Below are 115,343 nucleotides of genomic sequence, written 5' to 3'. Positions count from 1 at the left end.
CGGAATATGAGAGTCAGAGCAGGAAAATGGTGGCGAGGCCAAGGAAGATAAAGAATCCGCCGGTATCTGTCAGCGCGGTGATCATGACGCTGGAACCGACCGCAGGGTCACGCCCCAGTCGCACCATCGTCAGCGGAATAACCACGCCCATCAGCGCCGCCAGCAGCAGGTTAAGCACCATTGCCAGCGTCATTACCGCGCCCATTTCCCAGTCGCTGTACAGCAGCCAGGTCACGACGCCCATCAGTCCGCCCCAGACCAGACCATTAATCAACGCGACGCCCAGCTCCCTGAACATCAGGAATTTCAGGTTACCGAGCTGGACATGGTGCAGCGCCAGCCCGCGGACAATCATGGTGATGGTCTGATTACCGGTATTCCCGCCGATGCCGGCAACGATCGGCATCAGGGCGGCCAGCGCCACCAGCTGTGAAATCGTATGCTCAAACAGGCCAATCACGCGCGAGGCGACGAACGCCGTACACAGATTGATTGCCAGCCACGCCCAGCGGTTACGCACGGCTTTGGTGACCGGTGAAAACACATCTTCTTCCGGGCTCAGCCCCCCCATGCGGCGCAAATTGCTGTCAGTATCGTTATTCACGAAATCGACGATTTCTTCCACCGTCAGGCGTCCCATCAATTTGCCTTTTTTGTCCACTACCGGCGCGGTGATCAGGTCATAACGTTCGAACGCACTGGCGGCGTCTTCGGCTTTATCTTCCGGCTCAAAACTGGTGAGGTCGGTAACCATGACGTCTGAAACCAGCGTATGCGGCGGGTTCAGCAGAATTGCGGTCAGCGGCAGTTCGCCGAGTAAGGTATTTTTACGATCAGTGATAAACAGCTTATCGGAAGCTTGCGGAATGGCTTTATTGAGACGAAGAAAGCGCTGAACGGTACCGAGTGAAACGTCGGGGCGCACCGTCAGCAGTTCGAAGTCCATGATCCTGCCCACGCACTCTTTACTGAATTTCATCACCTCGCGGACTTTATCGCGCTGACGCGGATCCAGTGAGGTGAGCACGCGCCCGGTCAGGTCGCGGGGCAGATATTCGGCCAGATAAACCTGATCGTCCACATCCAGCAGGGACATGGTTTTCAGCAGGTCTTTGTCGCTCATTTCCTCAATGAGGCTGTCCCAGACGGTTTCTGAAACTTCGACCAGTGCCTTACCGCGGGCAGCCGGTTCAACCAGCCGCCACAATGCCAGGCGTTCGTGAATAGGTAAGGCTTCCAGCACATCTGCCACGTCGGCGGCATGGAGTTTTTGCACCCGCGAGCTCAGCTCTGCGGTGTGGTCCATCAGCCTGGCACGGGTGGCATCATCTACGTCAATTTCTTCACCGAGAATGCTGTCAGCAAGGTCATCGGTGTTCAGAAGGAGATCGAGGATCCGGCGGCGACTCTCGGCGAGTTTTTGGCCGTAACTAATCGGTTTTTCTGCAGACATTCGGGATCCTTAATCCTTATGGTAGCGGCAGGTCTTGAGTGTGCCGGTACACGTTTTGTCGGAAGTCGGTTCCTGAGGTGTTACGGTTTGCCCATCTGTTTGCTGTTGTTTTTGGTTCTGATGGTGGGAGTACGCGCCGATACCGGAATAGACCAGGCGTCCTAACAAAATAATGAAGCTGATCGATAAAACGATTTTCGTCATTGTGATGTTGGTTTTTCGAGACATAGTTTGATCGCTTAAGTAAATCGTTGCTCCGGTGAAAGGATGAAGAACTGCAAATGATAACGTTTACAATATATAACACATCTAAACGAGCAGCCAGATAATCAAATAAAGGTGAAGCGGCGTTTTATCCATTTTTAGAAACCATTCTACTCTTAGGAATTTTCTTTTTTATCTGATTACTCTATCTCACTGGTTATAAAAACCATTTTGTCAGTCACTCGATGAAATTGTTTAAGATGATTTTTATGTGAAATCACAAAGATTGTGTTTAATGATCTGCATCAAGAGATTTAAGATAAGTCACATTAGAATCCAGCGATATTTTGAAGCGTTGTACTCTGGCCTCTGCTGTATTCTTTTTTCTTCAGTTGTTTTATGTGAAATGACGTTTTTACTACGATAATTTAAGGCGGAGCCTGCAACTGCGGTTGTCAGCCGGCTTGTCTGACGTCCGTTACACGATGAATCATTCACCGCGGCATGAAGTTCATGCGCAAAACTTAGATGGGCTGAATGCGTAAATTTTTTTCCTGGCATGAGATTCGCCATAAATGGTGGGGACTTCCCGTCATTTGCGCGCTGGTGTTGATCCCCTTAACCTCATGGCTTTCTCCGATCATATATTTGCCAGAAGGTCGCACCTATCTGATTTATATGCCATTGGCGACAAGCGTTGCGTTGCTGATGGTCTTTGACTGGGCTGCATTGCCCGGGATCGTTCTGACGTTGTTCTTGCGTTATTATTTCAGGGTTGGCGCAGAAATGGCGACGCTTCTGACGGTGATTTATTTCACCTCCCTTTTTCTGGCCTGGCTCGGATACCGCTGGCAGGCCGGAAATCGCTGGTCAGCGCCGCTGGGCCTGATGAATCTGGCGTGGATCCGTGTCGGCTGGTTGCTGGTATTCCTTACTGTCTTCTTCATTATTGTGCTGCAAATTGTGGTCGAAAGCGGACTGCTTCCGGGTTATCTGGGGCTGGTCACAGCTGATTTCGTCACGTTGCGCACCCTCATCAATCTGCAGGCGATGATCATCGGCATTTTGCTCAATTCGCATGTGATTTATCTGCTTATCCGCATGATGCGTCAGCCCCGCTACTGGCGCGTGTTGCGGATGATGTTGCGTAAGCAACGGGCACCAGGCGTGAAAACCACCGAAATGGTGCTCTGGTTCCTGGTCATGGGTACCATGGTGACACTGCTGTGCGTGCCGGGGATAAGTGAGCCCTTCACTAAAATTTTACTGAGTGATTACACTCTTACGCTGCTTTTCCCGGTGATGCTGTTCGGGGCTTTACGCTATGGCTATTACTTCATCAGCATCGTATGGAGTATTGTCCTCACTGTTTTGTTCTTCAATTATCAGGGCTTTATTTCAGAAACCGGTTTTGTTCATAATCTGGTATTTGTCTCTGCGCTGATGCTTGTTTACACCATCACCCTGTTACTGATGGCAGCGCTTTCTTCCCGCCAGCGCCTGCTGATGAAAAAATTCAGTTCTGCCGCCTTGCGGGATCCGGTGTTTGGTTTGCCCAATCTGCGCGCCTTTAACCGCGATTTAGCGCGCCATCCGCGTTCCATGCTCTGTTTCATCCGAGTGTCGGATATGGACGTTCTCAGCCGTAACTATGGGATGCGGCTGCGTATTCAGTTTAAACAGCAGCTGGCGGTCGGACTCAAACCTTTCCTCCAGCCCGGCGAACGCGTGTATCACTTACCCGGATATGATCTGGTCCTGCGCCTGAACTGCGAAGATGCGGATATGAAATTGCAGGGGCTGCATGATTATCTCGAGGATTTCCGTCTGATCTGGAACGGATTGCCGTTGCATCCTAATATTGGACTGTCTTACTGCACGGTGTATTCGCCTGTCGAACATCTGCCTATTTTGCTGGGTGAACTCAGTGGTATTGCTGAGGTTTCACTGACCACTGGTCAGCCGGAATCAAATAAAAGCGATCACAGTCAGGTTCAGCTTGAGATCAGAGACAAAGTCGACATGTTGCACAAAATTCAGCGTGCGTTAGACGACGATCGCTTTGTGCTGATGGCACAACCAATACTGGGTGTGCGCGGTGACAGCTACCACGAAATCTTGCTGCGAATGTTTGATGGCTCGAAGGAAACTCTGGTGACGCCAGACAAATTCCTGCCAGTCGTCCACGAATTTGGGTTGTCTTATCAGATGGATATGTGGGTGCTCAAACATTCACTGATGTTTATCAATCAGAACCGTGTGCGTTTACCGAGCCTGCGTTTTGCCGTTAACTTCACGCCATCGACGTTGTGCCGACCGACATTTACCCGCGACTTCAAATCGCTGATGCTTGAATATGAAATTGAACCGTTCCAGATTGTACTGGAAGTCACCGAATCACATCTTTTGCAGAATATGAAATATGCCGATTTCGCGATGAGGGAATTGCGCGCTTATGGCTGCCGGATTGCGATTGACGACTTCGGGACGGGTTACGCCAGTTACGGGCGTCTGAAAGCCATTCAGGCCGATATCCTGAAAATTGACGGCAGCTTTGTGCGCAATATGCTTACCGATTCACTGGATGCATATATTGTGCAGTCTATTTGTCAGGTTGCACGCATGAAGCACCTGTCAATTGTGGCGGAGTATGTGGAGACGGAAGAACAGAAAGCGGCGCTTCATGCGCTGGGCGTCGATTACATGCAGGGGTATCTGGTGGGTAAACCGCAGCCACTGGCCACTTTGCTCGATTTTCCGGCTTCCTGATTTTGCGGGAAATTGAGACGTAGAAAACAAAAAGCCCTCTGAGCACGTTGTGCCGGAGGGCTTTTTTATAGCAGCAAACGAATTAGTCTTCCGCTGCGCCGTCTTCTTCTTCTTCGAGCATCAGTTTCCAGCCCGTGACGTCATTCCAGTAGCTTTGTTCTTTCTCAAAATCCAGCTGAACCAGGTTGTTCTGCGCCAGGTATCCGGCCGGGAAACGCAGCGTCCAGTGATTGTCATCAGTAGACAACCGCAGGGATGCCGGCGTGGTGGTCGACTGGCGCTGGTTATTGAGCAACGCGCCAAGACGCAGCAGCTGGATCAACGGAATGTAATGCTTCTTCTTAAACAGGTTCAGGCGCGGCAATTCTTCCAGCTTAATGGCCTTTCGATGGAAACGCACCAGCGTCGCCAGCAGCGTTTGCTGTTCCTGATTAAAGCCCGGCAAATTGGTATTTTGCAGGATGTAAGAAGAGTGGCGATGCATACCGGTGTGATTAATGCTCAGACCGACCTCGTGCAGCATGGCGCTGAATTTCAGTAGCGATTCCAGCTGCGGCTGAACCAGTTTGGTGTTTTGCGCTAACCACTGGCTGTAAAGCTGCTCTGTGGTTTCCAGCACGCGACGCGCCTGTTCGCGGTCGATATTGTAATGCTCGGCCAGACTTTTCGCGGTACGTGTGCGGATGTCCTGATGGCGGAAACGGCCTTCCATCTCATACAGCACGCCTTCACGCAGCGCGCCGTCGGAAAGACGTAACTCTTTCACGGCCAGCGCATCAAATACCCCACGCAAAATCGCGAGTCCCGGCACAAACACCGACTGGCGATCTTCCGATAAGCCCGGTAAATCCAGCTCACTGAATTTTTTGAAGTCCAGCACCGCTTCTGTCAGCATTTCCAGGCGTTCAGGGGTGATCAGTCCGTCTTTTTCGCCCATCGCGACCAGCACTTCGTGAGCCGCTTTGATGCTGCCGGACGCGCCCAGCGCATACTGCCAGCCTTGCAGACGGTACTGCCAGGCGAGAGTTTCCAGCTTCTGTGCGGCAGCGAGTTGCGCTCGTTTGAAGTTGCTGCGGCTGATTTCGCCTTCCGGAAAAAACATCTGCGCGAAACTGACGCAGCCCATACGGCGGCTTTCTGCCAGCAAAGGCTCGAAATCTTCACCAATGACCAGTTCCGTAGAACCTCCGCCGATGTCGACAACCAGCTTGCGACCTTTCTCCGGCTGCGTGTGCTCAACACCCATAAAAATCAGACGTGCTTCTTCCTGCCCGGAGATAATTTCAATCGGGTAGGGGATGACTTCTTTGGCGCGCTTAAGAAATTCCTCGGCATTCACCGCCTGACGCAAAGTATGCGTGCCCACGATGGTGACGTTGCTGTCCGGAAAACCTTGCAGACGTTCTGCAAATAAAGCCAGGCAATCCAGCCCGCGTTGCATGGCTTCTTCACTGAGCACACTTTTGTTGTCGAGACCATCGGCCAGATGAACGCGTTGTTTCAGGCGACCTAATACCTGCATCGCACCGTTAACCACGCGCGCGATAACCATATGGAAACTGTTCGAACCCAGGTCGATTGCAGCAATTTCCTGTGGCTTGGCGTTCATTGGGCTGTTTTTAAGGGGCATAGTTATGTAGCGCTCCAGAGATTCAGGCTTGCTGACTTTGTTGTTCCAGATCTTTCAGATATTCGTAAATCGCCAGCTGCGCACGCACTTTGCGACGATTTCCGCGTGGAACATACCGGTTGCTCAGTTCTTTATCAATCACTCTGGCTTTTACCGTGTCATTAAACAGCAGTTCGAGGATATCCAGAACGCGCTGTTTAAGGCGTGGATCGAGCAGGGCGACAGCAACCTCAATTCGGTAATCGATATTACGGGTCATCCAATCAGCAGAGGACAGGAATACTTTGGTATCGCCACCATTTTCAAAGACATAAACACGGTCGTGCTCAAGATAGCGGTCAATAATGCTGGTGACCTGAATGTTTTCGCTAAAGCCCGGTAAATTCGGTACCAGAGAACACATGCCACGGATCAGCAGACGGATTTTCACCCCGACGTTAGACGCGACATAAAGGCGATCAATCAGGCCTTTATCCACCAGGTTATTGATTTTAAGCGTAATACCACCTGTGCCACCTGCCTGTACGTTGGCAATTTCTTTGTCGATCAGGCGATACAGCATGTCGCGCGAGTTTTGCGGCGACACCATCAGATGCTCGAAAGAGACCGGACGGTACGGGTTCTCAATAAAATTAAATACCCGGCGGACTTCGTTGGTGATCCGCGCATCCGCGGTCAGCAGCGAATAGTCGGTATAAAGACGGGCCGTTTTCTCGTTAAAATTGCCGGTCCCAATATGAGCATAGCGGACAATTTCATCGCCTTCGCGGCGGGAAATAAGAAAGAGTTTTGCGTGAATTTTCAGACCCGGCGCAGAGAAAATAACGTGTACACCGGCTTCTGTCAGACGTTTCGCCCAATGAATATTGGCTTCTTCATCAAAGCGCGCCTGAAGTTCGACGACCACGGTCACTTTCTTACCGTTGTGCGCCGCGTGGATCATCGATTCGATAATGCGTGAATCTTTGGCAACACGGTAAATGTTGATTTTTATGGATAAAACGTTCGGGTCGAAAGATGCCTGACGCAGCAGTTCCAGTACGTGTTCAAACGTGTGGTACGGATAATAAAGCAGTACGTCCTGTTCGCGGATCGCGGCAAAACCGTTGCGGAATTTATCGAACCATAAATGGCGCAGGCGTGGCAGCGGACGGTTGACAAGATTGGCTTTACCGACGTTCGGGAAGCCGATGAAGTCTTTGAAGTTATGGTAGCGGCCACCGGCAATCACGGAATCATAATTGGAGATACCCAGCTTGCCGCGCAGCAATTCTACCATTTCATCGGGCATATCGCGCTGATAAACAAAACGCACCGGCTCGGCGGTCAGACGCTGTTTCAGGCTCGATGACATCAGTTCCAGCAGACTCGATTCCATTTCCGTGACCAGATCGTATTCGGCGTCACGGGTCATTTTCATCGAATAGGCATTCAGCGCATCGTAATCAAAGAAGCCTTTGAAAATATCATCCAGACAATAACGCAGAATGTTATCCAGCAGGATCATCGGCTTACGGCGACGCGGCGCTTCAGGTGGCAGATTGACGAAACGCGGCACTTTATCGGAAGGAATTTCCAGCAGCGCATAGTGAATTTCTTCGCCACGGATAATTTCTACCGCCAGATAGGTATAATCGTCTTTAAGGAACTGCACCAGGTTGGTGTCGTGATTAATCAGAATCGGCGTGATGTACTGGCGCAGGTGATGTTTGAAATACTGACGCAACCAGGCTTGCTGGTTTTCAGAAACCTGACGTTCGTTAATCAGGAAAATTTGATTACGTGCCATTTCCAGCAGCAAATCATTGTAAAGGCTGTCAAATTCCTGATCAATACGCAGGACTTTTGCCTGAATTTTTTTCAGCAAATGGCGGGATGCGCCCAGAAAGCCTTGTTCTTCACTGATGAGGATCCGCCGTTTTAAATCGGCAAAACGGACTTTATAAAACTCATCCAGGTTATTGGAGTAGATCCCTAAGAAACGCATCCGTTCGATCAGGGGATTGCTTTTGTCTGCCGCTTCCTGCAACACGCGCTCATTGAAGGACAGCCAGCTTAGTTCTTTCTCGATATAAAGCTTTTCCTGACCCATTTTCACTCCGTTCATTTGGCTTGCAACCTGGCCCATACAGGCAAATTTGCCCGAAAACACCGCAATTTAGCTCCACCTATTCTTCGTGTTACGGGCCATTTTTAAAATCAACGCAACAGGAAGCTGTCAGTGAGAGGGGCCTAGTGTCTACTATCAATATTGCGAAAGATTGACAGGAAAGTCCAACACAACAGGGGATGATTTCAGGAGAGTTTCTATCAGAGGAATAAATGAGAGCAAAAGGTGGGAAAAGTCTTTCCGGTGAAGGAGTTCATCTCTCCTTCACCGGTCATTTATTGAATAATTTTTACCGCGTAATATTAAACTGCGCTGGCGCCAATCAGTGATTCAGGTTTGACCTGAACCGGTTTGGTTTTGTACTTCGCCAGGAATTGCGGCTGGAAAATACACATGCGGATGGCGCTGCGGTATTCACCGTTCACAAAGAATTCCTGCTTCAGTTCACCTTCAAGCTCAAACCCTAATTTGCTGTAAATGTGGATCGCCTTTTTGTTTTCTTTATCGACGATTAAATACAGTTTGTAGAGGTTGAGAACCGAGAAGGCATAATCCATTGCCAGACGGACGGCGTCACCGGCAAAACCTTTGCCCTGATGCTGCGGGTCAATGATTATCTGAAATTCCGCGCGGCGGTGAATATGGTTAATTTCCACCAGCTCGACTAAGCCAACGGGTCCGCCCTGGTATTCGATGATAAAGCGACGTTCGCTCTGGTCATGGATGTGTTTGTGATACAAGTCGGTCAGTTCGACGAAAGCCTCGTAGGGTTCTTCAAACCAGTAACGCATGATGCTGGCGTTATTATCAAGACGATGAACAAACGACAGGTCGTCCTTTTCCAGTGGACGTAATCTGACGCTGTTATTGCTAAACATGGGGTGTTCCTCAACTATAAAAGCCGTTTTATGAGGGTAACCTTCGTAAATATAAGGTCTGAAACAACCGTGTTTCAGATGAAGGTCGGCGCACAAACGACGTTTAAACGTGCGCCGGGATGGGCATTATATCGGGTGAAATGTAAACAAATGTCAAATGGCGGAAAATAAAAAACCGGCACATGGCCGGTTTGTAGTGGAATTATTGCGCTTATGCAGTTTAATCTTCGGCATAACCCTGCACGGACAGCGGATTATTATCGAGAAATGCCTGGCCATTTTGCAGAGCTAAACGGCCGTCAGCGAACCAGCTAACCACCAGCGGATAAATGTTATGTTCCTGCGTTTGCACGCGGGCAACTAACTCTTCTTCCGTATCCTCAGCAAAAACCGGCACTTTGGCTTGCAAAATTACCGGGCCGCCATCGAGCTGTTCAGTGACAAAATGCACCGAGGTGCCGTGTTCAGCATCCTGATTTTCAATCGCCTGACGGTGAGTATGCAAACCCGGATATTTCGGCAAGAGGGAAGGGTGGATATTGATCATGCGTCCCGCAAATCGCTGAACGAATTCAGCGCTAAGAATCCGCATGTAACCGGCGAGCACCACTAAATCTGGCTGGAAAGTCTCAATTGCATCAGCCAGCGCAACATCAAAGGCGGTACGGTCTTCGTAAGCTTTCACATCCAGCGCATGGGCCGGAATATCAGCTAAACGGGCTCTTTCAAGCCCGTATGCGGCGGCTTTATTACTGAAGACTGCACTGATTTTTGCGTTGATTCGTCCCTGCTGGCAGGCATCGATCAGGGCCTGTAAATTGCTTCCCTCGCCCGATACCAGAACCACAATCCTTTTCATATCCATACCTGTCGTCTTCAGTGAGGTGAGTGAGCTGACGCCTGCTTACCCGATAACGACGCGCTCAGCGGAGTCAGAGGCCTTAACATAGCCAATTTTCCACGCTTTTTCACCATTGTCATTCAGCAACGCAATTGCCTTGTCAGCAAGCTCAGCCGGAAGTGCGACAACCATGCCCACGCCACAGTTAAAGGTGCGGTACATTTCATGACGGCTGACGTTGCCGGTAGTCTGCAACCAGGTGAAGACGTCCGGCCACTGCCAGCTGGCTTCTTCGATGATGACCTGGGTGTTTTCCGGCAGCACGCGCGGAATGTTTTCCCAGAAGCCGCCACCGGTCAGGTGGACGATGCCGTGAACTTCCACATTTTCGATGAGGTTCAGAATCGACTTCACGTAAATTTTGGTCGGTGCCAGCAGGTGATCGGCCAGAGACTTGCCTGCCAGTGTGGTGGTTTCCGGGTCAGTTTTGCTGACTTCCAGAATTTTGCGCACCAGAGAGTAACCATTGGAGTGCGGGCCGCTGGCTGCGAGGCCGATCAGCACATCGCCGTCAGCCACTTTGCTTCCGTCGATAATTTCTGATTTTTCCACCACGCCAACGCAGAATCCAGCGACGTCATAATCTTCGCCGTGGTACATGCCCGGCATTTCAGCGGTTTCGCCGCCGACTAACGCACAGCCAGACTGCTTACAACCTTCTGCAATTCCGGTGATCACACTGGCGGCGATATCGACGTCCAGTTTGCCCGTTGCGTAATAGTCGAGGAAGAACAGCGGTTCAGCGCCCTGAACGATCAAATCATTGACGCACATCGCGACCAGGTCGATACCGATAGTATCGTGGCGTTTTAAATCCATCGCCAGACGCAGCTTGGTGCCAACGCCGTCGGTACCCGAAACCAGCACGGGTTCACGATATTTTTGCGGCAGCGCGCAGAGAGCACCAAAACCGCCCAATCCACCCATAACTTCCGGGCGACGGGTCTGTTTTACTACACCTTTAATGCGATCTACCAATGCGTTACCGGCATCAATATCTACGCCTGCGTCTTTATAGCTGAGAGAGGTTTTGTCGGTCACTGCGAAGTCCCCACGGCGGTTTGGGTTGGTGGTTGAAGAATAAAGCGGGGCAATTCTAACAGTGGAAGCAAACGTTTGCGAGCGCCTTATTCGATGATGATTTTCAGGCTGTCTATACTCTAACCGAGTTCCTAATGATCTGGATCAGGCAATTGGCTGTGGCGTTCAAAAAAAATGGCGTTATAATCTCGCGATTTTTTTTTGCAGCTCAACCACCTTAGGAGAATAAATAATGAAGATCGTCGAGGTGAACCACCCGCTGGTGAAACACAAGCTGGGCCTGATGCGTGAAAACGACATCAGCACGAAACGTTTTCGCGAACTGGCTTCTGAGGTGGGAAGTCTGCTGACGTATGAAGCGACTGCCGATTTAGAAACTGAAAAAGTGACCATCGAAGGCTGGAATGGCCCGGTGGAAATCGATCAGATCAAAGGCAAGAAAATTACCGTTGTGCCAATCCTGCGTGCCGGTCTGGGCATGATGGAAGGCGTACTGGAACACGTTCCGAGCGCACGTATCAGCGTTGTCGGCGTGTACCGTGATGAAGAAACTCTGAAACCTGTGCCGTATTTCCAGAAGCTGGTTTCTAATATCGAAGAACGTCTGGCGCTGGTCGTTGACCCGATGCTGGCCACCGGTGGTTCTATGATTGCCACCATCGACTTGCTGAAAAAAGCCGGCTGCCAGAGCATTAAAGTGCTGGTGCTGGTTGCCGCTCCGGAAGGGATCGCCGCTCTTGAAGCCGCGCACCCGGACGTTGAACTTTACACCGCCTCGGTGGATCAGGGACTCAATGAGAAAGGCTACATCATTCCGGGGCTCGGCGATGCGGGCGACAAGATATTTGGTACGAAGTAAGCAATTAGCCGACTGAAGAGTCGGCTTTTTTTTGGAATTTTTTTGCACGTCATACACAACACAACATCACACCATTGAGAGGATCACATTCATGACCCGTCGTGTCATCGGGGTAAGCGAGCGTCCGCCATTGCTGCAGACAATCCCCCTGAGTTTCCAGCATCTGTTTGCCATGTTTGGTGCCACCGTTCTGGTTCCCATTCTGTTTAAGATAAACCCGGCAACGGTGCTGCTGTTCAATGGCATAGGGACTTTGCTGTATTTATTTGTCTGTAAAGGGAAGATACCGGCGTACCTCGGCTCGAGTTTCGCGTTTATTTCACCGGTGTTGTTGCTGCTGCCGATGGGGTATGAAGTGGCGCTGGGCGGGTTCATTGCCTGCGGTTTACTGTTCTGTCTGGTGGCGCTGATTGTTAAGAAAGCCGGGATTGGCTGGATCAACGTGATGTTCCCGCCAGCGGCAATGGGCGCAATCGTGGCCGTCATCGGGCTGGAACTGGCGGGTGTGGCGGCAAATATGGCCGGATTACTGCCTGCCGAGGGTGCTCCGGTAGATTCCACCACCATCACTATTTCTCTGGTGACGCTGTCGGTGACGATTCTGGGTTCCGTATTATTCCGCGGTTTCCTGGCGATTATCCCGATCCTTATCGGCGTGCTGGTGGGTTATGCACTGTCGTTCTTTATGGGCGTGGTTGATGTTTCTGCCATCGCCAATGCGCATTGGTTCGCGCTGCCAACCTTCTATACGCCGCGTTTTGAATGGGTCGCTATCCTCACGATCCTGCCTGCGGCGCTGGTGGTCATTGCCGAGCACGTCGGGCATCTGGTCGTCACGGCTAACATTGTGAAGAAAGATTTGCTGCGTGACCCGGGCCTGCACCGTTCGATGCTGGCTAACGGTCTGTCGACTGTGTTGTCCGGTTTCTTCGGTTCTACTCCGAACACTACGTATGGCGAAAACATCGGTGTAATGGCGATCACTAAGGTTTACAGCACCTGGGTTATCGGCGGCGCGGCTATTCTGGCAATCCTGCTTTCCTGTATCGGTAAACTGGCGGCGGCCATTCAGGCGGTACCGGTACCGGTGATGGGCGGCGTGTCATTGCTGCTTTATGGAGTGATTGGTGCTTCGGGGATCCGCGTGCTGATTGAATCGAAAGTCGATTACAACAAAGCGCAGAACCTGATCCTGACTGCGGTGATCCTTATCATCGGCGTCAGCGGTGCGAAGATTCACATCGGTGCCGCTGAGCTGAAAGGCATGGCGCTGGCGACGATCGTCGGTATATTCCTGAGCCTGTTGTTCAAAGTGATCGAGATTTTCCGCGGCGAAGAACAGATCATTGACGTTGAAGATGAGCGGGAAAATCCGCCAGTCTGATCATGATCATCCCTGACCGGCAGGCGGCTACCTGCCGGTCAGGTGCTCGGATCGCAAGCGGTTGCACCGGGTACAGTTCATTTCACGACGGATCCTTGCTAGAATTCGGCAGTTCCTTTTATTGACGTGACAACATCTGCGGTCTTCATGCCGCTTCGGTTGAGGTACTTCTGAATACGCCGGCACAGCTTTCCCTGCCACTTTATCTACCCGATGATGAAACCTTTGCCAGTTTTTATCCGGGGGAAAACCCTTCTCTGCTATCTGCTATTCAGAGCGCATTGCATCAGGAACACGGCACCTATATTTATTTCTGGTCACGCGAAGGTGGCGGCCGCAGCCATCTTTTACACGCAGCTTGCGCAGAATTATCGCAGCGCGGTGAAGCGGTGGGGTATGTGCCATTAGACAAGCGGGCTTATTTCGTGCCGGAAGTGCTGGACGGCATGGAGCATCTGGCGCTGGTGTGTATCGATAATATCGAAGGTATTGCCGGTGATGATGAATGGGAAGCCGCTGTTTTCCATCTCTATAACCGCATTCTTGAAACCGGTCGCACGCGTTTGTTTATTACCGGCGATCGTCCTCCGCGCCAGCTGAATCTCAGCCTGCCGGACCTGGCTTCCCGTCTCGACTGGGGTCAAATCTATAAACTTCAGCCACTTTCCGACGAAGAAAAACTTCAGGCATTGCAGCTGCGCGCCAAACTGCGCGGTTTTGAACTGCCGGAAGACGTGGGCCGTTTCCTGTTGAAACGTCTGGACAGGGAAATGCGTACGCTGTTTATGACGCTCGATCAGCTGGATCGCGCATCTATTACTGCACAGCGCAAACTGACGATCCCGTTCGTGAAGGAAATTCTCGGGCTGTAAACTGAAGGGATATCCGGGTTCGTGAACCGAACCCGACTGCGAAGCATATTATAAAATTTCTTTCACTTGTTCCGGCGGACGTCCTAAACGTGCTTTGCCGTTGGCGATGACAATCGGACGTTCAATCAGCCGCGGATGATCCGCCATTGCCTGCAGCAGTTTTTCCTCGCTCAGGTCTTTATCTTTCAGGTTCAGATCCTTATAAATCTGTTCGCCTTTTCGCATCAGTTCCCGCGCCGAACTAAAGCCCAGCAACCCGAGCAACTCTTTTAGTTTATCCACTGAAGGCTGCGTTTCCAGATACAAAATCACTTCCGGCTCAATGCCTTCCGCTTCCAGTAATTTCAGTGTCTCACGGCTTTTTGAACAAGCCGGATTGTGGTAAATCGCGACATTATGTGGCATTAAAATATCTCCATACTTGTGCTGAAATCAGCCTTTCTGATACTGACGGAATCGCCCCTGCAACTGACGAAGCTGGTCGATGCGGGCGTCATATCGGGCCTGTTCCAGACTGCCTAATTTTTGCAATGCGCTGGCGTTGCTCAGCATTTCTATTGCCTGATCCAGACGACCGATTAACGCCATACTTTCCGCTCTGGCGGCCAGTTCCTGCGCGCGTAACCCTTGTGCTGCAGCGGCCTGAGATAATAAATCCCAGCCATTCGGATCACCCGGATAACTGAAAGTATAGCGGTTGAGGATCTTCATGGCATTGGCCGGTTTCGCCCCTTCTAGGTAAGCGTTGGCCAGATTGAGCTGAAGAACCGGATTAGAACTGGTCGCCGCCCCTGCCTGTTCCAGCCGTGCGATAGCCTGCGGCGCACGTTTGCTGTCGATATCGGTATCGGTCGCTAAATCCAGCAACCATTCATTGCCGGGATTTTGTGCCAGCAGCGGATCGAGGATCACACGTGCCTGATCGTATTTCTTCGCTTTGTAGAATTGCAGCGCATGGCCGTATTTTGCCGCCAGTTGCTCACGGATATTGCCGTTGCTCAGCTTCAGCAAATAGTCATCGCTCAGCGGGAAACTGTCGGAACCGTACATCCCCAATATACGCACTTTTGCCATGGTGTAATCTTGTGATGATTGCACAACCGGGTGCGCCATCTGGTTCGCGCGGTTACGGATATCGGCCAGGCGGCTGTCCGGCAGGGGGTGCGTCAGCAGCATTTCTGGCGGACGGGTTGAATAGCTGGCCTGATCGGCGAGTTTTTGCAGGAATGCAGGCATCGCCTGCGGATCAAAACCGGAGCGTTGTAATACCTGAATGCCGATGCGGTCTGCTTCCTGTTCGTTGCTTTGCGTGAAGCTGATCATACCCTGCTGCGTTCCCGCCAGCGTACCGGTCAGCGCCGCCATGCCCATTTGCGGACTGGCCATCGCCAGCAGGATAGAGCCTAATGCGCCAACCCAGGTCAGCGGGGCATTACGCTGTTGATCTTCCATCGCCCGCGCCAGATGGCGCTGGGTCACGTGGGAAATTTCGTGCGCCATAACGGACGCCAGCTGGCTCTCATTATCGGTGTAGCGGAACAGTGAAGAGTGGATCACCACGTTGCCGCCGAAGAAAGCAAAGGCGTTCAGCTCATCGTTATTGACGATGAAAAAATGGAAAGGGGTGCGAACGGAATAAGCGTGAGCCACCAGACGCTGCCCCAGTTCGTTGATGTACTGATTGAGCAGCGGATCGTTAATCAGCGGCGTGCTGGCGCGCATCTGACGGACGTAAAAATCGCCCATCTGCAATTCCTGATTGATGCTCAGTGTGCCACCGGCCGTTGTGCCGATATCGGGTAACTGGTCGCTCACCGGCGGAGCCAAAGGTGAACTGGTTTTGGCAGAACTCACCGGCGTTGACCAGAATGAGCTGTCATCAGCGCCTGCCGGCAGGATACTGCCAGCAAACAGGCTGCCCAGACACAGGGCAATCACCGTTTTTTTCAACCGCATTACCATAAACATTTGCTTCCCAATGAGTTAACCGCGTTACTAATAAGCTTTTAAAGCCTTTCTTCCATGAACTGCATTGCAGACCGTTATTTTGTGGCGCTTTTCTTTGCGCCCCTCTCTATAGTAGCTATCCTCGTGAGAGTTTAAAACACTGTGCAGCTACAGTTGTGTGACAACGAATTTTGAAGATAGTTACTTGTGTCTGAGCGCGCAGGGAACGAACAGCGCAAACCCGTCAGGCCGGGAAATTACAGGAGCGTTATCTGATGTTGGACATGTTATTACAGTGGTATCGCCGTCGCTTTACTGACCCGCAGGCCATTGCCCTGCTGGCCATCCTGGTCGCGGGTTTTTGTATTCTTTATTTCCTCAATGGCATTCTTGCGCCGCTTCTGGTGGCGATTGTTCTGGCGTATTTACTGGAATGGCCAACCGTTCGTCTGCAACATGTCGGGCTTTCCCGCACGCTGTCGGTCAGCGTGGTATTGATTATCTTCGCCGGTATTTTACTGCTGGGAATGTTCGTCATCGCGCCGGTCACCTGGCAACAGGGCGTGAATCTGATGACTGATTTGCCCAGCATGCTTAACCGTTTTTACGATTTTGCGGCCACGCTTCCCAAGCGTTATCCGGCGCTGGTCGATGCCGGTATCATCGATATGATGGCCGAAAACATGCGCAGCAAATTGTCCGGGCTGGGCGAATCCGTGGTGAAATATTCCCTGGCGTCGCTGGTCGGTTTACTGACGCTGGCGATTTACCTGATTCTGGTGCCGATGATGGTGTTCTTCCTGCTCAAAGATAAAGAGCAAATGCTCAACGCTGTCCGCCGCATTTTACCGCGCGATCGCGGGCTGGCGGGACAGGTCTGGGAGGAGATGAATCAACAGATCACCAATTATATTCGCGGAAAAGTGCTGGAGATGATTATCGTGGGTGTCGCCACCTATCTGGTGTTCTGGGTGATGGACATGCGTTATTCGCTGCTGCTTGCGGTGCTGGTGGGCGTGTCGGTGCTTATCCCGTATATCGGCGCGATGCTGGTGACGATTCCTGTAGTGATTGTGGCGATGTTCCAGTGGGGGCTTGGCGCGGATTTCTGGACGCTGATTGTCGCGTATCTGGTCGTTCAGGGGCTGGATGGCAATGTGATTGTACCGCTGTTGTTCTCAGAGGCGGTGAACCTGCATCCGCTGGTGATTATTCTGGCGGTCGTGGTCTTCGGCGGGCTTTGGGGATTCTGGGGCGTATTCTTTGCAATACCGCTGGCGACGCTGGTGAAAGCTGTCGTTCACGTCTGGCCGGATGAATCACTCAACGAAACGGTCTGAAAACCGGCTCTTAGTGAAAAATAAAAAAGCGCGTCTGCGCTTTTTTTTATGAACGTTTGCCCGCCGTGAGTGATCAGGCAGACTTCTCGTTCAGATAGGCCATCACGATGTCATGGTGGTTAGTGGTTTTGAAGTCGTCGAACACTTTCTCAACTTTGCCATTGCCATCGAGCAGGAAGCTGATGCGATGGATGCCGTCGTAGGTTTTACCCATAAAGGATTTTTCACCCCAGACGCCAAACTGCTCACAGACCTGGTGATCTTCATCAGAAAGCAATGTGAAGTTCAGCAGTTCTTTTTCAGCAAAACGCGACAGTTTTTCTGGCTTATCGGTGCTGATCCCCAGCACTTCAACGCCTGCACTTTTCAACTGATCCATGTTATCGCGCAGTCCGCAGGCCTGTACCGTACAACCCGGGGTCATGGCTTTTGGATAGAAATAGACCAGGACTCTCTGTCCCTGGAAGTCGGCCAGATTAATTTGTTCACCGTCTTGGTCGGGTAAACTAAATTGCGGCGCAGGATCACCGGCTTTCAGTGGGCTCATTGTCTTTCTCCGTATCTTTCAGCTGTTACTGCAGTTTATCTTCATTCTCAGAATAACTAACGACGTTAATACTGCCTTGCGCTTTCAGTTCTGTACATAGCTGATGAAAAGCCTGCTCAATAATTGCCGGATCGGTATTCGCCGCGCTGTGGGCAGTGATCTGGATCGACAGCTGAGCAGGCAGTGTCGCGTCCGCCGGACGGGTTTTTGAGGCAAGTTCGGCGATATTCATCTGATGTGTATCGAATAAATCGGTAAAACGCTCAATCAGATGTGGCGAGTCTTTCACTTCCACTTTCACCCACACGGTCGCAGGCATCGGCGGTCGTTCATGTGCGCTGGTGCGTTTCATCACAATCAGCAATTCAAGCTCCGCCCCTTTTTGCGGCAGGGTAGATTCAATCAGGGTGATGGCGTTCCAGCTGCCGGAAAGCAGCATGATGAACGTAAACTCATCACCCAGCATTGCCAGCCGGCTGTCTTCAATATTACAGCCGCAGCTGCTTACCTGACGGGTAATAGTGTTCACGATACCAGGGCGGTCGGCACCTAACGCGGTGATGACCAGATAATGTTGTTGTGGCTGCGGCAAAATGAGTCTTCCTGTCGTGCTTTGGAGTATTCCCAAGGTAAACATAAAAAAAACCGCCGGACAAGCGGTTACCGCTCGTTGATTGCTTGCTTTTGCAGTGGTGTCAAAAGTACCATGAGTGACCTGTTTGTGGAGGGGAAGGTCAATGTTTACGGGAAGTATTGTTGCACTGGTTACGCCGATGGACACCAAAGGTGCCGTCGATCGCGCAAGTCTGAAAAAACTGATTGATTATCATGTGTCCAGTGGTACTGCGGCGATCGTTTCCGTTGGCACAACCGGCGAGTCGGCAACGCTGAGCCACGATGAGCACGGTGACGTGGTCTTACAAACACTGGAACTGGCCGATGGCCGCATTCCGGTGATCGCAGGCACAGGTGCAAATGCCACCGCTGAGGCGATTTCTCTTACACAACGTTTTGAAAATAGTGGCGTTGTTGGCTGTCTGACAGTCACCCCTTATTACAACCGTCCGACTCAGGAAGGCCTGTATCAGCACTTTAAAGCTATCGCTGAAAACACCTCCCTGCCGCAAATTCTCTACAACGTGCCTTCACGTACCGGCTGCGATATGCTGCCGCCGACCATCGCGCGTTTAGCAAAATTGAAGAATATTGTTGCTGTTAAAGAGGCAACAGGGAACTTAAGTCGTGTTAGTCAGATCCAAGTGCTGGTTGATGATGAAGATTTCATTCTGCTGAGCGGCGATGACGCCAGTGGTCTGGACTTTATGCAGCTCGGAGGCAAAGGCGTTATTTCCGTTACTGCTAACGTCGCTGCCCGTGAAATGGCACAACTTTGTGAGCTGGCTGCTCTTGGCAACTTTGCCGAGGCGCGTCGCCTGAATCAGCGCCTGATGCCTTTGCATCAGAATTTGTTTGTAGAAGCAAACCCAATCCCGGTGAAATGGGCCTGTAAGGCACTGGGTTTGATGGCAACCGATACGATGCGTCTGCCTATGACGCCGTTAACAGATGCTGCCCGTCCGGTCGTGGAAGAAGCATTAAAAAGCGCCGGTTTGCTGTAACTCTTAGGAAGATTTGATGGCCTCTTTATTTGACAAGAATAGTTTCCAGATGACCCGATTCCAGAAGACTGCCGTAGCGAAAGTCGTGGGTGTTTCCCTGATTATGCTGCTGGCTGCCTGTTCCAGCGACCAGCGCTACAAGCGTCAGGTGAGCGGTGATGAAGCCTACCTGGATGCGCCGGCTCTGCATGAGCTGAAAGCACCATCAGGCATGATCTTGCCTGTGCAGAATGGGACTTATGATATTCAGGCTGGCGCCATGCAGGGCGCTGTGGGCAAACAGCTCGACATTCGTCCACCAGCCCAGCCGCTGGCCTTACTTAACGGCTCCCAGACTCAGTTCTCCGACGACACCAGTACCGTGCTGCTGGAAAACACACCGCAAAACCGTGACTTGTGGAACAACGTCGTTAAAGCTGTTGAGCAAAATAAATTCAAAATTGCCAGCCGTGATGATGCAAACCAGACACTCTCCACCGATTTCGTTGACTGGAATCGTGCGGATGAAGACTTCCAGTATCAGGGCCGTTATCAGATCAGTGTGAAACAGCAGAGCTATCAGCTGGCACTGACCGTGAAAACGCTTGAGCTGAAACAGCAAGATAAAGCGGTGACCTCTACCGCTGAAATCCAGCGTTACAACAGCCAGATGATGAACGCCATCACGGCGAACCTGGATAAAGTGCAGCAGGATACTCAGGCGCGTCTCGATAACCGTCGCGTAGGTGAAATCGACGTCCAGAGTGGCGCTGATGATACCGGTCTGCCGGTGCTGATCGTCCGTTCATCTTACGGTGTGGTCTGGGATCGTCTGCCGAATGCCTTGGCGAAAGCAGGCATGAAAGTCACCGACAGCAGCCGTCCGCAAGGCACACTCTCTGTGACTTACAAACCGCTGAATGACGATGCGTGGCAGACACTGGGTGCGAAAGATCCGGGCCTCAGCTCCGGTGATTACAAACTTCAGGTTGGCGACCTCGACAACCGTAGTAGCTTGCAGTTCCTTGATCCGAAAGGACATGCTCTCAGCCAGTCGCAGAACGATGCGATGGTGGCGGTCATGCAGGCCGCGTTTAGCCAGAGCAGCGCAAAATAATACCAAGGGGCTCCGGCCCCTTTTTACATCTGTTTTTTCCACTGGAGTAAGTAAAGATGCAAAAGTTAGCTGAGTTGTATCGCGGCAAGGCGAAAACCGTCTACACCACCGAAAACCCGGACCTTTTGGTACTGGAGTTCCGTAACGATACGTCAGCACTGGATGGTCAGCGTATTGAGCAGTTCGACCGTAAAGGTATGGTTAACAACAAATTTAACCATTTCATCATGGCTAAGCTGGAAGAAGCCGGTATTCCTACTCAAATGGAACGCCTGTTGTCTGACACTGAAGTGCTGGTGAAAAAACTGGATATGGTCCCGGTTGAATGCGTTATCCGTAACCGTGCTGCGGGTTCGCTGGTAAAACGTCTGGGCATTGAAGAAGGTCTGGAACTGAATCCGCCGTTGTTCGATTTGTTCCTGAAAAACGATGCGATGCACGATCCGATGGTCAACGAATCTTACTGCAAGACGTTTGGCTGGGTGAACGAAGAAAACCTCGCGCGCATGAAAGAGCTGAGCTACAAAGCCAACGACGTGCTGAGCAAATTGTTTGATGATGCCGGTCTGATCCTGGTCGACTTCAAACTGGAATTCGGTCTCTTCGACGGCGAAGTGGTGCTGGGTGATGAGTTCTCACCAGACGGCAGCCGCCTGTGGGATAAAGAAACCCTGAACAAGATGGACAAAGACCGTTATCGCCAGAGCCTTGGTGGCCTGATCGAAGCTTATGAAGAAGTGGCTCACCGTATCGGTGTGAAACTGGACTAAGCGCAGTAAATTTTTTTAGTCGGACTGCGCAATCGTTTACGCGGTGTGCATTAAACGGGTGATGATCTCCGTCACCCGTTCTCTTTCTGCATTTTAATTTTCCTCTTTTCATACTGTTTTCTTTCATTTAATTCACCTGCCTCTAAAATTACCTCCTTTCGCAGATGGTATTAACTGTGTGTGCTGGCTAGTCTTAAAAAAACAGTCTGGAGGTGGATTATGCGTTGGCAAGGGCGTCGCGAAAGCGACAATGTAGAAGACAGACGCGGACAGGGATCAAACAGAGGCGGCGGTTTAGGTGGCGGGGGAATGCGCCTGCCTATTCGCGGCAAAAGCGGAATTGTGATCATCATTGTGGTGCTGGTCGCCGGTTACTACGGTATCGACCTGTCTCCGCTGATTGACGGCGGGCAGTCCGGAGGTATGCAGCAACAGACACAGTCGCAATCCATCAGCCCGAAAGATGATGAACAGGCTAAATTCACCTCGGTGATCCTCGCCTCGACGGAAGACACCTGGAAAGAAATTTTCCAGAAACAGGGCATGACCTACCGGGAACCGAAGCTGGTGATGTATCGCGGCGCGACCCGTACCGGATGCGGCACCGGGCAGTCCGTCATGGGCCCGTTCTATTGCCCGGCGGACAGCACGGTATATATCGATTTGTCTTTCTATCAGGAATTACAAAACAAACTTGGCGCAGGCGGTGATTTTGCACAGGGGTATGTCGTGGCGCACGAAGTCGGCCACCATGTGCAGAATTTGCTGGGCACCGAACGTAAAGTCCGCCAGATGCAGCAGGGCGCATCGCAGACGGTGGTGAATCAGCTGTCGGTGAAAATGGAATTGCAGGCTGACTGCTACGCCGGTGTCTGGGGACATGCCATGCAGCAGGAAAACGTTCTGGAAGAGGGTGACCTGAAAGAAGCGCTGGATGCCGCGCGGGCCATCGGTGATGACCGCTTACAACAGCAAAGTCAGGGGCGCGTTGTGCCGGACAGCTTCACTCACGGCACATCCGAGCAGCGTTATACCTGGTTCAAGCGCGGATTTGATACCGGTAATCCGGACCAGTGCAACACGTTCGCCAGCCGCTGATTTAGTGGCAATAACCTCTGGTCTGCCGGTAAAAACTGTTCAATAATCAATGACCGATCCAGAGAGGCTCCGTGAGCCTCTCTTTTTTTCCTCATGTTGAACCGCTGGGAATGCCATGGCTTTTCTCGATCCAACCCTTTTGATTTTACTCGTCTTCGCCGGTCTGGGCATTATCAGCCATAACAGCGCCGTCACCATCGCAATGTTCTTCCTCCTCACCGTACGGATTACGCCGCTTAACAATTTTTTTCCGTGGATAGAAAAATACGGCCTGACTATCGGCATTATTATTCTGACCATTGGCGTGATGGCGCCGATTGCCAGCGGAAAAATCAGCGCCAGCACCGTCGTGCACTCTTTCTTCCACTGGAAATCGATTGTCGCCATTCTGGTCGGCGTTCTGGTGTCCTGGCTTGGCGGGCGCGGTCTGACGCTGATGGGCACGCAGCCGCATCTGGTGGCGGGTTTACTGGTGGGTACCGTGCTGGGCGTAGCGATGTTCAAAGGTGTACCGGTCGGGCCGCTGATTGCCGCCGGCCTGTTATCGATGATTGTCGGTAAAACCTGACGCCAATGAATATGGCGCTGAAAAACAGCCTGCAACAGCAGATGCAAAAGCAAGGCGTGCGCCGGTTGCTGGTCATCAGCGGCGAAGCCCGCTGGTCTGCCGCGCAGGCAATGCAATTCTGCGACGGACAAACGGGCGACTGGCTGTGGGTGAGCGATTCGCCACCTGATGACGTGAACGCCTGTTCGCCTTCGGCAGCGCACACGTTGCTGGGACAGGGCATTCTGCACGGCGTGTTTGATGCGCGCCACGGTCTGAGCGCGGAAGCGCTGGCGGCATTTTCCGGCACGCTGAAAGCCGGAAGCTGGCTGATTTTACTGGTACCGGAATGGAGCCAGTGGGTAAGGCTGCCAGATGCCGACAGCCTGCGCTGGAGCGAACAACCGCAGGCTATTCCCGCCCCGCGTTTTATCCACCGTTTTCAGTCTTTGCTCGAACAGGACGGAAGTGTAGCGGTATGGCGGCAGAATCAGCCTTATGAACTCGCGCCGTTGCCTGCTGCACCCGACTGGCAGGTACCCGACGGTCAGCCGACAGCTGAGCAATCGCATATTTTACAGCAGCTGATGCAGGCACAATCCGGCGTCTGGGTACTGACGGCGCCGCGTGGTCGGGGCAAATCTACTCTGGCAGGTATGCTGACTTTGCAATGGCCGGGGATTTGCGTTGTGACTGCACCGGCAAAAGCCTCAGCCAGCCAGATACTTAATCAGCAGACAGAATCTGCCCGTTTTATTGCGCCGGATGCGTTACTTTCGTTATGTCGCGAAGGTGTGGTGACTGACGCTGACTGGTTGATTATCGATGAAGCGGCGGCTATTCCGGCGCCGATGCTGTCAGAGCTGATTGCGGCATTTGTGCGTGTTTTACTGACCACCACGGTGCAGGGTTACGAAGGCACCGGGCGCGGATTCTTACTTAAATTCTGTGCGTCACTGTCGCAGTGGCACGATCTGCGGCTGAATGCGCCGATCCGCTGGTCTTCCGCCGACACACTCGAGCCGTTTATCAGCGATTTATTGCTCTTTGATGAGCATCTTCCAGTGGCCGGACAGACGGACGGCGCATCAGAAATATTCCCGATTCAGGCCGGTGACTGGCTGACGGAACCGACTTTGTTAGCGGATTTCTACGGCCTGCTGACCAGCGCGCATTACCGCACTTCGCCGCTGGATTTGCGGCGTCTGCTGGATGCGCCGGGCATGACCTTCAGCGCATCACAAAGCAAAAATACACTGACCGGCGCGTTATGGCTGGTGGACGAGGGCGGGCTGAGCGCAGAACTGGCGCATGAAGTCTGGGCAGGCAGGCGGCGTCCGCGCGGCAATCTGGTAGCGCAGTCGCTTGCGGCTCACGCAGGTTTCCCCGAAGCCGCCGTATTACGCTCCCGGCGCGTCAGCCGGATTGCGGTACATCCCGCGTTTCGCCGGCGGGGGATTGCCCGCGATTTACTGGCGGAACAGCAACAGCGCGCGCAGCAGGCAGGGCTGGATTTTCTGTCTGTGAGCTTTGGCTACACTTCAGAACTGGCGTTGTTATGGCAACAGGCCGGATTCCGGCTGGTGCGAGTCAGTACGCAGAAAGAAGCCAGCAGCGGATGTTATGCCGCGATGGCGATATTGCCACTCAGTACGGCGGGGAAGAAGCTGGCAGACAGGGCAGAGCAACAGCTAAACCGTAACTGGCGCTGGCTGGCACCGCATATGGAACTGGAGTTGCCACTAAAGAGCGCCCAAGATACACAACCTGATGATGCGGACTGGCGCGAGCTGAACGGATTCGCCTTTGCGCACCGTCCGCTGGAAAGCAGTTTACCGGCGCTCAGCCGCTTGTTGTTACACAGCGCTTTGCCGCTGACTGCGCTGCGCGCTCATCTGCAACAGGGGCAGAGCGTGGCAGAAATCGTTGTGGCGCTGAAGCTTTCCGGCCGCAAAGCCTTGCTGAACCGCTGGCGTCAGGAGACACAACAGGCTCTGAACACCGCAGGAAGGGCGCAATAAACCCGCGTTTTCATTGCAAAAAATGGAAAGACTCGTTCAATAAAACCCGATTTCACTGACCGGCACGCGGCGTATAGTGAACCCATCAATCTACAACGGGAGAGAGCTATGAGCTCAGAACAGATTATCGTCCAGCAGCCGGAAGAAAGAGCTAACCAGCTGATTTTATTATTTCATGGCGTGGGCGATAACCCAATTTCAATGGGCGAAATCGGTAAGTTTTTCGCTGTTTCATTCCCGCAGGCGCAGGTGATCAGCATCGGTAGCCCGGACATTTGTGATTTTGGTCGTGGCTTCCAGTGGTTTTCCGTACAGGGTGTGACAGAGCAAAATCGTCAGCCGCGAGTGGATGCCGCGATGCCTGCTTTTGTGCAGATTGTCCGCGACTGGCAGCAGAAAACCGGCGTCTCGCCGGAACATACCACGCTGGTGGGCTTTTCTCAGGGCACCATCATGGCGCTGGAATCGACGAAAGTAGAAGAGCATCTGGCGTCGCGCATTGTCGCCTTCAGCGGACGTTTTTCTTCACTTCCGGAAAAACCGATTGCTTCCGGTACGGTGGTGCATTTCATTCATGGCGATCAGGATCCGGTGATCAACCCGTTCCAGTCGAAAAGTGCGGCTGAACGCCTGAAATCGCTGGGCTGTGACTGTACTCTGGACTTGCAGGCGGGTATGGGGCACGGACTGGATTCACATATGATCAATACCGCTATCGCGCATCTGAAGAACTACGAGCCGAAATCACATCAGCACTGATTTGTTGCTACGTTAAAAAGAAACGCCCCCGGCTGCATTACAAACGGGGGCGCTTTTTTATGTCTGACTGATGTCGATTATTTGCGGTTTTTACGCATGAAATCATCCATAAAGTTAGTCAGCTTTTCAGCCGCTGGCAGCGACAATGCGTTGTAGATAGACGCACGGATACCGCCAATGGCGCGGTGACCCGACAGACCCGAGAAACCGGCTTCGTGGCTTTCCGCCAGGAATTTTTTCTCCAGCACTTCATCCGGCAGTTTAAACGCCACGTTCATTTGTGAACGGTCCGCTTTGCTGCTCCAGCCGTTGTAGAAACCGTCGCTGTTATCGAGCATCGCGTATAACAGTTCTGCTTTATGGCGGTTGGTCTGTTCCATATTATCCAGACCGCCGACGTCGTTGAGCAGCCAGCGAGTGACCAGCAGCACCACATAAATCGCGAATACCGGCGGCGTGTTGAGGTTGGAATGGGATTCCACCTGACGGCGGTAGTTCAGGAACGATGGCAATTCGTCAGAAGACGCTTTCACCACGGTGTCATGTACCAGCACGATAGTGACACCCGCCGGTCCGATGTTTTTCTGCGCATGCGCGTAAATCACCGAAAATTTATTGGCATCGCAAGGTTTGGACAGGAAATCGGAAGACATATCGCAGACACGCGGCACATCATCGCGCCCCAGAACGCGCTGGAACTGTAACCCTTCTACTGTTTCGTTGGAAACGTAATGCAGATACGGCGCGTCCGGAGAAAACTCCAGTTCCTCATCCGCTGGCAGGCGGTTGAAGCCACAAGATTCGCCGCTCCACAGAACTTTCACCGGGCCTTCGCGACGCGCTTCGGTCACGACTTTACTGCTCCAGTAACCGGTATCCAGATATTCCGCCGCATGTTTCTGACCACGCAGCAGCGTCATCGGCACCATTGAGAATTGCTGCGTTGCGCCGCCCTGCAGGAACAGAATGTGGAAATCTTTCGACAGCCCGAGCAGCGTGCGGATATTGTTTTCGGTTTCTTCAACAATGGAAGCAAACCAGTCGGAACGGTGGCTGATGCCGAGGATCGACAGACCAACTTCCGGCACTTCTTTAATCGCTGCCTCAACCTGCGCGAGTACTGTTTCCGGCAATGCGCCGGGACCACCGGAGAAATTCAGGGCGTTACGTGAAATCATGATTATTCTTTTCCTTCTGGCGCATCAGCCGATGCGCCGCTGTGCGCAAAGGCACGGGATAACAGCAACTCGCGGCATGCTGTTTTAACTTTATTCATGAGAATTTGTTTGTGCGGGAACATCACTTCCAGATCCATCGCGTGGACGACCATGGCGGGATCGATTTCAAAGACCAGCAGACTGCCGTCCGGCGTTTCGCTGCAATCAATGCCCAGATAATCGAGCTGCGTGATCTCAAAAATGGCCTTCAGCGCCTGCTGATGGCGGGCAACGAATTCGTGGAAGTTATTCAGAAACGCGGCTTCTTCTTCACGTTTTTTCTGATCTTCATACATATTCGCATTGACGTAATGCACCATCCAGTGCGACGAAATCGCCATGTGGCAGGCATAAGGCACGCCGTCGATCAGCGAAATACGGTATTTGCGGAACTGGCCATCGGGGTTGCTGTAATCGATAAACTGCGACAGGAAATAATCTTCTACCTGCACACGGGCCAGATAACCCGCCAGTTCTTCCTGACAGGTGATTTTTTCCAGACCGTGACCACCGTGGGAACCGGCAGGGCGCAGGATCACCGGGAAATCGCTGCCGGGCAGAGCGTTACTCAGGGTGATACTGCCTTCCGCTACTGCAGATAAGGCGGAAAATGTCACCGGATGCGCCTGCGCGATGGTTAAGCCCGGCTGATTCTGCAACAGCGTGCTGGCGTTATGGCGCTCAGAATTTGGAATGTGTTGCGGCGCATTGATGACCGGCACCGGCCACTGGCGCGTGATGCTTTCCAGCTGCTGTAACAGGAACAGGTTTTCTGTGGTCGCGCTGATGCCCACCATCAGCAAATCATGTTCAGGGATCGGCGCTTCAAACGGCGCTTCGGGCGTGATGTAGTAATAAATCAGCTCGATATCGCTGTTTTCCAGCAGGCAGTCGAGCGGCACATTGGCCGACAACGTGCCGGGAACCATCAGCATCAGCAGGCGCAATTTGACCGGTTGTTGGGCAGCCTTCAGGGTATAAACCTGCTGCATAGCCAGCGCCTGATTCTGTATGGTCAGGCCGAGTTCGGTGCGTTGCAGGCACAGCATAACAGTGGAAAGGTTCATCCACAGGAAGGCGTCATCAGGGTTTTGCTGCGCGCGCGTCACCAGATGCTGCGCGATGTCAGTGCATTCATCACCGGCGATGCTCATACGTAAAAACGGAGCCAGCCCCAGAAATTGTGGGGCGTCGAAAAGCTCAGACGCAGCCTGATCGGGGTGGGAAATAGGTAGTGTTTGCAAAGGACTGTTCTCTCCGTGCATCGGTTTCACGTTGCATGTTACCGGCAGGGGAGAAAGTCAATCGGCGGAGAATCGCTACATTTTCCGCCGACTAATACTGATTAGGAGATTTTAAAGTGCAGGCTGGAATTACTTTTTCTTAGGCCATTCGTCATCTTTATCCCATTCCGCATTGTTGTCGCGATGCGGCGGGATCTCCGGTTTGTCTTTCAAAAACTTCTTCACATCAACGCGGTTCAGCTCTTTGATCCCGCTGATTAACATCCCGACCAGTATGATCAGAACGATCCACCAGTAATCTTTGATCCACTCCATGGTGTGCTCCTTAAAGGGGTGAGAGGGCGATAAATCGCGGAAATATTTCCGTCATCTGACCGGCTAACCAGTCTGCTGCGGCCACTTCCTGTCCTGTCCAGGCGCTGATGAGAACTTGCGGTGTGAGCAATTTCTCGCATTCCTGCGCCAGCGGACGGTAACTCAGATGCCAGGGCTCAACAGCCACGCCGCCGGTATCTTTTGCGTAAGGTCGGTAAAAACCGAATTCCGCCATATGTGCTGAAAGCCACTGATTCAGCGGATAAAAATAACCACCTTCGTCGTATTCCCACGGCTCCAGTTGCAGTTTTTTATCGGCCGGAAGCAGTGACGGATCGTAGACATCCAGATCACTGCCCCAGTGATGACGGCTGGCGCCAGGCAGCGCTGACCAGCGCAAAATCAGTTCACAACGTTCTGCTGTGGTTAACTCACTGATATCCACGGGCTGGCTGTTCTTATCTAATACTGGTCGCTCGCCGTGAAATTTGCCATTCCAGATAGCTAACTGGCGACTGAAATCACGAAAAGTGCTGGCTGGCTGCAAATCAAATCCGTCCACACTGGCGGCCTGACGCATTTTTTTGAATGCCTGCGCCGCCTCTTTCTGCAACCGGTGCGGGCCTTCGCCCAGTGTCACCAGATGCGCATTGGAGCGGCCGGTCAGCATTTCATGGCTGATCATGCGACTAACTGTTCCATGATGCGCTGATACATGCGGCTCAGAACCTGCAAATCCGCCGCGTGAACGCATTCATTGATTTTATGGATCGTGGCATTGACCGGACCCAGTTCGACGACCTGAGCGCCCATCAGCGCGATGAAACGTCCGTCGGACGTGCCGCCGGTCGTTTGCAATTCCGGCGTAATTTCACTGTAGTGACGTACGGCGTTAACCACCGCATCGACCAGCGCACCGCGTGATGTCAGGAACGGCTGACCGGAAACCACCCAGTTCAGGGTGTATTGCAGGTTATGCCTGTCCAGCAGTTCGGTCACGCGCTGCTTGATGATGGCGTCGGTCAGTTCAGTGCTGAAACGGAAATTGAACTGAACATACAGTTCGCCCGGAATGACGTTATTGCTGCCGGTACCGGCATTAATATTGGCGATTTGCATGCTGGTCGGCGGGAAGAATTCGTTGCCGTTATCCCACAAGGTAGCGACAAGCTCGTTCAGCGCAGGCATGGCGCGATGCACCGGATTGTCCGCCAGATGCGGATAAGCCACATGCCCCTGAACGCCGTGAACGTGCAGGTTAGCCGTCATCGAACCCCGTCGGCCATTTTTGACAATGTCGCCAACGCGCGTGGTGCTTGAAGGCTCGCCGACCAGACAGTAATCGAGGCGCTCGTTTCGCTCCATTAGCGCGTTGACCACTTTCACAGTGCCATTCACGGCGCTGGCTTCCTCATCTGAGGTGATAAGAAACGCCAGACGACCCTGATGATTCGGGTTGGCCGCAACGAAACGTTCTGCCGCGACCACCATCGCCGCCAGCGAACCTTTCATGTCTGCCGCTCCGCGACCATACAACATCCCGTCTCGCAGCGTAGGCTCGAACGGACCGGTCACCCACAGCTTGTGGTCGCCGGTCGGCACGACATCGGTATGACCGGCAAAGGCCAGGGTTTTACCTTGTCCGCGCGTGGCCCAGAAATTCAAGGTATCGCCAAAATGCATCGGCTCCACGTGAAAACCAGCGGCTTCAAGGCGGGCAATCATAATTTCCTGACAGCCTGCGTCGTCCGGGCTGAGGGAAGGGCGGCGGATTAACTGTTGGGCTAAATCGAGAACCGGACAACTCATGTTACTTCACCTGTGCGAGGAATTGCTGATAGGTTTCTGGTTTGAATCCCAGCAGGGACTGACCATCGGCGGCCAGTAAAAATGGACGTTTGATTACCGCAGGTTGCTCAAGCATCACCGCTTTGGCGCTGGCTTCGTTATCGCAGGCTGCGCGCGTGGTTTCATCGAGCTTACGACACGTTGTTCCGCGGGTATTGAGCATGGCTTCCCAGCCTTGTTTATCCAGTAGCTTCTGCAACAACGCATCATCCAGCCCTTCGACCCGGTAATCATGAAACTGATAGTCAACCCCGTTTTCTTCCAGCCAGCGACGGGCCTTTTTGACGGTATCGCAATTTTTTATGCCGTAGAGAATAAAAGAGGTTGGAGCGGAAGTCGTTGCCATAGAAAAACGTAACCTGTCAGTAAAATAAGAACTTTTTACCCGCATAAAAACGGGCGTAAGGATGGAACACATAATGAGGCAAAACGGCGGCAGGATCCAGACGGGGCGGGATTGTGATCGCGCTTAAAAATTAATGATGGCTTTTTTACATGGTCAAAAAATAGACGTATAATCCGACCGTCCAATCAAGGGGAGTAAAATGTTAGAGCAAGAGTTAGGCAACTGGAAAGACTTTATCGACCGTATGTTGAAAGCGTAATTGCCCGCATCGTTACCGTTAAAGCAAAGAAAAGATTTATTCTCAGTGCAGTACGTCATTATAAAAAGCGTTTGTTCAGGAAGACCATTACGTCCGATTTAGCGACGATTCTCACAGCCAGTAAATCATTAATAAAAAGGCGTTAATTCATATTAACGCCTTTTTTGTTGCCTGTTATCCAGTGCCGTTATTTATGTTCTGCGGGTACCGTCTCAATAATATCGGCAATCACCGGATGCGCCTGTTTTCCGGGAAAACGACGGCGGATCAGCACGAAGAACAGCGGTACGAAGAAGATGGCCAGAATGGTCGCGGAAATCATCCCGCCGATGACGCCGGTACCGACCGCATGCTGGCTGCCTGAACCGGCACCCATGCTGGTCGCCATCGGCAGAACGCCGAATACAAACGCCAGTGAGGTCATCAGAATCGGACGCAGACGCATTCTCGATGCTTCGAGCGTGGCCTCCAGCAACTCCTTCCCGCGAACATTCAGGTCATTAGCAAACTCGACAATCAGAATGGCGTTCTTCGCCGACAGCCCGATGATGGTCAGCATCCCGACCTGGAAATACACATCGTTTTCCAGCCCGCGAAGCCATGTCGCAATTACCGCGCCCAGTACGCCGAGTGGCACCACCAGCATGACCGAGAACGGAATTGACCAGCTCTCGTACAATGCGGCGAGACACAGAAACACCACCAGCAGGGAAATAGCGTACAGCGCCGGAGCCTGCGAGCCTGACAATCTTTCCTGATATGACAGACCGGTCCATTCGAGACCAATACCCACCGGCAGTTTGGCGACCAGCTTTTCCATGTCATCCATTGCGGTACCGCTGCTGATGCCCGTTGCCGGTTCACCCACAATTTCCAGGGCGGAATAGCCGTTGTAACGTTCCAGACGGGGTGAACCGGTCAGCCATTTCGACGTGGCGAAGGCGGAGAAGGGCACCATAGTCCCGGCAGAATTTCGTACATACCAGCGATCGATATCGTCCGGTAACATGCGGTAAGCTGCGGCGGCCTGTACGTAGACTTTCTTCACACGGCCGCGGTCAACGAAGTCGTTGACGTAAGTCGAACCCCACGCGGTGCTCAGCGTGCTGTTGATATCCGCGACAGCCACGCCCAGCGCCTGCGCTTTCACCTGATCGATATCTATTTGCAACTGCGGGCTGTCATCCAGACCGTTGTGACGAACACGGGTCAGATTGCTGTCTTTCGCAGTCATGGCCAGTAACTGATCGCGCGCGGCCATCAGTGCATCATGACCCAGTCCGGCGTGATCTTGTAATTCCATATCAAAGCCGGTGGCGCTGCCCAGACCGTTGATGGCTGGCGGGCTGCTGGCGATCACGCGCGCTTCGGTTATCTTGTTAAACGCTTTAGTCGCCCTTTCAATCAGTGCAAAGGAAGAATCATCTGTACCGGTACGGTCATCCCAGGGGGTCAGACGCACGAACATACGTGCGACGTTTTGCCCGTTACCGCCCGGACCCGCACCGATGGTGGAGAACACAGAAAGCACGTCTTTCTTATCTTCAGTCAGGAAATATTTTTCGACTTTTTCCACGACTTTTTGCGTTTGCTGTAACGTCGAGCCTGGCGGTAACTGAACCTGAACAGTGAAGACGCCACGGTCTTCCATCGGCAGGAATGAGGTCGGCAGTTTGATAAACATCACCGCCAGCAACGCAACCAGTGCGGCATAACCGAGCATGTAGCGCACGCTGTTACGCAGAACCCGCGCCACGCCGTTTTCGTAGCGACGGGCATTGCGATCGAACATGCGGTTAAACCAGCCGAAGAAGCCGCGTTTACCGTGATGATGTCCCTGCGCGATAGGTTTAAGAATGGTCGAACACAGTGCCGGTGTCAGCGTCAGCGCGACGAACACTGACAGCACCATTGCAGAAACGATGGTGATGGAGAACTGACGATAAATCGCGCCTGTGGTGCCGCCGAAGAATGCCATCGGCACGAATACCGCCGACAGCACCATGGTGATACCGACCAGCGCACTCTGAATTTGTCCCATCGATTTTCGCGTGGCCTCTCTGGGGCTGAGGCCTTCTTCGCTCATCACGCGCTCGACGTTTTCCACCACCACGATGGCGTCATCCACCAGCAGGCCGATAGCGAGCACCATCGCGAACATCGTCAGCGTATTGATGCTGTAACCGAATTGATGGAGCACGGCGAATGTCCCCAGCAATACCACCGGCACGGCTATCGTCGGGATAAGCGTGGCGCGGAAGTTTTGCAGGAACAGATACATCACCAGGAACACCAGAACAATGGCTTCAAACAGCGTTTTCACCACGTCGGTGATCGCTGCTTTAACGAATGGCGTGGTTTCGTAGGCAATTTCGGCTTTCAGGCCGTGCGGATAATAATGAGAAAGCTCGTCGAGGCGCGCGCGGACGGCTTTGTCCGTTTGCAGTTCGTTGGCACCGGACGCCAGTTTCACGCCCATCCCGGACGCGGCCTGCCCGTTATAGCGGCTGAGCAGAGCGTAGTTTTCCGCGCCGAGACCGATAGTCGAAACATCGCCAAGTTTGACCTGCGAACCGTCCTGATTCACTTTCAACGTGATCTGGCGGAACTGCTCCGGTGTCTGCAACTGCGCCTGTGCATTAATGGTGGCGTTCAGCGCCTGAAAATCTACCGAAGGCGCACCGCCAAGCTGGCCAACGGCCACCTGACTGTTCTGTGCTTTAATCGCGGTGACCACATCGGCGGTGGTCAGCTGATAATTATTCAACTTGTCCGGATCGAGCCAGATACGCATCGCGTACTGCGAACCGTAGGCATCGATACTGCCGACGCCGGGCACGCGGCTCAGCGGATCCTGAATATTGGACGCCACATAGTCGGCGATATCCTGTTTATCCATGCTGCCGTCTGTGGAAACGAACGCAACCATCATCAGGTTGGTATCACCGGTTTTCGAGACGGTCACGCCCTGAGTCTGCACATCCTGCGGCAGACGTTTCAGCGCCTGTTGCAGCTGGTTCTGCACCTGTTGCAGCGCTTCATTCGGATCGGTACCGGCGGTAAAGCTCAGGGTAATCTGCGATTTACCGTCGTTACTGCTTTGTGAGGACATGTACATCAGATTATCCAGACCCGTCATGTTCTGTTCGATAATCTGGGTAACGGTATTTTCTAATGTTTGTGCTGATGCGCCGGGATACGTTGCAGAGATTCTGACGTTTGGCGGAGCCAGATCAGGATACTGCTCAACCGGCAGAAAATAGATCGCGAGTGCGCCGGTCAGGGAAATGATGATCGCTAAAACCCAGGCAAAGATTGGGCGATCGATGAAAAAGTTAGCCATGCTTCAGGAACCTCGTTGTCACTCTGGCGTGAGTGACTAACATCAGCAAACAAACACAATGCCAGTAATCTGACAAAAAAATCCCCTGAGCAACGTCTTCTCAGAAGTGGTCTCAGAGGCGGTACTGTCCCGGCGGGACGGAGCGAGTGTTAGAGTGTAGTTCTACGTCTATGCACTTTACCTGCTCGTATCGCATAAAACGTGGAGAAATAAAGGAGATAATGTAAAAAAGCCTCGCCGTACACGGGGTTATCTCTCAGCGATATTCGCCGAAACAGTCTACTCTTTGGCTATCTTCATTTTTATGACACCCCGCAGGAGCTGTCCAGATGAGTTTGCCCATGAATTCCGTCTTTGCCCGTCGTTTATATCTGTGCTGGTTGCTCAATAACGAACAAAAACCGAATGTGCCAAAACTCATGGAAATTACCGGCTGGCCGAGGCGTACTCTGCAGGATGTGCTGAAAGCACTGCCCGGAATGGGTGTCGGGCTGGAGTTTGTGCAGCAGGGTGTGCGCAACAATGACGGTTATTATCAGCTTTCGAGCTGGGGGCCGTTAGATCCCCAATGGATTGCACGTAATAGCGAAGAACTTCTGGCCGCGATTGAGCACGGTTGACGGTAGCGGTTGCAGATGGATCCGGTTATGCTGTCTGGCTTCTCTCACAACTTCTGAGCGGGGGCACGCAATATGTCATCTCATGACAACTCATCCAGAATCGAAAACGTCCAGAACCAGTTACTTTCTGATAACTGGTATGTTCTTCGCAAATACACCTACGATTTAATCAAGCGTAATGGCGAACGCCAGCCGCAGTCCCGCGAAGTGTATGACCGGGGAAACGGCGCGACTATCCTGCTGTATAATCGACCTAAAAAAACCGTCCTGCTGATCAAACAATTCCGTATGCCGACCTACGTCAATGGCAACCCGACCGGTATGCTGCTGGAAACCTGTGCGGGTTTACTCGACAACGATTCGCCGGAAGACTGCATCCGTAAAGAAGCGATTGAAGAAACAGGGTTTGCGGTGGGCAAGGTCGATAAATTGTTTGAGGCCTATATGTCGCCGGGCAGCGTAACGGAGATTGTTCACTTTTTTGCCGCAGAATACGATGAGTCGCAGCGCCAGAACGCCGGTGGCGGCGTGGAAGATGAAGATATCGATGTGCTTGAAGTACCGTTCAACGAAGCGCTGGCGATGATCAAAGATGGACGCATTAAAGACGGCAAAACCATTATGCTGTTACAACATGCACAAATTCAGGGCTGGCTGGCGTAACGGTTGTTTGCGCAGCTGCAGTAAAAAAGGCACCCGCGGGTGCCTTCTGTCTTTTACTGTTCCTGACTGATGGCAACGCTGCCAGCGTGACCTTTCATCGCAGACCACGGCAGAATCGCCCATTCCGGGCCTTCACATGAACGTAATACGCGGGCGAAAGTCGGATCAAAATACAGTCCTTTCTTCGTGAAATACCACGCGGGGAATTGCCAGAGCGACGGATCCGAGTAATCACAATCATCATCGCTTTCTTCGGTCGGCTTTTTCATTTGTCGCGGATACGCCGCAGTCAGCTGTTTCACCAGCCACGGCGCCCATTTTTTATCGCGGTATTCAGCGAACGTATCAAAATCGACGTCATTTTTTCCCGTCAGCGTGCGGTCTTCTGCGTTCAGATAATGGAAAGGCGCACCCTCGCCGACCCATACCACATCCTCCAGCGTCAGTGTTTCTGCGGTTTTGGCATTGAGGTTAATTGGCGCTTCACCGAAATCGGGATGTGCGCCGCCGCAGTCGTAAGATGTAAACACGCTGATACTGACGATTTCGTCACTCAGATATTCCGGCGTGACAGTCTGCTGATATTCGCCCTGACCAAACCGGCTTGCACCGAGCATACAGGCATGCCAGCCGCTGACTTCCTGCCATAAACGGGTGCGCAATTTCTGGTTAATCGCCTGTATTTCCGTTTCAGGATAGCCCGAAACGATTTCAAACAGGCTGATTTTAGACTGCGGTTCCGTCCACCATTGCAGCTGGTAACCCATGAAGTTCTCGCTTTTACCTGCTTTGAGTTGCAGTGCAGATAACCGCAGATATTCGTAGGGATCGGTATGAATAAGCGCACTCAGATAGCCGTCGTCCGTGCTCGCCGCAGGCAGTTGTACGGGTTGCAGCGATACCGGCAACGTTTTTCCTTGCGGATTGGTCCAGTTGCCTTGCCAGCCGCCATTTTCATCTTTTGTCAGGGTCAGTTCAGGACGCGGTGTATCGTCAAAATCGTCGAGGCCTTCCTGAAGTTTAAGTTCCTGACCATCCAGCGTACCGTTCAGGGGCAAATCTAAATGATATTTTTGATAGAAATAGCGACCAGTAACTTCGTCTGGTTTATTTAAATCCAGCTCGAGCACAATGCTGGTTTTACCCAGTGTACCGGAGTACACCACCGGTGGCTCTTCAGCCAGTGCGGGTAGTGAAAACAAGGCTATCAGCCAAATCCATAACTTCATCTGAATCTCCCGGAGAAATGAAAGTCATCCTTTGCGCCATTATTTTTCGTTATTGGCTTTGCCAGTGTACTGAATGTTTCGTTACGTCACCATTACGTGATCTCGTATCAGATGAAAAATTATCCTCTGCAAAAGTACAATCTGACCGGGTATCTCTTTCTTATTTCGAATAAAAAATGCTGCATTGTTGGCAGTCTCTTATCGGGCATTACGCTATTATCAGAAAGATAAATCCAAACAGAGCTGAAACTCAAAATGTGCAGATGGATAACCGCCCCTTTATGCCTGCTGGCCGCAATGCTGGCTTTTAGCACGCAGGCTGAGCCGTTACAGGCCGTTTATAGCGACTGGCAGGTCAGTTGTGACAACCTCAACCATTGTGTCGCGCGCAATTCTCAGGATGGCCAGGAACTGGTCATGAAAATCTCCCGTGAAGCCGGACCGGAGGGGAAATCATCAGTCAGTATTGATTATCAGCGTAACAGCGATGAACAGAGTGCTGATGCGCCGATTGCCAGCCGCCTGCAAACGAATGGCAAAACGCTGAGCTTTAATCACCGTGAATGGGATGTCAGTAAAAAACATCTTTCCACCAATAATCGTCTGGTGGTGAATGACTTCATCGCCGCCATTCGCGAGGGCAGCGCAATTTCGCTGGCGGGGAAAGCGGATCCGGCGCAGCCGGTGCATCCGGTGATATCCCTTAAAGGCATAAAAGCCGCATTGCTGGCGATCGATGCTCAGCAGGGACGCGTTGGCACCAAAACGGCGTGGATCAACCGCGGCGCCAAACCTGCTAATACCGTACCGGCAATCCCGGCCACGCCGGTTCTGCCGCGTTTCAGCGAGCCGCAGGCGTTGACCGAATCTGAAATTTCGGCCATCACACAAAATGCTGCGACGACCATTGAGAACAATGATTGCAGTCTGGATCCTTCAGAACGTGAAGTGCATATTTTTGCCCTAAGCAGCGACAAAGCCCTGATGACCGTTAACTGCGATATGGGTGCGTATAATCTGTTTGCGCTGGGTTTTCTGGTCAGCCGGCAAGCGCCTTATAAGATGGACGATCTGGCGCTGAATATGCCGTTTAAACTGGGCGAAGATGAGGAATCACCGGAACTGATCAACGCCGATTTCGACCCTAAAACGGGCATGCTTTCGACGTATGACAAAGGGCGCGGCATCGGGGATTGCGGTGTTTCTTCACGCTGGATATTCGACGGCAAGGCTTTCCGTCTGGCGGCGTTTGCTTCTGAACCGAGCTGCGATGGTTACAGCAGCGGCGGGGAATGGCCGGTACTTTGGGTGACTCAGACGCCATAGTTTGCGCTAACAAAACAAAAAGCCCTGTCAGCGCGAAGCTTGCAGGGCTTTTTTTGTCGTATTTTTACGGTAAAGAATCTGAGTATTTTACTCGGACGCTTTAACGACGACTTTATTGCTGGCGAACTCAACGTTCATATCAGCAACGATTTTGCAGCGTTTACGGGTTTCGACTTTACCGTTGACCATCACCTGGCCTTCAGCAATCACTGCTTTCGCAGTACCGCCGCTGTCACACCAGCCCATAAATTTGAGCAGGTCGCACAGTTCTACGTGCGGGTGTTTTTCGAGAAAGAAAGTTTCCATGTGTTCCTGACTTTTTGTGTAGTGCGAATTGTTTAAGGCTTACTGGCGCTGATGTCGTGATATTCCTCGCACGCCTGCAAGGTATTTTGAATCAGCGTCGCGACCGTCATCGGGCCAACGCCGCCCGGCACCGGTGTGATAAAGGAAGCACGCTCAGCGGCGGCATCATATTCCACATCGCCGACAACTTTACCACTTTCCAGGCGGTTAATACCGACATCAATGACAATCGCGCCCGGTTTAATCCATTCACCGGGAATAAAGCCCGGTTTGCCGACGGCGACAACCACCAGATCGGCATTCTCGACATGATGGCGCAAATTTTTGGTGAAACGGTGCGTGACGGTCGTGGTGCAACCGGCCAGCAGTAATTCCATGCTCATCGGACGGCCAACAATGTTGGAAGCGCCGATAACCACCGCGTTCAGACCGAAGGTATCAATGCCGTAACGCTCAAGCAGCGTCACGATGCCGCGTGGCGTACAAGGGCGCAGTGTTGGCGCACGCTGGCAAAGACGACCAACGTTATACGGATGGAATCCATCGACGTCTTTGTCCGGATGAATGCGTTCCAGCACTTTAATGTTATCGATACCGGCTGGCAGCGGAAGCTGAACCAGAATGCCGTCGATTTCACTGTCGTTATTCAGTTTTTCGATGAGATCGAGCAGTTCACCTTCGGTGGTGGTGGCGGGTAAATCGTAAGAGCGCGAGATGAACCCGACTTCTTCACATGAACGACGTTTGCTGGCGACATAAATTTGTGACGCCGGGTTTTCACCCACCAGGACTACCGCCAGACCCGGAGCACGTTTTCCTTCGGCCAGTCGTTGTTGAACACGCGCTGCAACTTCGCTTCTGACTTGCTGCGCAATCGTTTTACCGTCAATAATCTTTGCTGCCATCAGGGAATAAATCCATCAATTAATAAATGCAGGGGATACGCCTATTTTGTCAGAAGCGGCGGGCGCTGTCAGGCGCTGAATGCGAATTACTTGCTTATACAGGTGAGAAATATGGGCGAGAATTTAAGCTGAGACAGTGGCGGGAAAAATGTCTATTTTAGAAGCAGGTCTTTTAAATCATAAGGAAAGGAAATAATGACGCGCAAAGTTGGGATCATCGGTGCCGGTCATGTCGGCGCTGACGTTGCATTTTCTTTAGTCACACAGGGCTTGTGTGACGTGATTGTTCTGCTTGATGAGAACGAACCCAAAGCTGCCAGCCAGGCACTGGAATTGCGTGATATGGCGTCTCTGACCGCTTCGCGCGTGCAGGTTCTCGCGAATGATTACAGCGAACTGCAAGACGCCGACGTTCTGGTGATTGCCGTAGGCCCGAAAACGTTACTGCGCGAGGACCGCCTCGAAGAACTCGCTGAGACCCGTGCTGCCGTGCGGGAAGTGATCCCCCGCGTGATTGCCAGCGGCTTCGGTGGCGTCATCGTCAATATCACCAATCCGTGCGATGTCATTACCCAGATTATCCAGCAGACCAGCGGATTCCCAGACACACAGGTTTTCGGCACCGGCACGTCGCTGGATACCGCACGCATGAAACGCGTGGTCGGCGAATTCTTCGGCGTCGACCCGAAAAGCGTGACCGGTTATGTGATGGGCGAACACGGCGAATCGCAGTTTGTCGCCTGGAGTACTGTAACGCTGGGCGGTCGTCCGGTGGCAGAGCTGGCGGGCGATCGCGACGTCGACTGGGCAAAAATGGACGATGCCGTACGCGGTGGCGGCTGGGAAATTCTGCAAGGGAAGGGCTGGACCAGTTTTGGTATCGCCACCGCCACGGCGCGGTTGGTCGATGCAATTCTGTCGGACGCACACAGTATCTATCCGGTTTCCGCTAAGGATGAGGAGCTCGGTGTTTATATAGGTCAGCCAGCGGTCATCGGTAAAAAAGGTATCGTGCAAACACTGCAACCGGAACTGACGGCTTACGAAGGCGTGGCGTATCATGCTTCTGCCCGCGTTATCGCTGCCGCGCTGAAATCCGAAAAATAGCCGATACTCATCACATAACGTTGCAAGGCCGTCCGGGAATATCTGCAAATTGTTCAGGCATTAAGCAGAGAGTTCGAAAGCCATTGACTCATCCCGGTCTGCCCGTATAATCCGAACCCGCAACGCTCCCGAAAGGGACAAGCAATGCGCCCTTAGCTCAGTTGGATAGAGCAACGGCCTTCTAAGCCGTAGGTCACAGGTTCGAGCCCTGTAGGGCGTACCAATTAAATCAAATAGTTACGCCTCCTTTACTTCCCAGCGAAAATAAATCCCGGTGTCTTAATCGCTCTCAGAGTCTTTCCCCTGTTGGTAAATCTTCTATATCTTTCTCTTTCCTGCTTTTCCCTTCCTGTCACCAGAAACAACACAAAGAACAAATCATTCACAGAGGGCGCAAAGACCGTCCTTTTTCATATGCAAATTCTATGGCACATAAACACCCAAAACCGTACAAAAAGGAGCCTAGGATCTTTGGAGATTTTAGAGCGCGGAGAGGGCACTTGCTGTGAATTCAAAAGTCATCCCAGGGGCGGAAAGGTAAGCCCGCACAGTTCAGTAACCGATCTTAGATAAATGGAATTGACCAAGGAAATGGATATGAGCATTGAAGCTTTTAATGATCGAGAGAGGGTGATTAAACTCAAACCCGAGTTTTTGTCTTTTCCGAAAGGTTTCTGGTGGGGGAGTGCCTGGTCAGCGGAGCAGGCCGAGGGGCGGGGCAATACTGGGAAAGGGCGCACTCAGTGGGATATGTCCTGGGATGCACACCCGAACCGTTTCTATCAGGGTGTGAATACCGACGTGACGACGGATTTTTTCAACCGTTATGTCGAAGATATCCGGCTGATGAAACAGACCGGGCACAACTCTTTCCGTCTGTCGATTTCCTGGGCGCGTATGTTTCCCTCGGGCGACGGAGATGTCAGTGCTGAAGCCGTGACGTTTTACCGCGCCATGCTGAGTGAGATGGTGGCTCAGGGCATTAAACCATTCGCCAATCTGTACCACTTTGATATGTCGGAAGAGATGATGAAACAGGGCGGATGGGAAAACCGCGCCGTCGTCGATGCTTACGTCAATTTCTGCGACACCTGTTTCCGTGAATTCGGCGATCTGGTCTTCCACAGGTTTACCTTTAACGAACCGCTGGGGCCAGTGCTGGGCGGGTATATGGAAGATTTCCATTATCCCAATGTGATCGATTTTAAACGCGGCGTGCAGGTGGGTTTTAACACCCTTCTTGCCAGTGCGCTGGCGATCAAAGCATTTAAACAACACCAGACTTCTCATAAAAACCGCAACAGCAAAATCGGCATCATTCTCAATCTGAGCCCGACCTATCCGCGCAGCGAAAACCTATTGGATGTTGAAGCCGCAGAATACGCCGACCTGTTCTACAATCGCAGTTTTCTTGACCCTTCAGTGAAAGGCACTTTCCCGGTCAAACTGGTTGAGACGCTGCGTCTGCACGACCTGATGCCTTCTTATTCCGAACAGGACCTGTGCGATATTCGCGAAAACACGGTGCAGATTTTAGGCCTCAATTACTACGAACCCCGGCGGGTGAAAGCGCGCACTCATGCCGTTAATCCCCGCTCCCCGTTTATGCCCGAATGGTACTTCGAAAGTTACGTGATGCCTGGTCGTAAATTTAATCCTCATCGCGGCTGGGAAATCTATGAACAGGGGATTTATGACCTGTGTATCGATATCCGCGACAACTACGGCAACATCGAATCCTTCATTTCTGAAAGCGGTATGGGCGTGGCAAACGAAGAACGTTTCATGTGTGACGGGCAGGTACAGGACGACTACCGCATCGGTTTTATTCAGAACCACCTAGCCTATCTTCATCAGGCAATCACTGACGGATGCAACATCCGGGGCTACCATTTATGGACCTTTATTGACTGCTGGTCATGGATTAATGCCTACAAAAATCGTTACGGGCTGGTCAGTCTGGATCTGGATACGCAGCAGCGCACCATCAAAAAAAGCGGCGAGTTTTATCAGGCATTGAGTCGCGACAATGGTTTTCGTTTCAATGGATTGTACGTGGACTTTTGAGGCTCATACGCTATGAAAATACTCGATCATGCAGTGAACGTCGCTCAGCGTATTGGCGGACAGGTTCACTTACGCTCGCTACGTGACGCCTTCGCCACTCTGATGCCTTTCTTCGTGCTGGCTGGCCTGATGGTACTTATCAATAACACCCTGATTAAACCGGAGGGGATCCTTTCCGGCATTATCAGTAACGATCACCTCACTCACTGGCAACAGGTGGGCAATTCCATCGTTAATGGCTCGCTTAACTTTATTTCAGTGCTGATTGCCGGGGCGATTGCCTATCATCTTTGCCAGAACAAGGGATACGTGGATCCTATTGCGCCGGTATTGTTGTCGATTGCGACTGTGGTTATTTTCATGCCGGAAAGCATTCATCTGACCGATGTACTGACGCAAAAAACCGTCACGGTAACGGGCGGAATATCATTCGCTTCTACGGGATCTGCCGGGATGTTTGTCGGGATCCTGACAGGGCTGGTGGTGACGTCGCTCTTCATCCGTCTGGCGGGCGCAAAAAGATTGCAGGTGAATATCAGCGGTGGGGCGATCCCCCCGGCTGTCATGCGCTCGTTCAATACGCTGATCCCCATCATGCTGACGATGATCATCTTTGCGCTGTGTTCTTTTGCGGTGCAGAGTCTCAGCGGGATGGACGTCAATATGTTGATCGCCACGCTGATACAGCAACCTCTGAAATCTGTGACGACCAGCTTGCCGGGATTTCTGCTGATTACGACGGTAGCGAACCTATTCTTCTCAGTGGGTATCCACCAGGGGGTGATTTCGGGGGCGTTGCTCGATCCCTTCCTGCTCAACAATATGCAGGAAAACACCCTCGCATTTGCCCAGCATCAGGACATTCCCAATATTATCTGTATGGCGTTTAAAGACACGTTTGGAGTGATGGGGGGATCCGGAAATACCCTTGCTTTGCTTATCGCGATTTATTTATTCAGCCGAAAGGCGGATTACCGCGATATTGCGAAACTTGCTACCGCGCCATGCCTTTTCAATATCAGTGAACCGATTATTTTTGGTCTGCCGATAGTCTTTAATCCGGTACTTATTATTCCTTTCGTCCTGTCACCGGTGATAAGCCTGACGACGGCGTATTACGCGACAGCATGGGGCTGGATTGACCATGTCACGGTTCAGATCCCCTGGACGACGCCACCGATAATCTCAGGTTTTCTGGCCACCGGTGGTGACTGGAGAGCCTCCGTTCTTCAGGCTCTGCTGATTGCCGTCACAGTTTGCTTCTATCTTCCGTTCCTCAAATTCGCAGAGCGTGTTGCACTGGCGCAGGCTGCATCATCCCAAGGATAAGGTCATGATTAAAATAATGCTCGTATGTAACGCCGGTATGTCCACCAGTATGCTGATGAATAAAATGGTTGATGCCGCTAAGCAACAGGTCATCGAGGCTGTGATCTGGGCGATTCCTGATGCAAACCTTAATGAGGAATGGAAAAAAGCAGACGTTATTTTGCTAGGGCCGCAGGTGGGCTATCTTAAATCGCGCGTGGAAACGGTAACGGCAGGCAGCGTGCCCGTGGAGATCATTCCTATGTTGGATTATGGTCGCATGAACGGGCCGGCGGTGCTGGCGTTGGCGCTCAAAATGAAAAATAACGCCTGATTGACGTGCCTTTGAATACCTGAATTAGCAGGGAGCCCCGGGCTCCCTTTTTATCTTTTGCTCTCTCACTGAATTTTAGAAATCCAGCTCAAGCGCAAAACACAGATACGCCATAAGTGGTGCGCAATATCTGAACTGCTCAGCGCAAAAATCGACAACATCGGGTCTGCACAGATCCTCAAAGGGGATGTTTTTAACCGCGATGAAATCTTTGCGTTTTAATTCAGCCAGCAACGGATGATTTTTATCAAAGCCTCTTGGCGGGCGGCTCAGACTGTCGCCATCCATCACAAACCCGTTATCGTGCAATGAGTTAAGCGCTTTTTGATAAGCGTTCGGGTTCTCATCAATGCACTGGCGAATCGCATTTAAGGCTTTAGATTCAGGATGCCAGATCCCCGCTGCAATAAAACAGCCGTCTTCGGCGATGTGCAGATAAAGTCCCGGAGCGTGAACATCCTTACCCTGAAAATGACGAAACTGAATGCCGACATTGGTTTTGTAAGGCGTTTTATCCTTGCTGAACCGGCTGTCGCGCTGCGGGCGCATCAGGCTGCCACCGACTTTCTTCGAAACGGCAGTCAGTCTCGGAGAAATGGCAATAATCTCTGGCTGCATTTGTTCGATAAACCGCAGAGCAGGGGTTCTCAGCGTGTTCTCGTATTCATCCTGATTGGCCTTAAACCAGTCGCGGGTGTTGTTTTGTGCGAGCTTATTCAGAAATTGCAGACCGGCTGCGCTAAAAATTGTCCCTGCCGCAACCGGCGTTTTAGGTGTCTGAGTCGTCATTATCGATGAACCTTTCCTGCTGCAAGTGGATGATGCCTGAGGGAATGTTAGCGAGTTTTCTTCGCGGCTGCTACGGACTTACACATTGTGGGCATATTTTGCATGGTTAATATCCGGCACTGGCTTGGTTAGGATATTAATTAGTTAATGTAATGGTTTACGATTGGATTTATTTTATCGTGAATGTCAATGCACCGATAATATAATTAATGTCTTCTCCTGTGGGAAAACATAATTAAACCCTGACGAAGATCAACCACCCGGTTCATTAAGGTTTTACTCTCTATGAGGGTTTTACATTACAACTGGGTGATTTATGAAAATAAAAGAGTTTTTTGTTATGACAGCGCCAGAACGCCGCCGATACGGTGTCGCCTTATTTATTGGTGTTATTTCCGGTATCCTGTCCGCATTTGTCAAATGGGGCGCAGAGGTGCCTTTACCACCACGCACTTTCTCCGGCGGGCGCGATGAATTTAATCCACCTTATCTGTTTCTGAAAGATTATCTGGGTATCGATCCGACTCAGGCGATTTTTCACTTCTCCGAACACATTATTAATCCTGTGCATATTACGCATATCATTTTCTCTCTGACTTTCGCGATTGGCTACTGTCTGGTTGCTGAAGTCTTTCCGAAAGTGAAACTATGGCAAGGAGCGATGGCCGGTATTATTGCCACCGTGGCTGTACATTGGATCTTTATCCCGTTAATGCACCTGTCACCCCCCTTATCAGGGATCCCGCCGGATGAATACATTTCAGAATTACTGGGACATATCTTCTGGTTCTGGACGATTGAAATGATCCGCCGCGATTTGAGAAACAGAATAACGCGTCAACCGGATCCGGAAGTGCCGTTGGATTCACCCTTCCGCTGAGAGTTTGTGTATTTACAAAGGCCAGCCGGATATTTCGGTGGCCTTTATTTCTGCGTTTTTCATCCCCTTCAGTTGATCCCCGTCACAAAAAATCCCGCATAGCACGATTGTGTATATATGTGCCTTTCCTGCTCTCACCCTGCCGGTGACTTTTGCCTATCGTAACCGCTGAATACTTTCAGGGAGCGGCTAATGCGTGAGTTAGAGAAAATGACGCGTGGTTTGGATTACCACATTAATGATGAAGAATTGCGCGAAATTCGTTATCAGACCCGCGATAAAGTAGACGAATTTAATGCGCTCAGCGCACGGCAGACGCCCGAAAAAGATGCGCTGGTCAGAACGATATTTGGCGAGGTCGGCAGTAATGTTCATTTCGAAAAAGGAATGCGCATTGATTACGGTATCAATACCACGCTCGGCAACAACGTTTTCATCAATTTCAATTTTGTCTTACTCGATTGTGCGCCGGTCACGATAGGAAATAACGTTTTTATCGGACCCGACGTGCAGATTTATACCGCGCAGCATCCGCTGGATATTGATTTACGGCGTGAGCATATTGGCAGTGCGCGGCCGGTGAGTATCGGCAATGATGTCTGGATTGGCGGCGGATGCGTGATTTTACCTGGCGTGACGCTGGGTGATGGCTGCACGATTGGTGCAGGCAGTGTGGTCACCCGCTCAGTGCCTGCTGGCACCGTTGCCTGCGGTAATCCGTGCCGCGTTATCCCCCGTAACGCGCAAACACTCTGATTTTAATTTTTAGTATTTCAGGGGCAGTTTATGCACTTCTTTGAGAATGCCATTTTCGAGAGTGACATAACCCCCTTGTTTTAACTGGGCGAGTATTTTCATGATAGTACTGCGGGAAAGGCGTGTCTTTTGCTGAACATAGGTTGCGGCGACGGTGGAATTGCGAATGGCATCGGGTTCATTAATAAGCTCAAGGAGATGAAAACGCATAATCTCATAAGATGTACTACCGGTGAGCAGCACCCCCTTGGTAAATATACTGCCGGTCATTCTGAAAATGTGCTTGGATAACATTTCCCACAAATCAAGTTCATTAATTAACGCGTGCATTTCAGGAACGGTAGAAATCGCTACTTCTGATTCTACCTTCGATTCAATATATAAACCCGCTGATTCCGGTATGGCACCGCCTATACCTATAATACCCGGTAGCTGTAATTTACCTAGTAAAACAGGATCCGCGCTGTGATGAATGCTGAACCAGCCATCCCGGACGAAATAACAATATGACGTACCGTCTTCATATAAATTGAAGCGCGTCTGTGCAGGAACTTTATGAAATTCCAGAGACGGGCTGAGCTTTTCGAAAAGTTCAGCCGTCGCATACAACAGGTTTGTATCGTGTTCACTTTTCTGCGTCGTAAGGTCTTTCATCGCTTGCGCCAGGGTGACCGGGAAGTCTTTTAAATTTAGCACAATTCTCTGCCGGGTGGTCATCCTGACGCCGCGGGGATTTAACCGCTACTGATAAGTAAACGTCATTTGCATGACGCCATTAATATCACCGGAACCGGCACTGCCCGCCGGTGCAATAATCCTTCCGGCGAGAGCAAAAATGGCGTTGTGCTGAGCGGGATCAATACCGACTGTCATCGTACTGCCGCTGTTTTTTACGCTGGTTTTTGTCGCGTCATCCACTACCTGAATCGCCACATTAGCCGCAGAGCCGTTGTTAAGATACAGCGTGGGATCGCCCGGATACACCGCACCGCTAAAGGCAGCGGTTGCACTGACGGTGGCCGCCGGGCAATTGTTCAGTCTGACCTGAAAGGATTTCCAGTCAGAAGCGGCACCGGCGGTACGCAAATCCGTGCCGAGTAATTGCCCGAAATTTATCGTCTGGCTGACTGAGCCGGTATCGACAGAGCAGGGCGCGGCAACGATATTTCCCGTGACGTTGATATTCACAACGTCTGTTGCCCTTACCTGAATTGAAAACAAGATCACCGGTAATGTGCAAACGAATGCGGATAATCGTTTAAATCTTTGCGGGTTCATTTTCATTATTGATACGCCAGTGTGACGGTGGCTGAAGCATTGGCCTGCCCGGGGATCACCGTATCTGAGAACTGATAATAACGGGCTGTAAATGCCGCGTTCAGCGTGCCACCTGAATTTGAAATTGCACCAGCCTGAAAATAGCTATCAAAAGTCACCGGCATATTATTGAAAAGCATTTGCACACCAATACCTGATGCAGTGTTTGCGCCGCTGGTAATAGCCATCACGCCGTCAGGTCTGGACACATAGGCTGGTGAACTCATGCTCATGGTGATATTCACCGGATTATCGCAGGTGACCGGAATGAGGAAGTTTCTTTCGCCTGCGGCAGAGCCCGGGCCGGAAAAAGCATTGACCGGAATGTTGCCCAGCGGAACTGAAACGGTGCTGCCCGTCGAACAGGCAACGCTGCGGTAAGTAATATTCCCCGCGTAAGAGACAGAACTGTCGGTTGAACTTCCCAGTCCCCAACCGGTGTTATACATGCCGATACCAAATTTGGTCTGAGACTGGTTAAGCGAGCCGGTGCCGATGGTGGCAGAGGTTTTAACCAGCGCCAGTGTCATGCTGACGGAAAATGTTTTTGCGGGCGTATTGGAAATATATCCCAGCGGCGTGTTACGGGTATCACAGTCTGCTCCGCCTCCCATGACACGTTGTCCGGCGGAATTGACCAGCGTAATGCCAATCCCGCTGACACCGGTATTATAAACCCCGGGCATGCCGCTGATTTCCGTGCCGCTGCCGTAATAACAGGTGATGATGACCGACCCCTGAGGGACGTTGCTGATTGCCGCACAGTTACCGGCAAACGAGAACCCTTTTTCCGTGCCGGGAATGGTGGATCCCACGGGTAAACTGGCATCCACCGCGATATTGCCAAGCGTCGCGACACCCGGAATATTGGGCGAACTTGTGCAACCGGTATTGGCGGCCAGCGCAGCGGGCGAAAGAAAACTTAGCCCGGCGAGCAAGCAGCCCAGCATCACTATTTTTCTGATTATCTTCATCATCGGTATTATGCCCTTACCTGCATTGCGCGTTCAGTATCTGAACGCCGGTCTGATTTGTCGTTTGTTTTGTCAGGCTGTAATGCACGGCGCACTGTTCCTCAGAAGTATTTCCCCATTTAACGAGCAATGAACCGCTTTCAGCCATGCCGGTCAGATAGACCTGTCCGGCGTCGCCAACGATAAAGCCCTGTGCGGTTTTCTGTGCCATATCGCTGACGGTGGCACCGAAAGGTACCGGTGAGCCGTTCCGCCGCTGTAATGTCATCATCATGCGTAAGCCTACGCTTGCCGCAAAACGTGCCCGAACCACCGCGCCGCGGGTCGGGATCACCGTCTGCGTGGTCTGTGGCAGTTCAACATCGTCAGGCAATGTTTCGGTATCGAGTTGCACGATATTTTTACGGTACGGACTGCTGTAGGGGACGATGGCATAACCGCGCCAGTCGGTTTTCACACCGGGCTGATTGCTGATGCTGACGCCGCTGGCGCCGGATGCCTGAACGAGTGCCAGAGTTTCGCCCATTGGCTGGCCCAGCGTGACGCCATTTTCATGCGCCAAAATTGCGCCCTGAACGCCATAGTTCAGGCGGCGACTGTTCTGGTCATAGGCATAACCGGCGTTAACTTCGCCGTAGGTGCCCCGGTAATCAGCGTTCATATTGCCGCTGTTTCCCGTGCCCTGACTGCCATAGCCTTCCTGAACATTCCAGTTGAGGTTATTAGCCGCAAGCGCGGAGCCGTTAAGTCCGACGGTATGCGTGGTATTCCCTTGTTTGCTGGTGTTGTAGCTGTAACTGGCGTAGACCGGAGAATCGAATAAGCTCAGTGGCACGCTGATGTTGAAGCCGATAATTTGATCCCGGTCGTAAATGCGGTTTCCGCCAGTGCTGCCGTTATTGCTGTTGCTGCTGGCATTTTCGTTATAGCTGTAGTTGAGCCCGTAGCTGATGCCGCGCCAGCTGTTGTTATAACCGACACCGACCGAGCGCATGGAACGCCCGCTGTTCCAGTAATCCTCGCTTATCCAGCTCAGGGATAATGATCCCGCACCCTGCCACAGGTTCTGACTCATGGTCATTTCACTGCGGTTGCGGCGTCGTTCGGGAGTCTGTTCCGGGTTTTCTCCCCGCCAGGTATCCATCACTTCCTGCAGGTTGTAATAACCGTCGGTGGAATAGCGATACCCGGCAATCGCGAAGTTCGTACCAGTCTGAACGATGTTTTTGCTGTAACGCACCCGCCAGGACTGACCGCTGTCGTGAGGCTGATTTTCCATTGCTGACCATGCCTGTGTCAGATCCGTCGAAAAGGCACCGAAATCCCCCAGATTCTTACCCGCCCCCAGCGTCACCGACTGATAGTGGCCGGAAAACTGACTGCCACCGTAGGCCGTCAGACCATGAGGCAAGCCGTAAATGGCGGTTCCCTGACCGAAAGGCGTCGCGTCGATATTGTTGTCATACGCGCGATATTGTCCGCCGGTCAGGCTGTATTTGAGGCGACCTTCACGCTGTAACACCGGCAGCGAGGCAAAGGGCACGACCAGCAACTGCTCGCTGCCGTCGGCTTCTTTGATAGTTACGTACAAATCGCCGGATCCCCCGGTCGGGAACATATCTGAGATTTCAAACGCGCCGGGTGAAACGTAACTTTGATAAATGACGTAGCCGTTCTGGCGCACGATCACCTGCGCATTGGTGCGCGCAATCCCGCGTAACACCGGCGCATAACCCTTCATACTTTCCGGCAGCATGTCATCGTCCGATGCCAGCTGCACGCCGCGAAACGGGACGCTGTCAAAGATGTCACCGGGCGAAGAACTGTCACCGAGCGTCATCTGACTTTTAAGCGAAATAATACTGCGCATGGCGTAGGTATAAACGGTATCCCATTTATCTTTTCCGTTGCCGTCATGCTCCCAGGTGGTGTAATTACGCAGCCGCCACGGGCCGATGTTCAGACCCGGACGTAAATTTGCGTATTGCGTGCTGCTGTTGGTGCCGGTGTTGCTGCGGGCTGAATTATCCGCACCGCTGAGGTTGTAATTGAGCAAAGCGGCGGTGATACCGTTGTCCCACTGAGTTTGGGAAACATATCCGCGGGCTTTTTGCGTCATCGCCGCTTGTGGCACGCTGAGTAACAGTTGTTGCGCATTGAAGCGAAATTCGGCTTTCCCCTGCGGGATAGTATTCAGGTTGACGCAGGGTGTCTGCGCGTTGCCCAGATCAGGAAACAACTGCGTTTTGATGCCCATTTCTTGCAGCTGCGCGAGGGTCAGGCAGGGCGCCAGAACCGTGGTGCCATCGGCCATTTTTTGCGTATTGAACGCGACGTCCCGCGTATCCTGCAATTCATTATTGAGATATATATCAACGCGATAGGTTCCGGGTAACTGACCGTTACCTTCTTCAAATACCGACAAATCGGTGCTGCCCTGACCTGGGCTTTCTATTTCCAGCAATGCAGGGTTAAAGGTCTCAGCCGCCTGAACGGTAAACGAGGTGCCTGCGTAAAGTGCCAGCTGGCTGGCTATCAGGCAGGCGAGCCTGCTTAGCGGCTGAGAAAACGGGGGCTTTCCCTGTTTTTTTTGGTGATTCATCCGTGTGTTCCCCTGCCCGAAGGACGGGCAACTTCTCCTTCTGGCGTCATTTCTATGCTTAACCGCAGGTGTTTTGTTTTGCCATGTTTAACAAAAGCGAATTACAGGGCAGCGGTATGCTCATCACCGATACCGCCGTAATCGCTGATGATTTTCCAGCTGACACTGCCTGCATTAGCGCCGGCGGGCAGGGCGAAACGGGCCGAGCCACCGGGCGCGACAAAAGTCACGTCCTTCACGTCTTTTCTGCCAACTTTCACCTGCATAAAGTTCCTGTAAAACGGCGTCGGATTAGTTACCTGTAAAGCCTCGCCGTTACGCTGCCAGTGAAGCTTTTCGGTCACGGCCTCCGGAACGCCCGTCACGCCTTTTGGGCGATAAATCAGCTTGATACGGGTTTTGACCGCGATCTGCAGGGTGTTCTGGTGATCATTACTTTCCGCCGAGGGAATAGATTTGATATTCATCCAGTACAGCGATTCTTTATCAGACGGCAGATTGCCACCGGCCTGCACAATGCGAAGCACGTTCTGCTGACCGCTGTCGAGGCGGAACAGCGGCGGCGTGACCATAAAAGGAGCTTTCTCAGCGCCAGTTCCGGCGGCCTCTACCCAGGTCTGGATCAGGTAAGGCTTTTTGTCCGGATTGCTGACGCTCAGTGAAGACTCCTTCTTGCCGCCGTCATAGATAAGACGCGTACCGCCGACGATGACACCGGCCTGTGCTGATGTGGTGCATACCAGCGCTGCGGCCAGGAGTGCGTGTGGGAACATTTTCATAAATCATTTCCGGTAACGAAGAAATAATGGCCGGCAGAGTCTGCCGGCCAGTAAAACCCGGCCGCCCGTTGAAGGGCGGCGCAGGATCAGTTGTAAATCACAGAGAAATTGGCGACGGAATTTGCAGGGCCCGGATTCACAGTGGCTGCCGTGGCGATGTAACGCGCCACGAATTCCAGATTGTTATCCTGGGTGCTGGTCAGCGGATACGCTTTGGTTTCAGTGAACAGTGGCACCTGAGTATTGGTGTCATCGCTCAACTGAATCGCCACGTTTTGCGCTACGCCCGATTCCTGAGTCAATGCGAGAAGGCTGGTGTCGCCATTCACACTGGATCCGTCAAATTTAATCTTTGCCGTGGAGACAGTATCCGGGCAGTTAGTTAATACCAGTGTGAATTTGGTGGGTGCAGCGGTAGAACCGACACCGGTAAATTCACTTTTGGCTACCTGACCCATGACGACATTCAGCGGAGAGCTTGGGGCATTGACGATATTGCAACCGGCATCGATAATTTCACCCGTAAAGTTCACCTGACCGCCTGTCGCCATTGCTGAAGCACTACAGAAAACAGCAGTAGCAATAACAGCAAGACTGATTAAATTTTTTTTCATAATAATTCCTTTAAATGAATGAATCTGACTCTGAAAATAAATGGCTGAATTTAAGGTAAATAAACCCCGTCACTTTTAAATTCAAAGTGTCCATGATGTGTTATGTTTTTTTCGCAACTTCCACCGCCGTAAACAATCTCCGCTGAGAGTTAAATAACGTACTAAAACGCTAAGGTTTAAACCGGTGCGAAAATACTTATGACTGCGGTTGCTGACGGCGATTTTGATTGAAATACGAGGATCTATACAAGAAATTTATGAGTGTAATTTTACACCCACAAATAACTTTATAATTTAACGGGTTTTCGCATAATCCCTGCGCAAGAAAAATCCTAGCGTAACTGGAAATTCGTGGAGGGAATCACGTGTACCGAGATATAAAGCCTTTTTTTACAGATAATTGCAGTATAAGAGATAAGAAACCGCTGGAAGAAATAGAGATGCTAATCGAACATCTTTCTCCGGCCTCACACATTCTTGAAACTAATGTCAGGGATTCATTGAGTTATTCCGCTGATAAACAGAAGAATTGCTTCTTATTACACAGCGGCAGCGTGATGCTGCATCGCAAAGTGGATGGAATGGTATTAAACTCCGAATCTGCGCCGTATGTTTTTGGTATAAGTACTCAATACACTGATCCGGATTATCTTTTTATCCGCATCCATGAACACGCTCAGGTCAGCCTGCTGCCTGTCGGGCAGGCGAATCAGATTATTTCGGCAAACAATCTCTGGCGCAGTCTGGCGCAGTTATTAATTTATACTGCTACACGAGTTTATGACCACTGCGCGAAGATTTGTGCGCTGTCATCCTATGAAATCATTTGTTATCAGCTGTATGAACTGATGTATGAACCGGAAGAGGTCAGGAATAATATTACCGTTGTTTCGTATGTGATGAACCGCACGTTTCTTTCGCGCAGCACCATCATGAAAATCCTCACACAGCTGAAAACAGGCGGTTACATCGGCATGGAAAAAGGCATTCTGAAAACGATTAACCGTATTCCTTCACGATATTAAGCGGTTGCTCTCATTTTCTCCTCCTGTACTTTTTAAAAATGAGCCATACTTGAAAGGCGCAAATCAGGTTTATCCCGAATTTTCAACGTCTTTGAAGGAATATCTATGGAGCCACTGTTAAGTCATCCGGCTTTCTTTTTTGTAGCCTGTTTTGCTCTTATGTCACTGGGCGGTTGTGGAAGTATCTTTTTATTACGTCGCCAGAAGAAACTCGACAATGATGTACTGGAGGATTTCGGCATTGTGCAGGCTGCGACTTTAACGCTGCTGGCGCTGCTGATCGGATTTAGTTTTTCAATGGCAGTCAGCCGCTATGATCAGCGGAAAAACTATGAAGAAGAAGAAGCCAATGCTATCGGGACAGAATTTTTGCGCGCGGATCTGGCGCAGGAAGGCAATGCCGGGAATATCCGTCAGTTGCTGAAAGATTATCTGGATCAGCGGGTGGTGTTTTATCAGACCCGTGACCCGCAGAAGCTGAAGAAAATCAATGCGCGAACAGAGGAGTTGGAAACTAAGCTCTGGCAGTCTGTATTAACCGAGGCGAAAAGCAATCCTACGCCGGTAGTGGCTTTACTGGTTTCCGGGATGAACGATGTGATTAATTCGCAGGGTTACACACAGGCCGCATGGTGGAACCGGATCCCGGTATCGGCGTGGATGCTGATGATGATCATCGCATTATTCAGCAGTATGCTGGTCGGATATGGGGCACGGAGTAATTCGGCTAAAAGTGCGTATTTATTTATTCTGCCGCTGATGATTTCACTTTCTATGGCGCTGATTGCGGATATAGACAGTCCGCGCGGCGGGTTAATCCGCGTCGTGCCACAAAACCTGATCAGCCTGCAACATTCTCTTGGCCCCTGATCAATAAGTGAAATCAGCCGGTGAGATATTCTCACGGTCGGATTATTAATCAGGTAAACATTTTATTTATAAAAAAAGCCCGCTCCAGGCGGGCTGCAAATGCAATAAATACAATATTTCTTAAAGTGCGCACAGGATGAATTAAAATATAAATTTAATCAATTAATTATCTTTTAAAATAAAGTGGATAGGCATCATTTGCTATTTTTGATCAATTATTGATCACTGATGAGATCTGTATTTAAGCTATCATAGTTCATTTGCGTGTAGCGCTTTATTGGAGGCTTTCTTCTTTTATACTGAAAATAACCAGAGCCATTGCTGCGGAATTTAAGTTAAGTCATTCATGAGTGAGATTCATAACGCCATTCTGATTCTGCCCTCTGTTCGCGGCAAGCCAATGGCGATAGGGTTAGCTAACAATGAAATGGCAAGCGACAGCTTGTGCCAAAGCGGAGAATGAAATGACTGATAAAATGAAAATCACCAAAAGCGGTTCTGTGCCTTCACAAAAGGGCCCGGAGAATTACTTCACCGGTAAAGTACGTATCGATTCGCCTTTCAGCGGAACGGAATCCGCCCGTGTGGGTGGCGCGACAGTGACCTTTGAACCAGGTGCCCGTACAGCATGGCATACGCATCCGCTGGGCCAGACGCTGATTATCACGCAGGGCCGTGGCTGGCTACAAGAAGAAGGCGGTGAAATCCGCGAGATGAATGTTGGCGATATCGTGTGGATCCCAGAAGGTGTAAAACACTGGCACGGTGCCACCCCTGAAAATGCCATGACTCACATTGCGATTGCCGAATCCCTGAACGGCAGCCCGGTAGAGTGGATGGAAAAGGTGACTGACGCTCAGTACTCAAAATAATTTACCGTCACACTTCAGGGCGCAGCTCTGGCTGCTTTCACTCAAATCCTGGCCGTTATTGCGGGTCAGGATTTCGCTGTTTAACCTAAATTCTCTGATTACTGATCAATCCCTCTTATTTACGCCTAAAAACCCCGCTGTTCGGCCCATTAAAACCCATGCTTTCAGTAGCTCTCCGATAACCAACTCGACTACTATAAATAGACATCAACTTAAGAGTCGCTTCAGGTATGCCATATTATTCTCCCGGTGAAAGCCTCGTTCGCGAGCGTTCAGATCGCTTTTTACGCCGAATGTACTTTATGCGCATGCTGGGCACGTTTCTGTGTTTTTTCCCGATCCTTTCTGTTCTTCTGGAGCGGGGCGCTTCCTGGATTGCCGTCACACTGCTGGCGCTGAATGCCTTTGTCTGGCCACACGTTGCGATGCTGATTTCGCGGCGTTCTCAACACCCCAATCAGGCAGAATTTCGGAATCTGGCTTTTGATGCGATTGCCGGTGGCGCCTGGGTGGCGCAGATGGGCGTTTGTCTGCTGCCCTCTGCGGTGCTGACTTCCATTCTGATTGCTGACCGGTTTTCTGCTGGTGGCTGGCAATTGCTGCGCCGTGCGGCGTTGTTTTACTGCATCGGATTTATTGTTTGCTGGCCGTTCACCGGGATGACTTTCTACACTACCGTCACCGACCGGACGTTATGGCTGACATTGCCTCTTTCTTCGATTTATATTATTGCTTTCAGCGCTGCCAATTATTCCATCTCCAGGAAGTTGCGAGATAAACAGCATGAGCTGGAAAAATCAGCGCTGATGGATCCTTTTCTCGGATTACCTAACCGCCGGTTGCTGGACCGGCGATTGATGCTTGAATTTGAGCGTTCCAGACATGACCTTGCCTGTCTGATGGTGCTGGGCGTGGATGACCTGAAAATGGTGAATGATTTATTCGGACGTGAGGCGGGGGATTATGTTTTGCGATCCGTCTCCGCTATTTTGCGTCAGGAAACGGGGCTGAATGATTTTCCGGCTATTCTTGGTGGCGATGAGTTTGTGGTTATCTTGCCGGGTGTTTCGGAAGAAGAAGCTTATGCCGTGGGTTACCGGCTCTTACTGAAAACATCCGAAATTCGTTTATCGCAAGATGAGGGTTTCCAGTGTTCGCTGAGCATTGGTGTGGCCACATCGAAACATCATGAGAATTATAACCAGTGGCTGGCGACAGCGGAACGCGCGCTGGTGAATGTAAAACGTAATGGTAAAAACGGTATCGGCAGCGCGGGCAGGGCTGACGCCGTAGCTTGAGTATGCTGGACAGATAACTATACGACTGAATATATAACTACAATGAATACCTCTTTTCCCGGATGAAAAATGAAAAATAGTAAAATAATGATGTTGGCAGCGGTTGCAGTGACGGGTTTTCTGGCAGGATGTTCATCAATAGATAAACCCGTGGGCGCCGAAACTTACCGCCCTGCGAATTTTGATGCGTCTTTTGCACAGGGCGAGGCGAGTTATACCACGTCGGTGTTTTCGATACTTGAACGCCACCGTCGCGCGGAGACTTACAAGAAGATCTTCGAATTCTGTAACGGAAAATTCCAGACGCTTGGCGAAAGTGACGACGGCGAAACCATGCATATTCGCTTTGCCTGTTTGCCAAAAGAAACGGTTCAGACCCAGAGTTCCTATTCAACGCAGCAGAAATCCCCTTCACTTTACTGAGCCTGAAGCTTACGCGGAGGTTGTATGAGCAAGGAAAGACCTGATTTTATTCGTCACTGGACTGAGCTCGAAGGCGCTGACGACGGCAATTATCCGGGCGATGATGAGCTGATGTCGATTGGCGCGCCGCTGGGGAAAACGCTGGGACTGACGCGTATTGGTATTCATCATGAGCGCCTGTTACCAGGCCGTCGCACCTGTTATGCCCACGCGGAAAGTTCAGAGGACGAATTTGTGTATGTGCTGGAAGGGCATCCTGATGCCTGGATCAACGGCACATTGCACCGCCTGAAAGCGGGCGACGCGGTGGCGTTTCCGCACGGTACTGGGATTTGCCATACCTTTATCAATAACACCGATGAGGAAGTGCGTCTGCTGGTCGTGGGTGAAGCGAATAAGCCGGAAAACCGGATTTATTATCCGCTTAATCAGGAATATGAAGCGACGCGCAAAGACCGCTGGCAGGATGTTCCGCAGCAGGAATTTGGCGGCCACGACAGTCTGTCCGATTTAAGAAGACAGCAAATTAAGAAGCCGGTATAGAAACCGGTCTTTCTGTCCTTTCTGCAAACCATTCAGTAATCACAAAGTGATTACTGAATGGAAAGTGACTGCCAGCGCTGCTGACAATAAGGCATCATCTTGTGGATCTTCAGACTTTGCGCCTGATGATGATTCAGGGAATAACCTTCCGGCGTGATCTCTAAGGTATCACCGGCTTTCAGGGTAAAATCGTTATCCACAGACAGGATCAGCTTCAGATTTCTGAATGCCTGAATGCAGATGTACTTCAGCCCCGTCTGAGGGATATTCAGGATATCTATGATTTTCCATTCCATACTCTCACTCCTTTCGTGTTTCTGTCTGATTTCTCGTGAGTCTTTCTGCCTCTTTTTTTAACTCAAAAGTCCGTCATGTTTTGTCATCACAAAGTAATGATTTCTTTATAGGCGTTCCGATACGTTCAATGCTTGAACTGACTCACAAAAGAGGCAGTAAGAACTTTCACAGATCGCATAATGAATCAATTAGGACAAAATGCATTTATCTGGAATGGACTTCAGAAACGAACCGGAAAGCAAAAAGACTTGAAATGACAACGATAAAACAGGTATTTGTGAATCCTTTCTGATTTTCAGGGCTGAACATCATGACAACTGATTCATTATCTGTGCAGCAGGATGATTTCATCTGGCTGGAAGGATTACGCAACGAAAAAGCGCTTGAATGGGCGCACGAACAAAATGCCATTACGCTGGCGGCTTTCACCCAAGGCAGCAAATTTAATCCTCTGCGTGAAAAAGTGCTGAAAGCGCTGAACTCTCCGGAGCAGATCCCCGTTGTCGCAAAATGTGGCAATGACTGGTACAACTTCTGGCAGGATGCGCAGAATCCAAAAGGACTCCTGCGCAGAACCTCGCTGGAAGAATTCCGTAAAGCGCAGCCGGAGTGGGAAACCGTGCTGGATATTGATGCGCTGGGTAAAGCCGAAGGCAAAGACTGGGTGTATCACGGCGTATTCGCGCTTAAGCCAGATTATAACCGGGCGCTGATTTTCCTTTCTCCGGACGGTGGCGATGCCTCTGAAGTGCGCGAATTTGATTTGCGGACGCTGGAGTTTGTCGCAGACGGCTTTTTCCTGCCCGTCGCCAAAAGCCGTACCGGCTGGATTGATCATGACCATCTGTTTGTCGCCACCGATTTTGGCGAAGGCTCACTGACCGATTCCGGTTATCCGCGCATTGTCAAAATATGGCAACGTGGCACGCCGCTCTCAGAAGCCAAAACGGTTTTCAGCGCCGATAAAAAAGACATGCTGGCGGCCGGGTATCACGACAGTTTTAAAGGATTTGAACGCGATTTCGTGGTGCGCGTTATCGACTTTTATCACCGCGAAGCCTTTGTGCTGAATGCGCAGAAAGAGCTGACCAGAATAGACCTGCCCGCTGATGCTAAATTCAGTACCTGGCGCGACTGGCTGCTGATCCAGCCTTCCAGCGAATGGCAGATTAACGGCGAAACCTGGCCTTCCGGTTCGCTGCTGACGGTAAACTTTGATGCGTTTCTGGCCGGTGAGCGCGCGCTGAAACCGCTGTTTATACCGGGAGCACATTCGTCTCTCAGCGGTGTGACGGCAACCCGCGATCAGCTAAACGGCTATTCTTTCACCAGCGATCACATCATCCTGAGTATCACGCATGATGTTGTGAACCGCCTCGAAGTGCTGACGCCGGAAAACGGGGAATGGCGTCGCGAACCGTTCGGCAAGGTGCCTGAACTGAGCAAAATTCATGCCTGGGGTGTGGACGACGACACCAATGAATATTTCGTGACGGTCAGCGGATTCCTGCAACCGGCAAGTTTATCACTCGGTAATCTGGATAACGGCGTGGAAGTGGAGGCTGAACTGCTGAAACAGGATCCGTCGCATTTCGATGCATCCCGTTATCAGGTCAGCCAGCATTTCGCTCAATCTGATGACGGCACGCGCGTTCCGTATTTCGTTATCTGCCGCAAAGACGTGGTGTACGACGGGCAAAATCCGACGTTACTCTATGGTTATGGCGGTTTTGAAGTCTCGCTGGAACCGTATTATCTCGGCGTCAGTGGTGTGTCGTGGCTGGATCGCGGGGGCGTATTTGTGGTCGCCAATATTCGTGGCGGCGGCGAGTACGGGCCGGAATGGCATAAGGCTGCGCTGAAAGAAAAACGTCTGCGGGCGTATGAAGATTTCGCCTCGGTCGCCAAAGCGCTGATCGCCAGCAATATCACGTCCACGGCCCATCTGGCTGCGCAGGGCGGCAGTAACGGCGGTTTGCTGGTCGGTAATATGCTGACGCGTTATCCGGAACTGTTCGGGGCGATTGTCTGCGAAGTCGCGCTGCTGGATATGTACCGTTATACGCAAATTTCGGCAGGCGCTTCGTGGATTGCCGAATACGGCGATCCGCAGAAACCCGAAGAGTGGGCGTTTATCCGCGAGTTTTCGCCCTACCATAATCTGGATGCGACGAAAAAATATCCGCCGGTGCTGATTACTGCCGCCACCAGCGATGATCGTGTCGGACCGGATCATGCACGTAAAATGGCGGCCAAAATGCAGGCGATGGGCATCCCGGATGTGTATTTTTACGAGAATACCGACGGCGGCCACAGTGCGGCGGCAGACAAGGCGCAGTCAGCCTTTAAGCGCGTGTTGGTGAGTGAGTTTCTGCTTCACTTTCTTGGACGCAAAGCATAGAAAGAAAGCCAGCACCGTGTTCCGCTGACTTAAGCCAAACGGGATGCCACTACGGTATCCCGTTAATATTTCGACATGTTTTATCCGCCATTATTTATTGTAAAAACATTGCCCCGCCAATCCTTCCTTGTTTATTATTTCGGCTTCATTTGATAACAATTATCAAAATCATTTCTTATTCATTCTCATCTTCGGGTAATCGCATGTTAAAGAACACCGCTCGCGTGCTGTCTGTTACAGGTCTGATGGCTGCTTCATTCTCCATTTTTGCTACCACTTATCCGCTGACTGTGACCGATATGGTCGGGCAAAAGGTCACCATTGATAAAGCACCGCAGCGTGTGATTTTGCAGGACGGGCGCGATGTGCTGGCCCTGGCGGTTCTGGATAAAGCCAATCCCTTCCAGCATGTGGTGGCGTGGAATAACCTGCTGAAAAAAACTGACAGCGGCACCTGGGATATGCTGAAAAGCAAATGGCCTGAATCCGCGAAAATCCTCGATATGGGATTCAGCGATAAAGGGCAGGTGGATCTGGAAACCGTTATCGCCAAAAAACCTGATCTGATGATTGCCCAGGCGCGTGCCAAAGACTCGCTGGCGCAGGCTGGCGTGCTGGAAAAACTGGCGGCGTTGCATATTCCGGTCGTGTTCGTCGATTACGAACTGGATCCGGCCAAAAATACCGCGCCGAGCATTGAGCTGCTGGGCAAAGTGATGAACCAGGAAGACAATGCCCGCGCTTATACTGCGTTTTATAACGAGCATTTCCAGAACATCCAGAAAGTGGTCTCCGCCATTAAAACCAAACCTGATGTCTTTATCGAGCCGATTGCCGGTCGCGATGATTCCTGTTGCTTTACCCACGGGAATGCGGGCTGGGGGAAGCTGATTCAGGCCGTTGATGCCAATAATATTGGTTCTAAGCTGCTACCGGGCGCATCAGGCACCGTCTCTCTGGAGCAGGTCATCAGCATGAAACCGGACGTTTACATTATGACCGGTTCGGCGCGTCCGGCTTCGGGTTCCGTGACGCACATTCTGCCGTTTGGGTACGGCGCGAATGAAGCTGATGTCGATAAACAAGCTAAAGTTCTGCTTTCCCGTACAGGCGTTGCGCAGATCCCGGCGGTCAGTGAAAAACATGTTTACGGCGTTTATCACCAGTTCTACAACCATCCGTACAACATCGTAGGTATGGAATATCTGGCGAAATTTATCTATCCGGAACAGTTCAAAGATTTGGATCCGTCGAAAACCTATCACGATATCGTGCGTAACTTCACTAATCTGCCGGATCAGGATTTCATTCTGGGCTGGACGCCGAAAAAGTAACGTCTGAGCTCTGTCCGCTTTAGATTTATTGACTCCGCCTGTGGTCTCGCAGGCGGATTTTCAATCCTTCCGCGTACTTTCTGCACGAACTTTACCTCCGTCACATTTGTTGACACTCCGTTAATTCATACAAAAATATAACTGTATTACTGTATCTGCATAACGCCGGCGGGCATCGTTCATGGCGTCGTACGACACATCAATAAGGTGAATTTATGCAATCTGAAGAACAGCGTTTAATTGACGGCCTTTTTAGTCGCTTACAACAGGCTGAGTCCAATACAGCACCGCGTGATGCGGAAGCTGAGCGTGTGATTCAGGCCCATATTCGTCAGCAACCGTCTGCCCCGTATTACATGGCGCAGGCGATGATTATTCAGGAAGCGGCGCTGACCAAACTCAATGCGCAGGTGCAGGAACTGCAACAGCAGGTTCAGCAGTTGCAACAACAGGCGCAGACAGCAAAACCGCAAAGTACCGGTTTTCTGGCGGGCTTATTTGGCGGCGGTTCTTCTCAGCCTGAGCCGCAACGTCAGGCGTCGCAGGGTAGCCAGCCGATTCCTGGTACGCAAGGGTGGGGCGGTCAGCCTCAGCCTCAGCAACAGCAATATGCGGCGCAACCTCAGCAGCAGGCTCCGGCTCAGGCCGCACCTCAGCAGCCGGGCTTTTTAGGCAGCGCGCTGCGCACGGCTGCGGGCGTCGCGGGGGGTGTGGTGCTGGCCGATATGCTGACCGGCATGTTCCATCACAGCCAGCCGCAGGAAATCGTCAATATTATCGAAGAACCGCCGGTGCAGGATCTCAATCCGGCTGACAGCAGTTTCCTCGACAACAATCAGGGTTTCGATAACAGTCAGGGTTTTGAGAACAGCCAAAGTTTCGACAGCGGGCAGCCTTCCTGGGAAGACGCCTCACTGCGCAACGATAATTCGGATCTGGGGTTCGGTTCTGACAGTTTCGATTCGGATGATTACAGCAACGACGATGATTCGTTTTTCTAACTGACTGATGTCATAAGGCTATTAAAGGCCTTTTTGGCAGCAGAAAAATGCAACAGAAAACCAAGAGTGAGAGCTTTATCGCTTATTGCCATCAGAATTCTGGACAAAAGTGAAATCTGTTGCTGTACTGTATTTGACACACATTTTGTGTCCAACATTCACGTAAAGGTAAGTTTGATGTCTAAGATTAAAGGTAGCGTTAAGTGGTTCAATGAATCTAAAGGTTTTGGCTTCATTACCCCTGAAGATGGCAGCAAAGATGTTTTCGTTCATTTCTCTGCTATTTCAAGCAACGGTTTCAAGACCCTTGCTGAAGGCCAGCGCGTAGAGTTCGAAATCACCAATGGTGCCAAAGGCCCGTCGGCTGCTAACGTTATCGCTATCTGACTTTAGCCGAATTCTAAAAAACCCGCCGAAGCGGGTTTTTTTTTGCCTGTTATTCGTGAATTCTTTACGCCGGTTTGCGTACCAGCATCACGAACATCAGGATAGCAATCGCGTAGCAGCCGAGAATGGTCAGCCCCATCGACAGCGCAGGCTGGCTGCCAAAACCGGTAACAGGGACCGCCAGCGCGCCAAGCGCAAACATACAAACCCCCAGCAATGCCGATGCGCTGCCCGCGTTTTCCCCCTGGCTTTGCATCGCAAGCGATCCCGCATTCGGGCCGATAATTCCGATGACCATTACCGAGAAGAACAGCGGGATCAGCAACATTACCAGCGGTGCGTTAAGGCTGGCGGAAATCACCAGCGTTACGGACGCTAAAGCGGCGATGCATAATCCTGCTTTAACCAGTGCCAGCTCACCAAAACGACGACTCAGGCGGGTAGAAACCTGTGCAGAAATCACCAACCCAATACCGTTTATTGCAAAGCAAAGGCTGAACATCTGCGGGCTGAGATGGTAAATCTGTTGCAGCACAAACGGCGATGCGCCGATATATGCAAACATTCCCGCCATGATAAAGCCCTGCGTCAGACACAATCCCATAAACGGGCGGTGTTTAAGCAAACCAAATATCGAGAACAGCATACTCAGGATCCCGCCTTTGGCGCGTCGTTCGGGCAATAACGTTTCGTGCAGTTTCAGGGAGGAGAAGCTGAATAACAGGATAGCGATCAATGCCAGTACGCCAAATATTCCCCGCCAGTTCACCCAGTTTAGTAAGGCCCCACCCAGCACGGGGGCGATGATCGGTGCCAGTCCGTTGACCAGCATCAGCAGGGCGAAAAACCGCGTTAATTCATGTCCGTTATACAAATCTCTGGCCACGGCTCGGGAAAGTACTGCGCCACCGGCACCGGCGATCCCCTGCAACAGACGGGCGACGATCAGCTGATCAATGTCCTGTGCAACGGCACACCAGACCGATGCGGCCAGCAATAAAGCCAGCGACCATAACAAAGGACGCATGCGGCCATATCGGTCGCTCAGCGGGCCAAACAGCAGCTGGCCGAAACCGAGACCGAGTAAACCTGCGGTCAGGCTGAGTTGCGCACTGGCGGTGGAGGTACTGAGATCGCCTGCCATTTCAGGCAGTGCGGGAAGGTATAAATCGGTGCATAAGGGACCCAGTGCGGCGAGAGAGCCTAGCACCAGGGCATAACCGAGGCGTTTTTCTTGCAGGTGAGCGCTCATGGTAAAAGTTAATCCGGTTTGCTGGTGATTAAATCCGTTTCGAAGAGGCTCTGGAAGTAGCGATGGTATATGGCTTCCAGAAGCTCTGCGTCGGCGTGAACTGTCGTCATACGACGAAATGCGGTGCCTTCACAAATCACCGCTAAAGTTTCCACTTTGGCCGTCATTTCAGCTTCTGAAAATTGCGGAAAAGTGGCACTCAGCAGAGATTTTGCTTCGTTAAATAATTGTTTTTCAGAATCGCGCCAGATTTTTTCCACGGCAGGATTGCGGGTCGCTTCTGCGGCGACTTCGAGTATCAATGCGTGGTCAATTTCGGCTTGTTCTTTTTGTTCAGCGCACAGTTCTTCTTTATACGGCGCGCTGAGATTGCCAATCCGGCGGTGTGCCAGATTGTGCGCCACCTGTTGCAGGTTGTGGGCATTGCCGGTCATCAGCCTGATTTTTTTCATGACAATACGGCGAACAATTTCTTCGATGATGGCGTCTTTGTTCGCGAAATAGCGGTAAATCTGTCCCACACTGAGCAGTGAAGTTTTGGCGATTTCAGCCATGCCTGCACCGTGAAATCCATGCTTGCGAAAACACAGGCGTGCTGCGGCAATAATCTGGTCGCGTCGTGCGCTGATGCGCGCGTCTTTACTGCATTGTTGTGGGTGAAGCATGATTTACCTGAGAATTTTGCTGATATTGACTGTGAACGATCATTCTCAAGTATAGGCAATAAGGAGGAACAGGTAAATATTTGTATTATGAATGGAATGAAAAGTGACGTTTCGTTTCAACGCGATTAAGCCGGCCGCTGAAATGCGAACGGCGCAATCATAAGGAATGCGCCGTTTACGGATAGGGGGGAAGTTCGAAATTACAGAGAATTATGCAAAGTAGGCCTGTAAAAAAGCGACAACGGTCAGAACACAGAGAGCAACAACCAGAAGCTCAGAAGACGTTTTTGGAACAGAAAACATGCCATACCTCGAAAATAAACCAAAGTGAACTGACGCTATTATCTGCACGAAAGATGAAGGAAACATTAAGAAAGGGCGGAGGGGTAAGAACCTGTGTCACAAATTTATCATCGCGATGCCTTTTGTCATAAAAAAGGCATCGCCGGAAGATAGTATCAGTGCGCGCTGAACCAGCTGACCAGCATAAAGGCCAGTAAAGTCATCGCCAGGGAACCCGCCAGATTGAGCGCCATATTGAGCAGGGCGGCACCAAAACGGCCATCCTGTAACATGTAAACGACTTCCAGCGAAAAGGTGGAAAATGTGGTCAGACCGCCGCAGAAACCGGTGGTGATCAGCAGTTTCCAAACCGGATCGATATTCGTCAGGCGGGTGAAAATGGCGATCCCCAGACCGATAATAAAGGCGCCGACCAGATTGACCGTCAGCGTACCGACCGGCAGAACCGGGTTCATTCCGTTCATTTTCAGGCTGACATACCAGCGAACTACACTGCCGATACCACCGCCAATAAAGACTGCAAGTAAGGTGCTAAACATAGAAATGCCTTAATAAAGCGATGAATTCAGAAAGAGCCGGGCGCTAAGTTTACCTCGCGCCACGGGGCTTGTGTAGACGCGATAAAGAAACAGGGTGTAACCAGGAAAACGCTATGTTAATCAGAGAAGGTGTAGTTTCAGATGCGCAAATTCTGGCGCAATTACTGGGCGATTTGGATTATCCCAATACGCCGGAAGCCGTAGCAGAACGTGTGGCAAAAATGGCGACGAACCCGGACAGTTGTCTGCTGGTCGCTGAAGCTGAAGGTAAGGCGGTGGGATTTATTTCTTTGCACTATATCCCGCAAATCGCACTGGCCGGAGAATTCTGCCGGGTAAGCTATTTATGTGTCAGCGACCAGTGTCGTGGCGCAGGCATTGGCCAGAAATTGCTGGATGAAGCAGAAAGGCTGGCGGCAGAACGCGGCTGTGACCGCATGGAAGTTCACAGCCACACACGCCGCGTGCGCGCCCACCAGTTCTATGCACGGGCGCAATACGAAGAGTCGCCAAAGTATTTGCTCAAGCATTTGCTGAAGAGGTCCTGAGCAATCAGGCACCCATTGCCAGCACCAGAGCATCGGCAATTAAATCGACCTGCTCCGGTTTCACCTGGCTGGTACTGATACGGATAAACTGCCCCGGCCCGATGCGGCTTCGCTCGCCGGGCAGAACGGCAATGCCTCGCGCAGCCATCGTCACCAGCGCAAACTGCTCTGAGGGCACCGGGATCCACATCGCCAGCCCGTCACGTTCGGGAATGTTAATTCCGCGTATACGTAAGGCGTCGGACATGGCTTTGCGGCGTTGCGCATACACGCTTTTGGCGTGCGAAATACCTTCCTGCGTTTTGGGATCTTTAATCAGCCATGCCAGCGCTTCCTGCAAAATACGGCTCGACCAGCCCGCACCAAAGTTACGGAATGATTTGATTTGTTTAATTAAATCGGTAGATCCGGAAATAACCGCCAGCCGTAAATCCGGACCATAGGCTTTGGAATAGGAGCGAACATGCACTGTCCGTTCAGGCAACCGGCTACCCATACTGAGCGGTGGATAACAGGACAATTGTCCGATGCCATCATCTTCAATGATCAGCGTATTGCTCTGACTGAGAATTTCGGCCAGTGCAACATAACGTTCCGCATTGATGGCGTGACCGCAATGTGAGTGTGTGCGCGGCTGATAAATAAACGCGGAAGGATTTTTCAGCAGGGCCTGAGCCAGAGATTCCGGCAGCGGACCGAACTCATCGCACTTCACCGGGAGCACTTGCGCGCCCAGATTATCCAGCATATCCAGCAAACGGGTGGCTGTCGGATCTTCAATCGCCACCACCGAACCCTGCATCAGCAAGGTTTGCAGGGTCAGGTTCATCCCGTCAAAACCGCCGTCCGCAGACATAAAAGCAGGCGCGTCATAAGGCCAGTCGTGTTTTGCCGCTTCAAGCAAAGAAGGCGAAATAGCCTCACGCTGATAGCTGTTGAGATTATCTGCGCCAACACCGTGATGCATGGCTTCGAGCAGGTTCGGCAGCAACTCAGGATCCGGGGAGGACAGGGCCAGATCCGCAATAATATGTTCGCCAAAATTGCCGATTTTCTCGAAGCGAGCCGGTCTTGGCGAGAGCATATCCCCGCACACCCAGACACCGTTACGACCGCGACCGGCGATGACTTTTTGTCGCCTCAGTTGACCCCAGGCGGCAGAAACCGTGGCCGGACTCACACCCAGCGCCTGCGCCAGCTCGCGAACGGGGGGCAGGTGCGTCCCGATTTCAATCACACCGGAGCGGATCATCGCCGCGGTTTCAATTGCAATGCCCCGCATAGAACGATCCTGTAATTGTGTCGCTAACCATTGCGCGTCCAGCGTTTTTTCGAGGGGGTTTTCTGCCATTTTCTCGCCTTTTGTTCAGTAACAAAGAATCTATTGTACATATTAATTTATGCCATTAGTATCAAACTTAGCCAGCGGAGGCGATAAAATAATCACATTGCGATGATGTGGGTCTCCTTCGTAAAAGAATTTGGTGTGTTTGCCGGAAAGTTTGTAAACGCACAGTTGTTTTTCTGCATATCAACCATGCTGACACTTAAGGGGACAGATGTGACGATTACCATCAGGCTGGCGGTTCGTGACTGGGATTATTTTACGCCACTGGCGTTAGGTGACCTCAAACCGGAAGGTTTCAATCTTGAAATCGATCGCGTGGGTACGCTGGTCGATAATCTGGGCACCAGCGACAAATACGATGCGGGCGAAGTATCTTTCAGTCGTTACGCGCAAGGGCGTGCGCGGGGCGAATCTGATTTGCTGGCTATTCCGCATTTCCTGATGCGTGGTTTCCGTCAGCGCTGCATTATCACCCGTGAAGACAGTCCGCTGACTGAACTTTCCCAGTTGGCAGGCAAGCGTATCGGTCTGACCGGCTGGCAGGATTCTGGCAATACCTGGACCCGTACACTACTGGCGCTGGAAGGTGTGGGCATAGAAGATGCGAACTGGTATGTCGGTCGTCTGACTGCCGCGCACCCGGTTGTGGATCGTCTGGCCGGTTTTGGCCGTGAAGGTCGTATTGAAGCGGTGCCGGAAGAACGCCCGATGATGGAATTGTTGCAGGAAGGCTGGCTGGACGCGATTTTCACGCCCTTCATGCCTGACGGTTTCTTCAAACCTGACTCCGGTTTCCGTCAGTTCCAGCCGGATTTCCGTGCCGCCGAACTGGCCTATTTTAACCGCGTCGGTTATATCCCCGGCATTCACCTGCTGGCGATTAAACCCGCGCTGGCTGAAGAGCATCCGTGGTTGCCACAGGCGCTGAGTGAAATCATCGACCGTTCTTATCAGCTGTGGATGGATAAGCGCGCCAAATATGCGGATACCACACCGTGGTTGCTGGACGATTTGCGTCGCACCGTCGTTGATTTACCTGCGGACTGGAATGCAAACGGTTACGCCGCCAACGAGAAAATGATCGACGATTTCGCTCAGGAATTGCATGCGCAGGGACTGACGCCTAAGCGTCTGACGCCGCAGGATTTGTTCCCGCATTTTGCCCGATAATACCTAACCATTTGCCTGAACCATCAGGCGACAGGGGAGTAAAAATGAAAATTGCACTAGGTCAGTTTGCCGTTTCCCGTGAATGGGAAGCGAACGTTGAAACCTGTCTTTCGCTGATGGCGAAATCGCTGGAAGCGGGCGCAGATCTGCTGGTATTGCCGGAAGGCATTCTGGCGCGCGATATCACCGATCCGGATCTGGTTTTGAAAGCGGCACAACCTCTGGACGGTCCGTTTGTCAGCCAGTTGCTGGCGGCCAGTCGTGGCAATCATATGACTACCATGATGAGTGTGCACACGCCTGCACCGGACGGTCGTGCCTATAACGTTCTGATTTCAATCCGTAACGGTGAAATTATCTCTGAATATCAGAAGCTGCATCTTTATGATGCGTTCTCTTCGCAGGAATCAAAAAATGTTACCGCCGGCGATGAAGTGCCGCCGCTGGTCAAGGTTGCGGGTTTTAACGTCGGCCTGATGACCTGTTATGACGTGCGTTTCCCGGAACTGGCGCGTCGTCTGGTGCTCGACGGCGCAGACGTATTGGTTCTGCCCGCCGCGTGGGTGAAAGGCCCGCTGAAAGAAATGCACTGGGAAGTGCTGGTCACGGCGCGCGCGCTGGAAAATACCACTTATATGGTGGCGGTGGGCGAGTGTGGAGAGCGCAATATCGGTAACAGCATGGTGGTCGATCCGCTGGGTGTGGCCATTGCCCGCGCAGCAGAAGCCCCTGCGCTGGTCTTTGCCGAACTGGATAAAGATCGTCTGGCGCATGCCCGCAAAGTATTACCGGTACTGGCAAACCGCCGCTTTAGTTTACCGCAATTACGCCAGGACTGATTTCGCTGCCGGTCCTCAACGGCAGTGACTGATTTCATGCAGTACCGCGCGCCTCACCAGGGAACGCGTTTGTTTTAAAACAATTAGCAAAATAAAAGCTTCGAAAAGAAGCACCCGGAAACTCGCCACGGAAGGCACACACTATAAATACACAACATTCATAAACTCACAGACCGACTTTTTCGACAGAGGAAATAAGAGAATGATGGCAAAAAAATTACGTCAGGCTGCTGCTCTGACTGCTGCATTACTTTCCGTATCTTCCATGAATGCCTTTGCTGCTGAAAATGTGACAATTCCGACACAGACGATGGATCCGGCGATCCACGCTAAATTGCCTGCGGATATTCAAAAGTCTGGCGTGATGACGTCGGTAAATAACGGATCATTCCCTCCTTATGAAATCGTCACCGGCGCAAATGGTCTGGACGGCGCAAGCGCTGATCTGGCACACGCATTGGCCGAAGTATTAGGCGTAAAAATTGAACATGCTTCCGTGAGTGGATTATCTGGCATCCTCAGCGGGATGGCGGCAGGGCGCTACCAGATGGGCATCGGCCCAATTGGTGATTATCCTGATCGTCAGGCAAAAAATGATTTTATCGATTTTGTGAAAGAGTACGTGGTGTTTGGTGTGCGTAAAGGCAACCCGGAAAAAATCAATTCTCTCGATGACACCTGCGGTAAACGTATTGCCGTCATGGCAGGCGGGTCAGCTGAACAGGTTATCCGCAAGCAATCGGATGTGTGCGTGAAAGACGGTAAACCGGCAGTGACTGTGCAATCTTTCAGCGATCAGCCGACGTCCATTCTGGCCGTGCGCTCAAACCGTTCCGACGCATTCTTCTCTTCTCAGGCCCCGCTGACGTACTTCGTGGAAAAAGCCAATGGTCAGCTTGAACTGACCGGCACCGGCAAATCTAATGGTTTCGGCGATATCTTCCAGGGCACCGTGGTTGCTAAAGATTCTCCGGTACGTGACGCGATCCTTGCCGGTTATCAGAAACTGTTCGATAACGGCACGTACGGCATCATCATGAAAAAATGGGGGCTGGAAGGCAATATGATCCCGGCACCGGGCATCAACCTGGCAAAGGCGCAGGCTAAATGACTGATAAAACGTATAGTTCTAAGCCGGCAGTCAAGGACGACTATACGCAGGATCCACGTCGTAACGTTGAGTTCTCCCATGCACCGCGTAATTACGGCCGCTGGATTGCCTGGATAGTTGTGCTGCTGATTGCCGCTGATGTTCTCTGGGCGGTGTCCCACAATCCCAATTTCGAATGGCACGTGGTGGCGCAGTGGTTTACCGAAGGCTCGGTGATCAAAGGTCTGGGTGTGACGCTCGGCCTTACTTTGGTCTCGATGGTGCTCGGTGTGTTCATCGGCCTGATGCTGGCGATTGCCCGTTTGTCTGACAGCATGTTGCTGCGAAGATTAGCAGGATTGTATATCTGGTTCTTTCGCGGTACGCCGCTGCTGGTGCAATTGTTATTCTGGTACAACATGTCGACGCTGTTCCCGCGGGTGGTGATCGGTATCCCGTTTGGCCCGCAATATTTGAGCTGGAATACTAATGATCTGATCACACCACTGACGGCGGCGATTGCGGGTCTGGCGCTGAATGAAGCGGCGTATATGGCGGAAATCATTCGGGCCGGTTTGCTGTCGGTCGATAACGGTCAGGGCGAAACCGCGCAGGCATTTGGCATGAGCCGCGGTCGCGCGCTGCGCCGGATTATCATTCCGCAGGCGATGCGTTCGATCATTCCTCCGACCGGCAATCAGCTGATCAGCATGATTAAAGCGACGTCGCTGGTCAGCGTTATCGCTATGGGCGACTTGTTATATTCGGTGCAAACCATCTACAACCGTACCTTTGAAGTAGTGCCGATGCTGATGGTGGCGGTGATCTGGTATCTGTTTATCACGTCGTTGCTTAACCTCGGTCAGTCCGCGATTGAACGCTATTATTCCCGTGGCACACGCCGGACGTTGCCTAACGCCAAACGACGTCAGAACATTGCGGAACAAAAAACCGCGCCAATCATTAACTCGCCGGGCCTGGCCCGCAAGGAGGACTTATGAGTCAAATACCCTCCGGCACTCCGTCATCCGAACCGGCATCACTGGTAACCGCCCGAAACGTGCATAAAAGTTACGGCGATAATGAAGTGCTGAAAGGGATTGATCTGGATGTGAAACCCAGCGAAGTGGTGGTGATCCTCGGGCCCTCCGGCTCAGGTAAATCGACCTTCCTGCGCTGCATCAATCATCTGGAAGATATCGATCGCGGCTCTATTATGGTGGGCGGTGAGCAGATTGGTTATGAGCTGCGCGGCGACCGTTTGCACAAATTGTCAGAACGGGCCATTGCGCGCCAGCGCCGGGATATCGGCATGGTGTTTCAGCAATTCAATCTTTATCCGCACATGACCGTGCTGCAAAACATTATTGAAGCTCCGGTCGGCGTGCATAAAGAAAGCCGTCAGGAAGCCGAGAAGTACGCCCGCGAATTGCTGCAAAAAGTCGGCCTGAGCGATAAGGCGGATGCGTATCCGCGTCATCTTTCCGGTGGACAACAACAGCGTGTGGCGATTGCCCGTGCGCTGGCGGTGAAACCTAAGCTGATGTTGTTTGATGAGCCGACTTCCGCACTGGATCCGGAACTGGTAGGCGAAGTATTAGCCACCATGCGGGATCTGGCGCAGCAAGGACTGACGATGATTGTCGTCACCCATGAAATTGGTTTTGCAAAAGAAGCGGCGGATCGTGTGGTGTTTATGGATCGTGGAGTGGTAGTGGAGCAGGGCGCGGCGGATGAGGTGCTGGTCAATCCTCAGCATCCGCGCACGCAGGCTTTCCTCAGCCGCTTCATCTGAAATTACGGGTTGAAACCGGGAAAGCGTTAGTTCTAATCGGCAATCTCGACCCGGTTCCGCCCGTTTTTCTTCGCGATGTACAGGGCATTATCAGCGGCATTCAGCCAGTGTGTCGGCGTTTCCTGCGCATCATCGCATTCGGCTATACCTGCGCTGATGTGGATCAGTAATTCGGGATGATGCGGAAACAGGCTGTTGGCCAGGCGGCTTTGCAGCCGCTCGGTCGCCCGTTTCGCCTGAAGTTTGGTGCTGTGCGGTAAAATCGCCGCAAATTCATCTCCACCGAAACGTCCGATAATATCCGCGGTGCGCATGGTTTGTTGTAGTTCCTGAGCCAGCAAAATAATGGCCTGATCGCCAACGCTGTGGCCGTAGTTATCGTTGATGCTCTTGAAGTGGTCGATATCAATCAGCACCAGCGTGGTTTTGTGCCGGTAGCGTCGAAAACTCTCCAGTTCAGTTTGCAGCAGCGATTCCCAGTGTCGGCGGTTATAAAGCCCTGTCAGACCATCCCGCACGCTTATCTGCATAATCGCCTGTTTGTGTTCGGCGAGTTTTCTCGATGTCCTGTATGTGACATTACCGAGGAAAATCGGGTAAATCATGATCATCGGCAAACAAAGATAAAGCTGGAACGGTGAGGTTTCGGGCAGGAAAGGCAGCTTCGCTATCCACAGTAATGCCAGCGCAACGGTAATCTGCGCGATAACGCAACGAGAGAATAAGGTTTTGCCGCCTGCCGAGATATTATTCATGCCCATCATGGCGAAAATGGTCGCCGAGGGCAGGGCGTTGAATCCCATCACGGCTATCCAGATGCCGCCGAAAATCGCGTCAATCTGCAGGTTATGAATTTCGCTTTTAAATGGTGTCGCCGATTTTTTTGCTTTCCAGTAGGCAAGATGCGGCCAGATAAATCCGTTGAAAAACAGTAAAAGCCACAGCCAGCCGGACGTTGAATGTTCAATCATCACCGAGCCGACACAAAAACATCCTGTTCCCAGTCCGACAATGCGGGGCAGGTAAGTCCGTTTCGCAAAACGCAGTCCGGAATGATGAGTATCGTTAACCAGAGTCGTATGAAGCTTTTTCGGCATCGGTTCTCATTAAGGGTTAGCAAACCCGGGTTGATAAAACGGGTCGAAATCAAAGACGAAGTCGTTTTGCTGTAAATAAAGACAGAATTACTTTATGACCAGGCTATTCACGCTCATAATAGCTCACTATGGTCATAATGCGCACAGTTCTGGATCCGTTCTGTTACATTTTCGGGTTGTATTAACGTCGCGAATGGCCGTTAATAGCGACAAATTGTCACTGCTGTTTTCCGGCACTCAGTGTAAAGAAGGTATGTATGGAAGGTCTAAGTATTACTAAATTGTTGGTGGTCGGCGTGCTGATCGTTTTGTTGTTCGGTACCAGCAAACTGCGTTCTCTGGGCGGCGACCTGGGTGCAGCACTGCGTGGCTTTAAGAAAGCCATGAATGATGATCCGGCTCCGGCAGCTGCTGAAAAAACAGCAGAAGAAAAACCGGCTGAACGCGTAGAGCATAAAGACTAAGTCTGACTCTGTTACGTTTTCCTGGCATGAAAAAAGGTTGTTCTCACGAACAACCTTTTTTGTTTTCTGCGATAAAAAGTAACAAAATATTAAAACGCAGCCCCTGAGCGCTACGTCTGACTTTATTTAACTTCTAAGCCTTTGGCTTGCAGATCGGCGTGATAAGAAGAACGCACAAACGGACCGCAGGCAGCATGGGTGAAGCCCATTTCCATCGCCGCTTCTTTCATTTGATCGAATTCTTCCGGGCTCACGTAACGCTGAACGGGCAAATGGTGACGGCTTGGCTGTAAGTACTGGCCCAGTGTCAGCATGGTCACTCCGTGGCGGCGCAGATCGCGCATCACTTCGATAATTTCTTCGTTCGTTTCGCCCAGACCCACCATCAGACCTGATTTGGTTGGGATTTCCGGGTGCGCTTCTTTAAAGCGTTGCAGCAAAGTCAGTGACCATTCGTAGTTCGCACCAGGACGAACCTGACGGTAAACGCGCGGTACGTTTTCCAGATTGTGGTTAAACACATCCGGCGGGCTGGCGTTGAGAATATCAAGAGCGCGATCCATACGGCCACGGAAATCCGGTACCAGCGTTTCGATTTTGATGGTTGGGTTTTTCGCACGGATTGCAGTGATGCAATCAGCAAAGTGCTGAGCACCGCCATCGCGCAGATCATCACGGTCAACGGAAGTGATAACCACATAACGCAGGCCCATATCAGAAATGGTTTGCGCCAGTTTTTCCGGCTCGTTGGTGTCTGGTGCGGTCGGACGACCATGTGCCACATCGCAGAACGGGCAGCGACGGGTACAAATGGCGCCCAGGATCATGAAGGTCGCGGTGCCGTGGTTAAAGCATTCGGAAAGGTTAGGACAAGCCGCTTCTTCACAGACAGAATGCAGGCCGTTCTTACGCAGCGCTGATTTAATGCCCTGAATTTTCGTTGAGTCGGCAGGTAATTTGATTTTCATCCATGCCGGCTTACGTAACATTTCCTGCCGGTCACTGACCACGGTTTTCACCGGGATTAACGCCATCTTGTCTGCATCGCGGTATTTGACGCCGCGTTCCATCTGAATCGGTTTACTCATAATCTTGCAGCTTCCAGGTTTGTCACTCGTTACCCGAGTTTTTTCAGGACATTCAATGAACTGGCTGATTCATCAAAAAAAGTAGAAATAATGCGGAAATTATATCATTGAAGCATCCCTTCGTTCAGCCCTTCGTCATGGCCGGAAGTGCTAAATGCCGCAATTTTTTAACCTGAAATCCGCGTGATGATAAAAATATCACATCTAAAAGGCATTTATACTATTGAAAAATAGAGCAATTATAATCGAATGTTTTGTTCGGTTTCCCGGTGTTAATGGTGTGTAAATATTTTTCCGGAAGGGGAAAATTATCCCTTTGACGCCGCTTCCTGTCTTACGAAGGCCTCACCGATCACATTAATAATTCTGCTGAGCGTTTTATCGTTTTTAGCTGACTTGTTATACAGCATCAGGATGTCGTAGGGCTGCACCGGAATTTCACATTGCAACTTTTGAACCGGAAAAGCGGGAATGAAAATATCGACCATTCGTTCCGGCAGAACTGCCAGCAAATCAGTACCGGCGACCATCGAAAGCACATTAATGGCGTTAAAACTGGCGAAGGCGACAAAGCGTTCCGGTAATGCCTCGCTTATTTCAAACTGCATTCGTTTTAAATCCCCAATACTGGTCACCACGCTGGCGAACTGCTGGCTGGCGGCCTGTTCCTGGCTTAGGGTTTTGTCGATGGTCGGATGATTTTGCCGGCAGACAAACACGGTTTTATCTGACATCAGCCGGATGCTGTTTATTGACCGGTTAAACTGCGGGCTGATATCAATGACTAAATCTGCACGATGCTGGATCAGCGTATCTTCCGCGTCGGTAAGAGGCACGTGTTGCAGAATGTAGTGGCTGTTGATTTTCTCAAGTTCACTGAGGATCAGCGGAAAGGTGATTTGCGCGATAAACGGGTAGCAACTGATGGTCAGCACGCGGGATTTGTCATTATCGCTGGTGAAATCGAGACCGGTAAGGATGGAGCTGAAGCCCTGACTGATATGTTTGTGCAGATTGGTGGCGTAGGCAGTCGGGCTGATCCCTTGTCCGTCGCGAATAAATAACGGGTCGGGGAAAATATTACGAAGTTTTTGAATCGACTGACTGACAGAAGAGGGTGTCAGATTGAGTGCATTCGCCGCATGTACAATGCCTTTATTGAGGTAAACCGCTTCAAAAATAGTCAGCAAATTAAGATCAAGGCTGCGAAGTTTATTCAAACTGGCACTGCTATCTTTATTATCCATATAACATTCCTGACAGTGTAGAAGACTGTCCCGGCAAGTGAGGGGCCGGGGAGTGCGCTTATCCGTAAGCGATGAGGTGCTGAAAAGTAGCGTGGTGATATTAAATTAAAATGAATCGTAACTCTTGTAATAAGTTATTCAGTGTCAGGGAACTGGAAGGACAATCACAGCACCGGTGGCGCGTATTGTTCGGCTTGCCACGGCAGATAATCCACCTGCTGGTAATCGAGGCGATGATTAAAAGATTTCACCAGAACGGGCATGACCTGATCGACCGTTAATCCCGGCTTTTCCAGACTGGCCTGAGTCATTTCAAGACCGGCATATCCACACGGATTAATACGGTGGAAAGGCTCCAGATCCATATCAATATTCAGCGCCAGACCATGTAACGAGCAGCCTTTACGGATGCGCAGCCCGAGCGAACAAATCTTTTTGCCATCGACGTACACACCCGGCGCGTCGGCACGCGGATAAGCGTCGATAGAGAAATGCGCCAGGGTATCTACCACAGTTTGTTCGATTGCCGTGACTAACTGACGGACGCCGAGTTTTTTGCGCTTGAGATCAACCATGACATACATCACCTGCTGACCGGGACCGTGATAGGTCACCTGACCACCGCGATCGCTCTGGATAACAGGAATATCGCCCGGCATCAGAACATGCTCAGCTTTACCTGCCTGACCTTGCGTAAAAACGCGCGGATGCTGAACCAGCCAGATCTCGTCAAGCGAGTCAGCGGTGCGGTGTTCAGTGAAATGATGCATGGCCAGAGAAACCGGTTCATAAGGCTGAAGGCCAAGCTGGCGCAGTACGATACGTTCTTGCGGGTTATATGGTTGCACGGCAGTTATCGTCAGTCAGGGAAGGGGAAAACGCGCGAAAACTGGCTCCCGCGCGTATCGGTCAGAAAGGGCTTACAGCACCATGCGGACAATTTCGATATTGCCCAGCTCATCGTATAAGGTCTCGACCTGATCGATGTGGGTGGCAGTGATCGTAATAGAAACGGAGTGGTAATTCCCTTTACTGCTCGGTTTTACCTGAGGATTGTAGTCGCCAGGCGCATGGCGTTGCACGACTTCCACAACCTGGTCCACCAACTCGGGTTGTGCCAGGCCCATTACTTTGTAAGTAAAGGGACAAGGGAATTCGAGCAGTTCGTTCAGTTTGGTTTTCATGTGCACTCCAGCGTGTTGTACAGCGTATTAAGTTTTGTCTCTGAAAGTATAACTCCCGCCGTAGCGGGAGCCATAATCTATACCGGTTATATGGGGATTGTTGCAAACTTTTTCAAGCAGCAACTTAGCCGAACCAGTGGTGGAACATCAGTTTGATGTAATCCACGATGCGACCAAAGAAGCCGCCTTCTTTCACTTCGTTCATGACCACCAGAGGGCGCTCATCAATCGTTTTGCCATCAAGCTGGAAGTTGATTGAGCCGACCACCTGATTTTTCTGCAATGGAGCGTGCAGTTCAGGGGTGTTCAGCACATAGCTGGCTTTCAGGTCTTTCATGCGGCCACGTGGAATCGTCAGGTAAGCATCTTTCTCGACACCCAGCGCAACACGGTCGGTATCGCCAAACCAGACTGGTTCAGACGCAAACTCTTTACCGGCTTTCAGGGGAGAAACGGTTTCGAAGAAGCGGAAGCCCCAGGTCAGCAGCTTTTTACTTTCAACTTCACGGCCTTTGTAAGTATGACCGCCCATGACGGCAGAGATCAGACGCATCTGGCCTTCAGTCGCGGAAGCCACCAGGTTATAACCTGCCGAATCCGTATGACCGGTTTTAATGCCATCCACGTTCAGGCTGTTATCCCACAGCAAACCATTACGGTTCATCTGGCGGATATTGTTGAAGGTGAATTCTTTCTCTTTGTAGGTGGCGTATTCTTCCGGCACATCACGTATCAGCGCCTGACCAATCAGCGCCATATCGCGAGCGGAGCTGTACTGGCCCGCAGCATCAAGACCATGCACGGTACCGAAATGGGTATTTTTCAGACCCAGCGCGTTCACGTAGTTGTTCATGATCGCGACGAAAGCGTCCTGACTGCCGGCAACGTGGTCTGCCATCGCCACACAGGCGTCGTTACCTGATTGCAGGATGATCCCGCGGTTCAGCTCAGAAACCGGCACGCGATCGCCTGGTTTTAAGAACATCAGGGAAGAGCCTTTGAACACCGGATTACCGGTTGCCCAGGCGTCCTGACCGACGGTCACGATATCCGTCGGGGAGATTTTGCCAGCTTTGATGGACTGACCAATAACATAACTGGTCATCATTTTTGTCAGGCTGGCAGGGTCGCGGCGTGCGTCGGCATTCATTTCTGCCAGAACTTTACCGGAGTTGTAGTCGATCAGGACATAGGCTTCAGCATCAATTTGCGGAACGCCAGGGATCATTGTTTTTAAATTAACATCGTCGGCATAGGCGGACGCTGCACTGAAAGTGATTACGGTGCCAAATGCGAGGCTTTTGACTAAACGTGAAGTATTTACAAGTTTCATGATCGGGACAACAACATCCGTGGGAGTAAGTGATAAACGTGCGCCACTATAGCAGAAGAGTCATAAGTCAGACATCTTCGATTACCAGCGCTTACTGACTTTTACTTATAAGTTAATAGTACTTATAAGAACGGGGCCGTAGCCCCGTATTTCGAAATTACATACTGGCAGTGACGAAAGACTGCTGCTGGGCCTCGCTGGCAAGTCGCTGTTTCAGCTGTTCGGCCTGCTGGCGGGTGCTGAACGGGCCTAGCTGCACGCGGTAGGTACTGCCGTTCGCCTGGACTTTACCCGGAACAGAGAAACGCTGGCTGAGGCTTTTTTGCCACAACTGTGCGTTCTGAGGATTACTCAGCGCGCCAACCTGAACCATATAGCCGGAAGACGGAACGGCAGTGGTATGAGCAGGTGCTGCGGAGGCTGCAGCAGCGGCTACCGGCGCGGCACTGGCGACAGCAACTGGTGCTGCGACAGGTTCACTGCCTTCTAACACACCCTGACGCAGAGGCGTTGGCGCGCTCAGAAACCCGCCGCCACTGTTACCCGACTGGGTGGTCGACGCGGGTGCTGAGGCGACTGTGCCGGTGTTATCTTCGTCATTGGTTAATGGCGCAGCATTCGGATTGCTCAGGGTGCTGTTGCTGATCGGACGCACATCAGACGTATCGACCGGCTGAGCGCTCAGCGTCGGCGTACCCATGCTGCTGGCACCTAAACTCGGACGTGACGGCAGGGCGTAAGATTGTTTAGCGACAGTCGTACCAATCGTACCGGGGCCAGACAGGGTGCCATCGGGTGCCACGTTAATGAAATCGATACGGACTTTGGTGCTGTTGGTCAGGTTCAGACGATCTGCTGCAGCCTGAGACAGGTCAATGATTTTGCCCGGCACATAAGGGCCACGGTCGTTAACACGCACGACCAGCATACGGCCAGTTGCCATATTCGTGACGCGAACATAGCTTGGAATAGGTAACGTCGGGTGTGCGGCAGTCATGGCGGTCGGGTCGAATTCTTCACCGATAGCGGTCATATTGCCGCCATTTTCCTGGCCATACCAGGCAGCCTGGCCGACCTGAGAAAAATTGGACGGGTCTTTGATAATCTTATAGGTTTTACCGTTAACGGTATAATCCTGCATCGTGCCCTGATTATAAGGTTCGTAACGCGGATCAGCCCCGCCGATTTCCACCACAGGGCCGTTGTAGGCTTGTTGCGGTGCCGGTTGTTGTTGCTGGGTATCGTCAGTGGCACAACCACTTAACAGCAAACCGATAATGACAGCTCCAAGCCACTCCTTACGCATTGCTCACCTCTATAAATTTTTTGACAACATTTTTCGATGAGTATGTATCGACATGACGATACCAAACCCTGCCATTAGCACGATGAGTGCTGACCCGCCATAGCTGACCAGAGGCAAAGGTACCCCAACTACCGGGACAATGCCACTGACCATGCCGATGTTAACAAAGACATAAACGAACAGGATCAGCATCAGTCCGCCGGACATGACGCGACCGAAAGTGGTTTGGGCATTGGCGGCAATCACCAGTCCGCGCATGATGAGGCACAGGTACAGCCCCAGCAGCACCAGCACGCCAATCAGACCCAGTTCTTCAGCCAGTACAGCAAAGATAAAGTCGGTGTGTCGTTCAGGCAGGAATTCCAGCTGTGACTGCGTACCGTGCAGCCAGCCTTTGCCGGAAAGTCCGCCCGAACCGATGGCGATTTTCGACTGAATAATATGATAGCCCGCCCCAAGCGGATCGCTTTCGGGATCCAGCAGCATCATCACGCGGTCGCGCTGATAATCGTGCATCAGGAAGAACCACAAAATCGGGATAAACGCCGCAACAAGAATGGCGGCAACGGCGATCAGTTTCCAGCTCATGCCGGACAGGAACAGAACAAACAGACCAGAAGCGGCAATCAGAATCGAGGTGCCCAGATCGGGCTGTGCGGCCACCAGCAGGGTAGGGATGAAGATCAGCGCCAGTGCGATGGCGGTATTTTTCAGTGATGGAGGACAGACGTCGCGGTTGATAAAGCGCGCGACCATCAAAGGCACGGCGATTTTCGCCAGCTCCGATGGCTGGAATTTGATAATTCCCAGATCCAGCCAGCGTTGTGCCCCTTTACTGATACTGCCGAAGGCGTCCACCAGCACTAACAGGAATACGCAGAAGATATAGAGATAGGGCGCCCAGCTTTCATAAACGCGCGGCGGGATTTGCGCCATGACCAGCATGATCACCAGGCCCATCAGGATCTGCCCGATTTTACGTTCCATCATGCCCATGTCCTGACCGCTGGCGCTCCACATGACAAACGCACTGTAAGTCAGCAGCGCCAGTACGATCAGCAACATTGTCAGGTCGATATGCATTTTCGACCACAATGATCTTTTCTGTTGGTTCTCAGTCATTGACGGTTAATCACCTTCGGTTCCCGGCGGCGCTGGCGCGTCAGCCGGTAATTGTGTCGTATTGTCGCCCAATAAAATATGGTCGAGTATCTGGCGGGAAATTGTGCCCACTGCCGGACCTGCACCACCGTTTTCCAGCACTACGGCCACGGCCACGGTCGGTTTGTCATACGGTGCAAAAGAGGTCATCAGCTTATGGTCACGCAGATGCTCAGCGATTTTATGCGCATTATAGATTTCATTGGCTTTCAAACCGTAAACTTGTGCTGTCCCGGATTTAGCCGCCGCTTTGTAAGGCGCATCAGCAAAATATTTGCGCGCTGTCCCGTTCGGACGGTTAGCTACGCCGTACATTCCGTCTTTGGCGATTTCCCAGTAGCCGGAATGGATATCACCAATTTGGGTGGTTTCCTGCTGTTTATACGGCACCTGCTGGCCCTCCACTTTGGTACTCAGCAGCAAATGCGGCGTTTTGACATCACCGTCGTTAATCAGCGTGGTCATGGCTTTCATGATTTGTATTGGCGTAGCGGTCCAGTAACCCTGACCGATACCTACCGGAATGGTGTCACCCTGATACCACGGTTTCTTGAAGCGCTTAAACTTCCAGTCACGGTTTGGCATATTACCGCTACGTTCTTCCGATAAATCGATGCCGCTGTAATGCCCGTACCCAAATTTGCCCATCCACTCGGAAAGACGGTCGATCCCCATATCATAAGCCACCTGATAGAAGAAGGTATCAGCCGATTCCTCAAGTGCTTTGGTGACGTTCAGACGACCATGACCCCAGTGTTTCCAGTCACGATAACGCTTGTCTGAGCCCGGCAACTGCCACCAGCCCGGATCGAACAGCGACGTGTTTTTAGTGATCACGCCAGAGGTCAGTGCTGATACTGAAATGTACGGTTTTACGGTCGAGGCCGGCGGATAAACACCCTGCGTGGTACGGTTAATCAGCGGCTTGTTCGGATCATTGAGTAATGTGCTGTAATCTTTGCTCGAGATGCCGTCGACAAATAAGTTGGGATCATAACTTGGGTTAGACACCAGCGCGCGGATAGCACCATCACGCGGGTCAGTGACGACTACGGCGGCGCGACTGCCGGTCAGCAGCACTTCAATATATTGCTGCAACGGCAGGTCGATGGTCAGATAAATATCTTTCCCGGCCTGAGGCGGTTCTTCATGAAGCTGACGTATAACGCGGCCACGGTTATTAACTTCAACCTCTTCGTAACCGGTTTTACCGTGCAGGGTCTCTTCGTAATAACGCTCAATGCCAAGCTTACCGATGTCGTGCGTCGCCGCGTAGTTGGCGAGAATGCCGTCTTTATCCAGACGTTCCACGTCGCGGTCGTTAATTTTCGACACATAGCCGATCACGTGCGTCAGTGCGGAACCGTAAGGATAATAGCGACGCTGATAGCCTTTGACTTCAACGCCGGGGAAATGAAACTGGTTCACGGAGAAACGCGCAACCTGAACTTCGGTCAGAGCCGTTTTCACCGCGATAGAAGTAAAACGCCGCGAGCGCTGACGTTCTTTTTTGAAATTGTCGATATCATCATCGGTGAGATCAACAATCGGCCTGAGGCCATCGAGTGTAGCCTGCAAATCGTCGACCTTTTCCGGCACCAGTTCCAGCTGATAAATAGTCCGGTTCAGCGCCAGCGGGGTGCCGTTACGGTCATAGATAATGCCGCGGCTTGGCGCAATCGGCACCAGCTTAATGCGGTTATCATTAGAACGGGTTTGGTAATCCTGAAACCGGACAATTTGCAGGTTATAGAGATTGAAGGCCAGGACACCGCTAAGTAGCAGAATGCCGATGAACGCCACCAGTGCACGGCGCACAAAGAGGGCTGATTCAGCCGTATAGTCGCGAAAAGGGTTACGATCTATTTTCATCCCACTACTTAATTCATGTTGCTGACATTCACCACCCGTTATTCGCGGTGGTATGGATGATTAGTGGTAATACTCCAGGCACGGTAAAGACTTTCCGCGACCAGAACCCGAACCAGCGGGTGAGGAAGTGTCAACGGAGAGAGCGACCAGCTCTGTTCCGCCGCAGCCTTGCAGGCCGGAGCTAATCCTTCCGGACCGCCGATCAGCAGGCTGACATTTCGTCCGTCCTGTTTCCAGCGTTCCAGTTGTTGTGCCAGTTGCGGGGTTTCCCACGGTGTCCCTGGAATATCCAGCGTCACGATGCGATTCCCTTTTCCGACAGCGGCCAGCATCAGCTCGCCTTCTTTCTCAAGAATGCGTTTGATATCTGCGTTCTTACCGCGCTTCCCTGCCGGAACCTCAGTCAGTTCAAACGGCATGTCCTTAGGGAAGCGGTGCAGATAATCATTAAAGCCAGTTTGTACCCAGTCGGGCATTTTAGTGCCGACGGCGACAAGTTGCAGCTTCACGCATCAGCCCCAGAGTTTCTCAAGCTCATACAACTGGCGGCTTTCTTCCTGCATAACGTGAACGATGACTTCGCCCAGATCGACAACGACCCAGTCAGCTTCGTTAATGCCTTTCACGCCCATCGCATCAAGGCCGACGGCTTTAATTTCTTCAACCAGATGTCCGGCGATGGACATAACATGGCGGCTGGATGTACCGGTACAAATAATCATGCAGTCAGTGATGCTTGATTTACCTTTAACATCAATGGCGATGATGTCTTGTGCTTTCAGGTCGTCGACTTTATCGACAACAAAATCTTGGAGCGCTTTACCTTGCAAAGGTTCCCCCTGGGGATGTTTGAAACAATTGACACCACAAGACGTTCGCCGGTGCGGCACCGAAGCGAGAGTCAGTCTCATGATGGATAAACATAGCGGTTATCAGGAAAACAGCTTAAAACGTTTAACAATCAATACATTGTATTGGTCAGTGACGCAGCGTTATCGAGAGCCGAAATTAAGCGGCGCAGTATAGCACGCGTTCGCTACTGGCGGTACAAGCCCTGCGATTCTATATAGTGCTCAACAGCACCTGGCAGTAAATCTGAGCAATCAAGTCCCGCATGGCGCCGCTGACGGATTTCAGTCGCTGAAATATCCAGCAGTGGCGTATCGGCCTGATAAATGAATCCGCATGAATTCTGTTTGAGCTTTTCAGCGTCAGTCACTCTATGGGCGTCATACCAATTCTGCAATTCTGGCGTATCGAGTTGCTCTTTGTAGCCCGGTCGCGCCATCACCACTAAATGGCAAAAATTCAGCAGTGACTCCCAGCGGTGCCATTTGTGCAACGTCAGCAATGAATCCTGACCAATGATAAACGCCAGCGGGCAATCATCGCCATGTTCTTTACGTAACGTTGCAAGTGTCTCAATGGTGTAGGAGGGCGTGTCCACCGTCAGTTCGCGTGGATCAACAGAAAACAATGGTTCAGCGGCGACCGCAAGTTTCACCATTTCCAGACGCTGTTGCGCACTGGCTTCGGGCTGCGGACGATGCGGCGGGACATTATTGGGCAACAGGATGACCTGATCAAACCCGGCGATTTTCGCCAGACTGGCCACCGGTTTCAGATGACCGTAATGGATTGGATCAAACGTTCCGCCAAAAAAAGCCAGCAACTGTGCAGAGCCGGAGGATGAAGTAAGAGAGGCGTTACGCGGCATACAGATACCTGACTTCAATACGAACCCAAACCAGCGAACTGAGTGGGTAATGGTTTTCCACATAATAGCATGGAGAGGCTTTCCAGCTCCGCCCAGACTGACTGACCGTAATCTTGTTTGAGCGTAATTTCCATCTGAGTCAGCAAACGCACGCCCAGAGAAAGTTGCTCAAGGGATAGCCGTTGCAGTGCCTGCGTTACCAGTGCCCGGCGGTTCTGCCAGACTTTTTGCTGATCAAACAAAGTGCGAAGCGGTGCGGTATCCATTTTGCGTTTCAGATTCAGCAACATCAGAAGTTCGCGCTGCACGGTGCGCAGTAAAATGACCGGCTCGCTGTCTTCCTGTTGCAGCTGACGCAAAATGTGCCAGGCGCGTTTACTTTTACCCGCAAGCAGGGCATCCAGCCAGTGATATGGCGTAAAGTGCGCGGCATCATTCACGGCTTCTTCGACACGTGGCAGCGTGAGTTTGCCATCCGGATAGAGCAGGGAGAGGCGTTCCAGAGATTGCGCTAACGCCAGCAGATTGCCTTCATAGCAATAGCACAACAGTTGATTGGCGGGTTCATCAAGCTCAAGGGATAATTCTTTTGCACGACGCGAAACCCAGCGCGGCAACTGAGCCTGTTCGGGAGTCTGACAACTGACAAAAACACCTTTCTCACTCAGCGCTTTAAACCACGCGCTGTTTTCCTGGGCTTTGGTCAGCTTTGTTCCACGTAACAACAGCAGAATGTCATCATGCAACAACGTCGTCAGCTTAAGAAGTTGTTCAGCTACCGGCGCTGTCGGGCCATTTTCGGGCAGGATAAGCATCAGAGTCTGACGGCTGGCGAAAAGACTGAGTGCCTGACAGATGCTGAAGATTGACTCCCATTCCGTATGGTTATCAATGATAAAAGTGTAATGCTCCTGGAAATCAGCCAGCTGTGCCGCTTTACGGATGCTGTCCTGACTTTCCTGCAGCAGCAAGGGATCGTTGCCACATAACACATAACAAGCGCGCAGCCCCTCACGGAGCTGCGCGGCAAGTTGTTCCGGATAAACTCGGATCATTTTACAGATGTGCTGGAAGAAGTCGTGGGTGGTACCTCTTTGGTATCCTCAGACGACTTGGTGCTAGCGGATGAACTGGTGGAAATCACTTCTACCTGACGCCCGCCAACATCTTCTGCTTTGTGCAGTTCAGAGGCATGAACGGTCAGCAACTTACGGATCAGCTGCTGGGCAGCCTGCTGACGCATTTCCTCGATAATAATGTCCTGCTCGTTATCTTTTGCCAGCGCCGTTAACGGGTTGTCAAAGAACGAACGGAACACTTTCACGTGGATTGGGTAAATGTCTTTACCCGGCATCAGAACCGTTGCGCTCAGGTTCATTTCCATCTGGTACTCAGCGGTTTTGCCGTCCTGGAAGATCGACGCCGTACTCTGGCCAGTGACTTCCGGACCAATGCGCAGCGACGGGATATCTTTACGCTGCTGCGTAGTTGGATCTTCAACAATGGTCACATTGCTGAGACGCAGCTGAGTCCTGATATCACGAGTCATCGGACCATACGGATCCCCACTGTCTAAAACAATTGTTTGCAGTTCGTCAGGAACGTTGGTTTTTCCACGTAAATGGAATCCGCAACCTGCTGTCACCATGACTGCGGCTGTCAGCAGCAGTGTCACTAAGGGATGTCGCACAGATCCTCCTTGACTCAACCTACAACCAGGTTAAGAAGTTTGCCCGGGACGTAGATTACTTTGCGAACCGTAACCCCATCCAGATATTTCGCGACCAAATGCTCTTCTGCCGCACGCTCGCGCACTTGCTGCTCGGTAGCATCAGCGGCTACGGTGATTTTAGCACGCACTTTACCGTTCACCTGTACCACGACCAACTTAGAGTCTTCAACCATTGCCTTTTCGTCAGCCTGCGGCCATGGCGCGGTATCGACATCGCCTTCACCTTTCAGTGACTGCCAGAGGGTGAAGCAAACGTGTGGCGTGAACGGATAAAGCATGCGCACAACCGCCAGCAACGCTTCCTGCATCAACGCACGATCCTGTTCAGTCCCCTGAGGTGCACGTCCCAGCTTGTTCATCAGCTCCATTACCGCCGCGATAGCAGTGTTGAAGGTCTGACGACGGCCGATATCATCGGTCACTTTAGCGATAGTTTTGTGCAGGTCACGACGCAGATCTTTTTGCGCTTCGTTCAGTGAAGCCGCGTCCAGAGCAACGGTTGCGCCTTTACCGGTGTGTTCGAAGGCCAGTTTCCAGACACGTTTCAGGAAGCGGTTTGCCCCTTCAACGCCAGATTCCTGCCATTCCAGGGTCATTTCAGCCGGAGAAGCGAACATCATAAACAGGCGCACGGTATCGGCGCCGTATTTATCCACCATCACCTGCGGGTCGATGCCGTTGTTTTTAGACTTGGACATCTTGCTCATGCCAGCGTAAACCAGCTCGCGGCCCTGTGGATCGGTCGCTTTAGTGATACGGCCTTTTTCGTCACGCTCAACCGTGGCATCCGTCGGGGAAACCCAGATACGCTCGCCGTTGCTGCCGGTGTGGTAGAAAGCGTCAGCCAGAACCATACCCTGACACAGCAGACGTTTTGCCGGTTCGTCGGAATCAACCAGACCTGCGTCACGCATCAGTTTGTGGAAGAAGCGGAAATACATCAGGTGCATGATGGCGTGTTCAATACCACCGACATACTGATCAACGGGCAGCCAGTAGTTAGCGGCGGCCGGATCCAGCATACCTTCGTCATATTGCGGGCAGGTGTAACGCGCGTAATACCAGGAAGATTCCATGAAGGTATCGAAAGTGTCGGTTTCACGCAGACCCGGAATACCGTTCACGGTGGTTTTCGCCCACTCAGGATCGGCTTTAATCGGGCTGGTGATGCCATCCATCACGACGTCTTCCGGCAGAATAACCGGCAGCTGATCTTCTGGCGTAGGAATAACGGTACCGTCTTCCAGCGTAATCATCGGGATTGGCGCACCCCAGTAACGCTGACGGGAAACACCCCAGTCGCGCAGACGGTAATTTACTTTGCGCTGACCCACGCCCAGTGCGACCAGTTTGTCTGCAATGGCATTGAAGCCGTCTTCATGGTTCAGACCGTCGAATTCACCTGAATTGAACAATGCGCCTTTCTCGGTCATCGCTTCTGTGGTGACTTCCGGCTGGCTGCCGTCAAGGTTCAGGATAACCGGTTTAATTTGCAGGCCATATTTAGTCGCAAATTCCCAGTCACGCTGGTCATGGCCCGGAACCGCCATGACTGCGCCGGTGCCGTATTCCATCAGAACGAAGTTGGCGGCCCAGATAGGCAGCTTTTCACCGGACAGCGGGTGAATGGCATACAGACCTGTCGCCATGCCTTTTTTCTCCATTGTCGCCATTTCTGCTTCGGCAACTTTGGTATTACGGCATTCGTCGATGAACTCGTTCAGTGCAGGATTGTTCTGTGCGCCCAGCTGTGCCAGCGGATGACCGGCAGCAACAGCCACATAGGTCGCGCCCATGAAAGTGTCCGGACGGGTGGTGTAGACCGTCACTTTTTCGTCGCTGTCTGCCACGTCAAAAGTAATTTCCACGCCTTCAGAACGGCCAATCCAGTTGCGCTGCATGGTTTTCACCTGCTCCGGCCAGCTTTCCAGCGTGTCCAGATCATTAAGCAACTGATCGGCGTAATCGGTGATTTTGATAAACCACTGAGGGATTTCTTTGCGTTCTACTTTGGTATCACAACGCCAGCAGCAGCCGTCGATAACCTGTTCATTCGCCAGAACGGTCAGGTCATGCGGACACCAGTTCACCGCGGAAGTCTTCTTATAAACCATGCCTTTTTCGTACAGCTTGGTGAAGAACCATTGTTCCCAGCGGTAATAATCCGGTTTGCAGGTCGCCACTTCGCGATCCCAGTCATAGCCGAAGCCCAGCAGTTTAAGCTGGTTCTTCATGTATTCGATGTTTTCGTACGTCCACGGCGCAGGCGCAGTGTTGTTTTTCACCGCAGCACCTTCAGCAGGCAGGCCGAAAGCATCCCAGCCGATTGGCTGCAGAACGTTTTTGCCGAGCATACGCTGATAACGGGAAATCACGTCACCGATGGTGTAGTTGCGCACGTGTCCCATATGGAGACGACCCGACGGGTAAGGCAACATGGAGAGGCAGTAATATTTCTCCTTGCCAGGCTGTTCGGTAACTTTGAAGGTTTGCTTCTCTTGCCAGTGAAGCTGAACGTGTGACTCGATGTCTTCTGGACGGTATTGCTCTTGCATGGCGGCCGGTGGTCCTGTGAGTGAAAACAGCTACGCCTGTAGCTCAAAAAGTTTTAATCAAAAGATCCGCATAGCATAGCTGATAAGCGGATGGTGCAACAACACCCAGCGAGGGCTAAAGGGAATTTCTGTCCGCTATTGGCGCAATATTCATAATCTGCGAGCCAGCACGACATAATCTGCGCAACGGATCAGGGATTTACGGCTAAAATAAAGTCAATGCGCTTTTGCCGGGCAAATGATTACGTCAGTTCAAGGAGAAGCAATTATGAGCAATATTACGCAATCTTACCGCCAGCTGGTGGCCTCACTCACTGAACGGTTAAAAAATGGGGAACGTGATATCAGCGCGCTGGTGCAGGATGCCCGTATTGAGTTGCAAAACGAAGGCAAATTGTCTGAAATCCAGATTGAGCAGTTAACGTCTGCGGTCAGGCGCGACCTGCATGAATTCGCGCGCAGCTATTCTGAAAGTCAGCAGGCCGTGGCAGAAGCGGATGATGACGGCACAGACAGCGTATTTATGCGGGTGATTAAAGAAAGCCTGTGGAAAGAACTGGCCGATATGACCGACAAAACCCAGCTGGAATGGAAAGAAGTCTTTAAAGATGTCAGCCATCACGGGATTTATCACAGCGGGGAAGTGGTCGGGTTGGGAAATCTGGTGTGCGAAAACTGTCATTTCAACTTAGCGGTTTATACGCCTGAAATTCTGAGCAAATGCCCTAAGTGCGGACATACCGAATTTACGCGCCGTCCGTTTGAGCCTTGAGTGTCAATTTCCTGCCCCGCGATACGGGGCAGGATTTATTCTAATTAGTGCAGGCTGATCAGTGCAGGATTTTCGCCAGGAAGTCGCGCGCACGATCTGATTCCGGGTTATTGAAGAAATCGTCTTTATTGCGATCTTCCACAATTTTACCTTCATCCATGAAAATCACGCGGTTCGCCACTTTACGGGCAAAGCCCATTTCGTGGGTAACCACCATCATTGTCATGCCTTCGTTTGCCAGTTCGACCATCACGTCCAGCACTTCGTTGATCATTTCCGGATCAAGCGCAGAAGTCGGTTCATCAAACAGCATTGCGATGGGATCCATGCACAACGCACGGGCAATTGCCACACGCTGCTGCTGACCACCGGAAAGCTGACCGGGGAATTTATTGGCATGCGCGGATAAACCGACGCGATCCAGTAATTTCAGGCCTTTATCTTTCGCTGCGGCTTTATCGCGTTTCAATACTTTGACCTGCGCCAGCGTCAGGTTATCGATGATGGAAAGGTGCGGGAACAATTCGAAATGCTGGAACACCATGCCGACTTTGGCACGCAGTTGCGCCAGATTGGTTTTCTTATCATTCACTGGCGTGCCATTAACCAGGATCTCGCCTTTCTGAACCGGCTCCAGACCGTTAACGGTTTTAATCAGCGTCGATTTACCTGAACCTGAAGGCCCGCAAACCACCACAACTTCACCTTTTTTAACTTCGGTGCTGCAATCGGTAAGCACCTGAAAGTGCCCGTACCATTTAGAAACATTCTTCAGTGAAATCATGAAACGGTCCTTTTCTTCAAATAACGCACCAGCAAGGAAGCACAAAGGCTGATAACAAAGTAAATAAGTCCTGCAAACAGCACCATCTCAACCAGCGTACCGTCGCGGTCGCCAATGTTGGATGCACTGCGGAAGAAGTCCGCGAGGCCCAGAACGTACACCAGCGATGTATCCTGGAATAAGACGATGGCCTGCGTCAGCAACAGCGGCACCATGGCGCGGAAAGCCTGTGGCAAAATCACCAGCTTCATTGACTGCCACTGCGTCATACCCAGTGCCAGCGCGGCAGAAGACTGACCGCGTGCGATACTGATAATCCCTGCGCGAATAATCTCGGAATAATAAGCGGCTTCAAACAGCGCAAATGCCACCATCGCAGAAATCAGGCGGATATCGGTTTTAGGCGACAGCCCGAGCACTTTCTGTAAAAAGCCCGGCACAATCAGATAGAACCACAACAGCACCATGACCAGCGGAACGGCACGGAACACGTTGACGTAGGCCGACGCAAACCAGCTGATCGGCTTAAATGTCGATAAGCGCATCACCGCCAACAACGTGCCCCACAAAATACCGACCACAATCGCCAGCGACGTAATCTTCAGCGTAATGACCATGCCTTGCCACAGATAGGGCAGGCCGGGGCCAATAGAACTCCAGTCAAATTCATGCATGCTTATTTACCTCCCACGTTGCCCGGCAGGCGGACTTTCCGTTCTACAAAGTGCATCAGCAGCATGATGACGGCATTAATCAGAACATAGGCCAGGGTAATCGCGGAGAAAGACTCATACGCATGTGCGGAGTAATCCAGCAATTTACCGGCCTGCGCCGCCATATCGACCAGACCAATGGTCGAGGCGATAGCGGAGTTTTTAACCAGATTGACCATTTCAGAGGTCATCGGCGGCACAATCACGCGATAAGCATTCGGCAACAGCACATACCGATACGTTTGTGGCAGGGTCAGCCCCATCGCCAGCCCCGCGTTGCGTTGACCGCTTGGCAGTGACTGAATGGCAGCACGTACCTGCTCGCACACGCGGGCGGCGGTGAACAAGCCAAGACAAATTACAGATGAGGTGAAGAACTGCACGTCAGGTGCCAGTTCTGATTTAAACCACATGCCGATATTTTCCGGCAGCAGTTCAGGGACCACCAGATACCAGATGAAGAACTGTACGATCAAAGGGACGTTACGGAATAACTCGACGTAACACGTACCAATGCCGGAGAGGATACGGTTGGGGACGGTACGTAAAATACCGAACAGGGAGCCGACGAAGAAGGCGATGATCCAGGCGCAAATTGACAGTGCGACAGTGACCTGAAATCCATTCCAAATCCAGCCCAGATAAGTGGTATTACCGAAGGGGGCTTGTTGCAGAAAAATGCCCCAGTTCCAATCTATTGACATAAAAACTCCGTAAAACGGGTAATGAATTACCCTCTGAGTGATGACGTAATCCGCCTAAAGTGAATGGGAAGAAACGCGGGGTGGGGAACGACCACCCCGCATCTTTATCATCACAGGCTGGTGGGCCAGCCTTATATTTTAATCACTTTTCACTCTTCTCTTGGTTATACCTGTCTGTCTGGTATTTCTTACAGCGCTTTATCGTTTGGCGCTTTGAACAGAGCTTTCATGTCGTCTGACAGTTCAAAGTTCATGTTCAGGTTTTTCGGAGGAATTGGCTTTTTGAACCAGGTTTCGAACCATTTGGTGGCTTCACCGGAGGTCTGTGCTTTCACGATGGTGTCATCAACCAGCTTTTTGAATTCAGCATCGTCTTTACGCATCATGCAGCCATAAGCTTCTTTGGACTGCGGCGTGCCGATGATTTCCCAGTTATCAGGTTTTTTGGCTTTAGCGCGTTCACCGGCCAGCAGGGCATCGTCCATCATAAAGGCAACGGCACGACCAGTTTCCAGGGTACGGAAGGAGTCACCGTGGTCTTTCGCGCTGATGATGCGCATGTCCAGTTTCTTCTCTTCGTTCAGCTTGTTGAGCAGCACTTCGGAAGTGGTACCGGAAGTCACCACGACGGTTTTGCCTTTCAGATCAGCAAAATCTTTGATGTCGGAGCCTTTTTTCACCAGCAGACGCGTGCCAATCACGAAGATGGTGTCAGAGAACGCAGCCTGTTGCTGACGTTCCAGGTTGTTGGTGGTGGAACCGCACTCAAAATCGTAAGTGCCATTTTGCAACAGCGGGATACGGTTCTGGGAAGTGATCGGCATCATCTTGACTTGCAGGTTTGGCAGGTCGAGTTTTTTCTTCACGGCATCGACGATAGCGTCAGAGTAGTCCTGTGAGTAACCCACGACTTTTTGTTCGTTGTTGTAATAAGAGAAGGGCACTGAGGATTCGCGGTGACCTACAACGATAACGCCGTTGTCTTTGATTTTTTTCAGGGTACCGGTCAGCTCTTCTGCGTGAGCAAAGCTGCTTATGGTAACGCTTGCCAACAGTACTGATAATGCCAATTTGCGCAATTGCATGTCCAACTCCTTGCTGTCATTAGGGATCCAAACTCAGGGATCAGAAAGTACTAATGCCTCGTCATATGAAGCTAGAAAATAGCTGAATGTGAATATTATGAAACCATATTGTTTCTTTTTTGAGACGAGACGCGCACCAATTCGAAGCAATCAAGCGGCTGTGCACTTAAAAAGTGCATGAGGATCAGCCGGTTTGTATCAAAATGATGCATCTCGTCGCAAAAAATCACTAAACAGATATCTTTCAATCAGATGTAGCAAGAGTCGTGCCAGATAGCCCGATTTAACTTCATTAGCAGACATTCCGGCAGCGCTAAATGCGGCAGTGGGAACAATCGGCAGCAGGTAAAAGGGCGAGAGAAGAACAGATCAGGAAAGGGTGCGACATAAAAGAACAGGCGCCCTTAGGCGCCTGTTTTAACAGCTAATGCAGTTCATCGGGATTTACGACGTCCGAGCCACAATGCGGCACCTGCCATCACTAACGTTGCAAACCACACCGGCCACCAGCCCATGCGGGCATACGGCGTCATGCCGGTTGTTGGTGTGACTTTCACGTTCAGCACCTGGCGGGTAAACTGCGGGATTTCATGGGTGACATCGCCCTGAGCATTCACCACGGCCGTCACGCCGTTGTTAGTGCTGCGCAGCAACGGACGACCGAGTTCCAGCGAACGCATACGTGCCATCTGGAAATGCTGCCACGGGCCAATTGAATGCCCGAACCAGGCATCATTTGAAATCGTCAGCAGGAAATTAGTATCTGGTTGCAGGTTATCGCGCACCTGTTCACCGAACACCACTTCATAGCAAATTGCCGTGGTCAGATTCAGGCCGCTAACCACCAGCGGTTTCTGCACGTAATCACCGCTGGTCAGTCCTGACATCGGCAAATCAAAGAACGGCGCCAGAGGGCGGAGAATAGTTTCAAGCGGCACGAATTCACCGAATGGCACCAGATGGTGCTTGTTGAAGCGGTTTTCGTCCGGGTAGTGATACGGCTTTTCCCCGCCGAGCACGATGGCGCTGTTATACACCTTCATGCCTTCTTCATTGCGGCGGGCATCGATAATGCCGGTGATGAGTTGGGTGCCGTGAGAGCGGTATATATTATCTACCATGCTCAGGAAACCCTGCTGATCGGATTCGATGTCTGAAATCGCGGATTCCGGCCAGATGATCATGCTGGATTTGCCCACGTACGGACGGCTGAGATCCAGATAGGTCTGCAAGGCGCTTTCCAGCGCTTTTGGATCCCACTTCATCGACTGCGGAATATTGCCCTGAACCAGTGCCACATCAATCGTTTTATCAGTTTGTTCCTGATACCAGTGGATATAGCGCAGCGGCCACGGCAGCAGCAGCATGACGACTGCGATAATGCCCGGCGTGGCGCGACGCTGATGCACCGCGTACACAATCAGTCCGCTCAGCGAAGTCAGCAAAATGGTGATACCGTCAACGCCGGTAATCGGTGCCAGACCTTTCATCGGGCCGTCGATCTGGCTATAGCCGAACTGCAACCACGGGAAACCGGTCAGCACCCAGCCGCGCAGGAATTCCGTAATCTGCCACAATGCGGGCGCGCCAAGTGCCAGTTTCCACCAGGTGGTTTTCGGCCACAGTTTGCTGAACAAACCGGCAAACAGCATGGTGTACAGCGACAAATACGCGGCCAGCAAAACGACCAGGAAAAGGTTGATCGCTTCCGGCATACCGCCAAAGGTGGCGATACTGACATAAACCCAGTTTACGCCACTGCCAAAAAGACCCATTCCCCAGAAGAAGCCGAGAAAAGCGGCCTGCGCGGGACGGCGGTCGAGCGTTAATGCCAGCAGACCGCACAGTGAAATGATCGCCGCAGGCCAGAAGTCATAAGGGGAAAATGACAGCGTGCCACAGGCACCGAAAAAGAGCGCCAGCAGGGCACGGACCCGCTGGCGTTGATATAAAGAGGCAATTGCCATGGAGTGATTATTCTTCCAGTATCGGTTGCGGCGCGTCGTCCGGTATTTTTACGTGAACCTGAATGATACGGCGGCTGTCAGCCATCGCAACCTTGAACAGGTAACCGTCAATTTCAATACTTTCGCCGCGCGCCGGTAAATGGCCGAATGACTGCATGACCAGACCCCCAATGGTGTCGACTTCATCGTCACTGTAGTTTGTCTGGAAGACTTCATTGAAATCTTCAATCGGCGCGAGCGCGCGGACGGTATACGTATGGCGGCTGAGCTGGCGAATATCCAGATCTTCCGCTTCGTCGTACTCATCGTCGATTTCACCGACAATCAGTTCGAGAATATCTTCGATGGTCACCAGACCGGAAACGCCGCCGAATTCATCGACGACAATCGCCATATGGTAACGCTGGGAGCGGAATTCTTTCAGCATGCGGTCTACGCGTTTGCTTTCAGGAACCACCACTGCGGTTCTCAGCACCTTATCGATGCTGAATGGCTCAGACGCTGTGCGCATAAACGGCAGCAGGTCTTTGGCCATCAGGATGCCTTCAATGTGATCCTTATCTTCGCTGATCACCGGGAAGCGTGAGTGTGCGGATTCGATGATGACATCGAGGCACTCTTCCAGCGGCTGATTGCGTTTTAGCGTGATCATCTGTGAACGTGGGATCATGATATCCCGCACGCGCTGCTCGGCGATATCCATCACGCCTTCCAGCATGTCACGGGTATCGGGGTCGATCAGATCGTTTTGTTCAGAATCACGGATCAGCTCAACCAAATCGCCACGGTTTTTGGGTTCACCGTGAAAAAGCTGGCTAAGGATAAGGGAAAAGAAGCCCTTCTTGGGACTGGGGCTGTCACTATTTTGTGAATGGTCATCGCTCATGGCGTTTGGTTTGTTTTACTCGTGTTAGTGAAAATTATGCGAAACGCCTGCGGATGATAAACCATCACCGGGCAGGCGCTGCGCGAGTTTACTGATAAATCAGTGGTCTTCCTTCTCTGAAATATACGGATCCGGGTAACCCAGACCCTGCATGATTTCAGTTTCAATCGATTCCATTTCTTCGGCTTCTTCGTCAACGATATGGTCATAGCCCAGCAAATGCAAACTGCCGTGAATGACCATATGTGCCCAGTGGGCCAGAAGTTCTTTATCCTGTTCTTTCGCTTCTTTCTCAACGACCTGACGACAAATAATCAGGTCGCCCAGAAGCGGCATCTCCATACCCGGAGGTGCTTCGAACGGGAAGGATAACACGTTGGTCGGTTTATCCATGCCACGATACGTCATATTCAGTTCATGACTTTCGGGAATATCGACCAGACGGATAGTCACTTCCGATTCCTCCTGAAACTGCGGAAGAACAGCTTCGAGCCATTTTTGAAAGTCATTTTCAGACGGTAAACCTGCGGGTTCATCGCAGGCAATTTGTAAATCGAGAATTACCGTGTTCATTGACTGGCCTGTTGTGTTGAGCTGTTCTGGTGTTCATGTTTACGCTCTGCGGCAATCGCATCGCGGCGTTTTTGGTCTTCTTCTTCCCAGGCTTCGTACGCGACAACGATGCGCGCCACCACCGGATGACGAACTACGTCCTCACTATGGAAGAAGTTAAAGCTGAGCTCTTCAACGGAAGACAGCACTTCAATCGCATGACGAAGCCCTGACTTCTGATGACGGGGTAAGTCGATTTGCGTGACGTCACCGGTTATCACCGCTTTGGAGTTAAAACCAATACGGGTCAGGAACATTTTCATCTGTTCGATAGAGGTGTTCTGGCTCTCATCGAGAATAATAAAGGCGTCGTTAAGGGTGCGGCCACGCATATAAGCCAACGGAGCGACTTCAATCACGTTGCGCTCAATCAGTTTTTCAACTTTTTCAAAGCCGAGCATTTCGAACAATGCGTCATACAGCGGGCGCAGATACGGGTCGACTTTCTGGCTGAGGTCGCCCGGCAGGAAGCCCAGTTTTTCACCGGCTTCAACCGCAGGGCGGGTCAGCAGAATACGACGCACTTCCTGACGCTCCAGCGCATCCACCGCAGCAGCCACGGCCAGATAGGTTTTACCGGTACCCGCAGGACCAATGCCGAAGGTGATGTCGTGGTCGAGAATGTTGGCAATGTACTGTGCCTGATTCGGCGTCCGCGGCTTCACCATACCGCGCTTGGTTTTGATAATGACCGCTTTGCCAAAATCCGGCACGCTTTCAGCCGTCTGTTCCAGCACCCGGCTTTCTTTGATCGCCAGATGGATTTTTTCAGGATCGATATCCTGAATTTCACCGCGCAACGGCGCCGTGTCGACATATAAATCACGCAGGATGTCGGCGGCTGCCGCAACAGGCAGACTCTTTCCGACCAATTTAAACGCGTTATCACGACGGTTGATTTCAACGCCCAACCGGCGTTCCAGTTGTTTGATATTGTCATCAAACGGCCCGCACAGGCTCAGCAAACGCTGATTGTCTTCAGGCTCCAGTAAAATCTCTTGTGTTACAACGTTCAAACGAATCCTCTGGACCGCTCTGGGTCAGTCAATGTGTTCGAGTATCTTTGATTTCACCCGGCTGGTTACTACTTTCAGCCGTCAACCATACCTGAGTTAATAATACATGCCCTTGGCAAAATATGCTGCGCCGAGGCGGCAGTTGCAGGGACCTTCATCCGAATATGCGGCCTTTGCCGAAAAATTAAACCCTTACGATGAAGGTATTAGCGAAAAACTCAAAAGAAACAGGACGCCGTGGCGTCCTGTGGATGTCAGGTCATGCATCATTACTATGGTTCAGGGTTGATACATCCCAACGCCCAATTCATTTTCTTTACGGGTACGTTCGATGACCGATTGCGGAGATTCATGCAGACGCAGCGCCATCTGTTCTTCGGTACGGACAACTACACCGCGTAATGAGTTGGCATATACATCAACAATTTCGACATCCACGAATTTACCAATCATATCCGGCGTGCCTTCGAAATTGACCACGCGGTTACATTCGGTACGCCCGGTCAGTTCCATGATGTCTTTACGCGACGTACCTTCCACCAGAATGCGCTGAACGGTGCCCAGCGTGGCGCGGCTGAAACGCATAACCTGCTGAGTGATCCGGTCCTGCAACAGCGCCAGACGCTGTTTCTTCTCGTCCATGCTCACATCATCCACCATATCAGCCGCCGGTGTGCCGGGGCGGGGAGAATAGATGAAGCTAAAACTGACGTCGTAATTGACCTGAGCGATCAAATCCATCGTGCGCTCGAAATCTTCATTTGTTTCGCCAGGGAAGCCAATGATGAAATCTGAACTGAAATGAATATCCGGACGCGCGGTGCGCAGTTTACGGATGGTTGATTTGTATTCCAGCACGGTGTGCGGACGTTTCATCATGGTCAGGATACGATCGGAACCGCTCTGGATGGGCAGATGCAGGAAACTCACGACTTCCGGCGTGTCTTTGTAAACGTCGATAATGTCATCGGTAAATTCAACCGGATGACTGGTGGTGAAGCGGATACGGTCGATGCCGTCAATCGCTGCCACCAGACGCAGCAGCTCTGCAAAGGTGCAGATCCCGCCGTCAAAGGAATCGCCACGATAAGCATTGACGTTCTGACCAAGCAGATTCACCTCACGCACGCCTTGGGCGGCCAGCTGCGCGACTTCAAACAGCACGTCATCGCACGGGCGGCTGACTTCTTCGCCACGGGTATAAGGCACCACGCAGAAGCTGCAATATTTGTTGCAGCCTTCCATGATAGAAACGAAAGCCGCAGGGCCGTCGGCGCGAGGTTCCGGCAAACGGTCAAATTTTTCGATTTCCGGGAAACTGATATCCACGACCGGACTTTTGGTACCGCGCACGTGATTGACCATTTCGGGTAAGCGATGCAGGGTTTGCGGACCGAAAACGATATCGACGCAAGGCGCTCGTTTACGCAGCATCTCGCCTTCCTGCGAGGCCACGCAGCCCCCGACGCCGATAATGATATCCGGATTTTTCTTTTTCAGTAATTTCCAGTGTCCGAGCAGGCTGAACACTTTCTCCTGCGCTTTTTCCCTGATTGAGCAGGTGTTGAGCAGCAGGATGTCTGCTTCTTCAGCATTATCCGTCAGCTGGTAACCGTGAGTGCTGTCGAGAAGGTCGGCCATTTTGGATGAATCGTATTCATTCATCTGGCAGCCCCAGGTTTTTATGTGCAGTTTTTTAGTCATCAGCGTGTCAGTACTCAATACGGGGAACGAAAGATCGGCAATGCCGCAGTGCATAGCATGGTTCAGGGGGGGTATTGTAAACCCTCACTCCGGTGCTGACCAGTGCAGGAAAGTCGCTTAGGCCCTGATGCTGACACAAAAATCCGGTACACTTCTCATAATGAACTGAACAGAAAGCCGGAATAAAATGAATAATTCTGAGAAGACATTTGATGCAGTAATTGTCGGCGGCGGCATGGTCGGCGCGGCCACGGCGCTGGGGCTGGCAAAACAGGGGTTGCAGGTCGCACTGATTGAGAATGAAGCGCCTGCCGGATTTGCCCCTTCAGCACCCGCTGATTTGCGTATTTCCGCCATTGGCTGTGCGTCTGTCCGATTTTTAAAGAAACTGGGCGCGTGGGAAGCGGTTGAGAAAATGCGCTCCGTGCCGTACCGCAGACTGGAAACCTGGGAAGTGGACGGTTCTGATGTGAAATTTGATGCACAATCGCTCGGATTACCCGAGCTGGGATTCATGGTGGAAAACCGCGTGTTGCAGATAGCGCTGTGGCAACAGTTCGACGCACTCCCGAATCTGACGCGTTTTTGTCCGGCAAAGTTACGCCACCTTTTGCAGCACGATGATAAAACCTGGTCTCTGCAACTGACTACCGGGGAATTATTGCGCACGAAACTGGTGATTGCCGCAGACGGGGCGAATTCACTGGTACGCCAGCTGGCAGGAATTGGTGTAGATGGCTGGGGATATCGCCAGCACTGCATGCTGATTAATGTTGAAACCGAAACGCCGGATCAGGATGTCACATGGCAGCAGTTTTTCCCATCCGGACCACGTGCGTTCCTGCCTCTGTTTGGTAATCAGGCTTCGCTTGTCTGGTATGACAGCCCGCAGCGTATCCGTTACCTGAAAACGCTGAATATGCAGCAGCTCACGACAGAAGTGATGCAGGCTTTCCCGGCACGTCTGGGCAATATCAAAGCCATATCCGCAGGGGCATTCCCGCTGGTTCGCCGTCACGCTCAGCGTTATGTCTTGCCGGGATTGGCGCTGGTTGGCGACGCGGCGCATACCATCAATCCACTGGCAGGGCAGGGCGTGAATCTGGGGTATCGCGACGTAGAGGCACTGTTATCGGTACTGGAGAAAGCACGCGATCATGATGAGGCATGGAGCAGTGAGAAAGTATTGCTGCGTTATCAGCGTCAGCGTCGTCTGGATAATTTGCTGATGCAAAGCGGCATGGATCTGTTCTACACCGCCTTCAGCAACGATCTGGCACCGGTGAAAGTGCTGCGTAATCTGGCGCTGATGTCCGCACAGCGTGCCGGCGCACTGAAAACTAAGGCGCTGAAATATGCGTTAGGGATTTAAAGAAGTTAAGGCCTGCGGGGAAACATCTTTGCCGGCCTTAATTTTTTAGCATATTAGTTAAAACGTAAAATGATTAAAACGCAGAAAAGCAAAAAGCCCGCACGAGGCGGGCTTTCTTAATGTGGCTGGGGTGCCAGGATTCGAACCTGGGTATGCTGGTATCAGAAACCAGAGCCTTACCGCTTGGCGACACCCCAATTTTGTTTCTCACTACCTTTTGAGCAGTGTACTGCAAGTAAAATGGTGGCTACGACGGGATTTGAACCTGTGACCCCATCATTATGAGTGATGTGCTCTAACCAGCTGAGCTACGTAGCCAAATTTTACTGACTTACTACAAAACTTCAAGCACTAATTTAACTAACTTAATAATAAATTTCAAGTGCTTACCAATTATACAGAAAGAAGTATGGCTGGGGTACCTGGATTCGAACCAGGGTATGCTGGTATCAAAAACCAGTGCCTTACCGCTTGGCGATACCCCAACAGTACAACTTCTTCAAATTGGATTTTCCTCACAAACACATCAGTACAGCAATGTGAAAGATAAGAAAATGGCTGGGGTACCAGGATTCGAACCTGGGAATGCTGGTATCAAAAACCAGTGCCTTACCGCTTGGCGATACCCCAACTGTGCTACCGATGTCTGGAAATGGTGCGGGAGGCGAGACTTGAACTCGCACACCTTGCGGCGCTAGAACCTAAATCTAGTGCGTCTACCAATTTCGCCACTCCCGCAAAAAAGATGGTGGCTACGACGGGATTCGAACCTGTGACCCCATCATTATGAGTGATGTGCTCTAACCAACTGAGCTACGTAGCCATCTTTTTTCGCGCTACCTTCATCGGCGTTGCGGGGCGCATTATGCGTATATGACCGTTTTGCGTCAACACCTTTTTTGGAGAAAAAGCCCTGATGGCGTCCATTTGTCTGGCTTATAACCACTCTGGTGATTAATTGGACAAAAGACATTATTTTTACTGGCTTTACCCATAAAAAAACGGGCCTTAGAAGGCCCGTTTGCTACAAGGATAATAACCGGTAAATCGATTATTTGTAGGCGGACTGATGCACGCCAACAGCACGGCCGGAAGGATCGTCCATGTTTTTGAACGCTTCATCCCACTCAATCGCCTTCGCAGAGGAACAGGCCACTGAAGGGCCACCAGGCACGCATTCAGCCGCGCTTGGAACCGGGAACAATTCTTCAAAAATCGTGCGGTACAAGTAGCCTTCTTTAGACGTTGGCGTGTTGTACGGGAAACGGAAATGCGCAGTTTCTAGCTGTTGATCGGTGATCTGCTGAGAGGCCACTTCTTTTAAGGTATCGATCCAGCTGTAACCTACGCCATCAGAGAACTGTTCTTTCTGACGCCACGCCACGCTGTGTGGCAGATAAGACTCGAAACATTCACGCAGGATATGTTTTTCCATCTTACCGTTGCCGCACATCTTGTCTTTCGGGTTGATACGCATCGCGACGTCGAGGAATTTTTTGTCCAGGAACGGTACGCGGGCTTCCACGCCCCAGGCTGACATCGCTTTGTTGGCACGTGCGCAGTCATACATATGCAGGGCCAGCAATTTTCGCACGGTTTCTTCGTGGAATTCTTTGGCGTTCGGCGCTTTATGGAAGTACAGGTAGCCGCCCAGTACTTCGTCTGCGCCTTCGCCAGACAACACCATCTTGATGCCCATCGCTTTGATTTTACGCGACATCAGATACATCGGCGTTGATGCGCGGATAGTCGTGACGTCGTACGTTTCGATGTGATAAATAACATCGCGTATAGCATCCAGGCCTTCCTGCACGGTGAAATGAATTTCGTGGTGCACGGTGCCTAAATGGTTAGCCACTTCCTGCGCGGCACGCAGATCCGGTGAACCTTCCAGACCGACAGCAAAGGAGTGCAGCTGCGGCCACCAGGCTTCGCTCTGATCTTTATCTTCGATACGACGACCGGCAAATTTCTTGGTGATTGCAGAAATCACGGACGAATCCAGACCACCAGACAGCAGCACGCCGTAAGGTACGTCAGACATCAGATGGCTTTTCACTGATTCTTCCAGCGCATCTTTCAGGGCAGCAGCGTCAGTGACGTTGTCTTTGACGTTTTCGAAGTCAAACCAGTCACGATGGTAGTATTCGCGAATTTCACCTTCCTGGCTCCACAGATAGCTGCCTGCCGGGAATTCTTTGATGGTGCGGCAAACCGGCACCAGCGCTTTCATTTCTGAAGCGACATACATGTTGCCGTGTTCGTCATAACCCATATACAGCGGGATGATGCCCAGATGGTCGCGACCAATCAGGTACGCATCTTTTTCTGTGTCATACAGAATAAAGGCGAACATGCCTTGCAGTTCATCGAGGAAAGCAGGGCCTTTTTCCTGATACAGCGCCAGAATGACTTCACAGTCGGACGCAGTCTGGAATTCATATTTGTCGCCCAGTTCTGCGCGCAGAGCCTGATGGTTGTAGATTTCGCCGTTAACAGCCAGAACGTGGGTGTGTGCTGCGTTGTACAGAGGCTGTGCGCCGTTGTTCACGTCAACGATGGAAAGACGTTCATGCGACAGAATCGCTTTGTCGCTGGCAAACACGCCGGACCAGTCTGGTCCGCGGTGACGCATCAGGCGCGACAGTTCCAGCGCTTTTTTGCGCAGCTCGACGGAGTCAGTTTTGATATCGAGCACACCGAAAATTGAACACATATTACTTTCTCCCTAACGACGTTTCTCTGGCTGTCATTTTTATGTTTATGAATGAGGATCAACGTTGCCGTTCTTGCAGTTTTAAGCGGCGTTTGTTGCGTTGCTGATTATGAAAATGCGTCAAAACCCCCATGTTGTGCAAGTGGTTTAACGCTCTTCTGATAAATAGTTGGCTGATGGTAGGTGATCTTTAGCGAATCACCAGTTTTATGGTGATTTCATTAGCGGATTATTAATTTAATCGCCAAAAATTGAGGAGGATTCAAAAAAAGACAAAAGTGGATAAATATCAGACAGCAAGGCGAAAAAAAACGAGCCGGGATATCTATCCGGACTCGTTTTCAGAGGCTTACCCGTAGCCGTTAAATCACGTCGATATCGGCAACGGAAGGATAAATCCAGGTAGGGCGGAAGGGCATTCCCTCAATATCATTGAGAGTGGATACGCCGGTTAGCACCAGAATGGTTTCCAGACCTGCCTGGAAGCCTGCCAGAATGTCGGTGCGCAGATTATCGCCCACAATGACCGTTTCTTCGGAATGCGCCTGCATTTTATTAAGAGCCGAGCGGATTATCCACGGACTCGGTTTGCCGACGTAAAACGGCTGGCGACCGGTAATTTTTTCGATAGGGGCACATAACGCGCCACAGGCCGGAACAAAACCGTGCCCGTGATTATCCGGATTGGTCGCGATAAACCGTGCGCCATTCGCCACGAAATAGGCGGCTTTATGGATCATGTCCCAGTTATAGGAACGGGTTTCGCCAACAATCACGAAATCAGGATTGATATCGGTAATAGTGAAACCGGCTTTATACAGTTCATGGATCAGCGCCCCTTCGCCGACGACATAGGCTTTTTTGCCTTCCTGACGTTTCAGGAAATCAGCGGTCGCCATCGCGGAGGTGAAAAATGCACTTTCAGGGACTTCAAGACCGGCGGCGCTGAAGCGATTTGCCAGATCCTGCGCTGTCTGGGAAGGGTAGTTAGTGAGAATAACTAACGGCATTCCCTGTTCCTGAATTCGCGCCAGAAAACGGTCGGCGCCGGGTACTGCGGTATTGTCGTGCAGCAGCACGCCATCAATGTCACAAATTACGTTCTTTATTGTCATGATTTCCAAACCCACGTGTTCAGTCCCATTCCTGGCAGCCTGATACTATAGCACGTCTCAATTTTCCATCAGACGCTGTAACAGAACGCCATTCAGCATAGCCCGTTTGACCAGAGCAAAAGCCCCAATCGCGGACTGATGATTCAGGGCTGAAGTCACTACCGGTAAATTGCGGCGGAAATCTTTCAGAACCTGCGCATTAATACAGTTCTGAATAGCAGGAAGCAGGACTTTATCGGCTTCCGTGATTTCACCGGCAATCACCACTTTTTGCGGATTAAACAGGTTAATCGCAATCGACACGCCTTTACCCAGCTGGCGTCCCACATGTTCAATTACTTCGGTAGCCAGTGCATCGTGGCGATTGGCGGCCTTACAAATGGCGGAAATCGAGCAGTCTTCCAGACTTAGTTTACTGGCATAGCCTTGCGTCAGCAGATGGCGTACACGATTTTCGATGGCGGCGTTGGCCGCAACAGTTTCCAGACAGCCGAAATTACCGCAATGACAGCGCTCTCCCAGCGGATCGATTTGGATATGACCGATTTCACCGACGTTGCCGTTACTGCCAAGGAAAATCTGGCCGTTAACGATGATCCCTGCGCCGGTTCCGCGGTGTAAGCGAACCAAAATGGAGTCCTGACAGTCGCGGGTCGCACCGAAGTAGTGCTCGGCCAACGCCAGACTGCGGATATCGTGGCCGACAAAACTGGTGACTTTGAATTTTGCTTCCAGCGCATCGACTAATTTCCATGCCCCGACGCTGATATGCGGCATGTAGCGCACGATCCCTTTATTCGGATCGACCAGCCCCGGAAGGATGACAGAAATGGCAATCAGCTCGCGGATTTTACGCTGATTGAGCTCGATGAACTGGGCAATGGCTTCGAACAGCGCATTCTCCAGCGTTTCCTGAGTGCGCTCGGGCAGGGCGTAATGTTGTTCAGCCAGCGATTTGGCACTGAGATCGTAAAGCGTAATCGTCGCATCGTGGCGGCCAAGGCGCACCGCAATGGTATGGAAAGGGCGGGTTTCGGTAATGATGGAAATTGCGCGGCGGCCTCCGGTAGAAGCCTGCTGATCCACTTCTTTGATCAGCCCGCGCTCAAGCAATTGCCGGGTAATTTTGGTGACACTGGCGGGTGCCAGCTGGCTCATGTCGGCAATCTGAATGCGTGAGATGGGCCCTTGCTGGTCAATCAGGCGGTAAACGGCTGCGCCGTTTAACTGCTTAACCAGATCAACGTTGCCGATTTGTGCCTGCTGTCCGCCAGTTGTCATCAATGCTGTTATCCGCTCAATTAAACTTCGTCACCATTAACGATAGTTTTTGTGATTTTAAAATCATGAGTGAACGCGGTGAGATTAGCGACTTTACCTGCTTCGATGCTGCCCAGCTGGTCATCAAGACCAATGGCGCGAGCCGGATAAAGCGATGCCATACGCAGCGTTTCATCCAGAGCAATTCCGACATGTTCGACGCTGTTTTGCACCGCTTCGATCATCGTCAGCGCAGAGCCGCTCAGCGTACCGTTTTCGTCCACACAGAGTCCGTCACGGTAGTATATTGTTTTACCGGCAAAAATGAACTCATCAATATTCGCGCCAGCCGGAGCGGTAGCATCAGTGACCAGCACCAACTTCTCGCCTTTGAGCTTTTTCGCGTTACGGATGTTGGCCCAATCCACATGCAAACCGTCTGCAATCACGCCGGTATACACTTCGGGCGTATCGAAGATTGCACCAATAAGGCCAGGCTGACGACCGGTAATGGCGGGCATTGCATTATAAAGGTGCGTCGCAAAGCTGATCCCTGCCGCAAAACCGGCACGTGCTTGAGCATAAGTAGAATTTGAATGGCCTGCGGAAATCACGATCCCGGCATCACGCAACTGGCGGATATATTTCGCATCAACCTGTTCCGGCGCCAGCGTCAGCTGAGTTATCACGTCGGCGTTAGCGCACAGGAAGTCAATCATGGCGCTGTCTGGCAGGCGGATAAAGGCAGGATTGTGCGTGCCTTTTTTAGCCGGGCTGAGGTATGGCCCTTCCAGGTGCAGACCCAAAGCCTGGTTCGGATACTTTTCCAGATAGGTGCGCATCACGCTGATACCGTGTTTCATGTAGTCGTCGCTACAGGTAATCAGCGTCGGTAAGAAACTGGTACAGCCGGATTTTTCATTGGCTTTCTGCATGATTTCTAACGTTTCTACGGAAATCGCTTCCAGAGAATCATTGAACTGCACGCCGCCACAACCATTAAGTTGCAGATCGATAAATCCGGGGGCAAGAATGGCGCCATCCAGACTGCGGGTTTCCACATTCGCCGGCAATTCACTCACCGGGCAGACACGTTCGATTTTGCCATCCGCAATCACTACCGCGTGGTTATCCAGAACGTCATGACCGGTATATATCCGGCCCTCAATCAATGCGTACATCATGCCCCCATTCCCCTAAATCATTTGAGCCGCAGCGGCGTTGGCTGCTTTCACTCACTCCGGTCACTTACTTCAGTAAGCTCCCGGAGATTCGTTCAGTTGCCGCCTTGCTGCAACTCCAATGCTTTCGGGGACTCAGTTAATTAAAGATTTTTCATATTTTCCGCTTCTAACTCGCGGAAATATTTAACAGTTTTGACTTTCAGTTCCATGGTGGACGGTTCGTCACATACCATAACGGCTTTCGCGTGCAATTGCAGGCAGCTGATGGTCCACATGTGGTTGATGTTGCCTTCAACGGCGGCTTCCAGAGCCTGCGCTTTCGCGTGACCGGTAACCAGAATCATCACCTCTTCCGCATCCAGCAACGTACCCACGCCAACTGTCAGGGCGAATTTTGGCACCTGAGACACATCGTTGTCGAAGAAGCGGGAGTTCGCGATACGGGTTTCGTGGGTCAGCGTTTTGATGCGCGTACGGGAAGCCAGGGAAGATGCCGGTTCGTTGAATGCGATATGGCCGTCGTTGCCCACGCCACCCATGAACAGGTTAATTTTGCCATAAGACTTAATTTTCGCTTCGTACTGGCGGCATTCTTCGTCAACGTCAGGTGCATTACCATTCAGCAAGTTGATGTTTTCGCGTGGAATATCAACGTGGTCAAAGAAGTTTTTGTACATGAAAGTATGGTAGCTCTCAGGGTGTTCCTGTGGCAGACCGACATACTCATCCATGTTGAAAGTAACGACGTTCTTGAAGCTAACCTGGCCTGCTTTATGCATGGCGATTAAATGTTTGTAAGCTTCAAGAGGGGTGCCACCGGTAGGCAGACCCAGAATGAAAGGACGGTCGGCAGTAGGTTTGAAAGCGTTAATACGTTCAACGATATGACGTGCAGCCCATTTGCCAACTTCAGTGGTGGTGTTTAAAGGAATAAGTCTCATCACGTACCTCTAGTTTCAGAATATTGAATATACTGTTGATATCCTTTGTCCTTGACCTTGCAGGGGCGTTGGCTGCTCTCGTTCACCCGAATCACTTACCTGTGTAAGCTCATCGGGATCCACTCGATTGCCGCCTTCCTGCAACGTCAATGACTGCGGATATACGTAGTCAAAGTAAAAACTAAGTTCGTCAGTTCAAAGGCGGTCTTGTTAAGCGTAAACCACCGCGGCGGTTTATGAATGGCACAATGCCGTCTAGATTTTTTTAATGATAAAATAAGTTTTGTGTGTTGACCAGTCTGATGGCATGTTATGACCTCTTTTTGGTGATATTTCTCACAAAAAGAGAGGTTTTAATTTGCGATACGAAATAATCTTTTTACACTCGCAGTGCTGTTAGTTATAAGTGCAGTTGGTTAAATCGGAACGGTAAAGGTAGTAACCATACTAATTAAACTACTTAGGTGATTCGCCTGACGGCGGATAGGGGGAAATGTGAATATTCTTGGATTCTTTCAGCGTTTAGGCAGAGCGCTTCAGCTGCCGATAGCCGTACTACCGGTCGCTGCTTTATTGCTGCGTTTCGGTCAGCCTGATCTTCTTAATATGCCTTTCATCGCGCAAGCCGGTGGCGGGATTTTCGATAACCTCGCATTAATTTTTGCTATTGGTGTGGCATCCAGCTGGTCTAAAGACAACGCGGGTGCAGCAGCATTAGCGGGCGGTATTGGTTACTTCATCCTGACCAAAGCGATGATAACCATCAACCCTGCGGTAAACATGGGCGTGCTGGCCGGTATTATCACCGGTCTGGTGGGCGGTATGGTTTACAACCGCTGGTCTGATATTAAACTGCCTGACTTCCTGAGCTTCTTCGGTGGGAAACGTTTCGTTCCTATCGCAACGGGCTTCTTCTGTCTGATTCTGGCCGCTATCTTCGGTTACGTCTGGCCTCCGGTGCAGGATGCAATCCGTGCGGGCGGGGAGTGGATCGTAGGTGCTGGCGCATTCGGTGCAGGTATCTTTGGTTTCGTAAACCGTTTGCTGATCCCAACAGGTCTGCATCAGGTTCTGAACACCATCGCATGGTTCCAGATTGGTGATTTCACCAACGCTGCAGGTACAGTATTCCACGGTGACATCAACCGCTTCTACGCGGGTGACGGCACTGCGGGGATGTTCATGTCCGGCTTCTTCCCAATCATGATGTTCGGTTTGCCAGGCGCAGCATGTGCAATGTACTTCGCTGCACCGAAAGACCGTCGTCCGCTGGTAGGCGGTATGCTGGTATCAGTTGCTGTGACTGCATTCCTGACCGGGGTAACTGAGCCGTTAGAATTCCTGTTCATGTTCCTTGCTCCGTTGCTGTATTTAGTACACGCCATCCTGACCGGGATCAGCCTGTATGTCGCAACCGCTCTGGGCATTCACGCAGGCTTCTCCTTCTCTGCGGGCGCTATCGACTATGCGTTGATGTACAACCTGCCAGCAGCAAGTAAAAACGTCTGGATGTTGCTGGTGATGGGTGTGGTCTTCTTCATCATCTACTTCGTTCTGTTCAGCGTGATCATCCGCATGTTCAACCTGAAAACGCCGGGTCGTGAAGACGACGTGGATCATATCGGTGAACCGGAAGCGAACAGCAACACTGAAGAAGGTCTGAATCAGCTGGCTGTGAGCTACATTGGTGCTCTGGGGGGTTCTGACAACTTCAAAGGTATTGATGCCTGTATTACCCGTCTGCGTCTGAATGTGAAAGATGCCGGTACCGTTGATGATGCAGCGTGTAAACGTCTGGGCGCATCCGGTATTGTCCGTCTGAATAAACAAAGCATCCAGGTTATCGTTGGCGCTAAAGCAGAGTCTCTGGCTGATGCCATGAAGAAAGTGATGGCACGCGGCCCGATTGCTGCCGGTGTTGCGACCCCGGTTGCTGCGGTTAAAGCGGCTCCTCAGGCTGTGCCAAACAGCGTGAAAATCGTAGTTGAGACTCTGGTTTCGCCGGTTACCGGTGACATCGTAGCGCTGGAACAGGTGCCAGATGAAGCATTTGCCAGCAAAGCAGTGGGTGATGGTGTCGCTATCCGTCCGACAGACAAAACTGTGGTTTCTCCTGCGGCCGGTACTGTGGTGAAAATCTTCAATACAAACCATGCGTTCTGCCTGGAAACCACTTCCGGCGCTGAAATCGTAGTGCACATGGGGATTGATACGGTTGCACTGAACGGTCAGGGCTTTACCCGCCTGGTCGAAGAAGGCGCAACGGTCGTCGCGGGTCAGCCTGTACTGGAACTGGATCTGGATTATCTGAACGCCAACGCGCGCTCAATGATTAGCCCGGTTGTGGTCAGTAACATCGACGATTACACCGGTGTGATTTCTCTGGCCAGCGGCTCAGTGGTTGCCGGTCAGACCAAACTGTTCGAAATCCAGAGTAAATAATTCTGCTGATTAAGTAACAGTCGAAAGCAAAGTAAAAAGTCTAATCGCGGGAAGAGAGCAATCTCTTCCCGTTTTTTTATTGCTTCCAGGCAGAAGTCATGCAGATAACCACGATTTTATGCAACTAACGGTTGTTTCCTTACGTGGCTTGTTGGAACATAAGCGGTTATCCGTAGAGTCAAATGTCGCGTAGAGGAATTGCACAATGAGTGAGGCAGAAGCCCGCCCAACAAATTTTATCCGTCAGATTATTGATGAAGATCTGGCGACCGGGAAACACAATACCGTTCATACCCGTTTCCCGCCCGAGCCTAATGGCTATCTGCATATTGGTCATGCGAAATCTATCTGCCTGAATTTCGGCATCGCGCAGGACTATCAGGGGCAGTGCAACCTGCGTTTTGACGATACCAACCCGGCAAAAGAAGATATTGAATTCGTTGAGTCAATCAAACACGACGTGCAATGGCTTGGTTTCGACTGGAGCGGTGATATTCATTACTCTTCAGACTATTTCGATCAGCTGCACGCCTATGCGCTGGAACTGATCAATAAAGGTCTCGCGTATGTTGATGAACTGTCTCCAGACCAGATCCGCGAATACCGTGGATCCCTGACATCGCCGGGTAAAAACAGCCCGTTCCGCGATCGCAGCGTCGAAGAGAACATCGCGCTGTTCGAAAAAATGCGTAACGGCGAATTCGCCGAAGGCGCTGCGTGTCTGCGTGCAAAAATCGATATGGCTTCGCCATTCTTCGTAATGCGGGATCCGGTGATTTACCGCATCAAATTTGCAGAACACCATCAGACCGGTAACAAGTGGTGCATCTATCCGATGTACGATTTTACCCACTGCATTTCCGATGCACTGGAAGGGATCACGCATTCACTGTGTACGCTGGAATTCCAGGACAACCGCCGTCTGTACGACTGGGTGCTGGATAACATTTCCATTCCATGCCATCCACGTCAGTACGAGTTCTCCCGTCTGAATCTTGAATACTCCATCATGTCCAAGCGTAAGCTGAACCTGCTGGTAACGGATAATATTGTTGAAGGCTGGGATGATCCGCGTATGCCGACCGTTTCCGGTCTGCGTCGTCGTGGTTACACCGCTGCGTCTATCCGTGAATTCTGCCGTCGTATCGGCGTGACAAAACAAGACAACAACGTCGAAATGATGGCGCTGGAATCCTGTATCCGTGATGACCTGAATGAAAACGCACCGCGCGCTATGGCTGTTATCAACCCTGTAAAAGTGATCATTGAAAACTTTACCGGTGATGACGTGCAGAAGGTGAAAATGCCTAATCATCCGAGCAAACCGGAAATGGGCACCCGTGAAGTGCCATTCACCCGTGAAATCTACATCGATCAGGCTGATTTCCGCGAAGAAGCCAATAAGCAATACAAACGTCTGGTGCTGGGCAAAGAAGTACGTCTGCGCAATGCGTATGTTATTAAAGCAGAACGTATCGAGAAAGATGCAGAAGGCAATATCACCACCATCTTCTGTTCTTACGATATTGAAACGCTGAGCAAAGATCCGGCTGATGGCCGCAAGGTGAAAGGCGTGATCCACTGGGTTTCTGCGTCTGAAGGTAAACCGGCGGAATTCCGTCTGTATGACCGTCTGTTCAGTGTTGCGAATCCTGGCCAGGCAGAAGACTTCCTGACCACGATCAACCCTGAATCGCTGGTGATTGCTCACGGTTTTGTAGAGCCTTCTCTGGTGACCGCTCAGGCTGAAATCAGCCTGCAGTTCGAGCGTGAAGGTTACTTCTGCGCTGACAGTCGCTACTCAAGTGCTGATAATCTGGTGTTCAACCGCACCGTTGGCCTGCGTGATACCTGGGAAAGCAAACCCGTCGCGTAATCGCCTGTGATCGGCTTGTTAGATCGACAAAAGTAAAACGCAGCTCAGGCTGCGTTTTTTTATGTCTGAGGCTTGCCAATTTTGTTTTTCATCGCGAATTAATGTGTTTCTGATGTTTGCTTTTTAAACCCTGAATATGTGTGCTGAAACGTTTAAATTGACGTATTAAAACGTCATTTCACTGATTTGATTATTTATTTTCATTACTCCGTTTCTTAATCCCTTCTCATAGTCTTTTGTTACACTTTTTCATCTTTATGTGCACTTTGTCATACTTCGGCGATCAATGATTAATTACTCATTGATAATTCGCGTCGCGAAAAATACTCTTGATCATGATTTAACCGGTTACGCCTCTGGCGGCCGCTTTTAATACCCGTTTGGGTTTTGTTCGTACTTTTTAGTCAAAAATGAGGAATTTCTATGCACAAGCACCTTAACAGGGGCAGGGGAGCGGCTTACCTGAAACCTGCACTCTATTCTCTTGCCGGCACCTTATTAGGTGGCGGAATGATGTTTTCCGAAGACGCCAAAGCGGCAGGCTTTATTGACGATTCGACGCTGACCGGTGGTGTGTATTACTGGCAGCGCGAACGTGACCGCAAAGACCTTAATAAAACTAAAGAAGAAACCCGCCCTGACGGCACAAAAGTCACGGTAAATAATCCTGATTACGATAAGTATGCCACCAACCTTTCGCATTCCACCGCTAACCTGAATCTCGATTTCTCTTCCGGCTATGCCTGGGATATGTTCGGGATCGACGTCGCCGCTTTTACCGCCATTGAATTAGCTGAAGCCAGTGACAGCGGCCATCCAAACGAAATCGCGTTTTCTTCTAAAAACCACGCCTACGACGAAGACTATTCGGGGGATAAAGGCGGCGTCAGTCTGTACAAAGCGGCCGGTAAATTCAAATACGGCGGATTCTGGGGACACGCAGGTTACATCCAGCCAACCGGGCAGACGCTGATTGCGCCGCACTGGAGCTTCATGCCGGGGACTTATCGCGGCGCGGAAGCAGGCTATAAGCATGACTTCGGGGATCCGGGCGAACTGAGTTTCTCCTATATGTGGGCCGACGAATATAAATCACCGTGGCATCTGGAAATGGATGATTTCCGTCAGAACGATAAGAAAACCGGTGTTTCGTATATCCATTCTCTCGGCGCGAAATACGACTTCAAAAATGATTTCGTACTGGAAGGGGCTTTTGGTCAGGCTGAAAGCTACGTCGATCAGTACTTTGCCAAAGCGTCTTACAAAATCGATCTGATGGGCAATCCGCTGACCACCAGTTACCAGTTCTATGGTGCGCAAGACCGCATCAGCGACAAGAACGATCCGAACAGCTTGTATGACGGGCTGGCCTGGTTGCAGGCGCTGACTTTCGGCTACACCACAGGACAGTTTAACTGGCGGCTGGAAGGTACGATGGTTAAAGCGGAAGGTAATCAGGGATACTTCCTGCAACGTATGACCCCGACATATTCCTCTTCCAACGGTCGTCTTGACGTATGGTGGGATAACCGTTCTGACTTCAACGCTAACGGCGAAAAAGCGGTATACGCTGGCGTGCTTTACGATCTCGCGAAATGGGATCTGCCGGGCTTTGCCGTCGGTGGTTCTTACGTTTATGCGTGGGATGCCAAACCAAGCACCAACGCCGCTTATGACCAGAGCCAGCGCCTGAAAGAAAGCGCCTGGAGTCTGGATGCGCTTTATACCATCCAGGAAGGTCGCGCGAAGGGCACGCTGTTTAAACTGCACTACACCCAGTACGACAACCACTCAGATATTCCGAGCTGGGGCGGGGGGTACGGCAACATATTCCAGGATGAAAAAGACGTGAAATTCATCGTTATTGCTCCATTCACTATTTTCTGAGGTCGTTATGTCGATGAATAAATTACTGATGATTGTGGTATCGGCAGTCTTGCTGGCCGCTTGCGCGCCAACCGCCGATCAGGCTCAGATATCCCAGACGCGTGCAGATTACAGCGCGTGTATTAATACGGCGGAAGGCAATCCGGACAAACTGGCGTCCTGTCAGGTGTTACTGAACAAGCTGAAACAGGAAAAAGCTCACCAGAAATTTGCGGAACAGGAAACAGTTCGCGTGGTGGATTATCAGCGTTGTCTGACGGCGCGTAAAACCGGTGATGGTCAGGCGTATGCGGCGGACTGCGGCAAAATCTGGCAGGAAATCAAAGCCAATAACGCGCCTAAGCCTGCAAACTAAAAGCAGGGTTTAGGTAAACGCTTCATTATTAAAAGCGAAACCCCGGCTTGCCGGGGTTTTTATGTCTGTCATCGCTTGTGAGTTCAACCGATGGATGCAACACATTGGTTAAAACGCTCTGCGGGTGATTCATAGTCTAGCGTTTTTCTTGGCCTCTCGTTGAGCTGCCTGGCAACACTGTTTAGTCTTAGCTGGCTGTGAAC

The 115,343-nt window shown here is 51.5% G+C and carries 107 protein-coding genes, 7 tRNA genes and 1 pseudogene; 46 read left to right on the top strand and 69 right to left on the bottom strand.

The window, feature by feature from the left end; translation table 11 throughout:
• Window positions 1–13: 13 nt before the first annotated feature.
• Window positions 14–1,453 (bottom strand): magnesium transporter, encoded by a 1,440-nt coding sequence (gene mgtE, locus J1784_RS23840; protein ID WP_217151246.1) that lies wholly within the window; start codon window positions 1,451–1,453, stop codon window positions 14–16.
• Between the two features lie 9 nt (window positions 1,454–1,462).
• Entirely contained in the window at window positions 1,463–1,681 is a 219-nt protein-coding gene (locus J1784_RS23835; RefSeq protein ID WP_217151245.1) for a YfgG family protein, read from the bottom strand.
• A gap of 513 nt (window positions 1,682–2,194) precedes the next feature.
• Between J1784_RS23835 and J1784_RS23830 the strand changes: the two genes are divergently transcribed.
• Complete coding sequence (locus J1784_RS23830; protein ID WP_217151244.1) at window positions 2,195–4,426, top strand: sensor domain-containing phosphodiesterase; 2,232 nt, start codon at window positions 2,195–2,197, stop codon at window positions 4,424–4,426.
• 82 nt (window positions 4,427–4,508) lie between these two features.
• Here J1784_RS23830 and ppx read toward each other — a convergent pair whose 3' ends face one another.
• The 5 genes from ppx to purM all read right to left on the bottom strand — a co-directional run bounded on the left by ppx (window position 4,509) and on the right by purM (window position 10,986).
• Entirely contained in the window at window positions 4,509–6,056 is a 1,548-nt protein-coding gene (ppx, locus tag J1784_RS23825) for an exopolyphosphatase (RefSeq protein ID WP_217151243.1), read from the bottom strand.
• A gap of 22 nt (window positions 6,057–6,078) precedes the next feature.
• Entirely contained in the window at window positions 6,079–8,148 is a 2,070-nt protein-coding gene (gene ppk1, locus J1784_RS23820) for a polyphosphate kinase 1 (protein ID WP_217151242.1), read from the bottom strand.
• A gap of 320 nt (window positions 8,149–8,468) precedes the next feature.
• Window positions 8,469–9,044 (bottom strand): spermidine N1-acetyltransferase, encoded by a 576-nt coding sequence (speG, locus tag J1784_RS23815; RefSeq protein WP_217151241.1) that lies wholly within the window; start codon window positions 9,042–9,044, stop codon window positions 8,469–8,471.
• Between the two features lie 220 nt (window positions 9,045–9,264).
• A complete protein-coding gene (purN, locus tag J1784_RS23810) occupies window positions 9,265–9,903 on the bottom strand; it encodes a phosphoribosylglycinamide formyltransferase (protein WP_217151240.1) in 639 nt (212 codons plus the stop codon).
• A 45-nt stretch (window positions 9,904–9,948) separates the two neighbouring features.
• Window positions 9,949–10,986, bottom strand: a complete 1,038-nt coding sequence (gene purM, locus J1784_RS23805; protein WP_217151239.1) for a phosphoribosylformylglycinamidine cyclo-ligase — start codon at window positions 10,984–10,986, stop codon at window positions 9,949–9,951.
• A gap of 232 nt (window positions 10,987–11,218) precedes the next feature.
• Here purM and upp point away from each other — a divergent pair, with 232 nt between their 5' ends.
• The 3 genes from upp (at window position 11,219) to hda (ending at window position 14,101) form a co-directional block, all read left to right on the top strand.
• Entirely contained in the window at window positions 11,219–11,845 is a 627-nt protein-coding gene (upp, locus tag J1784_RS23800) for a uracil phosphoribosyltransferase (RefSeq protein WP_217151238.1), read from the top strand.
• A gap of 91 nt (window positions 11,846–11,936) precedes the next feature.
• Entirely contained in the window at window positions 11,937–13,229 is a 1,293-nt protein-coding gene (uraA, locus tag J1784_RS23795; protein WP_217151237.1) for a uracil permease, read from the top strand.
• A 170-nt stretch (window positions 13,230–13,399) separates the two neighbouring features.
• On the top strand, window positions 13,400–14,101 hold the full coding sequence (hda, locus tag J1784_RS23790) for a DnaA inactivator Hda (protein WP_217151624.1): 702 nt from the start codon (window positions 13,400–13,402) through the stop codon (window positions 14,099–14,101).
• Between the two features lie 48 nt (window positions 14,102–14,149).
• On the opposite strand, the gene arsC is transcribed toward hda, so the two are convergent.
• Together arsC and bepA are read right to left on the bottom strand one after the other, a co-directional pair.
• A complete protein-coding gene (gene arsC / locus J1784_RS23785; RefSeq protein WP_217151236.1) occupies window positions 14,150–14,506 on the bottom strand; it encodes an arsenate reductase (glutaredoxin) in 357 nt (118 codons plus the stop codon).
• 27 nt (window positions 14,507–14,533) lie between these two features.
• Window positions 14,534–16,063 (bottom strand): beta-barrel assembly-enhancing protease, encoded by a 1,530-nt coding sequence (gene bepA / locus J1784_RS23780; RefSeq protein ID WP_217151623.1) that lies wholly within the window; start codon window positions 16,061–16,063, stop codon window positions 14,534–14,536.
• Window positions 16,064–16,323: 260 nt separating this feature from the next.
• On the opposite strand from bepA, the gene J1784_RS23775 reads away from it, so the two are divergent.
• The gene (locus J1784_RS23775; RefSeq protein WP_217151235.1) at window positions 16,324–17,388 is read left to right on the top strand and encodes an AI-2E family transporter; all 1,065 of its coding nucleotides are present in this window, start codon (window positions 16,324–16,326) and stop codon (window positions 17,386–17,388) included.
• Between the two features lie 73 nt (window positions 17,389–17,461).
• Here J1784_RS23775 and bcp read toward each other — a convergent pair whose 3' ends face one another.
• Both bcp and J1784_RS23765 read right to left on the bottom strand, forming a co-directional pair.
• A complete protein-coding gene (gene bcp / locus J1784_RS23770) occupies window positions 17,462–17,935 on the bottom strand; it encodes a thioredoxin-dependent thiol peroxidase (RefSeq protein WP_112287579.1) in 474 nt (157 codons plus the stop codon).
• Window positions 17,936–17,960: 25 nt separating this feature from the next.
• A complete protein-coding gene (locus J1784_RS23765) occupies window positions 17,961–18,527 on the bottom strand; it encodes a glycine cleavage system transcriptional repressor (protein ID WP_120160262.1) in 567 nt (188 codons plus the stop codon).
• 145 nt (window positions 18,528–18,672) lie between these two features.
• Here J1784_RS23765 and dapA point away from each other — a divergent pair, with 145 nt between their 5' ends.
• The 7 genes from dapA (at window position 18,673) to ypfH (ending at window position 25,845) form a co-directional block, all read left to right on the top strand.
• The gene (gene dapA / locus J1784_RS23760) at window positions 18,673–19,554 is read left to right on the top strand and encodes a 4-hydroxy-tetrahydrodipicolinate synthase (protein WP_120132684.1); all 882 of its coding nucleotides are present in this window, start codon (window positions 18,673–18,675) and stop codon (window positions 19,552–19,554) included.
• Between the two features lie 16 nt (window positions 19,555–19,570).
• A complete protein-coding gene (gene bamC, locus J1784_RS23755; RefSeq protein ID WP_217151234.1) occupies window positions 19,571–20,650 on the top strand; it encodes an outer membrane protein assembly factor BamC in 1,080 nt (359 codons plus the stop codon).
• A 56-nt stretch (window positions 20,651–20,706) separates the two neighbouring features.
• Entirely contained in the window at window positions 20,707–21,420 is a 714-nt protein-coding gene (gene purC / locus J1784_RS23750) for a phosphoribosylaminoimidazolesuccinocarboxamide synthase (protein ID WP_217151233.1), read from the top strand.
• Between the two features lie 219 nt (window positions 21,421–21,639).
• Window positions 21,640–22,518 carry a KPN_02809 family neutral zinc metallopeptidase gene (gene ypfJ, locus J1784_RS23745; protein WP_217151232.1) on the top strand — a complete coding sequence of 293 codons (879 nt, stop codon included), beginning with the start codon at window positions 21,640–21,642 and terminating at the stop codon, window positions 22,516–22,518.
• A gap of 115 nt (window positions 22,519–22,633) precedes the next feature.
• Window positions 22,634–23,086: a DUF441 domain-containing protein gene (locus tag J1784_RS23740; RefSeq protein WP_112287584.1), complete on the top strand. Its 453-nt coding sequence runs from the start codon at window positions 22,634–22,636 to the stop codon at window positions 23,084–23,086.
• An 11-nt stretch (window positions 23,087–23,097) separates the two neighbouring features.
• Window positions 23,098–25,086, top strand: a complete 1,989-nt coding sequence (locus J1784_RS23735) for a tRNA(Met) cytidine acetyltransferase TmcA (RefSeq protein WP_420803992.1) — start codon at window positions 23,098–23,100, stop codon at window positions 25,084–25,086.
• Between the two features lie 108 nt (window positions 25,087–25,194).
• Window positions 25,195–25,845: an esterase gene (gene ypfH, locus J1784_RS23730; protein ID WP_217151230.1), complete on the top strand. Its 651-nt coding sequence runs from the start codon at window positions 25,195–25,197 to the stop codon at window positions 25,843–25,845.
• A gap of 77 nt (window positions 25,846–25,922) precedes the next feature.
• Here the strand turns inward: ypfH and J1784_RS23725 are convergent, their stop codons facing one another.
• The 6 genes from J1784_RS23725 to J1784_RS23700 form a co-directional block, all read right to left on the bottom strand.
• Entirely contained in the window at window positions 25,923–27,023 is a 1,101-nt protein-coding gene (locus J1784_RS23725) for a phosphoserine transaminase (RefSeq protein WP_217151229.1), read from the bottom strand.
• A 2-nt stretch (window positions 27,024–27,025) separates the two neighbouring features.
• Entirely contained in the window at window positions 27,026–28,306 is a 1,281-nt protein-coding gene (locus tag J1784_RS23720) for an ATP-grasp domain-containing protein (RefSeq protein ID WP_217151228.1), read from the bottom strand.
• 129 nt (window positions 28,307–28,435) lie between these two features.
• Window positions 28,436–28,621, bottom strand: coding sequence for a YpfN family protein (locus J1784_RS23715; protein WP_217151227.1), 186 nt, complete (start codon window positions 28,619–28,621; stop codon window positions 28,436–28,438).
• A gap of 10 nt (window positions 28,622–28,631) precedes the next feature.
• Entirely contained in the window at window positions 28,632–29,291 is a 660-nt protein-coding gene (locus J1784_RS23710; protein ID WP_217151622.1) for a M15 family metallopeptidase, read from the bottom strand.
• 11 nt (window positions 29,292–29,302) lie between these two features.
• Window positions 29,303–30,430: a succinyl-diaminopimelate desuccinylase gene (gene dapE / locus J1784_RS23705; protein ID WP_217151226.1), complete on the bottom strand. Its 1,128-nt coding sequence runs from the start codon at window positions 30,428–30,430 to the stop codon at window positions 29,303–29,305.
• Window position 30,431: 1 nt separating this feature from the next.
• A complete protein-coding gene (locus J1784_RS23700) occupies window positions 30,432–30,815 on the bottom strand; it encodes an ArsC family reductase (RefSeq protein WP_217151225.1) in 384 nt (127 codons plus the stop codon).
• Window positions 30,816–31,014: 199 nt separating this feature from the next.
• Here J1784_RS23700 and ypfM point away from each other — a divergent pair, with 199 nt between their 5' ends.
• A complete protein-coding gene (gene ypfM / locus J1784_RS26950; RefSeq protein WP_152328030.1) occupies window positions 31,015–31,074 on the top strand; it encodes a protein YpfM in 60 nt (19 codons plus the stop codon).
• 187 nt (window positions 31,075–31,261) lie between these two features.
• Here ypfM and acrD read toward each other — a convergent pair whose 3' ends face one another.
• Entirely contained in the window at window positions 31,262–34,417 is a 3,156-nt protein-coding gene (gene acrD / locus J1784_RS23690) for a multidrug efflux RND transporter permease AcrD (RefSeq protein WP_217151224.1), read from the bottom strand.
• Between the two features lie 335 nt (window positions 34,418–34,752).
• Here acrD and J1784_RS23685 point away from each other — a divergent pair, with 335 nt between their 5' ends.
• Together J1784_RS23685 and nudK are read left to right on the top strand one after the other, a co-directional pair.
• On the top strand, window positions 34,753–35,037 hold the full coding sequence (locus tag J1784_RS23685; protein WP_217151621.1) for a winged helix-turn-helix domain-containing protein: 285 nt from the start codon (window positions 34,753–34,755) through the stop codon (window positions 35,035–35,037).
• Window positions 35,038–35,109: 72 nt separating this feature from the next.
• Window positions 35,110–35,700, top strand: a complete 591-nt coding sequence (nudK, locus tag J1784_RS23680) for a GDP-mannose pyrophosphatase NudK (protein WP_217151223.1) — start codon at window positions 35,110–35,112, stop codon at window positions 35,698–35,700.
• Between the two features lie 53 nt (window positions 35,701–35,753).
• Here nudK and J1784_RS23675 read toward each other — a convergent pair whose 3' ends face one another.
• Window positions 35,754–36,929, bottom strand: coding sequence for a hypothetical protein (locus J1784_RS23675; protein WP_217151222.1), 1,176 nt, complete (start codon window positions 36,927–36,929; stop codon window positions 35,754–35,756).
• Window positions 36,930–37,184: 255 nt separating this feature from the next.
• On the opposite strand from J1784_RS23675, the gene J1784_RS23670 reads away from it, so the two are divergent.
• Window positions 37,185–38,255, top strand: a complete 1,071-nt coding sequence (locus J1784_RS23670; protein ID WP_217151221.1) for a DUF1176 domain-containing protein — start codon at window positions 37,185–37,187, stop codon at window positions 38,253–38,255.
• Between the two features lie 87 nt (window positions 38,256–38,342).
• Here the strand turns inward: J1784_RS23670 and ybcJ are convergent, their stop codons facing one another.
• Window positions 38,343–38,561 carry a ribosome-associated protein YbcJ gene (ybcJ, locus tag J1784_RS23665; protein ID WP_112287597.1) on the bottom strand — a complete coding sequence of 73 codons (219 nt, stop codon included), beginning with the start codon at window positions 38,559–38,561 and terminating at the stop codon, window positions 38,343–38,345.
• Window positions 38,562–38,593: 32 nt separating this feature from the next.
• Window positions 38,594–39,466, bottom strand: a complete 873-nt coding sequence (gene folD, locus J1784_RS23660) for a bifunctional methylenetetrahydrofolate dehydrogenase/methenyltetrahydrofolate cyclohydrolase FolD (RefSeq protein WP_095925051.1) — start codon at window positions 39,464–39,466, stop codon at window positions 38,594–38,596.
• Between the two features lie 195 nt (window positions 39,467–39,661).
• On the opposite strand from folD, the gene J1784_RS23655 reads away from it, so the two are divergent.
• From J1784_RS23655 to J1784_RS23635, 5 genes are all read left to right on the top strand, one after another.
• Window positions 39,662–40,573 carry an L-lactate dehydrogenase gene (locus J1784_RS23655; protein WP_217151220.1) on the top strand — a complete coding sequence of 304 codons (912 nt, stop codon included), beginning with the start codon at window positions 39,662–39,664 and terminating at the stop codon, window positions 40,571–40,573.
• Window positions 40,574–40,719: 146 nt separating this feature from the next.
• Window positions 40,720–40,796 (top strand) — tRNA-Arg (locus J1784_RS23650).
• Window positions 40,797–41,170: 374 nt separating this feature from the next.
• Entirely contained in the window at window positions 41,171–42,640 is a 1,470-nt protein-coding gene (locus tag J1784_RS23645; protein ID WP_217151219.1) for a glycoside hydrolase family 1 protein, read from the top strand.
• Between the two features lie 12 nt (window positions 42,641–42,652).
• On the top strand, window positions 42,653–43,969 hold the full coding sequence (locus tag J1784_RS23640) for a PTS sugar transporter subunit IIC (protein WP_217151218.1): 1,317 nt from the start codon (window positions 42,653–42,655) through the stop codon (window positions 43,967–43,969).
• A 4-nt stretch (window positions 43,970–43,973) separates the two neighbouring features.
• Window positions 43,974–44,282 carry a PTS sugar transporter subunit IIB gene (locus J1784_RS23635; RefSeq protein ID WP_217151217.1) on the top strand — a complete coding sequence of 103 codons (309 nt, stop codon included), beginning with the start codon at window positions 43,974–43,976 and terminating at the stop codon, window positions 44,280–44,282.
• A gap of 75 nt (window positions 44,283–44,357) precedes the next feature.
• Here the strand turns inward: J1784_RS23635 and J1784_RS23630 are convergent, their stop codons facing one another.
• Window positions 44,358–45,071, bottom strand: a complete 714-nt coding sequence (locus tag J1784_RS23630; protein WP_217151216.1) for a DUF2461 domain-containing protein — start codon at window positions 45,069–45,071, stop codon at window positions 44,358–44,360.
• A gap of 316 nt (window positions 45,072–45,387) precedes the next feature.
• Between J1784_RS23630 and J1784_RS23625 the strand changes: the two genes are divergently transcribed.
• Both J1784_RS23625 and J1784_RS23620 read left to right on the top strand, forming a co-directional pair.
• A complete protein-coding gene (locus tag J1784_RS23625) occupies window positions 45,388–45,951 on the top strand; it encodes a YagU family protein (protein ID WP_217151215.1) in 564 nt (187 codons plus the stop codon).
• Between the two features lie 192 nt (window positions 45,952–46,143).
• Window positions 46,144–46,707, top strand: coding sequence for a sugar O-acetyltransferase (locus tag J1784_RS23620; protein WP_217151214.1), 564 nt, complete (start codon window positions 46,144–46,146; stop codon window positions 46,705–46,707).
• Window positions 46,708–46,716: 9 nt separating this feature from the next.
• On the opposite strand, the gene J1784_RS23615 is transcribed toward J1784_RS23620, so the two are convergent.
• The 6 genes from J1784_RS23615 to J1784_RS23590 form a co-directional block, all read right to left on the bottom strand.
• A complete protein-coding gene (locus tag J1784_RS23615) occupies window positions 46,717–47,424 on the bottom strand; it encodes a helix-turn-helix domain-containing protein (RefSeq protein ID WP_238485690.1) in 708 nt (235 codons plus the stop codon).
• A 24-nt stretch (window positions 47,425–47,448) separates the two neighbouring features.
• Window positions 47,449–47,895 (bottom strand): fimbrial protein, encoded by a 447-nt coding sequence (locus J1784_RS23610; RefSeq protein WP_217151213.1) that lies wholly within the window; start codon window positions 47,893–47,895, stop codon window positions 47,449–47,451.
• 95 nt (window positions 47,896–47,990) lie between these two features.
• A complete protein-coding gene (locus J1784_RS23605) occupies window positions 47,991–49,001 on the bottom strand; it encodes a fimbrial protein (RefSeq protein ID WP_238485689.1) in 1,011 nt (336 codons plus the stop codon).
• Between the two features lie 13 nt (window positions 49,002–49,014).
• Window positions 49,015–51,600: a fimbria/pilus outer membrane usher protein gene (locus tag J1784_RS23600; protein ID WP_217151212.1), complete on the bottom strand. Its 2,586-nt coding sequence runs from the start codon at window positions 51,598–51,600 to the stop codon at window positions 49,015–49,017.
• A 101-nt stretch (window positions 51,601–51,701) separates the two neighbouring features.
• Window positions 51,702–52,379, bottom strand: a complete 678-nt coding sequence (locus tag J1784_RS23595; protein WP_217151211.1) for a fimbrial biogenesis chaperone — start codon at window positions 52,377–52,379, stop codon at window positions 51,702–51,704.
• A gap of 86 nt (window positions 52,380–52,465) precedes the next feature.
• The gene (locus tag J1784_RS23590) at window positions 52,466–52,993 is read right to left on the bottom strand and encodes a fimbrial protein (RefSeq protein ID WP_217151210.1); all 528 of its coding nucleotides are present in this window, start codon (window positions 52,991–52,993) and stop codon (window positions 52,466–52,468) included.
• Window positions 52,994–53,433: 440 nt separating this feature from the next.
• Here J1784_RS23590 and J1784_RS23585 point away from each other — a divergent pair, with 440 nt between their 5' ends.
• The 6 genes from J1784_RS23585 (at window position 53,434) to J1784_RS23560 (ending at window position 58,024) form a co-directional block, all read left to right on the top strand.
• Window positions 53,434–54,018: a winged helix-turn-helix transcriptional regulator gene (locus tag J1784_RS23585; RefSeq protein WP_217151209.1), complete on the top strand. Its 585-nt coding sequence runs from the start codon at window positions 53,434–53,436 to the stop codon at window positions 54,016–54,018.
• 105 nt (window positions 54,019–54,123) lie between these two features.
• Entirely contained in the window at window positions 54,124–54,888 is a 765-nt protein-coding gene (locus tag J1784_RS23580; RefSeq protein WP_238485688.1) for a bestrophin-like domain, read from the top strand.
• Window positions 54,889–55,364: 476 nt separating this feature from the next.
• Window positions 55,365–55,760, top strand: coding sequence for a (R)-mandelonitrile lyase (locus tag J1784_RS23575; RefSeq protein ID WP_113876250.1), 396 nt, complete (start codon window positions 55,365–55,367; stop codon window positions 55,758–55,760).
• Between the two features lie 230 nt (window positions 55,761–55,990).
• Complete coding sequence (locus J1784_RS23570; protein ID WP_217151208.1) at window positions 55,991–57,058, top strand: diguanylate cyclase; 1,068 nt, start codon at window positions 55,991–55,993, stop codon at window positions 57,056–57,058.
• Window positions 57,059–57,127: 69 nt separating this feature from the next.
• A complete protein-coding gene (locus tag J1784_RS23565) occupies window positions 57,128–57,481 on the top strand; it encodes a hypothetical protein (RefSeq protein ID WP_217151207.1) in 354 nt (117 codons plus the stop codon).
• A 24-nt stretch (window positions 57,482–57,505) separates the two neighbouring features.
• Window positions 57,506–58,024 (top strand): cupin domain-containing protein, encoded by a 519-nt coding sequence (locus J1784_RS23560; protein WP_217151206.1) that lies wholly within the window; start codon window positions 57,506–57,508, stop codon window positions 58,022–58,024.
• 50 nt (window positions 58,025–58,074) lie between these two features.
• Here J1784_RS23560 and J1784_RS23555 read toward each other — a convergent pair whose 3' ends face one another.
• A complete protein-coding gene (locus tag J1784_RS23555) occupies window positions 58,075–58,320 on the bottom strand; it encodes a hypothetical protein (RefSeq protein ID WP_217151205.1) in 246 nt (81 codons plus the stop codon).
• A 311-nt stretch (window positions 58,321–58,631) separates the two neighbouring features.
• Between J1784_RS23555 and J1784_RS23550 the strand changes: the two genes are divergently transcribed.
• The 4 genes from J1784_RS23550 (at window position 58,632) to cspE (ending at window position 63,444) form a co-directional block, all read left to right on the top strand.
• Window positions 58,632–60,722: a prolyl oligopeptidase family serine peptidase gene (locus tag J1784_RS23550; RefSeq protein ID WP_217151204.1), complete on the top strand. Its 2,091-nt coding sequence runs from the start codon at window positions 58,632–58,634 to the stop codon at window positions 60,720–60,722.
• A gap of 203 nt (window positions 60,723–60,925) precedes the next feature.
• On the top strand, window positions 60,926–62,056 hold the full coding sequence (locus J1784_RS23545) for an ABC transporter substrate-binding protein (protein WP_217151203.1): 1,131 nt from the start codon (window positions 60,926–60,928) through the stop codon (window positions 62,054–62,056).
• Between the two features lie 215 nt (window positions 62,057–62,271).
• The gene (locus tag J1784_RS23540) at window positions 62,272–63,057 is read left to right on the top strand and encodes a DUF2076 domain-containing protein (RefSeq protein ID WP_217151202.1); all 786 of its coding nucleotides are present in this window, start codon (window positions 62,272–62,274) and stop codon (window positions 63,055–63,057) included.
• Window positions 63,058–63,234: 177 nt separating this feature from the next.
• Window positions 63,235–63,444 (top strand): transcription antiterminator/RNA stability regulator CspE, encoded by a 210-nt coding sequence (gene cspE / locus J1784_RS23535; RefSeq protein WP_009636912.1) that lies wholly within the window; start codon window positions 63,235–63,237, stop codon window positions 63,442–63,444.
• 64 nt (window positions 63,445–63,508) lie between these two features.
• Here cspE and J1784_RS23530 read toward each other — a convergent pair whose 3' ends face one another.
• From J1784_RS23530 to crcB, 3 genes are all read right to left on the bottom strand, one after another.
• Window positions 63,509–64,696, bottom strand: coding sequence for a multidrug effflux MFS transporter (locus tag J1784_RS23530; RefSeq protein WP_217151201.1), 1,188 nt, complete (start codon window positions 64,694–64,696; stop codon window positions 63,509–63,511).
• 8 nt (window positions 64,697–64,704) lie between these two features.
• Window positions 64,705–65,361: a TetR family transcriptional regulator gene (locus J1784_RS23525; RefSeq protein WP_217151200.1), complete on the bottom strand. Its 657-nt coding sequence runs from the start codon at window positions 65,359–65,361 to the stop codon at window positions 64,705–64,707.
• Window positions 65,362–65,819: 458 nt separating this feature from the next.
• Window positions 65,820–66,203 carry a fluoride efflux transporter CrcB gene (gene crcB / locus J1784_RS23520; protein ID WP_217151199.1) on the bottom strand — a complete coding sequence of 128 codons (384 nt, stop codon included), beginning with the start codon at window positions 66,201–66,203 and terminating at the stop codon, window positions 65,820–65,822.
• A gap of 113 nt (window positions 66,204–66,316) precedes the next feature.
• On the opposite strand from crcB, the gene J1784_RS23515 reads away from it, so the two are divergent.
• Complete coding sequence (locus tag J1784_RS23515) at window positions 66,317–66,751, top strand: GNAT family N-acetyltransferase (protein ID WP_217151198.1); 435 nt, start codon at window positions 66,317–66,319, stop codon at window positions 66,749–66,751.
• A gap of 4 nt (window positions 66,752–66,755) precedes the next feature.
• Here the strand turns inward: J1784_RS23515 and J1784_RS23510 are convergent, their stop codons facing one another.
• On the bottom strand, window positions 66,756–68,102 hold the full coding sequence (locus J1784_RS23510) for an aminotransferase class I/II-fold pyridoxal phosphate-dependent enzyme (RefSeq protein WP_217151197.1): 1,347 nt from the start codon (window positions 68,100–68,102) through the stop codon (window positions 66,756–66,758).
• A 210-nt stretch (window positions 68,103–68,312) separates the two neighbouring features.
• On the opposite strand from J1784_RS23510, the gene J1784_RS23505 reads away from it, so the two are divergent.
• The 5 genes from J1784_RS23505 (at window position 68,313) to J1784_RS23485 (ending at window position 72,993) form a co-directional block, all read left to right on the top strand.
• On the top strand, window positions 68,313–69,269 hold the full coding sequence (locus tag J1784_RS23505) for a substrate-binding domain-containing protein (RefSeq protein WP_338019941.1): 957 nt from the start codon (window positions 68,313–68,315) through the stop codon (window positions 69,267–69,269).
• A 44-nt stretch (window positions 69,270–69,313) separates the two neighbouring features.
• Window positions 69,314–70,108: a deaminated glutathione amidase gene (locus J1784_RS23500; RefSeq protein WP_217151195.1), complete on the top strand. Its 795-nt coding sequence runs from the start codon at window positions 69,314–69,316 to the stop codon at window positions 70,106–70,108.
• 202 nt (window positions 70,109–70,310) lie between these two features.
• Window positions 70,311–71,219, top strand: coding sequence for an ABC transporter substrate-binding protein (locus J1784_RS23495; RefSeq protein WP_217151194.1), 909 nt, complete (start codon window positions 70,311–70,313; stop codon window positions 71,217–71,219).
• Window positions 71,216–72,199, top strand: a complete 984-nt coding sequence (locus J1784_RS23490) for an amino acid ABC transporter permease (protein ID WP_217151193.1) — start codon at window positions 71,216–71,218, stop codon at window positions 72,197–72,199. The genes J1784_RS23495 and J1784_RS23490 overlap by 4 nt, the downstream gene beginning before the upstream one ends.
• A complete protein-coding gene (locus tag J1784_RS23485) occupies window positions 72,196–72,993 on the top strand; it encodes an amino acid ABC transporter ATP-binding protein (RefSeq protein WP_238485687.1) in 798 nt (265 codons plus the stop codon). The genes J1784_RS23490 and J1784_RS23485 overlap by 4 nt, the downstream gene beginning before the upstream one ends.
• 32 nt (window positions 72,994–73,025) lie before the next feature.
• Here J1784_RS23485 and J1784_RS23480 read toward each other — a convergent pair whose 3' ends face one another.
• Window positions 73,026–74,090 carry a diguanylate cyclase gene (locus J1784_RS23480; RefSeq protein WP_217151192.1) on the bottom strand — a complete coding sequence of 355 codons (1,065 nt, stop codon included), beginning with the start codon at window positions 74,088–74,090 and terminating at the stop codon, window positions 73,026–73,028.
• Window positions 74,091–74,347: 257 nt separating this feature from the next.
• Here J1784_RS23480 and tatE point away from each other — a divergent pair, with 257 nt between their 5' ends.
• Window positions 74,348–74,554 carry a twin-arginine translocase subunit TatE gene (gene tatE, locus J1784_RS23475; protein ID WP_120506292.1) on the top strand — a complete coding sequence of 69 codons (207 nt, stop codon included), beginning with the start codon at window positions 74,348–74,350 and terminating at the stop codon, window positions 74,552–74,554.
• Window positions 74,555–74,676: 122 nt separating this feature from the next.
• Here the strand turns inward: tatE and lipA are convergent, their stop codons facing one another.
• The 14 genes from lipA to leuS all read right to left on the bottom strand — a co-directional run bounded on the left by lipA (window position 74,677) and on the right by leuS (window position 89,749).
• A complete protein-coding gene (lipA, locus tag J1784_RS23470; RefSeq protein WP_095921145.1) occupies window positions 74,677–75,642 on the bottom strand; it encodes a lipoyl synthase in 966 nt (321 codons plus the stop codon).
• Between the two features lie 308 nt (window positions 75,643–75,950).
• Window positions 75,951–76,889 (bottom strand): YbeF family transcriptional regulator, encoded by a 939-nt coding sequence (locus tag J1784_RS23465; RefSeq protein ID WP_217151191.1) that lies wholly within the window; start codon window positions 76,887–76,889, stop codon window positions 75,951–75,953.
• A 164-nt stretch (window positions 76,890–77,053) separates the two neighbouring features.
• Complete coding sequence (lipB, locus tag J1784_RS23460) at window positions 77,054–77,737, bottom strand: lipoyl(octanoyl) transferase LipB (RefSeq protein WP_217151190.1); 684 nt, start codon at window positions 77,735–77,737, stop codon at window positions 77,054–77,056.
• 72 nt (window positions 77,738–77,809) lie between these two features.
• Window positions 77,810–78,073: a DUF493 family protein YbeD gene (ybeD, locus tag J1784_RS23455; RefSeq protein WP_013576500.1), complete on the bottom strand. Its 264-nt coding sequence runs from the start codon at window positions 78,071–78,073 to the stop codon at window positions 77,810–77,812.
• 124 nt (window positions 78,074–78,197) lie between these two features.
• Complete coding sequence (gene dacA / locus J1784_RS23450; RefSeq protein WP_217151189.1) at window positions 78,198–79,406, bottom strand: D-alanyl-D-alanine carboxypeptidase DacA; 1,209 nt, start codon at window positions 79,404–79,406, stop codon at window positions 78,198–78,200.
• A 157-nt stretch (window positions 79,407–79,563) separates the two neighbouring features.
• Complete coding sequence (gene rlpA, locus J1784_RS23445; RefSeq protein WP_217151188.1) at window positions 79,564–80,712, bottom strand: endolytic peptidoglycan transglycosylase RlpA; 1,149 nt, start codon at window positions 80,710–80,712, stop codon at window positions 79,564–79,566.
• 9 nt (window positions 80,713–80,721) lie between these two features.
• Window positions 80,722–81,834: a peptidoglycan glycosyltransferase MrdB gene (gene mrdB / locus J1784_RS23440; RefSeq protein ID WP_120506287.1), complete on the bottom strand. Its 1,113-nt coding sequence runs from the start codon at window positions 81,832–81,834 to the stop codon at window positions 80,722–80,724.
• Between the two features lie 6 nt (window positions 81,835–81,840).
• Entirely contained in the window at window positions 81,841–83,745 is a 1,905-nt protein-coding gene (gene mrdA / locus J1784_RS23435; RefSeq protein ID WP_217151187.1) for a peptidoglycan DD-transpeptidase MrdA, read from the bottom strand.
• A gap of 38 nt (window positions 83,746–83,783) precedes the next feature.
• Complete coding sequence (gene rlmH / locus J1784_RS23430) at window positions 83,784–84,254, bottom strand: 23S rRNA (pseudouridine(1915)-N(3))-methyltransferase RlmH (protein ID WP_112287631.1); 471 nt, start codon at window positions 84,252–84,254, stop codon at window positions 83,784–83,786.
• 3 nt (window positions 84,255–84,257) lie between these two features.
• Window positions 84,258–84,575, bottom strand: coding sequence for a ribosome silencing factor (rsfS, locus tag J1784_RS23425; RefSeq protein ID WP_015698163.1), 318 nt, complete (start codon window positions 84,573–84,575; stop codon window positions 84,258–84,260).
• A gap of 206 nt (window positions 84,576–84,781) precedes the next feature.
• Entirely contained in the window at window positions 84,782–85,462 is a 681-nt protein-coding gene (nadD, locus tag J1784_RS23420; protein WP_217151186.1) for a nicotinate-nucleotide adenylyltransferase, read from the bottom strand.
• A gap of 14 nt (window positions 85,463–85,476) precedes the next feature.
• Window positions 85,477–86,517, bottom strand: coding sequence for a DNA polymerase III subunit delta (gene holA, locus J1784_RS23415; RefSeq protein ID WP_217151185.1), 1,041 nt, complete (start codon window positions 86,515–86,517; stop codon window positions 85,477–85,479).
• Window positions 86,514–87,152, bottom strand: a complete 639-nt coding sequence (gene lptE / locus J1784_RS23410; RefSeq protein WP_217151184.1) for an LPS assembly lipoprotein LptE — start codon at window positions 87,150–87,152, stop codon at window positions 86,514–86,516. The genes holA and lptE overlap by 4 nt, the downstream gene beginning before the upstream one ends.
• A gap of 14 nt (window positions 87,153–87,166) precedes the next feature.
• Entirely contained in the window at window positions 87,167–89,749 is a 2,583-nt protein-coding gene (leuS, locus tag J1784_RS23405; RefSeq protein WP_217151183.1) for a leucine--tRNA ligase, read from the bottom strand.
• Between the two features lie 268 nt (window positions 89,750–90,017).
• Between leuS and J1784_RS23400 the strand changes: the two genes are divergently transcribed.
• Window positions 90,018–90,521, top strand: a complete 504-nt coding sequence (locus tag J1784_RS23400; RefSeq protein ID WP_217151182.1) for a zinc ribbon-containing protein — start codon at window positions 90,018–90,020, stop codon at window positions 90,519–90,521.
• A gap of 58 nt (window positions 90,522–90,579) precedes the next feature.
• Here the strand turns inward: J1784_RS23400 and J1784_RS23395 are convergent, their stop codons facing one another.
• The 9 genes from J1784_RS23395 to miaB form a co-directional block, all read right to left on the bottom strand.
• Window positions 90,580–91,305, bottom strand: coding sequence for an amino acid ABC transporter ATP-binding protein (locus J1784_RS23395; RefSeq protein ID WP_013576488.1), 726 nt, complete (start codon window positions 91,303–91,305; stop codon window positions 90,580–90,582).
• Window positions 91,302–91,979, bottom strand: a complete 678-nt coding sequence (gltK, locus tag J1784_RS23390; RefSeq protein WP_120506280.1) for a glutamate/aspartate ABC transporter permease GltK — start codon at window positions 91,977–91,979, stop codon at window positions 91,302–91,304. The genes J1784_RS23395 and gltK overlap by 4 nt, the downstream gene beginning before the upstream one ends.
• Before the next feature lie 2 nt (window positions 91,980–91,981).
• On the bottom strand, window positions 91,982–92,722 hold the full coding sequence (locus J1784_RS23385) for an amino acid ABC transporter permease (RefSeq protein WP_217151181.1): 741 nt from the start codon (window positions 92,720–92,722) through the stop codon (window positions 91,982–91,984).
• A gap of 188 nt (window positions 92,723–92,910) precedes the next feature.
• Window positions 92,911–93,807, bottom strand: coding sequence for an amino acid ABC transporter substrate-binding protein (locus J1784_RS23380; protein ID WP_217151180.1), 897 nt, complete (start codon window positions 93,805–93,807; stop codon window positions 92,911–92,913).
• Between the two features lie 434 nt (window positions 93,808–94,241).
• Window positions 94,242–95,774, bottom strand: a complete 1,533-nt coding sequence (gene lnt, locus J1784_RS23375; protein ID WP_217151179.1) for an apolipoprotein N-acyltransferase — start codon at window positions 95,772–95,774, stop codon at window positions 94,242–94,244.
• A 7-nt stretch (window positions 95,775–95,781) separates the two neighbouring features.
• Window positions 95,782–96,660 (bottom strand): CNNM family magnesium/cobalt transport protein CorC, encoded by an 879-nt coding sequence (corC, locus tag J1784_RS23370; protein ID WP_120132608.1) that lies wholly within the window; start codon window positions 96,658–96,660, stop codon window positions 95,782–95,784.
• Window positions 96,661–96,759: 99 nt separating this feature from the next.
• The gene (gene ybeY, locus J1784_RS23365) at window positions 96,760–97,233 is read right to left on the bottom strand and encodes an rRNA maturation RNase YbeY (protein ID WP_217151178.1); all 474 of its coding nucleotides are present in this window, start codon (window positions 97,231–97,233) and stop codon (window positions 96,760–96,762) included.
• A complete protein-coding gene (locus J1784_RS23360) occupies window positions 97,230–98,288 on the bottom strand; it encodes a PhoH family protein (RefSeq protein ID WP_037037044.1) in 1,059 nt (352 codons plus the stop codon). Before J1784_RS23360 ends, ybeY begins: the two co-directional genes overlap by 4 nt.
• A 279-nt stretch (window positions 98,289–98,567) precedes the next feature.
• On the bottom strand, window positions 98,568–99,992 hold the full coding sequence (gene miaB / locus J1784_RS23355) for a tRNA (N6-isopentenyl adenosine(37)-C2)-methylthiotransferase MiaB (protein ID WP_217151177.1): 1,425 nt from the start codon (window positions 99,990–99,992) through the stop codon (window positions 98,568–98,570).
• A 187-nt stretch (window positions 99,993–100,179) separates the two neighbouring features.
• Here miaB and ubiF point away from each other — a divergent pair, with 187 nt between their 5' ends.
• Window positions 100,180–101,364 (top strand): 3-demethoxyubiquinol 3-hydroxylase, encoded by a 1,185-nt coding sequence (ubiF, locus tag J1784_RS23350; protein ID WP_217151176.1) that lies wholly within the window; start codon window positions 100,180–100,182, stop codon window positions 101,362–101,364.
• 122 nt (window positions 101,365–101,486) lie between these two features.
• Here ubiF and J1784_RS23345 read toward each other — a convergent pair.
• The 11 genes from J1784_RS23345 to nagB all read right to left on the bottom strand — a co-directional run bounded on the left by J1784_RS23345 (window position 101,487) and on the right by nagB (window position 108,580).
• A tRNA-Gln gene (locus J1784_RS23345) sits at window positions 101,487–101,561 on the bottom strand.
• A 44-nt stretch (window positions 101,562–101,605) separates the two neighbouring features.
• Window positions 101,606–101,682, bottom strand: a tRNA-Met gene (locus tag J1784_RS23340).
• A 92-nt stretch (window positions 101,683–101,774) separates the two neighbouring features.
• Window positions 101,775–101,849, bottom strand: a tRNA-Gln gene (locus J1784_RS23335).
• A gap of 70 nt (window positions 101,850–101,919) precedes the next feature.
• Window positions 101,920–101,994: transfer RNA gene (locus tag J1784_RS23330), tRNA-Gln, on the bottom strand.
• Window positions 101,995–102,017: 23 nt separating this feature from the next.
• Window positions 102,018–102,102 (bottom strand) — tRNA-Leu (locus J1784_RS23325).
• Window positions 102,103–102,110: 8 nt separating this feature from the next.
• Window positions 102,111–102,187: transfer RNA gene (locus tag J1784_RS23320), tRNA-Met, on the bottom strand.
• 228 nt (window positions 102,188–102,415) lie between these two features.
• Window positions 102,416–104,080 carry an asparagine synthase B gene (gene asnB / locus J1784_RS23315; protein ID WP_217151175.1) on the bottom strand — a complete coding sequence of 555 codons (1,665 nt, stop codon included), beginning with the start codon at window positions 104,078–104,080 and terminating at the stop codon, window positions 102,416–102,418.
• 362 nt (window positions 104,081–104,442) lie between these two features.
• Window positions 104,443–105,195 (bottom strand): HAD-IIA family hydrolase, encoded by a 753-nt coding sequence (locus J1784_RS23310; RefSeq protein WP_152326452.1) that lies wholly within the window; start codon window positions 105,193–105,195, stop codon window positions 104,443–104,445.
• Window positions 105,196–105,252: 57 nt separating this feature from the next.
• Window positions 105,253–106,476: a DNA-binding transcriptional regulator NagC gene (gene nagC, locus J1784_RS23305; protein WP_217151174.1), complete on the bottom strand. Its 1,224-nt coding sequence runs from the start codon at window positions 106,474–106,476 to the stop codon at window positions 105,253–105,255.
• Window positions 106,477–106,496: 20 nt separating this feature from the next.
• The gene (gene nagA, locus J1784_RS23300) at window positions 106,497–107,636 is read right to left on the bottom strand and encodes an N-acetylglucosamine-6-phosphate deacetylase (RefSeq protein WP_217151616.1); all 1,140 of its coding nucleotides are present in this window, start codon (window positions 107,634–107,636) and stop codon (window positions 106,497–106,499) included.
• A gap of 143 nt (window positions 107,637–107,779) precedes the next feature.
• Window positions 107,780–108,580, bottom strand: a complete 801-nt coding sequence (gene nagB, locus J1784_RS23295) for a glucosamine-6-phosphate deaminase (protein ID WP_217151173.1) — start codon at window positions 108,578–108,580, stop codon at window positions 107,780–107,782.
• Window positions 108,581–109,075: 495 nt separating this feature from the next.
• Here nagB and nagE point away from each other — a divergent pair, with 495 nt between their 5' ends.
• The 4 genes from nagE (at window position 109,076) to chiQ (ending at window position 115,140) form a co-directional block, all read left to right on the top strand.
• On the top strand, window positions 109,076–111,022 hold the full coding sequence (gene nagE / locus J1784_RS23290; protein WP_217151172.1) for a PTS N-acetyl glucosamine transporter subunit IIABC: 1,947 nt from the start codon (window positions 109,076–109,078) through the stop codon (window positions 111,020–111,022).
• 205 nt (window positions 111,023–111,227) lie between these two features.
• Window positions 111,228–112,898 carry a glutamine--tRNA ligase gene (gene glnS / locus J1784_RS23285; protein ID WP_217151171.1) on the top strand — a complete coding sequence of 557 codons (1,671 nt, stop codon included), beginning with the start codon at window positions 111,228–111,230 and terminating at the stop codon, window positions 112,896–112,898.
• 423 nt (window positions 112,899–113,321) lie between these two features.
• On the top strand, window positions 113,322–114,785 hold the full coding sequence (gene chiP / locus J1784_RS23280) for a chitoporin ChiP (RefSeq protein ID WP_217151170.1): 1,464 nt from the start codon (window positions 113,322–113,324) through the stop codon (window positions 114,783–114,785).
• A gap of 13 nt (window positions 114,786–114,798) precedes the next feature.
• Window positions 114,799–115,140, top strand: coding sequence for a ChiQ/YbfN family lipoprotein (gene chiQ, locus J1784_RS23275; RefSeq protein WP_217151169.1), 342 nt, complete (start codon window positions 114,799–114,801; stop codon window positions 115,138–115,140).
• An 83-nt stretch (window positions 115,141–115,223) separates the two neighbouring features.
• On the opposite strand, the pseudogene J1784_RS23270 reads toward chiQ, so the two are convergent.
• Window positions 115,224–115,343, bottom strand: a pseudogene (locus J1784_RS23270) (IS30 family transposase); the annotation flags it as partial.

This window comes from Rahnella ecdela, from assembly GCF_019049625.1.
Classification (GTDB): domain Bacteria; phylum Pseudomonadota; class Gammaproteobacteria; order Enterobacterales; family Enterobacteriaceae; genus Rahnella; species Rahnella ecdela.
This window is presented reverse-complemented; position numbering and strand designations above follow the sequence as displayed.

Excerpts from the sequence above, each read along its gene's own strand:
- mgtE (WP_217151246.1), bottom strand. The coding sequence starts at position 1,453 with ATGTCTGCAGAAAAACCGATTAGTTACGGCCAAAAACTCGCCGAGAGT.
- J1784_RS23835 (WP_217151245.1), bottom strand. The coding sequence starts at position 1,681 with ATGTCTCGAAAAACCAACATCACAATGACGAAAATCGTTTTATCGATC.
- J1784_RS23830 (WP_217151244.1), top strand. The coding sequence starts at position 2,195 with ATGCGTAAATTTTTTTCCTGGCATGAGATTCGCCATAAATGGTGGGGA.
- ppx (WP_217151243.1), bottom strand. The coding sequence starts at position 6,056 with ATGCCCCTTAAAAACAGCCCAATGAACGCCAAGCCACAGGAAATTGCT.
- ppk1 (WP_217151242.1), bottom strand. The coding sequence starts at position 8,148 with ATGGGTCAGGAAAAGCTTTATATCGAGAAAGAACTAAGCTGGCTGTCC.
- speG (WP_217151241.1), bottom strand. The coding sequence starts at position 9,044 with ATGTTTAGCAATAACAGCGTCAGATTACGTCCACTGGAAAAGGACGAC.
- purN (WP_217151240.1), bottom strand. The coding sequence starts at position 9,903 with ATGAAAAGGATTGTGGTTCTGGTATCGGGCGAGGGAAGCAATTTACAG.
- upp (WP_217151238.1), top strand. The coding sequence starts at position 11,219 with ATGAAGATCGTCGAGGTGAACCACCCGCTGGTGAAACACAAGCTGGGC.
- uraA (WP_217151237.1), top strand. The coding sequence starts at position 11,937 with ATGACCCGTCGTGTCATCGGGGTAAGCGAGCGTCCGCCATTGCTGCAG.
- arsC (WP_217151236.1), bottom strand. The coding sequence starts at position 14,506 with ATGCCACATAATGTCGCGATTTACCACAATCCGGCTTGTTCAAAAAGC.
- bepA (WP_217151623.1), bottom strand. The coding sequence starts at position 16,063 with ATGGTAATGCGGTTGAAAAAAACGGTGATTGCCCTGTGTCTGGGCAGC.
- J1784_RS23775 (WP_217151235.1), top strand. The coding sequence starts at position 16,324 with ATGTTGGACATGTTATTACAGTGGTATCGCCGTCGCTTTACTGACCCG.
- bcp (WP_112287579.1), bottom strand. The coding sequence starts at position 17,935 with ATGAGCCCACTGAAAGCCGGTGATCCTGCGCCGCAATTTAGTTTACCC.
- dapA (WP_120132684.1), top strand. The coding sequence starts at position 18,673 with ATGTTTACGGGAAGTATTGTTGCACTGGTTACGCCGATGGACACCAAA.
- bamC (WP_217151234.1), top strand. The coding sequence starts at position 19,571 with ATGGCCTCTTTATTTGACAAGAATAGTTTCCAGATGACCCGATTCCAG.
- purC (WP_217151233.1), top strand. The coding sequence starts at position 20,707 with ATGCAAAAGTTAGCTGAGTTGTATCGCGGCAAGGCGAAAACCGTCTAC.
- ypfJ (WP_217151232.1), top strand. The coding sequence starts at position 21,640 with ATGCGTTGGCAAGGGCGTCGCGAAAGCGACAATGTAGAAGACAGACGC.
- J1784_RS23740 (WP_112287584.1), top strand. The coding sequence starts at position 22,634 with ATGGCTTTTCTCGATCCAACCCTTTTGATTTTACTCGTCTTCGCCGGT.
- J1784_RS23735 (WP_420803992.1), top strand. The coding sequence starts at position 23,098 with ATGGCGCTGAAAAACAGCCTGCAACAGCAGATGCAAAAGCAAGGCGTG.
- ypfH (WP_217151230.1), top strand. The coding sequence starts at position 25,195 with ATGAGCTCAGAACAGATTATCGTCCAGCAGCCGGAAGAAAGAGCTAAC.
- J1784_RS23725 (WP_217151229.1), bottom strand. The coding sequence starts at position 27,023 with ATGATTTCACGTAACGCCCTGAATTTCTCCGGTGGTCCCGGCGCATTG.
- J1784_RS23715 (WP_217151227.1), bottom strand. The coding sequence starts at position 28,621 with ATGGAGTGGATCAAAGATTACTGGTGGATCGTTCTGATCATACTGGTC.
- J1784_RS23710 (WP_217151622.1), bottom strand. The coding sequence starts at position 29,291 with ATGCTGACCGGCCGCTCCAATGCGCATCTGGTGACACTGGGCGAAGGC.
- dapE (WP_217151226.1), bottom strand. The coding sequence starts at position 30,430 with ATGAGTTGTCCGGTTCTCGATTTAGCCCAACAGTTAATCCGCCGCCCT.
- J1784_RS23700 (WP_217151225.1), bottom strand. The coding sequence starts at position 30,815 with ATGGCAACGACTTCCGCTCCAACCTCTTTTATTCTCTACGGCATAAAA.
- acrD (WP_217151224.1), bottom strand. The coding sequence starts at position 34,417 with ATGGCTAACTTTTTCATCGATCGCCCAATCTTTGCCTGGGTTTTAGCG.
- nudK (WP_217151223.1), top strand. The coding sequence starts at position 35,110 with ATGTCATCTCATGACAACTCATCCAGAATCGAAAACGTCCAGAACCAG.
- J1784_RS23675 (WP_217151222.1), bottom strand. The coding sequence starts at position 36,929 with ATGAAGTTATGGATTTGGCTGATAGCCTTGTTTTCACTACCCGCACTG.
- J1784_RS23670 (WP_217151221.1), top strand. The coding sequence starts at position 37,185 with ATGTGCAGATGGATAACCGCCCCTTTATGCCTGCTGGCCGCAATGCTG.
- ybcJ (WP_112287597.1), bottom strand. The coding sequence starts at position 38,561 with ATGGAAACTTTCTTTCTCGAAAAACACCCGCACGTAGAACTGTGCGAC.
- folD (WP_095925051.1), bottom strand. The coding sequence starts at position 39,466 with ATGGCAGCAAAGATTATTGACGGTAAAACGATTGCGCAGCAAGTCAGA.
- J1784_RS23655 (WP_217151220.1), top strand. The coding sequence starts at position 39,662 with ATGACGCGCAAAGTTGGGATCATCGGTGCCGGTCATGTCGGCGCTGAC.
- J1784_RS23645 (WP_217151219.1), top strand. The coding sequence starts at position 41,171 with ATGAGCATTGAAGCTTTTAATGATCGAGAGAGGGTGATTAAACTCAAA.
- J1784_RS23640 (WP_217151218.1), top strand. The coding sequence starts at position 42,653 with ATGAAAATACTCGATCATGCAGTGAACGTCGCTCAGCGTATTGGCGGA.
- J1784_RS23635 (WP_217151217.1), top strand. The coding sequence starts at position 43,974 with ATGATTAAAATAATGCTCGTATGTAACGCCGGTATGTCCACCAGTATG.
- J1784_RS23630 (WP_217151216.1), bottom strand. The coding sequence starts at position 45,071 with ATGACGACTCAGACACCTAAAACGCCGGTTGCGGCAGGGACAATTTTT.
- J1784_RS23625 (WP_217151215.1), top strand. The coding sequence starts at position 45,388 with ATGAAAATAAAAGAGTTTTTTGTTATGACAGCGCCAGAACGCCGCCGA.
- J1784_RS23620 (WP_217151214.1), top strand. The coding sequence starts at position 46,144 with ATGCGTGAGTTAGAGAAAATGACGCGTGGTTTGGATTACCACATTAAT.
- J1784_RS23615 (WP_238485690.1), bottom strand. The coding sequence starts at position 47,424 with ATGACCACCCGGCAGAGAATTGTGCTAAATTTAAAAGACTTCCCGGTC.
- J1784_RS23605 (WP_238485689.1), bottom strand. The coding sequence starts at position 49,001 with ATGATGAAGATAATCAGAAAAATAGTGATGCTGGGCTGCTTGCTCGCC.
- J1784_RS23600 (WP_217151212.1), bottom strand. The coding sequence starts at position 51,600 with ATGAATCACCAAAAAAAACAGGGAAAGCCCCCGTTTTCTCAGCCGCTA.
- J1784_RS23595 (WP_217151211.1), bottom strand. The coding sequence starts at position 52,379 with ATGAAAATGTTCCCACACGCACTCCTGGCCGCAGCGCTGGTATGCACC.
- J1784_RS23590 (WP_217151210.1), bottom strand. The coding sequence starts at position 52,993 with ATGAAAAAAAATTTAATCAGTCTTGCTGTTATTGCTACTGCTGTTTTC.
- J1784_RS23585 (WP_217151209.1), top strand. The coding sequence starts at position 53,434 with ATGCTAATCGAACATCTTTCTCCGGCCTCACACATTCTTGAAACTAAT.
- J1784_RS23580 (WP_238485688.1), top strand. The coding sequence starts at position 54,124 with ATGGAGCCACTGTTAAGTCATCCGGCTTTCTTTTTTGTAGCCTGTTTT.
- J1784_RS23575 (WP_113876250.1), top strand. The coding sequence starts at position 55,365 with ATGAAAATCACCAAAAGCGGTTCTGTGCCTTCACAAAAGGGCCCGGAG.
- J1784_RS23570 (WP_217151208.1), top strand. The coding sequence starts at position 55,991 with ATGCCATATTATTCTCCCGGTGAAAGCCTCGTTCGCGAGCGTTCAGAT.
- J1784_RS23565 (WP_217151207.1), top strand. The coding sequence starts at position 57,128 with ATGAAAAATAGTAAAATAATGATGTTGGCAGCGGTTGCAGTGACGGGT.
- J1784_RS23560 (WP_217151206.1), top strand. The coding sequence starts at position 57,506 with ATGAGCAAGGAAAGACCTGATTTTATTCGTCACTGGACTGAGCTCGAA.
- J1784_RS23555 (WP_217151205.1), bottom strand. The coding sequence starts at position 58,320 with ATGGAATGGAAAATCATAGATATCCTGAATATCCCTCAGACGGGGCTG.
- J1784_RS23550 (WP_217151204.1), top strand. The coding sequence starts at position 58,632 with ATGACAACTGATTCATTATCTGTGCAGCAGGATGATTTCATCTGGCTG.
- J1784_RS23545 (WP_217151203.1), top strand. The coding sequence starts at position 60,926 with ATGTTAAAGAACACCGCTCGCGTGCTGTCTGTTACAGGTCTGATGGCT.
- J1784_RS23540 (WP_217151202.1), top strand. The coding sequence starts at position 62,272 with ATGCAATCTGAAGAACAGCGTTTAATTGACGGCCTTTTTAGTCGCTTA.
- cspE (WP_009636912.1), top strand. The coding sequence starts at position 63,235 with ATGTCTAAGATTAAAGGTAGCGTTAAGTGGTTCAATGAATCTAAAGGT.
- J1784_RS23530 (WP_217151201.1), bottom strand. The coding sequence starts at position 64,696 with ATGAGCGCTCACCTGCAAGAAAAACGCCTCGGTTATGCCCTGGTGCTA.
- J1784_RS23525 (WP_217151200.1), bottom strand. The coding sequence starts at position 65,361 with ATGCTTCACCCACAACAATGCAGTAAAGACGCGCGCATCAGCGCACGA.
- crcB (WP_217151199.1), bottom strand. The coding sequence starts at position 66,203 with ATGTTTAGCACCTTACTTGCAGTCTTTATTGGCGGTGGTATCGGCAGT.
- J1784_RS23515 (WP_217151198.1), top strand. The coding sequence starts at position 66,317 with ATGTTAATCAGAGAAGGTGTAGTTTCAGATGCGCAAATTCTGGCGCAA.
- J1784_RS23510 (WP_217151197.1), bottom strand. The coding sequence starts at position 68,102 with ATGGCAGAAAACCCCCTCGAAAAAACGCTGGACGCGCAATGGTTAGCG.
- J1784_RS23500 (WP_217151195.1), top strand. The coding sequence starts at position 69,314 with ATGAAAATTGCACTAGGTCAGTTTGCCGTTTCCCGTGAATGGGAAGCG.
- J1784_RS23495 (WP_217151194.1), top strand. The coding sequence starts at position 70,311 with ATGATGGCAAAAAAATTACGTCAGGCTGCTGCTCTGACTGCTGCATTA.
- J1784_RS23490 (WP_217151193.1), top strand. The coding sequence starts at position 71,216 with ATGACTGATAAAACGTATAGTTCTAAGCCGGCAGTCAAGGACGACTAT.
- J1784_RS23485 (WP_238485687.1), top strand. The coding sequence starts at position 72,196 with ATGAGTCAAATACCCTCCGGCACTCCGTCATCCGAACCGGCATCACTG.
- J1784_RS23480 (WP_217151192.1), bottom strand. The coding sequence starts at position 74,090 with ATGCCGAAAAAGCTTCATACGACTCTGGTTAACGATACTCATCATTCC.
- tatE (WP_120506292.1), top strand. The coding sequence starts at position 74,348 with ATGGAAGGTCTAAGTATTACTAAATTGTTGGTGGTCGGCGTGCTGATC.
- lipA (WP_095921145.1), bottom strand. The coding sequence starts at position 75,642 with ATGAGTAAACCGATTCAGATGGAACGCGGCGTCAAATACCGCGATGCA.
- J1784_RS23465 (WP_217151191.1), bottom strand. The coding sequence starts at position 76,889 with ATGGATAATAAAGATAGCAGTGCCAGTTTGAATAAACTTCGCAGCCTT.
- ybeD (WP_013576500.1), bottom strand. The coding sequence starts at position 78,073 with ATGAAAACCAAACTGAACGAACTGCTCGAATTCCCTTGTCCCTTTACT.
- dacA (WP_217151189.1), bottom strand. The coding sequence starts at position 79,406 with ATGAAACTTGTAAATACTTCACGTTTAGTCAAAAGCCTCGCATTTGGC.
- rlpA (WP_217151188.1), bottom strand. The coding sequence starts at position 80,712 with ATGCGTAAGGAGTGGCTTGGAGCTGTCATTATCGGTTTGCTGTTAAGT.
- mrdB (WP_120506287.1), bottom strand. The coding sequence starts at position 81,834 with ATGACTGAGAACCAACAGAAAAGATCATTGTGGTCGAAAATGCATATC.
- mrdA (WP_217151187.1), bottom strand. The coding sequence starts at position 83,745 with ATGAAAATAGATCGTAACCCTTTTCGCGACTATACGGCTGAATCAGCC.
- nadD (WP_217151186.1), bottom strand. The coding sequence starts at position 85,462 with ATGCCGCGTAACGCCTCTCTTACTTCATCCTCCGGCTCTGCACAGTTG.
- holA (WP_217151185.1), bottom strand. The coding sequence starts at position 86,517 with ATGATCCGAGTTTATCCGGAACAACTTGCCGCGCAGCTCCGTGAGGGG.
- leuS (WP_217151183.1), bottom strand. The coding sequence starts at position 89,749 with ATGCAAGAGCAATACCGTCCAGAAGACATCGAGTCACACGTTCAGCTT.
- J1784_RS23400 (WP_217151182.1), top strand. The coding sequence starts at position 90,018 with ATGAGCAATATTACGCAATCTTACCGCCAGCTGGTGGCCTCACTCACT.
- J1784_RS23395 (WP_013576488.1), bottom strand. The coding sequence starts at position 91,305 with ATGATTTCACTGAAGAATGTTTCTAAATGGTACGGGCACTTTCAGGTG.
- gltK (WP_120506280.1), bottom strand. The coding sequence starts at position 91,979 with ATGCATGAATTTGACTGGAGTTCTATTGGCCCCGGCCTGCCCTATCTG.
- J1784_RS23385 (WP_217151181.1), bottom strand. The coding sequence starts at position 92,722 with ATGTCAATAGATTGGAACTGGGGCATTTTTCTGCAACAAGCCCCCTTC.
- J1784_RS23380 (WP_217151180.1), bottom strand. The coding sequence starts at position 93,807 with ATGCAATTGCGCAAATTGGCATTATCAGTACTGTTGGCAAGCGTTACC.
- lnt (WP_217151179.1), bottom strand. The coding sequence starts at position 95,774 with ATGGCAATTGCCTCTTTATATCAACGCCAGCGGGTCCGTGCCCTGCTG.
- corC (WP_120132608.1), bottom strand. The coding sequence starts at position 96,660 with ATGAGCGATGACCATTCACAAAATAGTGACAGCCCCAGTCCCAAGAAG.
- ybeY (WP_217151178.1), bottom strand. The coding sequence starts at position 97,233 with ATGAACACGGTAATTCTCGATTTACAAATTGCCTGCGATGAACCCGCA.
- miaB (WP_217151177.1), bottom strand. The coding sequence starts at position 99,992 with ATGACTAAAAAACTGCACATAAAAACCTGGGGCTGCCAGATGAATGAA.
- ubiF (WP_217151176.1), top strand. The coding sequence starts at position 100,180 with ATGAATAATTCTGAGAAGACATTTGATGCAGTAATTGTCGGCGGCGGC.
- asnB (WP_217151175.1), bottom strand. The coding sequence starts at position 104,080 with ATGTGTTCAATTTTCGGTGTGCTCGATATCAAAACTGACTCCGTCGAG.
- J1784_RS23310 (WP_152326452.1), bottom strand. The coding sequence starts at position 105,195 with ATGACAATAAAGAACGTAATTTGTGACATTGATGGCGTGCTGCTGCAC.
- nagC (WP_217151174.1), bottom strand. The coding sequence starts at position 106,476 with ATGACAACTGGCGGACAGCAGGCACAAATCGGCAACGTTGATCTGGTT.
- nagA (WP_217151616.1), bottom strand. The coding sequence starts at position 107,636 with ATGTACGCATTGATTGAGGGCCGGATATATACCGGTCATGACGTTCTG.
- nagB (WP_217151173.1), bottom strand. The coding sequence starts at position 108,580 with ATGAGACTTATTCCTTTAAACACCACCACTGAAGTTGGCAAATGGGCT.
- glnS (WP_217151171.1), top strand. The coding sequence starts at position 111,228 with ATGAGTGAGGCAGAAGCCCGCCCAACAAATTTTATCCGTCAGATTATT.
- chiP (WP_217151170.1), top strand. The coding sequence starts at position 113,322 with ATGCACAAGCACCTTAACAGGGGCAGGGGAGCGGCTTACCTGAAACCT.
- chiQ (WP_217151169.1), top strand. The coding sequence starts at position 114,799 with ATGAATAAATTACTGATGATTGTGGTATCGGCAGTCTTGCTGGCCGCT.